Source organism: Catalinimonas alkaloidigena, from assembly GCF_900100765.1.
GTDB classification, from domain to species: Bacteria; Bacteroidota; Bacteroidia; order Cytophagales; family Flexibacteraceae; genus Mooreia; species Mooreia alkaloidigena.
This window is the reverse complement of record NZ_FNFO01000004.1, coordinates 173,014-288,356: the sequence shown is the minus strand read 5'-3', so window position 1 is coordinate 288,356 and position 115,343 is coordinate 173,014. Positions and strand designations below refer to the sequence as shown.

Genomic DNA, 115,343 nt, shown 5'->3' with positions numbered 1-115,343 from the left:
TCGCTCCAGGTGCCTTCTTCGAACACCTCAGCGGGCGTAAAGGTCACGGTATCTTCTGCCTTCAGGCCCACAAACAGCTCTTCCTGTCCTTCTTTCACGGCGCTGGTCGCCAGTTCGGTCGATTTCTCGAACGAGCCGTCGGCACTGCGCAGAATGCCGCTGAGGGCATCGCCCTTCTCCGACGTTTCCGGATGCGAGTGGGCTGCGTTACGCTGACGCACGTTTTCTACGATCTCGTCGATGGTTGCCTCTTCGATGTCGATCTGATAACGCTTGGCGGTCAGCGATTCGGCATCGTACGAAAATTCCGGCACCAGCCCCAGCTGAAAGCTGAATTCAAACTCTTTCTGTGTATCCCAATCGATCGTCTGCTGCTCTTCTTCTGCGGGAAGCGGCTCGCCGACGATGGGCAACTTCTGTTCCCGGATGTAATCGTTCAGGCTGGAAGAAAGCAGACCGTTGATCTCGTCGACCAGAATGCTCTTGCCGTACATTTTCCGGATCAGACCGGGCGGCACTTTGCCGGGACGGAATCCTTTGATCTGCGCTTTTTTGCCGTATTCTTTCACTTTGGCTTCTACCTTCGGGCGATAATCCTCTTCCTGAAGGAGGATTTTGACAGAAGCATTTGTTGCGTCTTTTTTATCCAGGGTGATGTTCACGATCGGTAAAAATTAAGATGTTCGAAATGGTGGTCTGCGGTCCGCCGCGAGCCGGGAAAACGATCGGTGGGCTATGGTTGGTGCCTTGGATTTCTTCCGCTCCTTACAGAACCGGGCCGCAAAAGTAGGCAATTCTCGGGGATTCGTTTGGGGAGTTTAGCGATCAGGGCGTAAAGTTGAGCGTTCGGGCGCCAGGGTCAGCGTTTAAGGCGGAATGCTTCACATTCAGCGTGCAAAGCGTAACGTGTAACTAGTATGTATGGCTCGTCCGGGCTCGCGTGCAATTGCAAAATGCTCACGTTCCACCTTGCTCCCTGCGTTTCGCTTTAGATCAGTCGGCCGACGGCCTTTTGCGTGGGGTCTGATAGCCGTCGGACGCCTTCCTTGCTTCGCCGCCGTCAACACCGACCTGACTGCGCAGCCTTCCGCGCGAAGCGCTCTGCGCTTTCTATCTTTGCGCCGATGTATCGCCTGCAACCTCTCGTCGACATTGCTGAACTCTGCCACCGGCAGGGCCTGCGCGATGTCATTCTTTCGCCTGGTTCGCGTTGCGCCCCGCTGACGCTCGCCTTTGCCCGCCATCCGCACCTCCGCGTGCGCTCCATTCCCGACGAACGCGCGGCGGCGTTTATCGCGCTGGGACTGGCACAGCAAACCGGACAACCGGTGGTGCTGGTGTGTACGTCGGGGACGGCGGCGTTGAACTACGGTCCGGCAGTGGCCGAAGCGTTTTACCAGAACGTACCGCTATTGCTCCTGACGGCCGATCGTCCGCCGGAGTGGATCGATCAGTGGGACGGGCAAACCATCCGGCAGGCGCATGTCTACGGCCGCCACGCCAAGTGGAGCCGCGAGCTGCCCGTCAGCTACGAGCATCCCGACGCCGCGTGGCACATCAACCGGCAGGTCAATGAAGCGATCAACTACGCCCGCGAGACGCCCGCCGGGCCGGTTCACCTGAACATCCCCGTACGGGAGCCGTTCTACCCTGATCCGGCCGAGCCGTACGGGTACAGCGACGCGGTGCGTGTCATTGCGATGTCGGCAGATGCACCTGAATTGTCGGAGGCGCAGTACCGCGCGTTGCGGGACGAATGGCAGACCTACGAACGGATTCTGGTGGTAGCCGGGCAGGGGAGGCCCACAGCGGCCTTTCGGCAGGTCCTGAAGCGGCTTTCCGAAAAGACCGGAGCGGTTCTGGTGGGCGATGTGCTGAGCAACCTGCACGACCTGCCCGGCGTTGTGGATCGCCCTGATGCTTTGTTGATGAAAGGCGAGCAAGCGGCTTTGCAACCCGATCTGCTCATCACGTTTGGGCAGTCGGTCATTTCTAAAAATCTGAAGCTGTTTTTGCGTAAGCACGCCCCCCGGGCCCATTGGCACGTGCAACCGGCCGGCGAGGTGCCCGATACCTTTCAAACCCTGACGCGCGTGATCCGTACTGAGCCTTCCCGGTTTTTTAGTCGGGTGAGTCGAGGGCTGCGCGCCTCCCCACGGTCCTATGCAGAGACGTGGCGTGCGGCCAACCAACGCGTCCGGCAGGCAACGGATCGGTTTTTTCAGCACCAGCCTTTTGGCGAATTCGGGGCGTTGTCTGCGGTGGTGCAGCATCTGCCGAAAGGCACGCAGGTGCACGTAGCCAACAGCATGGCGATTCGGTACGTCAATTTTCTGGGCCTTCCGGCCCGGCGTGACCTGACGCTTTTTGCCAACCGTGGTACCAGCGGCATCGACGGCAGCAGCAGCACGGCGGTAGGGGCGGCGCTCGCGACCAACCAACCCGTAGTGCTGATCACCGGCGATCTGGCCTTTTTCTACGACCGCAATGCGTTCTGGCACCAGGAACCGTTGCCGAACCTGCGGATTGTGCTGTTGAACAACCACGGCGGCGGCATCTTCCGGATGATCGACGGACCGCGGCAACAACCCGAACTGGAACCGTTTTTCGAGACGCGACAAGCGCTTCGGGCCGAAAATACCGCCCGCGATTTTGGCATGACCTATTACTTTGCAGAAGGCAAGGAAGCGTTACGGCGCCATCTTCCCGACTTTTTCAACCAAACTTCGGACCGCCCGCGCCTCCTCGAAATCGAAACGCATAACCTTACGAACGCAGATGTGTTTGATCAATACAAGCAAATGCTTCGCGCAGGAGAAAAGCTGTAATGGGAGGGAGTACGGGGCGCTCGGCGTGGAGAGGATCGTGAGAACACCGTCGTGGCAAACGCTCGTTACGCTCTGAACGCTCAACTTCAACATTCAACTCGAAAATTTCAACTAATCAACTTTTACTAACCGATACTTCAATGTCAACACAATACGACTGGAAACCCGTCAAAGAATACCGCGAGATCCTGTTCGAAAGCTGCCAGGGGGTAGGGAAAATCACCATCAACCGCCCGCGCTACCGCAATGCCTTCACGCCGCTGACGGTGCAGGAGATGATCGACGCCATCGATCACTGCCGTTACGCGAACGACATCAACGTGGTGGTGTTTACCGGCGCCAACGATCCCAACGAAGCGCGTCAGGCGTTTTGTAGCGGTGGCGACCAGAACATAAAAGGCGTCGGGGGCTACGTGGGCGAAGACGGCGTGCCGCGCCTCAACGTGCTCGACCTGCAAAAGCGCATCCGATCGTTGCCCAAGCCGGTCGTAGCGATGGTGAACGGCTACGCCATTGGCGGGGGGCACGTGCTGCACGTGGTTTGTGATCTGACCATCGCTTCGGAAAATGCTATTTTCGGGCAGACCGGTCCGAAAGTCGGGAGCTTCGACGGCGGTTTTGGGTCGTCGTATCTGGCGCGCCACGTCGGGCAGAAAAAAGCCCGCGAAATCTGGTTCCTCTGTCTACAATATTCCGCGCAGGAGGCCCTCGACATGGGACTTGTGAACAAAGTAGTGCCGTTCGACCAACTGGAAGAAGCCACCATGGAGTGGTGCCTGATCATGCAACAGCGCAGCCCGTTGGCCCTGCGGATGGTCAAAGCCGGCCTCAACGCCGAACTCGACGGACAAGCCGGCATTCAGGAACTGGCCGGCAATGCTACGTTGCTCTATTACTTTACGGAGGAGGCGCAGGAAGGCAAAAAAGCGTTCTTGGAGAAACGCGCGCCCGACTTCCAGCAGTACCCCAAATTTCCCTAAGCAGAGCGCATCTCTGCGGTACCATTGCCCGATGCCGGACGGCTCCCCGTCGCGGCATCGGGCAATTTGCGTTTGCGGCAAAATGTCGTTTTTATACAATACCCTCCTGAGGTAGGAGCCTACTTTTGGCCTATCAATTCCTGATACGTGCATGGCCGCCTACTGTATTTTCGACATTCTTCGGGTGAAGGACGCGGCGGCGATGGAATGTTATCGTACACACGTACTGGCTACCATCGATCGGTATGGCGGGCGTTTTCTGGCCATCGGCGGACCGTGTGAATTGATCGAGGGAAACGTAAAGCCGACTTTCCCGATTGTCATCGAATTTCCCTCGCTTCGGCAGGCGCACCTGTGGTACGACTCGGCCGATTACCGCGACCTGAAGGCCCTACGGCTGGCAGCGGTCGACTCCAACGCTGTTTTTATTCAAGGACTCTGAATGCATATGAAACCGTTTATTGCTTTTTCCCTGGGACTTGGCCTGCTGGGGCTGGCCGCCTGTGAGTCGTCACGTACGACTGATTCCTCATCGATCGCCGAAGAAACAACCGTCCCGGCCGTTACGGTCGCCAATCACGACCAGGAGGTGTTGAAACGCGGCGAATACCTCGTCAACATCATGGGCTGTCACGACTGTCACTCGCCCAAAGTGTTTGGTCCGCAGGGACCCGCACCCGATCCGGAGCGTCTGCTGTCGGGGCATCCGCAGGACATGCCGCTGGCCGCCGTGAACAAAGCGGCGATGAAAGATTGGGTACTGTTCAACATGCACAACACGGCCGTGGCTGGTCCCTGGGGGGTGTCTTTTTCGGCCAACCTGACGTCGGATGCGACGGGAATTGGCAATTGGAAAGAAGAACAGTTTGTAAAAGCGCTGCGCGAAGGTAAATTCAAGGGGCTGGACAACACCCGGCCGCTGCTGCCCCCGATGCCCTGGCAGGTGTTCAAAAACCTGACCGACGAAGACATGCACGCCATGTTTGTGTACCTGAAAAGCACCAAGCCCGTGAAGAACGTGGTGCCGGCGCCCATTCCGCCCGATCAGCTCTGAGGCGGTTCTGTACGCGTGATTCCTACCAACCCTGCCTCTTGTCTATGATTACGGTAAGTCATCAGTGTTTTGCACCTTCGGCGAGTCTACAAACCGTTGTCGATCAATACTGGCGTTGCACCGCTTCGGGCGCACACCACGAACAGTCGTCCGAACTCCGGTGTATGCCCCTGGGTACCATCGAAATCATCATCCAACTGCAAGGGAACGCTACGTCGGGGCTGCTGGACCGGCAATGGCAGACCTTTCCGCGGGCCTACATTGTGGGGCTTACCAAAGGTGCAGTCGTCTGGAAAGCCTACGGCGGGACCGAACTGTTCGGAATCTGTCTGAAGCCCGAAGGCATGTTGCAACTGTTTGGCGAACCGCTCGGGGAGCTTACCGAAAATGTGGTCGATGCCGAGGCGTTTTTTCCCGGCGACGTGACGCCCATCATCGCACAGATCCAGGACGCGCCCGACGACCGCACCCGTATTTTTCTGATCGAAGCTTTTTTGCACAACCAGCTCGCCAGGTTTCATCAGAAAGACAATTACTTCACGGAAGCCTTGCGTCGGATTCGGGCGCAGGAGACTGCCTTTTCGGCTACGTCGCTCGGCAAAGCCCTGTTCGTCAGCGAACGGCAAAGCCAGCGTTTGTTTAAGGAAAAGCTGGGCATAAGCCCCAAAGCTTATCACCGGCTGATGCGGTTTCGCGATGCTCTGACTCGCACGCGGCGCAACCAAGTGGTGTCGTGGGCGCAGTTGGCCTACGAGCTGGGGTACACCGATCAGGCGCACCTCATCCGCGACTTCAAAGCGTTTTCGGGCGTGACTCCCGCCCACTTTGCCGAACGTGCGCTGCCTTCCCGGTAGAGCCGCTTAGTGTAAAATCTTAAAAATCAGCTCCTTCAGAATCTGCCCTTCGGTGATGCTGCCGCCCTCGACCCCCTTCGACTGCAAATCGGCGGTGCGGAGGTGGTGGATGGCGGCGGCCACGCGTGGGGGAGGGTAGTTGCGCTTCGCGATCAGGTATTCTTTCACGAAAAACGGATTGATCTTCAGCGCTTTCGCCAGGCCCCGTTCCGACTGATCGGCCGCGGCGTGCACCGTCAGCACTTTGCAGAAGAACGTGAACAAAAGCGCGATGATCGGAATGATGGGGTGACTTTTGGGATCGGACTCGAAGTAGTGCACAATGCGGTACGCCTTGTCGGCATCGCGGTAAACCAGTGCGCGCTGCAACTCGAACACGTTGTAGTCTTTGCTGATGCCGATGTACTGTTGCACCACGTCGGGCGTAATGGTGGCACCCTCGCGCAGGTTGATCAACAGTTTGTCGATCTCGTTCGAGAGGCGGCTCAAATCGGCCCCGATGCTTTCGGCGATCAGTTGAACGGCATCGGGCATGGCCTGGCGCTTTTTCTCCTGCAGGTAGCGTTCGATCCACTGGGGCACCTGGTTGTCGTACAGCTTTTTGGTCGTGACCAACACGGCCTGTTTGTCCAGCACTTGTGCCAGTTTTTTGCGACCGTCGAGGGTTTTGTGCTTGTGGCAAAAAACCAGAATGGTGGAAGGCAACGGGTTGCGCACGTAAGCCTCCAGCATCTGCTGCCCTGTATCGCGGTTCAGGTCTGTAATTTCCTGAGCCTCTTTCACCAGCACCACCTGCCGCTCGGCCATCATCGGGAACCGCCGGGCGTTGTTGAGCACCTTGGCCATGTCGGCATCTTTGCCGTAGATGATCACCTGGTTAAATCCTTTTTCGAACTCTTGCAGCGCATGGGCTTCAATAAAATCGGCAATCTGGTCGATGTAAAACGATTCTTCGCCCTGAAGGAAGTAGATGGGCGCATAACGCCCCTGTTTGAGATCCTGAAGTACGCTTTCCGGAGTGTGCGGCATGAATGAGGGTAATGGCAAGTCCAGATTGCAAATTACACATTGCCCGGAAGAACCGCCGACCCGCGGAGTACGAACGCCCCGGCAGAAGCCCGAACGGGCAGATAACAATTCGACCGTGCCGCAAGTCGCTGGTGTCTTGCCTCATCGCCTGCCCGCCTGCACCATCCTGTTTCCCGATTTCTCTATCTTTGCCCCCCATTTCAATTGGGTACCATGAACAACTTTGTGGAAGAATTGCGCTGGCGCGGCTTGTTACAGGACCAGACGCCGGGTACAGAAGAGTTTTTGTTGAACCACGCCACGGTCGGCTACGTGGGATTTGACCCGACGGCAGTGTCGCTGCACATCGGCAATCTGGTGCCGATCATGTTGCTGAAGCATTTCCAACGGGCGGGCCACAAGCCGATTGCGCTGGTGGGTGGCGCGACCGGCATGGTAGGCGATCCTTCGGGGAAATCGGAGGAGCGGAATCTGCTCGACGAAGAGACGCTGCGTCGTAACCAGGAGGGCATCCGCCAGCAGTTGGGTCGTTTCCTCGATTTCGAAGGCGACCAGGCCGCCGAGATTGTCAACAACTACGACTGGTTCAAGGAATTCGGCTTTCTGGAGTTTCTGCGCGACGTGGGCAAACACCTGACGGTCAATTACATGATGGCGAAAGATTCGGTCAAGAAGCGGCTGGAGACCGGCATTTCCTTCACCGAGTTTTCGTACCAGTTGTTGCAGGGATACGACTTCCAGTGGCTCTACAAAAATAAAGGGTGCCGTCTGCAAATGGGGGGGTCCGACCAGTGGGGGAACATCACGACCGGTACCGAATTGATTCGTCGCATGAGCGGCAGCGAGGAAGAAGCGCCTGAGGTCTTTGCGCTGACCGCACCGCTGCTGACCAAAGCCGATGGCCAGAAGTTCGGAAAATCGGAACGGGGAAACGTCTGGCTCGATCCGGAAATGACCTCGCCGTACCAATTCTACCAGTTCTGGCTCAACGCGGCCGATGCCGATGCGCCTCGTCTGATGCGCGTCTTTTCGCTGAAGAGCCGGGACGAAATCGAAGCGTTGGAAGCCGAGCATGCCGAGGCACCGCACCGCCGTACGCTGCAACGCGCCTTGGCCGAAGAAATGACCGCTCGTGTGCATTCGGAGGCCGATTTACAACAAGCCGTGCAGGCGTCAGAGATCTTATTTGGGAAGGGGACGACCGAGGTGTTAAAAACCATTTCGGAGAAACTGCTGCTCGATGTGTTCGAAGGCGTGCCGCAGGTGGAAGTAGAGCGGGAGGCTGTCGTGAACGCAGCCGACTTGCCCGAAGTGCTTTCGGTCGTGACGCAACAGCAGATCTTTAAGTCGAAAGGGGAGGCCCGCCGCATGCTGACGGCCAACGGTGTGAGCATCAACAAAGAAAAGGTATCGGCCGATGTGCCGCCGGCCCAACTGGAGTGGTTGCAGGGGCGTTACCTGCTGGTACAGAAAGGGAAGAAAGACTATTTCCTGATTCGGGCGAACTGATCAGAGCGTTTCGAACGAGACGGCCTGCCCCAACGTGCGCAGGAAGCCAAACTCCAGCGGTTTGGTGATCATCTTCTGCACAAACGGATTTTGATTGGCCCGTTCCAGGTCGAGGCTATCGGTCGACGAACTCAGGACGAAAATACGGCAGTGGGCGTGAATGGCCGGATCAAGCGCCACAAACTCGTCCAGGAAATCGAAGCCGCTCATAATCGGCATGTTGATGTCCAGGAAGATAACGTCCGGAAGCCCGTTTTCCTGATAATTTTTCAGATACTCCAGGGCTTCCATGCCGGAGTGTAGTGTGCAAATTTCGTCGGCAATCCCGGCTTTTTCTACCATTTTTCGACTCACGAAATTGTCGATGGGATTGTCGTCCACCAGTAGAACCTTTTGAAGATGAGGCATGCGCGACTGATCAAATTTAAAAAGGTAAAACTACAGAATAGGTGCCCATAAGAAAGTGGATTGATATCCAAGAAGTTACGTGGATAGTGCAACTAAGAAATGGGACAAAATTTAGCGCTTCTGGCGTAATTTTAAGCGTTAGTCAGCGTCTGTTCAGCCGCTAAAACCGGTTTTAGCGCGTTCCTGATAAGAAAGAGGCGTGTATACAAACCAGCAGAAACGACGTAAGACGAAGTGAGTTATGAAGACTGCTTCATAAAAATTGACATCGATCGCTGTGACATTTCGTGAACTGAAAAAGCTGGTGGAGCAGGGCGAAGGAGCCCGCCTGGAATTTAAACGCAAGGCCGCGCATCCCGACAAAATTATGAAGGAGGTGGTGGCCTTTGCGAACACCGACGGCGGCACGCTGGTGATCGGTGTGGACGACAATGGCACCATTCCCGGCGTCAGTGCGCTGGAAGAAGAGGAGTTCGTCCTCGAAAAGGCCATTGAGAAGTACTGCTACCCTGCCATTGCTTACTCCATCGAGCGTGTGGTTTTGTCGGATCGTGCAGGCGTGCTGTTGTTTCATATTCTGCCCGGAACGGAAAAGCCTTATGCCGTGCGGAATAACTTGCAGGAAGAAGGGGGGAAGGCGTATGTGCGAGTGCGCGACCGTAGCGTACAGGCCAGCCGGGAAGTCCGGCAAATTTTACGGCAACAGAAAAAAGACAAAAGCTTTCGCTTTGGGTTCGGCGATAAAGAGAAAGCGCTGATGCAATACCTGGATTTGCACCAAAGCATTACGCTCAGCCAGTTTGCCCAGGTCGCGGCCATTCCGCGTTCCATTGCCTCGCGTACCCTGGTGCTTTTGACGCTGGCTGGGGTCTTGCGCATTGTGCCCGACGAGGGCGAAGACCATTACCGACTTACTTAGTAAGACCCGGCCGGAGTATAGACATGCCTTTTCCGACGGGCCACTTGTATAGATCCACCACATTGACAACCTCTATGAAGATTCTCGGCGTTATTCCGGCACGCTACGCATCGACCCGTTTTCCGGCAAAGGCTCTGACCGACATCAAAGGAAAAACGATGGTGCAGCGCGTCTACGAGCAGGCACAGCAAGCCCAAAAGCTGGTGAAAGTCGTGGTGGCGACCGACCATCCGGACATCGAGGCGCACGTCCGGCAGTTTGGTGGCCACGTCGTTATGACCAGTGCGGATCATCCCAGCGGCACGGACCGATGCTACGAAGCTTTGCAGAAAACCGAGGAGGAGTTCGACGCGGTACTCAATATTCAGGGAGACGAACCCTTTATCCAGCCGCAACAGATCGACCGCCTGGCCGATTGCCTGATCGGCGCAGAGGCGCCGCTGGCTACGTTGGTACGCGTCATCGACGACGAATCGACCCTATTCAATCCCAACACGCCTAAAGTGGTACTCGATCAGCAGGGGCGGGCGCTCTATTTTAGCCGTCAACCCATTCCGTACCAGCGCGATACGCCCACGGCCGAGTGGCTTTCGCACCATATGTATTACCAGCACATCGGGCTGTATGCCTACCGGGTGGAGGCGTTGCACTACATCACGACGCTGACGCCGTCGGCCCTGGAAATTGCTGAGCGGCTGGAGCAACTGCGTTGGCTGGAGGCCGGCCTACACATTCAGGCAGCGGTTACCGCTTACGCCAGCCACGGCATCGATACGCCGGAAGATTTACACCAGGCCCTGAAAAACTGGGAGGCTACAGAAAAGAAAAACCCCTGAACCGCGGTTCAGGGGTTTTTCTTTTAGAGTCTTATAATTTTACAGTTGGCCTGCCAGCAGGGCTACCAGGTCAGCCGTACGGTTGGAGTAACCCCATTCGTTGTCGTACCAGCCAACAACTTTCACCATCGTACCCATCACCGACGTCTGCTCAGAGTCGAAGATGCAAGAGTGCGGGTTACCTACGATGTCGATCGAAACCAACGGATCGGTCGAGTATTCCAGTACGCCTTTCATGGCACCGTCGGCAGCCGCTTTAACCGCCGCGTTTACTTCGTCGGCCGTTACTTCTTTTTTCAGAATAGCCACCAGGTCGGTTACCGAACCGTCGGGCGTAGGAACGCGCATCGCGATGCCGTCGAGTGAACCTTTCAGGTGAGGCAGTACCAGACCTACCGCTTTGGCAGCACCCGTCGAAGTCGGGATGATCGACAAGGCAGCAGCACGCGCCCGACGCAGGTCACGGTGTGGAGCATCCTGGAGGTTCTGGTCGGCCGTATAGGCATGAACCGTGGTGATAAAGCCTTTTTCGATTCCGAATGCATCATCCAGCGCTTTAGCCATAGGAGCCAGGCAGTTTGTGGTGCACGAAGCGTTCGACAAGATGGTCTCGTCGCCCGTGAGGGTATCTTCATTAACCCCCAAGACAACGGTCGGGATGTTGCCTTTGGCAGGAGCCGAAATCACCACTTTTTTAGCGCCGGCTTTCAGGTGCTGGCCTGCACCCGCTTCGTCTACGAAGCGACCGGTCGATTCGATCACGATGTCTACACCCAGTTCTTTCCAGGGCAGTTGAGACGGATCTTTTTGTGCATACACCTTCATGGTGTGTCCGCTCACGGTGATGCTATCTTCCGTGGCGCTTACTTCGCCCGCAAATTTACCGTGTACCGAATCGTAGCGGAACAGGTGTGCCAGGGTTTGGTTATCAGTGAGGTCGTTGACAGCGACTACTTCGATATCTTCTTTCTTCAGGAGCGCCCGTAATGTGAGGCGGCCTATGCGACCGAAACCGTTGATCGCAACTTTGGTTTTTGCCATGTCAAGTATAGTTTAATTGATCGGAGCGCAAACATACCATCCTTCCTCTCTAAAATCAATTATTCTGCAAAAGCTTACAGATCAGGATGAAAATCTTTGCGGAACGTAAATTTCAGCGAAGGTTCCCCACCTAGCATGCGCTTGAATTGCATCAGTCCTTCGTTAGGCTCCGTCTGGTCGGTACCAATCCCAAAATCGAGCAGTCGGTAACCTTTGGTCACTCCCCAGTAGTAAATTCCCTGATAGAGCATCACCGCCGGGCTATGGGTCCGGAATTCCTCGACGTCGCCGACGTAGAAGGTATACAGAATGGAAGGCGAGATCACAACGACCAGCCCGACGGCGGCGGTTCGGCCGGAGCGACGTACGCTGAACAGACGGTAGTAGTCCGGTAACGCCCGGAGGTGCGCCAGCAGGCTTTCTTCAGACAGGGTGACCGGGTAGCCTTTGCGCTGTCGGGTCGCCGCGATGATCTGGTACGCTTCCGGGGCGAACGCAGGTTCTTCTTCGTGAAAGGTGAAGCCGTGGCGTTCTGCCCGGCGTAGCTTTTTTCGGCCTGTGGTGTGGAGTCCTTTTTCGAAGCCGTCGCGGCGTAGCGCCAGGAAATACGTCAGGTCGGTGGCCTCAAGCGCATAGCCGTGCTGCAGTAACGCGTGGGTCAGAAGTGCATGCCCGGCCGGGTCGTAGAATGCCGGGAAGGTGCGAATCACCAGGGCACGCAGTTTTTCGTGTCGGGCCAGGGCATCGCCCTGTTGGAGCAGCTCTGCCAGGCGGGGCGGGGGAAGCGTGGCTACAAACTGCGGTCCCCCGAACGTAGCGCGCCAGGGGCTGTATCCTACCTGATCATGAATTGCCATGTGCCAGAGCGCTTCTACCTGATCGGTACGCGGCTGGTGCAGGCGCAACGTGTGCAGCGCCGGAAGCGCCTGAAAGGCAATAAATTCCGGTCGGTTGAAAAGGTAAAGATCCTGGAGACGTAGCATAAAAAAAGCCGGACAAGCCGGCTTTGTGATATGATCTTTGGAAAATCTTCGGGTCTTAAACGGCCTGACGAAAATCGCCCGTTACTTGGCCAGCCGTCGCGGTTTGTGGGCGGATAATCCGCATCCACGACAATACTTTGATCACCGGATACGTCGGATCCAGCTCCCACCATTTCACGGCGAAGTTCATGCGCTTCGGCAGTTTGTGGTGGTTGTTTTGGAACAGTTCGCCCATCATCAGGAAGTCCAGCACCAGCGAGTTTTTCGACTTGTCCTGGTTGTCGAAGTTCTGGTAACCGTACATGTGGCCCGCCCAGTTAACGATGGCACCGTGCACAGGACCCATCAGGAAGTGGATCGGCAGCAACAGGTAGAGGTACCACATGGACGCAGGAACAAAGGCTACATAAAACAGGACATAAGCCGTTCCCCAAGCGATACGCGATCCCCATGACTCACCCAAGCGTTCAACAAAATTCCAGACCGGATAATTTTTGTCAAACTGAACGGGTACTTCTACACGCTCGTGCGCAAAGTCGCTGTACATCTTTTTCGTCTTCCACATCATGTCAAACAGGTTGTTGCTGTGGTGCGGCGAGTGTGGATCAAGCTCCGTATCGCTGTAGGCGTGGTGCATCCGGTGCAGGATGGCATACCCCCGCGGGCTCAGGTACGAAGAACCTTGCGTGATGTAAGTAAACATGTAAAAGAAACGTTCCCAGAACTTGTTCATGGTGAACATCTTATGCGCAGAATAGCGGTGCAGGAAGAATGTCTGTGAGAAAAGAGACAAATACCAGTGGGCGATAAAAAAGATGATGATGGCTATCACGTTAGGGAAAGTTGGGTTAACAGGTTAATCGGATATAGCTTCTGTAGATTGTAACAACATCTTCTGTTGTAAATGGTTCATCATCAAGATAAAATGAACCGATACGTGCACTATAGGCCGTAAAAATAAAGGGAAAAAACGAGAATTTTACTAAAAGTTTGTTAAGGCATAGGTCAGCAGGTTGGCCCCCATACGTAAGGCTTGCTGCCGAATTTCTTCCGGATCGTTGTAAATCCGCTGGTCCTCCCAGCCGTTGCCCAGGTCCGACTCATACGAATAGAAACAGACCAGTCGTCCTTTGTAAACCAGGCCAAACCCCTGCGGGTCTTTCCCGTCGTGCTCGTGTATTTTGGGGAGCCCTTTGGGAAACGAGAATTTCTGGTGGTAGATCGGGTGATCGAAGGGAAGCTCCACAAATTCGAGTTCCGGAAACACCTTCTTCATTTCAATTCGGACAAACTTATCGAGACCGTAGTTGTCGTCGATGTGCAGAAACCCACCACTGATGAGGTAGTTGCGCAGGTTTTGCGCCTCTTGGTCCGAAAAGACCACGTTGCCGTGACCGGTCATGTACAAGAAGGGATAGGCGAAAATCTCAGGACTGCCCACTTCCACTTCCTCCTCTTCCGGCGCGATGTTCATGCCCAGGGTGCGGTTGCAGAACTCAATCAGGTTGGGCAGAGCCGTCGGGTTGGCGTACCAGTCGCCCCCGCCGTTGTATTTCAGCTTGGCAATGGTAAAACTCGGCTGCGCCCGGACCACCGGTGCCAGCAGGCAAAGCCACAGAAGAATCAGAGAAAATCGGTTCGGCATAAAGATCGAAAGGCCCTATTAGTATCGGAAGGGCGAGGTGAGTAAGTTACTGAGTTCTTGCATCATGTGCCATTGGCCGCACGCACCGGCCTGGTCAATCGCTTGTACCATTTACGCGGAGAATCCCTCGTGCAGCAAGGCCACCGTATGACAAACGGCAATACCCGCCGTTTCGGTACGAAGCCGGAAGTCGCCGAGGGTAACCGGCAAAAAGTTTTCCTGGCGTGCCGCTGCAATTTCGTCAGGCGTAAAGTCGCCTTCCGGGCCAACCAGTACCACGTAATGTCGCCTTGGCGCGATTAGTTCCCGGAGTGCTTGGCGGCGGCCTTCTTCCAAATGCGCCACGAAGCGCTGGGCGTCGGGGGGCACGGTCTCCCAGAACGAAGGCAGTGGCGTGAGGGGATTCAGGCGCGGCAGGGTGGCGCGTTGCGACTGTTTCATGGCGCTGATGGCGATGCGCTGAAGCCGCTCTTCCTTGAGCTGACGGCGTTCGGAGCGGGCGACCAGCAGCGGCGTAATTTCATCCACGCCCAGTTCCACGGCCTTCTCAACGAACCATTCGGTACGGTCTATGCTTTTGGTCGGTGCCAGTGCCACGTGCAGCCGGTACGGTCGCTCTGCCACCTGCCGCTGGGCCAACACCTCGAGGCGGCAGGCTTTGGGATGGGCCTCCTGCACGCGTGCCTGATACCACGTGCCCTTACCGTCGACCACTTCTACTGGATCGGCCGCGCGCAGCCGCAATACTTTAACGGCATGGTACGACTCGTCGGCAGGTAAGCGTGGGTCCACAGCAAAATCAGGAGCAAAGAAAAGGGGCATACGTTAACGATTTTTGCGCAGTTCCCGGATTTTGGCGTATTTCAGAAAGGTCGCATGCGCCGAAATGATGGCGATGACCAGCCCGTAATAGCCATCCAGAAATCCGGCCTGAAAAAAGTAACTCTTGATGAATTTTACCCAGGGACTCAACAAAACTTTCAGCAGGCTCCCGCCTTTGTGCTGTTGGCTTTGGGCCATGATGTCGGTAAAATAGTTGACTTGACGGACGTGATCGTGCAGGCTGTAGTAGCTATAATGAAGCAGATCGCCTGCCAGGTGGCCCACGCTATGCTCTGGTGTCAGCCGTAGCTCATCGTGGGGATTGGTGCCGCCCCACTGGCCGAACTGCCGATTCCACAGCCGCAGTTTGCGGTCGGGGTACCAGCCCCCGTGCCGGACCCAATGGCCGCAGTAGTTGGTCAGGCGGTTCATCTGGTAGCCGGTGTGCTGCCAGTCAGCTTTAACGGCCAGAATCGAGCGTTGCAGGGTGGGGTCGAGCGCTTCGTCGGCATCTAACGAAAGTACATGCGGGTAGCGCGCCTGTGCGGCCGCAAAGTTTTTTTGCTCGATGTGGCCTTCAAAGGCGTGTTGTAAAAACCGGACCCCCCGGGCACGGCAAATTTCCTCCGTCCGGTCCGTCGAAAAGGAGTCGACCACCACAATTTCGTCCGCCACACCCTGCAGCGAGTCCAGGCAGCGGGCAATGTTTCGCTCTTCGTTGTAGGTGATGATGACAGCGCTGATAGGGGGCATAACGTCGAACAATGCGGCCCGAAGTTACAAAGCAGCGCGAGATTGGTATCAAGAGACGGGAAGGTGAGGCAACACCGTTCCCTCCGTCCGTCGGTCGGGCAGACGGGGGGGGTGCGAAGCCGTGGGGGGATCAGAGGCTGCGGAAATAGAGGTACAGCGACTTCAGTTCGTCGTCGTTGTAGTTCGCCACCATCTTCCAGGGCATGTATTCGTTGGCGAGTTCGCGTCCTTCCGGAGTTTTGCCGGTGCGCAGGGTCTGGATGAACTGCGCTTCCGTCCAGGTGCCAAGGTTACCGGTCGAGGTAAGGTCGGCGGTTTGCGGAGACCCCGGAATGGTCGGGTCACCGCCTTTGAAATCGGGCTTGTGGCACCCGGAGCAGCTGATGGCGAGGTATTTTCCGAATTCGGCAGAGACTTGCGTCACCGGGTCGGGGGGGATGGGCGCCTTGTGGTCGATGATCGCGGCGGGTACGGGCAGCTTGTTGAAGGCAACCAAGGCATAGCCGACCGGCCCCAGGTCGGTGTCGGGCAGTTTCCGGTTGACGGGCGGCACCGACTCCAGATAGGCGATCAGGCTGGTCAGGTCGTGGGCTCCGAGCTCGGTAAACTCTTCGGAGGGCATCAGGATGAGCGGTCGTCCGTCCTTGCTGACGCCGTGCCGGAGGGTGCGTACCCAGTCGGCAGGCGTATACTGCTGCACGATGCCGCCCGCCCCTTTGGTAATGTTGGGCGCCAGCAAACGGCCCAGGGCCGGATCGTCGATCATGACGTTGCCGCCCAGGTCTGTGCCGTGGCACTCCTGACATCCGCGGATTACACTGATGTGTTTGCCGTGTGCCAGGCTGGCGGCGTCGCGGGGCAGGGCCGGGGTGGCGACGTCGGCAATTTCGTAGCGGTGTTTGAGCTTGTTTTGCGCAATAACGTACACCGAAATAGCCACGATAAGAATCACGCCCAGCAGGCCACCCACGAGGATGAGCCCCCAGCGAAGTACGGTAGACGTTCGAATAGCCATGAGAGAAACGATTTGATGCAGAAAGTTTTCACCTCTAAATCTCATTTCTGACGTGTAGAGGACATTGTATTTTTGCGACATCTTGCAAAAAAATGTCTCGTCCGTCGGGACGCCCTTATGGGCGGAAGTAACAGAAAGGCCAGGACGTTCGTAAGGTTACGGGCAATACGCCTCGGCAGAACAAGATTTCGGCATGTCGAGCGTTGTAACAGAATATAAGCCCCGGAAAAAGCAATTGTCGCGTTGCATCTTACAGCAGCAACATCATGATACTGAGTTACTTCTTCCGAGCTTTCAAAAAGTCACTACCTTCACAGAAAGAAGTGGCAGGTATCGCGCCGACGATCAGACCATCTTCCCGTGTAAGTATTCGGAGGGATTGTAGGAATACGCTTATAATCAAGGAGTTTAGAGGCTGAATGTTGTTGTATAAGTGGTGTTTTTCGAGATTATTTGCGGTAGAATCCGGGCCTGTGGCCGGCAGTAAGGCAGACCCCATCCGTACGTCTGTAAAAAATTAGGAATACCTACAACCAAGGCTGTGCATGGGCAATACCCCGATTTATCAGGGATCAACAGAGTACCAGGGTCTATGAGAAGAACCCCTTTACACCATTTGTGTTACTTATGGCGGTATCTACCCCTCGTATGGCTGTTGGCCACTACGGCCAGGGCCGGTGTGTTTGACGAAGGCGATAGTACCACTGCCGAATCGCCCGCCATTGCGCCGGCCGCCTGTGATCCGCTTCAATTTACGGCCGCCTTTAACAGCAACCGCAGCGGCAACGTGTCCCGCAACCTGGGCAGTTGTACGTCCCCTCCGGTACTCAATCCCAGTGGCGACTCAACCGATAACCGGTTTTGTACCGGAACCGAAGTGGCTCTGGCCGTCATCACCAAAGATTCGCTCAGCCTGACCACGCGCTGGCGCGCCACCCGCCTCAACGGTTCGATCGACCAGAGTTATTATTTCACCCAGCAGAACAGCTTTTTGTGGTCGGACAAAAAAACCGAAATCATTCGCTTTAACCAGCCGGGAGAATACCAGATTTCGTTGCGCATCTCGAACAGTTGCGGGAAGGATACAACCGTCTGCGGGAAGGTCTACATTTACGATAAACCCATTCTGGACATCAAAGGGCCTACCACCCCGCTTTGTGGACCGGCTACGGTCAACCTTAGTGCGGTGTTGCAGGCCGGCACCCCGCTCGGCTACAAATGGTCGTTCCGGTGGGTGAACGGTACCAATCCGCCCCAATGGCCAATGCGTCGCGACAGCACCGCGTTGGCGCCCTTCACCTTACTGCCCGGCGAATACGAAATCCGTTTGCGGGCAGGCGGGCTCTGCGATAGTTCCAACGTCGTGCGGAAAACTATCGTCGTGGTGCCGCCTCCGGTGGCCAACGCAGGCGGTGGCAGCGCGTCGCAACTGGAGGTCTGTGCCCGCGACACATTCCTGTTGGCCGGTGAGTTGCAGCCGGAACCGTACATCAACTACCGTTGGACTCCGCTGGATGGCTCCGATTCGGTATTCATGCAGTCTTACCCGGCTCAGGTCAGCATTGGACGGCCGGGCACGTACCGCTACCAGCTGAAGGCATTTGTCGGCGCGGTCAACACGCCAAGTTGCGAAAGCTACGACACCGTGACCGTGGTGGTGCGGCCCAAACCCAAGGTGACCATTGGCGATGGCACACCGGCCCGGGCGGTTTGTCTAGGCGATAGTCCATTCACGCTTACTGCCACGGTCGATCCCGTCACGCCGGGCATTCAGGGCAAATGGATTGGGCCGATCATTACAAAAGATGGTGTTTTTGCGCCCGATACCGTCGGCATTTTTGTGGTGGGCTATACGTATCAGAACGAACAGGGATGTGCAGATACGGCACGTCTGGCCATTACGGTGACGCCGCGGCCCGTGGTCGCCCTGACGGGAAAACGCAACTTCTGTCCCGGCGACAGCCCGACCAAGTTGCAGGTCAACCCTGCCAGCCCGGCGGGTGTTTGGTCCTATCCGGCAAACCCGGGGGCCATTACCAGCGAGGGCACTTTTTCGCCCGGGGTGGCGGGTACCGGGCAGCACAATCTGACCTACACGCTCTCCAACATCGGGGCCGGAAAGTGTACATACGTCTATACCCTGGCCGTGTCGGTCGTGGACGAAAATGTGGATTTGATTCCGGTCAACCAGATCAACGTATGCCAGAGTGAGGGCATCATCGCTCTGCCTACGCCGTTGCTGCAAACAGGTACCTGGATTGGAGCCGGGGTGACCAGCGACGGGCGGTTCGATCCGAAGGCCATCAAGATCGTAAACAACGATTCCACAAAAACGACGTTACGCTATACCGTTGCGGCCGATGGCTGCGCGGTCAGCGATCTACTGACGGTGAATGTGCTGCCGGCCGCAACGGTTAGTCTCACCAATCTGCAACCCACCTATTGTGCGTACGATGCGCCCGTCACGCTTTCGGCGACACCCGCCGGAGGAACGTGGTTTGTCGGCGGGCAACCCCTGGCCGGCACTACGTTCGATCCCGCGGCTTTTCCGGCCGACAGCACTTACTGGGTTCGTTATCAGGTATCGAATCAGTACGGGTGCGTCTCGGCCGATTCCATGCAGGTTATGATCGTAAACGTTACGGCCGACTTTTCTGTACCCGATACGCTCTGTGCAGGCAAACCGGTAACGTTCACCAACCTCTCAACCGGCCCGCCCGGCTCGTTTCAGTGGTTTTACAAAGCCGACATCGATCCCGCCGCGACCAGTACCGGGACAACGGGCACATTCACCTACGCCGATTCAGGAACTTACGTCGTACGGTTGATCGCCACGGCCCAGGGCTCCGGTTGTACCGATACGGCAGAGTACACGGTACACGTGCTGCCTACACCCGATGCCACGGTGACCGCCGAACTGCTGGTGACCAATCCGCAGGACACGTGTGGGGTGCAGACTTATCAGTTCCGTCCCCTTTACGAAACGAAAGATGCAGCGGCGACCTACCTCTGGACGTTCGACAACGGCGATTCCAGTACGTTGCGCGAACCCGATCCGGTTACGTTCGTGAGCGACAGCGTGGAGGCCACGACCTATCAGGTCACCCTGCGGATCATCACCCGGTGCGATACGGCCGTTTCGTCGTTGCCCATTACGGTCAATCCGCTGCCGGTTGCGCGTTTCGCGCCGGAACTGGACACGATTTGTGCCGACCAGACGATTCTCTTCAACAACTTTACCTACGGTTCGCAAAGCGCTTATACCTGGAATTTTGGCGACGGCACTCCGCCGGTCGTCACCACGCAACGGACCAACGTTTCGCATACGTTCCGTTATGCCGGGCCGGGGCAGGACACGACCTACCGGGTAACGCTTTCCGTGAACGGACCTTGTGGCCCCAGCACCTATCAGGATAACATCTTTGTAACCCGCAACCGCGTGCAATCCTTTTTCAACGTACCGTCCCGGCAGGGATGCGCGCCGTTTACGCAGACCTTCACCAGCAACCAGCTGGCCGGCCGGAACCAGTTGACGTGGATCTGGGGCGACGGATCGACCAGTGCCGGGGGCATCGCACAGACGCACACGTTCAATCAGGCGGGCACCTACACGGTACAATTGGTGGTAGAAAACGCCTGTAACGTCGATACGTTCAGCCAGCAGATTGTGGTGAATCCGCTGCCCGAAGCCAGCTTTACGCTCTCGTCGGCCAACCTCTGCATCGGCGAAGAACTGATTCTGACCAATACTTTACCCAATCCGTTTCAGAGCCGTTGGAATTTCGGTGACGGCACCACCTCGGACCTGAACCCCGCGCCCCCGCACCGCTACGACTCGGCCGGAACCTATGTCGTGACGTTGCGCGTCACCAATCCCACCACGGGGTGTCGGCAAACGGTGCAGCGCACGGTAACTGTCTCGCCCCGGATGACCCCTGCGTTTATGCCCCTGCGCGACGAACTGCGGCAGGACAGCGCACTCTTTACCTTCAACAATTTATCGACTCCGCAGATGCAGGGTGCCACGTTCACGTGGGACTTCGGCGATGAGTCGGCTCCGCAAACCATTCAGGATTACGACCCCATTTTGCACCAGTACACCGAGGCGGGCACCTTCACGGTGACGCTCTACACCACTACCCCAGGTGGCTGCCGCGATTCTGTGAGCCATCCGGTCACCGTGCTCCCGGTCACGGCCGTCCCGGACTTTACGGCGCAAATCACCGAAGCATGTGCGCCGGTGGTGGTCACCTTCGAGAACCTGTCGAAATACGCGACCAGCTATACCTGGGACTTTGGGAACGGAACTTCCTCGCAGGCGGCCAATCCGCCGCCGATTACCTACGCAGTGCCCGGTACCTACACCGTTCGGTTGGTGGTACGCAATGCCATCGGCGTACAGGAACAGATCAAAACCAATTACATTATAGTGAACGAGCGGCCCGTTGCCGGCTTCACGGTGAGTACCACCGCTCCCGAGGCCCCGAACGAAGAAGTCTTTTTCAGGAACCAGAGCAGCGGAGCCGATTCGTACCTGTGGGATTTTGGCGATGGACTGAAATCGACTGAGCCGGAGCCACGCCATGCGTACCGCGAGTCCGGAGTGTACGACGTCCAGCTGATCGCTTACAATGCCGAGGGATGTATCGATACCCTGACGCTGTATTCCATCATCAGTGCACAAGAAGGGAAGGGACTGCAACTTCCCAACGCCTTTACGCCACGCGGCGGAGCCCTCGATTTTTCGCAAAACCGAAACGACTTTTTTGCGCCCCTGACCGAAGGAGCCTCGCAATACGAGTTGCGCGTGTTCAACCGCTGGGGCGAAATTCTGTTCGAAACCCACGACCCGAAACGCGGGTGGGACGGCTACTTTAACGGGCAGCTGTTGCCTCAGGACGTGTACGTGTACCGCCTGAAAGTGACGTTTACCAACGGACAATACGTAGAACATGTCGGGGAAGTAACCCTGGTGCGCTAGTAGAAACAGGAAATACCGATGAGAAAATACCTGCTGACCTTCCCGATCGTCCTGTTGATGCACTGGGCCCTGCGCGCGCAAGACATGCAGTTTACCCAGGCGTATGCTTCGCCGTTGCAACTCAACCCGGCTTTGTGCGGCTACTTTCATCCGTCGCATCCGTTTCGGCTCGCCACGGTCTACCGCAACCAGTGGCCGGGCGTCCCGGCGCGTTACGAAACGATCTATGCCTCTGCCGATTTCTCGCTCCAGGATCGACGCCGGTACTACCGTGGGCAGGGGGTGCGCAACTTCGCCAAGACCGTTAGCCCCGTAGGGCTGGGGTTGGTGGCCTCGTCCGATCGGGCCGGCAAAGCTGTGAATCTGCGGTCCAGCCAGTTGGCATTGCAGTACGCGTTGGAGATTCCTCTGATCGTGCGGCGGGCAAATAGCCGCGCGCAGGGACTGTACATGCGCGTCGGATTTCAGGGAGGCATTGTGTCGCGCGACCTCGATTACAGCAAACTGGTCTTCGCCGACGAATTGAGTAGCCCCGGGGCGGGAGAGGTCATCGCCGGAAACTCCCGGCTGTACGCCGATTTCGCGGCGGGCGGGTTGATTTACTCCCGACGTTTTTGGTTGGGCGGAGCGGTCCATCACCTGACGACCCCCAACACTGCCGCCGGTTACGACGGCATTAGCCCGCTGCCGCGCCGCATCACGTTCCACACCGGCTGGCTCATTCCGCTGGAAGGCAGCACACCCGGCACGCGTCCGCGCCGTTCGTTCAGCCCGGTGGCGATGTACCGCATGCAGGGGCAGTTCGATCAGCTTGATCTGGGTGGTTCAATCTACGTCCGGCCGATCTCGCTCGGCGTTTTTTACCGCGGCCTGCCCGTCAAACAGCCCATCCAGGGCGTCTTCAACCAGGATGCAGTGTCGATCCTGTTCGGCGTGGAGTTTGAGTCGATGGGGTTCGGATACAGCTACGACCTGACGGTTTCGTCACTCGGCACCGCGGGGAACGGCGCACACGAAATCTCGCTCATCTACCGGATGCCTGCCCTGAACCGTCCGAAAAAGCTCCGCCGCGAGTTTCCCTGCTTGCAGTTCTAATTCTCGCTACCGCGAACATTCTCAGGGAAGAATGTGAGGTGGGCAGCCAAGTACGCGAGCCAACACAATAAGTTCATCACGACACTAGTTAGGCACAAAAAAGCCTCTCCGACCTGAGTCAGAGAGGCTTTTTGCAAAGCGGATGAGCGCCTTTGCTTAGTTGGCGTACGCCGGGTTCTGCGGATACTCTTCGCTGTCCAGCGAAATCGCGTTCAGCGGAATCGGGCGCAGGATTTTGTATTCGCCGTTGTTTCCCTGGAACGGATCGGCTCCGCTCTCGTAGATCGACTTGATTTCCGGGTTGTACATCTTGGTACGCGACATCAGCGTGCCGGTCCGTTTCAGGTCGAACCAACGGTGGCCTTCACCGGCCAGTTCGCGGGCCCGTTCGTCCAGGATAAAATCAAGCGTAACGTCTGCCGCCGAAATCATCATATCGCCTTCGTGACCCGGCATGGCTGCCCGTCGGCGCACTTCGTTGATCCGGTCGGCCGCTAGCGAAGCATTCCCGCTTTTCAGGTAAGCCTCGGCAGCAATCAGGTACGTTTCACCCAGCCGCGCGATGTAGATGTCGTGCGTGAACCGAGTATCCGAGTTCTGGATGCGATCAAACTTACTGAGCGACGGGTAGGCGTCCTGGTTATTGCCTTCCCACCAGTAAGAACTGATGGGGACAATGTCCGCATCCTTGCGGTTCTCCAGATCGGCAGCACGCCATGCGGCTGTGTCGGCAATTTGTGCCGCGGTCCGGGGATAATAGTTACGAACTTCCGATTTCTTCGGATTCAGGTAGTAGCCTACGTAGGGGTAGGTGCGTACGTTGAGGAACGTGCCTTCGAAGCGGCTGTCGTACTCTCCAAAAATGGTGAACAAGTATTCCGTTGGGTGCAACAGGTTCTTCTTAGCAACCCCTTCGCCTGTTCCCTGAATGAGGGGCCCCCAGGGTGTATCCCAGTTGTGTGCACCACCGTTTAGAAGCGAAGCCTGGTCGTATTGCACCGCAAACAGAACGTCGTCGTTCACCTCGTTGCGGTACCCAAATACTTTGTCGAACGAAACCGTAAGACCCTGGCCACCGATGGCCGCATCGGCATGGGCCGCAGCGTTGTCGAAATCCGAAGCTTGCCCGTAGGCTTCGTAGCCGCGCGTCAGGTACACTTTGGCAAGCATGTGCTCCACGGCCGCCTTTGTAACGCGTCCGTAATCACTTTGCGTAGCCGGAACTTCGTTTACTGCTTGCGATAGTTCATCTATAATAAACTGATACACTTCAGCGGCAGGTGTCCGTTCAAAGTGCGTGATTGGCTCGTCAACCATATCGGTCACCAGGCTCACGTCACCGAAGCTCTGCACCAACAGAAAGTAGTAGTACGCCCGCAGAAAGCGCGCTTCCCCCCGACGTGAGTCCAGATATTGGAACTCTTCGGTGAGTTCAGCATAATGCAAGGCCGTATTACAAACCTGAATGCTTTGGTAGAGCGTCTGAAAGAAATCATTGACCTGGGGTGTGCCGGGCGTCAGGGACTGATAGCTGGTCAGGGCCAGTGGGGCGTCCTGGTGCGCTCCGAAAAACAGGTCCGTGCCTGCACAGAAAATGTACGGTGTAGGCGCATAAAGATCTCGTAACGTAGAGTAAGTCGAGTTGATCAGCGCTTCGTAGCCCGTCTGCGTTACATAGAAGTTTTCAGCGGTAGCACTGCTGATGTTTTCTTCCTCCAGGTAGTCCGAGCAGCTGCTGATGGCCAGCAGGCAGGCTAAGCCTGGTATGTATAATATTTTTTTCATGCTTGAATTAGAAATTGATGGTGGTACCGAGTTGATAGATCGAGAACGCAGTCGAGTTCGCATTTTCCCCCGACATGCTAGCGCCTCCCCATTCTGGATCAAATCCTTCATATTTGGTCCAGACGTACGGGTTCAGGGCGTTTACGTACACACGCAAGTCGGCAATGCCGATGCGTTCGAGCGCAGAGGCCGGTAATGTATAGCCCAGTGTAACGTTCTGGAGGCGCACAAACGACGCGTCTTTGTTAAAGCCAGGATAGCCGTAATCTTCGGCATCCTCGCCCCAATACTGCCCCTGGTAAGTAGGTTGCGGATACGTATTGCTGTAGCGCGCTTCGGTAATAGGATTATCGCGTACATAGTACGGCACGTCCAGGATCTGCTTGCTGTTGAAGTCTGTAAATTCGCGGTGAAACGGGCTATAGATGAACACCCCTTGTTTGGTATAGACATTGGCCGTGAGGTCGAAGCCTTTGTAGCGGAACGTAGTCGAAAGGCCCCCCATCCAGGTCGGAAGTGGCGAACCCAGAACGCGCATATCATTGTCGATATCAATCACGCCGTCGCCATTCAGGTCCTTCACTTTAGCCGTACCTTCCAGAGTTCGCCGATCGGCTTCAGCCAATTCATCTTTCTGCCACACACCGTCGAACTCCATGGCGTACACCACCTGTACCGGCTCTCCTATAAACCAGCGGTTCGGGACATCGTCTTCTTTTTTGCCGTACAATTCGACGATAGCGTTACGATTGCTCGAGAACGTAAAATTCGTTTCCCAGCTAAAGTCTTTCGTCCGCACGTTGATGGTACGCAGTTGCACTTCAATCCCCTTGTTGCTAACAGAGCCCACGTTATCCATCATACTGGCCCATCCGGTTGGAACCGCCAGTTTCCGTTCCATCAGTAGATCGAGCGAAAGACGGTCGTAGATATTCACTTCCCCTGAAATCCGGTTGTTCAGCAAGCCGAAGTCAACCCCCAGGTTCCATTCGCGCGTGCGTTCCCACGTCAGTTGCTTATTGGCAATGGCACTGGGGCGGAAACCATTCGCGACATTCCCGTTCCAATCGTAATACGTTTGTGTATTGACGGCAAACTGTGTGACATACGGGTTGATATTGTTGTTGCCCGTATAGCCGTAGCTTAGACGCAGTTTTAGGTTGTTTACTGCACTGATGTTGCGTAAAAAGTCTTCTTCCGACACACGCCAGGCTACTGCGGCTGACGGAAAAAACGCCCACTTGTGTCCGGGTGCCAGTTTAGAAGATCCATCCCAGCGAGCAGTTGCTGTAAGGATGTATTTATCGAGGAAGGAGTAGTTAACCCGGTTGGTATACGACATCAACGTACTCTTCTGGAAACTACTTGCTGTATTCAGGAAGTTGGCACTACCCAGATTATAAAATTCCGAATTGAACGGCAGATCCCAGCCGTAACCGTAGAGGTATTCGTACCGATTCAACTGCATGGAGTAAATGAAATCGTAGTCGATCCGATGCGCGCCAAATTGCCTGCCAGCGTGCAACTGGTTATCCCAGATGTAAGAGAAATCAATGGCGTTCGACATTTGTGCGCCACTGCCACTCTTGGTAGCTGCCGGATCCCAGTAGGTTCCCTCACGTGTAAAGCGTGTGTTTGGCGAGAATGTAGACTTCAAAGAGATCCAGTCGATAGGTTTGAAATCCAGGTAAAAGTTAGAAATCAGGTAATACTGTTGCGTGTTAAACTTGTTGTGCATCAGTTCACCAATGGGACTCACGTTCCCGGAAATCCCCCGCATCGGCACCTGAATCCACTCGCCGTTGTCGTCGTAGGCGGGGGTGTAAAGGGGCATCCGGAACAACTGCCGCATGGCGTTTTCGCTACGCAATTCGCGGTCTGTGTAAGCCAGATTGATATTGGCTCCCATCGACCATTGTTTGGTCACGTTAGCATCGACACGGCCTTTGAAGTTGAACTTCTGGTAGTTTTGAGATTTGATGTTGCCATTTTCGCCTTGGTAGCCGGCACCAACCAAAAAACTGACTTTGTCACTCCCCCCCGCAGCGGAGATGAAGTGGTTGGTCTGCACACTGGGTTTCAGCATTTCGCCGGTCCAGTCATAGTACTTTTTATTGTTGATCACATCGAGCCAGTAGGCGTGGTCGTCGCCTGACGAAGGAAATCCGTACAGATCGTCGGGAGCGGTCAGGGCATCGCCACGATAAAGTTTCTTGTGAATATCGCGGTTCATGGTGTAGAGTACCCCTTCTTCGGCATCCAGAAAATCAGGCATGTTGGCGATGGTACGCATCCCGACGTAGCCTTGGTACGAGAATTGGGTTTTGCCTTGGAGGCCCGTCCCTGATTTCGTGGTGACAATCACTACCCCATTGGAACCCCGGGAACCGTAAATGGCTGTAGAGGATGCATCTTTCAAGATGTCGATCCGCTCAATGTCCATTGGGTTGAGGAAGTTGATGTTGTCCGTCATCACACCATCTACCACAAACAACGGCTGCCCTCCGGAGGAAGACAACGAGTTTACGCCCCGGATGTTGATGTTGAAACCACTGCCTGGTAGGCCCGTATTGGATGTAATGTTAACGCCAGCTACCTGCCCTTGTAGCGCCGCCATCGGGCTGGTAGTCCCGCGGGCTACAATTTCCTTGGCCCCTACACTGGATACCGCTCCGGTGATGTCCGACTTGCGGGTGGTGCCGTAACCCACGACCACGACTTCTTCCAGCGCTTTTACGTCGTCTTCCAGCGTGATTGAAAGAGAAGTTTGGCTCCCCACCATGGCTTCCTGCGACAGGTACCCTACGGCACTGAACACCAGCGTGGCGTTGTCGCTTACGTTGAGCACGAACCTGCCTTCGATGTCGGTAATGGTGCCGTTGGTCGTGCCTTTTTCCAGGACGTTAACGCCGGGAATGCCCTCTCCGGCAGCATCGGTTACCTGTCCTGATACTTGCGCTGCGGGGCGCTGTGCGGCGGGCTGCTGCAGCGCCAATTGAGGAGCAGTCAGGGCGGGAAGCATGCCGCTGGCACTCCGGCGTTGCGGCAGCGGAGCCACGTCAGGCTGGATGGGGGTAATGGTGTAATAACCTTCGGAAATGAAATTGGCCTGCAATTGCAGGGGCGTCAGCAACTCGTGCAACACGCGCTCGGCCGACTGCCCTTCGAGGTTCGGCAGCGCCACCTGCTGGTGCCGGATCAGCTGATCTTTGTAGAGCAGGTTGATTTGAAACTGCTGCTCGATGGTCTTCAAGACTTGGGACAGCGACCGCTGTTCCGGTTGGGCTTGAGGCTGTTCCTTAACGGACGCCTTCGTCGTCACGAGGGAAGCCAGCTGTTGTGCCGACGTCTCGTGGCTGAAGGTAGCCAGTAGTACCGCCGACAAGCAGACGCCTCCTGTGAAGGATCGTAGAGGGTGCTTCATCATACAAGTAGGTTGAGTAAAAGGGTTTATAAATGCGAGGAAACTTGTTTTCTACTCCAGATACACCTTGTTGTCTTCGCGGTGCATTTTGATTTCAAACACACTGGCCAGCGAGGCCAGCAGGTCGTCTACCGTAGCGGTAGGGGCTTTGCCCGTCAGGGTTTCGGTCAGCAGCGCCGGATCTTTTACCGTCACTTGCAGGCCGTAATCCTGCTCCAGAATCTCGATGATTTCGCGCATGGGGGTGTTGTCAAACACTAAGTAGCGCTCCTTCCAGGTGCTGTATTGGGTGGGCTGCGTTACCTGCTGGATGAGCCGGTTTCCCCCCGCGTATTCGATCAGATCGCCCGGTTGCATCTCGATGGCCGGAAGCGAATCCGGCTGGTCGGTCAGGGTAAGCCGGATTTTGCCCGATTCCAGTACGACGCGGGTGCGCTGTTCACGCTGGCGGATGTTGAATTCGGTGCCGAGCACTTCCACATCCAGCTGATCGGTGTGGACGATAAACTTGACCGCGCCCTGTGCCGACTGCCGCTTGGTGACTTCGAAAAACGCTTCGCCCGTCAGAAATACTTCGCGGGGCGCCTCGCCGGTCCAGTCGTCGTGCAGCCGCAGGGTAGAATTTCCGTTGAGTACGACGTGCGAACCATCGGGCAGCGTGAGTTCTTCCACCTGTCCGAAGTCGGTCGCGTACTCGACCGGACCGAGCCAACGCGTGACCTGCCAGCCCACGATTGCCAGCGTGCAGACAAGCGCCAGTGCTGCAGCCATGTGCCAGGTCTGGAAACGCGGGGTGGCGGGCTGGAGCGGACGGGTTTGCAAACGGGGCTGCAAGGCTTCCCATTGCGCCTGAACCAGCGCCGGACTAACGGCGGGGCGTTCCAGCCGGAGACCCCGGATCAGTTCGGCTGCCGATTCTGCCAGGTCTCTCTTCTCCGGATGGGCCGCCAGCCAGACTTCCCACCGTTGCATGTCGGCAGCGTTCGTCTGATTGACCCAGTTGCGGAACGACGGGTCAGCGATAAAATCATCCAGTTGATAACGATCAGGTTTCAAGGCGATTTGGGATTCTTATGTTAAGGGTGTACTACTCGGCAAAAGCAGATACTCGCTTGCCGGAAAAAAAGGTGGAGTGCGGGAACGGCTCCGTTCCCGGCAGGTAGGTTGTTTGGGGTTAGCTGTGCAGCAAAAGCACCAGCAGCAGAAAGACACTGCTCTGCAGGCGTTTCAACGTCTCGCTTTTGCGCAGCGTATGCATGGCGCGGTACACCAGGTTGGTAATCGACTGGGTATTGACGTCCATCACGGCCGCGATTTCGTCGTGCGTCAGGTTCTCGTAAAACTTCAGGTAGATGGCTTCGCGCTGGCGGGAGGGCAGGCTGTTGATCACGGCCAGCAAACGGTCGCGTTTCAGCCGGTACGATTCTTCTTCGATGGTCAGGTCTTCCGGCGACAGTTCGAGCGAAGGTTCGCCGTGGGTGCCTTCTTCCCAGTGCACCTCGCGCCAGAAACGGCCGTAACTGCGGGCCAGGGTACGGCGCAGGGCGGTATACAGGTAAGCACGGACCGAAGTGACGGCTTGCCCCTGGAGGCGGTTGTTCCAAAGACGCGAAAAGATTTCCTGAATGGCTTCCTGCACCCGTTCCGGGTCTTTGGCCAGCTTCAGTCCATAGCGGTAGAGCGGCGGGTAATACCGTTGGTAAAGCGTGGCGAACGCAGCCTTCTCGCCGTCGAGAAACAGTTGCCAAAGGTGGGCATCGTGGTGAGCATCGAGGTAGTAAGGCATAAAAGTGGTCGGTGGTAGGTTGCGAAACAGTGCCTCAGCAGCGAACGTCGCGACTACACACCATCAAGTGGTAGAATCGAAGTTAGGTTGTCCATAGCGCGATAGGTTGAGAAACGACACAAGCAGTTTCCTACCTGTACATAGAGCAAGTACAGGACGTGCTGTCTTTATACTCTTTCGGGAAAGAAAATCCTGAAAAATGGAAGATCATTCATCATAATCTCCTCAAGAACAGAGCTTTGGAGGAAAATGAGACGAGGGGTGTGTCAGGGCAGAAGCACGTGGGGCGGTGCAGGCGAAGACTGGGTCCGGTCCGGTACGGAGCCGTCGGGCCATTGCCAGGGGCGCTGCGGGGCAAAGGGAAGGCGCAGCAGATAGGCAGGCGTTTGTTCGGACGGGTCCTGATAAGAGGGTACGCCGATCACGAGGGCGTCTTGCGGCACGTTGAGGCGCAGGGTCTGGTGCAACCGGTCCCAGACCGTCAGCAGGCTGGAGTAGTTGCTGTTGGTTTCGCGTTGCACCACGGAATGGTGAATGCCGTGCATGCGCGGCGTCACGATCAGCCACGTCAGGAAACGCTCCAGGACATAGGGCAGGCGCGTGTTGCTGTGGTGAAACGCCGTGGACGCTTCCAGCGCCAACTCGTACAACACCACCATCCGGGGAGTAGGGCCGATCAGCACCACCCCGGCGCCGCGGAACAAACTGCCGAGCAGCATCTCACCGAAATGAAAGCGCCACGCGGTCGAGACATCCATGTCGACATCGCTGTGATGCACGTTGTGGAACCGCCACAGCAACGAAGACCGATGGTTGGCAAGGTGCCACAGGTACGCCACGTAATCGAGCAGCAGAAACGACACCCACGCCCGGAGAGGCTCCGGCCACCGGCGCACCAGCCCGAAGCGGGGAAACCACCGGGCCGCCGCCGCCAGGGTCGGGACCAGCACCAGCCGCATGGCACTCAGGCCCGGCACCGCGACCAACGCATTGGTTTGCAGGCGCGTCCGCCGCGCCACTTTGCGAGCCCGTAGTGCAAACCACGTCTCCAGTCCGAAGGCAACGGCGGCGATGCCCGCCAGCACGGGCGTGCCGACACGGTCGAAAAAAGGAAGTTTCCAAACGTTGCGCATGGGAGAAACGGTCAGAGCGTTGTACAGGGTATTCAACTGGAATGGGCGCAGAATGTTACCTTTGGCCGCATGTCGTCACAGCACCTGATCGTGGTCGTAGGGCCTACGGCCGTAGGAAAAACGGCCCTTTCGGTCCAATTAGCGCAACACTTCGGCTGCGAAATCCTTTCGGCCGATGCCCGGCAATTCTACCGCGAAATGGCCATCGGTACGGCAAAACCTACCCCGGAAGAGCAAAGCGGCGTGCCGCACCACTTTGTCGATTCCCTTTCCATTCAGGATGCCTACAGCGTCGGAGCGTTTGAGCGCGAGGCGCTGGCCACCCTGGCCCACCTGTACCAGCGCTACCCGGTCGCGCTGATGACGGGCGGCTCCGGACTCTACGTGCGCGCCGTTACCGAAGGCCTCGACGAAGTGCCTCCCGCAGCTCCCCAACTGCGCGAGCAACTGACCGACCGCTGGCAACAGGAAGGCCTTGCGTCGCTCACGGACGAACTCTGCCGACGCGATCCGGACTACTGCCTCACCGCCGATCTGCAAAATCCGCATCGGGTCATTCGGGCGCTGGAAGTGTGTCTCAGTACCGGGCGGCCCTTTTCCTCGTTTCGGCGGGCCACCCCGCAGGCGCGGCCGTTTCGCGTGCACAAAATCGGGTTGACGCTGCCCCGCGAAACCTTGTACGCGCGCATCGACCGGCGTGTCGAGCTGATGCTGGAAGCCGGACTGCAACAAGAGGCCGAAGCGCTGTTTCCCTACCGCCACCTGACGGCCCTGCAAACCGTCGGGTACCAGGAAATTTTCGGCTGGATGGAGGGGCATTACGATTGGGACGAAGCCGTACGTCTGTTAAAGCGCAACACCCGCCGTTACGCCAAGCGGCAACTGACCTGGTTCCGGAAAGACCCGCACGTACGCTGGTATGCGCCTCAGGACCGGGACGAAATCGTCTCCTGGCTCACGAACGCCATGCGGTAGAGGGGGCAGCTTTGATGCGCGTGCCGACCGGTATCGGTTTTGGCAATGACCTCATCATTTCTTTCGATACGATTGTGTGTAACAGCCGTGGGGGCATGGGTCGTAAAGAGAAGAAGAGTCAACCTGCCCACCAGCTACCTTTTACGAAACCTCCCACTTGCAGTAGAGCTTCTGTTGCGCTCCATCCGGCAATGGTCGGGCGTGGAGGCAGGGCCTTGCTGTAACCGTTACGATCCAGACCTTTACATGAATTTGAGAAGTTTACTGATTCCGCTATACCGTCAGCACAATTCGCTTTTTGCTTGCCTTTTTTTCTTCCTCCCGTTGGGGGCCGGTTATGCCCAGGTGGGCCTTTCGGGCGACTCGGCCGTTTCCGCCCCCGATTCGGTTTCGGCCCAAACCCGGGTAGAAAAGCTGTCCGAGGGCTCTGACGCCATTACCGAATACAACGAGGCTTATTACGTCCTGAAAAAGTTGAACGCCGGGTTGCCTGCGCCGCCGCAGCGGCCCAACCTGCAATCGCCCCAGGCGGCCCTGGAGCACTTTGTGCGGGCGGGGCGGGCCCGCGATTTCGACGAAGCCGCGCGCGTGCTGAACCTGAATCTGGTGCCTCAAGGCGAACAGGCCGCAAAGGCCAGAATCCTCGCCACCAATTTTTATTACGTATTAGACAAACAAATTGGCTTCGATTGGGAGAGTTTGCCGGATCGGCCCGACGGGGCCAGCACCGAACCTTCCATGCCCAACGATCCCTTGGTCGGGATGCCGCGCCGCAGCATTCGCATCGGGGCGCTCGACCTCGACGGACGCGATGTTGCCATCCGGCTGCAACGCGTCAAAGTAAAAGAAGCATCGCCGGTCTGGGTCTTCTCGCCCCAAACGGTCGAAAACATTCCGGCTCTTTTTTACCGGTACGGCCCCGGCCCCATCGATCGGATGATGCCGACGTGGGCCCGCGCCAAGTTTATGGGACGAACGTCGCTGTGGGTCTGGCTGGCGTTTCTGGTCGCGATCGGGCTGGTCAGCCTGTTGGCCTGGGGAGTACGGAAAATAACCAAGCGGCAATTTGCCAGGGCCGATTCGTACTGGACGTGGGGCATCGGCGATCGGGTGGCTACGCCTTTCGCGCTGTTTATCAGCATCTTGCTCTTGTTCATCCTCGCGAAGCTGGTGCTGTCGTTACCCGCGGGCGTGGACATGACCCTGCTCGTGTTGTTGATTACGTCGTTTCTGTGGCTGGCCATGCGGGCCATCGAGTACTTTACCGAGAGCGTGGCCCGCGATACGCGCCAGGGCGACATCAAAGAGCTGGCCGGCGAAGACGGCGCAGACCAGCAACAGTGGCTGACCTACCTTTCGGTCGGACGGCGGGTGTTGTTGTTTATCGTCTTTTTGCTCGGCCTGGGAATCATTTTCAGCCAGTTTCGTGCCCTGCAAACCTTCGGGTTGTCGCTGATGGCTTCGGCCGGCGCGGCCACCGTCATCCTCGGCATTGCCGCGCAGCCGCTTCTGGGCAACATTGTCGCCAGCATCCAGATCGCCCTGACCAAGCCTGTGCGCATCGGCGACAGCGTTTTGTACGAGGACAACTGGGGCTACGTCGAGGAGATTACTTATACCTACATCCTGATCAAAACCTGGGACAAGCGTCGCGTGGTGGTGCCGCTGCGGTATTTCATCTCCAAACCGTTCGAAAACTGGACCATGCGCAATTCGCACCTGATCAAGCCGATCTACCTCCACGCGGATTATACGCTGGACGTGGATCAGATTCGGCATAAATTCGAAACCCTGCTGCAGGAGTCCGACCTGTGGGACGAGCGGATTCCGCCGGTGGTGCAAGTGACTTCGGTTGAAGACGAAACAATGGAAGTACGTGCGCTGTGCAGCGCGAAAGATGCGGCCTCCGCCTGGGATCTGCATTGCGAACTCCGCGAAAAATTGGTAGCCTACGTGCGTGATCTCAACGAAGGCCGTCACCTGCCCCGGCGCCGCATAGTGGTGACGGAGGACGTGCGGACCCGAGTAATCCACCCTAACGGGCAAAAAGTCGGAAAAGAGGCAGGATAAAACAAGATGAAGATTCGTCAGGAACAAGCCGGCGATCAGGCCGCCATCCGTGCGGTGCATACGGCCGCTTTCGAAACCACCACCGAAGCCCGGTTGGTAGAGGACTTGCGTGCGCAGGCATCGCCGTTGGTGTCGTGGGTAGCCGAAGCGGAAGGACGCGTGGTTGGCCACATTTTATTTTCGCCCATGCGCCTGCCCGGGCATCCCGCGCTCGTCCTGATGGGGCTGGCCCCGATGGCGGTGCTACCGGCCTGGCAGCGGCAGGGAGTCGGCGCGGCGCTGGTGCAGGCCGGACTGGAGGCGTGTCGACAGCGGGGTGTCGATGCCGTGTTGGTGTTGGGTCACCCGGACTATTATCCGAAATTTGGCTTTGTGGCCGCGGCGCGTTACGCCCTCCGTAGCGAGTACGACGTGCCCGACGAGGTGTTCCTGTTGCAGGAACTACGCCCTGGTGCTTTGCGGGGTGTCGCCGGGACAGTTTACTACCATCCGGCGTTCGAAAACTTGTGAGCCCTCCGCCTAGCCGCTGATCGGGCGAAAGCCGAACCAGCGCGCCACCACACGCGTCGGTCCTTTGGACACCAGGCCGTTGTAGTGCAGCAGCGCCGAGCGCCCCTGTTGCCAGAGGGTACGCAGGTCTTGCGCCAGTCCGCTCAGTTCCGCCGGCGTGGCCGAAAAAAGATCCGGGACCTTGTGCAGAAACATTTCGGGCTGGTTGGCCCAGGTTTCGACCGGAACACGCAGGGGGGCAGCCTCCGCCGTACTGGTGCCGGATTCCACCAGTTCTAGTTGCTGGTTCCACGTGCGTAGCAGTTCGGTGGCCTGCGTGGCCAGGGCCTGCAGTTGCGCCAGGTGCGTGCGCAAGGTATTATAACTTAGTAGGGTCAGGAGCAGTACAAAAACGGCTGCTGCCAACCCGATCGGGATCATGCCCATGGGGTGTGTTTCTTTGGATTCGACGGACGTCTGGCGCCGTTCAACTTCCTCTTAACCGCGGTTGCCGGTAAAAAGTTGGGGCGACGGACGGTAAAAATACACGATGGCGCAACAGCACGGCGGCTTTGCGGGGAAGTAGCTACTTTTGGCCCACTATGGAAGGAAAAGTATGTGTCGTAACGGGGGCCAACACCGGCATCGGTTACGAAACGGCCAAAGCACTGGCCGCCAAAGGCGCATCGGTCATTCTGGTGTGCCGCACCACGGAGAAAGGTCAACGTACGGTCGATCGCATCCGCGAAGCGACGGGCAGCACGAAGGTGACGGCCGTGGCGGCCGATCTGGCGGTGCAGGATCAGATTCGGAAAGCGGCGGCGGCCATTCGTGTGCAGCACCCGCGCATCGACGTGCTGGTCAACAACGCGGGCATCTGGCTGTCGGACCTCCGTCTGACGAAAGAAGGCGTCGAGACACAGTTTGCCGTGAATCACCTGGCCTACTTTTTACTGACGCACGAATTGCTTCCCGCCCTGAGCCGGTCAGATGACGGGCGCATCGTCTGCGTGAGTTCCGATTCGCATTTCCAGACCCACATCCATTTCGACGACCTGAACCTGACGCACCGGTACCACGGGTTGCGTGCCTACGCGCAATCCAAACGAGCCAACGTGCTGTTTGTGCGCGAACTGAACCGCCGCTTGCGGGCGCGGGGCATGAATCAACTGACCATCAACGCGGTGCAACCCGGCCTCGTGAAGACCGACATCGGCGTGAAGCACACCATTTCGTTGCACAGTCTGGCGTGGAAAGTGCGCCGCGCCGGAGGCGTAACCCCGGCCGAAGGTGCCCGAACCAACATCTTTCTGGCGTCGTCGCCCGTGGTGCAGGGCGTAAGCGGACAATACTGGGACAAATGCGTTCCGAAGCGGTCGGCCCGCGAAACTTACGACCCGGAAACGGCCCGCCGCTTGTGGGACATCTGCGAGAAACTCACCGACATCACCGACTATTTCGAGGGCGTAACGCCTACGGACGAAGCGCCTTCGGCCGATGCTACGGCACCTGCACCGGCAAATACGCCCTCGTAAAACCGAAGCAGTTTCTGCGATTCGCGCTGCCAGTTGAGTTCGTGCCGTGCCCGACGTGCGTTCTCCGCAAGGCGTTCGTAAAAGGCGCGGTCGTACCACAGCGTTTCGACGGCCGCCCGGATGGCTTCGGGACGGAGTTCGGTCAGGAGGGCAACTTCGTATTGGGCGTTGAGTGCGCGGTACTCGGGGAAGTCGACGGTAATCTGCGGAATCCCGGCGTGCAGATAATCGAAAAACTTGTTTGCCAGTGAGTAATAGTAACTCAATCCCTGGTTGGTCAGCATCAGGTAGCCTGCCGTGGCCCCGGCCAAAAGCGGAGGCAACCGGTGCGGCTCCACGTACCCGAAAAAACGCACCTTCTCGTTCAGATGCAGCGCTTGGGCCTGCGCCTTCAGCGCCTCCAGCCGGTCGCCTTCGCCGCAAATGTAGAGGTGACAGGGGAGGTGCGGCATCACCGCCAGCAACTCTTCCAGGCCACGCCCTTCGTTCACAGCCCCTACGTACAGCAGATAGGGCACTTCGGCGGCCTGAGGCGTCACCTCGGTCGTACGCAACGGGCTGACGTTGCGGATCACTGCAAACGGCGTCCCGTATTTTTCTTCCAGCAAGCGCGCAATCGAAGGCCCCACGGTGTAGGCATACCGGGTGCGGGGCACCACCAGCGCTTCTACCGCCTGCCAGATGCGTTGCACCAGCGGCCGGCGCACCACTTCTTCCATCTCCGTAAAATGTTCGTGGGCGTCGAACACGAACGGAATCCGTTTGAGGCGCGCCACCAGCCAGGCGGGCAGAGCCGTATCCAGGTCGATGCCGCAGAGGGCGTCGGCGGGTTGCCGCAGCAACCAGAAAAACAGCCGGACGTTGTATTCCAGATAAAACAATTTCCCCTTGTCGAACCAGCAGCGCAGGCGGGTCTGGCGGTAGGGCGTGTCCCGCAGCGGCACGGACGCCGCCCGCTGACGTCCGCACAGGTGTACGTCGTAGCCTTGTTCGGCCAGCGTGGTGCAGATGCGTTGCATGCGCTGGTCGTAGCTGAGGTCGGTGGTAACGGTGAACAGGAGGCGGTGTGGCACGGTGGCAAAGATAGGAGGGAATTGAAGAAAAGCGGGATGTACGGATTGGGGCACATAAGTTTCGGTTGGATTCCCCGTTGAAAGAATAGTACCCTTTGGGAACAGAACAATAGGGGGCTGCCCGGCGTCGTATGACGGAAAACCGAGCGCATGCCCGATTTATTACCTTTGTTAGAAATGGACCGAAAAAGCTGTATGTTGTGTTGTGGAACCTACCGTAATTGTGTGTAAGAAAATGTCTCATTCACAGCAGGTTATCGTGACAGTGGCCGGTTGTTCCCCCAAGTCCTATGAAAGAGAGTACCTATCCGCCGGACGAAAAAACGGCCGATGAACTACGTGCCGAAATCCGTCGGTTGAACGAAGAATTGAAGCGCGCCCGGCAGGCGCAGACCATAGCGCAGGATGGTCAGTTCGCCGAGATGTTGAGCCGGTACAGCCACGACCTCGTCTGCCTGCACGATCTGGAAGGGCGCATTGTGGCGCTGAACGACGCCGGCCGTCTAATGTTGGGTGTGCAGGAAGGACAGGAACTGTACATCCGGGACATTACGCCCTCCTACATCCACGAAGACTTCCCACGCATCATCACCCGGTTGCAGTCCGAGAAGGCCGGGCATGGCCAACTGCCGGTCTTCGATCACGCCGGCGAAATCCGTCAGTTGAGCTACCATCACCGGCTGGTGGGCGAAGGCCCGGAGGCGCTCGTGCAAGTGGTGGCGCATGATATCACGGAATTGTGGCGTTCTCAGCTGCTTTTGGAGAACTCTTACGAAGATCTGCGCGACATTTTTCAGAGTAGTGGGGATGCCATTCTGGTCCTGAACGACGAAGGTAAAATCCTGAGTATCAACCAGGCGGCCTTGGATCTGTACGGCTATGCGGAAGACCAGTTGGTGGGGCAGTCGTACCAGATGCTGCACGTACGGAGCTACTACGACGCCGACCGTGTGCGCGAATTGCTGCAACGGGCGATGAACGGCGAAACGGCGCGGATGGACTGGGACGGGCAGACGCGCCAGGACGAGCAACTGCTGCGCGAAGTGACGTTCCGGCGCGGCAGCTGGGGCGGGCGCACGGTGGTCATTGCCTTCGACCGTGAGATTCCGGAATGGAAGCGGGTAGAGCGCAACATTGCTCAGCGGAATAAGGAGCTCGAATACATCAACGAAATTCTCAAATTCGCGTCGTCGGAGCTGCAGGCGGAGCGGTTTCTACTCAAATCGCTGCGCAAAACCTTATCGCTGACCGGCATCAAGGCCGGAGGCGTGTACTGGATCGATCAGGAAGCCGAACAAGGCCGGCTGGTCGGGCAGTACCACATGGAGCCGGACGAAGAAGCTGCCCTGCAACAGCTGGACCTGAAAAACAAGACGTTTCAGCAGTTGCGGCGCTACCACCGCAACGTGGTGACGACCAGCCCGGTCGACCCGGACAAACGACTACTCTATTTCCCCATCGAAACGGAAGGGCAACTGCGGGCGGTGCTGGTGTTCCGGCGGATGCTGGAGCGGGTGCGGCGGGAAGAGATTCTGCTGCTGAACTTCATCAGCAAAGAACTCGGCAACTACCTGACGCACGAGCGGTTGCAGGGCCAGTTGACCAACTACGAAGAGCGCTACAAGCTGCTGTTCGAATCCGCCAACGACGGCATTCTTCTCCTGGAAGACGGCGTAGTGGTCGACTGTAACCAGCGCGCGTCCGAAATTTTCGGCGACGTAACCGACGAGATGATCGGCATGCCCTACCTTTCGCTGCTGCCCGAGCGGCAGCCCGATGGAGCGCTGTCGTCCGACCTGGTCGCCAGCCGGTTTCAGACCGTACGCAAGGGGCTGTCGTTTTCGTTCGAAGGGCAACACCAGCGCCTCGACGGCGAGTTGATCGACACGGAGATCACGCTCAATTCGCTCGAAACGCCCGACAATTTCCTGATGGTGGCCATCATCCGCAACATCACGGACCGCAAGCAGGCCGAAGTGGCATTGAAAGAAAGTGAGGCGAAGTTCCGCACGCTGGCCGATAACGCGCCGGTGCTGATGAAGATGACCAACGCCAACAACTACTTCAACTTCTTCAGTCGGCAGTGGCTCACGTTTACCGGCTACACGTCCGAACAGGCGTTGGAAAACGGCTGGCTCGACAACCTGCACCCCGACGACCTGCCCAATTTTCTGGTGACCCTCGACCGGGCCTTCAAGCGGCGCGGTTCGTTCGAAATCAACTACCGCCTGAAACGCGCCGACGGCACCTACCGCTGGATGCTGGACAACGGCGTGCCCTACGTGGACAACCAGGGGCAGTTTCGGGGCTACATTTCGTGCGCGGTCGACATCACCGACCGCCGCGCCGCCGAAGAAGAAGCCCGCCGTCAGGAAGCCCTGATCGAGTCGGAAAAGCGCCTGCACAACGTGTTGGCCAAGGCCACGCTGGTAGCGCTGAACCTGGATCAGGAAGGCCAGCTTTTCTATGCCAACCACTATTTCCAGACCATCACCGACTGGCAGGAAGACGAACTGAAGGCGCGCAACTGGTTCGACCTGATTCCGCCCGACCAGCGCGAACAGGCCGTGGCCGATCTGAAGCAGTTGTTCGAGTCGGGAGGGTTGATGCAGAACTTCGAGCAGGAAATCCTGACTCGGAACGGCGAAGTGCGGGTGGTGCGGTTCAACACCATCATCCTGAACAACGCCGCCGACGGGCAACTGCGCGCCACGGTGGTGGGCGAAGACATCACGGAAAAACTGCGCGTCGCCAAGGCCCTGGAAGAGAGCACCCGCCAGTTGCAGGACTTCTTCGAAAACGCGAACGACCTGATCATGATCTTTGCGCCCGACGGCACGCTCCGCACGGGCAACACCGCGTTCCGGGCGACGCTGGGCTACACCGAAGACGAGGCCAAGCAACTGCACTTCAGTCAGTTGATCCATCCCGAACACCGCGAGCAGATCGAACGCTACCTGAAATCGCTGCTGAAGGGCGGCGCTACCGAGCGCTTCGAAACGGTGCTGCTGACCCACGACGGGAAAAACATCAACGTGATGGCGAGTATCAACTGCCAGTTTCAGAACGGGCGTCCGATGGCCTTCCGTGTCATCATGCACGACATCACGGAGCGCACCCGTGCCGAGCGGTCGCAGCGGCTGTACCACACCATTGCCGGGCTGACGGTCCAGAGCCCGAACCTCCGCGATCTCTACGCCAACATTCAGCAGGAACTGGGGCAGGCGGTCGATACCAACAACTTTTCGATTGTGCTGACCAATCCGGAAGGCGACGGGTTGCAGTTTGCCTTTTTCCAGGACGAACACGGCGACGACGACCCGTATCCCGCCGAGCGGCGGCAGATGGCCGAGTGGCTGGCCTATCAGGTCATGCAGCAGGAGCAGCCCTTATTTCTTTACGAAGGGCGGCTGGTGGGCCTGGCCCGCGAAGCCGGGGTCAGTTTGCCCAAGCCCGTGCCGAAAGTGTGGTTGGGTGTGCCGCTCCGGCTGGGCAGCACCCTGACCGGCGTCATCGCCATCTATTCGTATTACGACCGCACCGCCTACGACCGGAAAGACCTGAAACTACTCGACTTTATCTCGGGGCAGGTGGCGCTGAGTATTCAGCGGAAGAAAGACGAGGAAATGTTGAGTGACCAGACGGCGCGACTCAACGCCATTTTCGAAAGTAGCTCGCACCTGATCTGGTCCGTAAACCGCCAGGGACGCCTCACATCCTTCAACAGCAACTACGGCGTGACACTCGGACAGGAGGGAACCCAGCACAGCATCCCGATGGACCATTGGTTCAGCACGTGGCTGTCGCAGTACCAGCAGGTCTTCGACGGGCGGCCCCTCAATTTCGAGACGTCGCAAACGGTGCGGAACGAGGAACTCTGGTGGGAAATCTTTCTCAACCCGATCTACAAATCCGACGGACAGATTGAAGAGATTTCGGGCATCGGGCACGACATCACCCAGAAAAAAATCAGCGGCCTGGCCCTGAAAGAGAGCGAAGAGAAGTTCCGGAACATCTTCGAGTCGTTCCAGGACATTTACTTCCGAACCGATCAGGAGGGCTACATCACCATGATCTCGCCATCGGTGCAGGAACTTTGCGGTTACGAACCGGAAGAGGTGATGGGGAAAAAAGTTACCGAATTTTACGTCTACAACGTGCGGCGGCGCGACTCGCTGCGACAACTGACCCGCAAGGGCAGCATCCGTAACTTCGAGGTGCCCATCATCGACAAACGGGGGGAGGTGATCCAGTTCATCTGTAACATGCGCCTGATCCGCAACGAACAAAACAAGGTGGTCGGGGTGGAAGGCGTGGCGCGCGACATCACGGAGCTGAAAAAGGCGAACCAGGAGGTGATGGACGCCCGCGATCTGGCCGAACGTTCGCTCAAAGTGAAAGAACAGTTCCTGGCCAACATGAGCCACGAAATCCGCACGCCCATGAACGGCGTCATCGGGGTGATCGACCTGTTGAACGACACGCCCCTGAATACCGAACAGCGCGACTACGTGCAGACCGTCAAAAAATCGTCGGAGACGCTGCTGAACATCCTGAACGACATTCTGGACATCTCCAAAATCGAGGCCGGGAAGATGCAACTGCGGCGGCACCCGCTTTCGCTGTTCGACACGATCGACAAACTGATTTCGCTCTTCCAGCAGCAGGCGTCGCAAAAGGGCATCCGGCTCCACTACCAGGTGGCCGACGAGGTGCCGCGTTACATCAGCGCCGACGAAACGCGCCTGTTGCAGGTGCTGTCGAACCTGACGTCCAACGCCATCAAGTTTACCGACAAGGGCGAAGTGCGCCTGACCTTTACCGGACAGGTGCTGCCCGCGCAGGGGAACGACCCACAGCGCAAGCACCTGATCCGCGTGGAAGTAACCGACACGGGCATTGGAATTTCGCGCGAAAACCTGAGCGCCCTGTTCGACTACTTTGCGCAACTCGACAACTCGTCGACCAAGTCGTATGCCGGAACGGGCCTGGGGCTGGTCATCAGCAAGCAGTTGAGCCACCTGATGAACGGCGACATCGGCGTGAAGTCGGAGAAGGGCAAGGGCAGCACGTTCTGGTTTACGTTCCAGACCCGCGAGGTAGAAGCCGCGCAGGTGCCGTCCCGCGACAGCGAACATGCCGTGGCCGTACGCTACCAGTTTCTGGAGCCGCCGCGGGTTCTGCTGGTCGACGACAACCCCATCAACCGGAAAGTGGCCAGCGAAATTTTGCGCAAAGCCGGGTGCGATGTGGTGACCGCCTCGAACGGGGCCGAAGCCCTCGCTACGGTGGGGAACGACAGTTTCGAGCTGATTTTTATGGACATCCAGATGCCCGACATGGACGGCGTCACGGCCATGAAAAAGCTGCGCGAACAGCACAAACAACTGCCGCCCATCATCGCCATGACGGCCTACTCCATGCAGGGCGACGAAGACAAGTTTATTCAGTCGGGCATGGACGATTACCTCTCGAAACCCATCAAACCCGAAACGCTGGTGATGATGGTCAAAGAGTGGGTGAAGAAACCGACCAAAGTCCTGAAAGGCCCGGCCGAAGCTCCTGAAGCGTCGGCGGGTACGGTGCTCAATCTTGAAAAAGTGAAAAATCTTCTGCGTATCATCGGAGAAGAAATGACCCAGGAAACGTATCAGGAATTTGAGACAGAAACACAGCAGTTTTTGCACGAGTGTCAGGAAGCCACTGCGCGTGAAGAGTACAATGTGGTGAAGAGTCACCTCCATACCCTGAAAGGCAATGCAGGAACGCTGGGCGTCGAAAAGCTCGCGGAACAGGCCCGCTTGACCGAGGAAAAATTAAAAACAGGTAATTATATATCTTTGCAACAAGACCTGATATATTTAGAAGAAAAATTCCGTGAATATCAGGATCTATACCCCAACCTTCTCAATACCATAAGTCCATGAGTAAAACCAAAAAAGTGCTTATTGGTGAGGATAGTTCGGTCATTCAGAATCTGACCAGAAAGATCCTTCAGTTTCAGAATTACGAAATCTTCTCCGCGAAAAACGGAAAGCAGGTGCTCGATAAAATCACTTCCGAACATTACGACGTGTTGCTGCTCGACATCAACATGCCCATCATGGACGGTATGGAATGTGCGCGTCAGATTCGCTCGTTAGACGACCAGAACAAAGCCAACATTCCGATTGTGGCCATTACCGGCAACGCCCGCAACTATACCGAAGAAGATTTCACAGCCGCCGGGATTAACGACTACTTATTGAAACCGCTCGATTTCGACAAGCTGGTCGAAGTAGTAAACCGCCTGACGAACTGAGTAGTACCATATTTTTACATGCAGATTTCGTATTCCCGTAGCTTTTTGCAGAAGCTGGAGCATTTGGTCGAAGAGGCAGGGTACCTGCTTCGGTATGAAAAAGGAAACTTCCGTTCCGGCTTCTGCATCTTACAACACAAAAAAGTCGTCATCGTCAATCAGTTTTACTCGCTGGAAGGCAAGATCAACTGCTTGATGGACATTATTCGCGACCTGGTCTTGCCGGAAGATGATCGCCTGAGTGTGCAGAGCAAAGCCCTGCTGGCAAGTCTGGCCCAAAGCCCTTCCTGATTTTGAAGATAACGTTTCTCGGTACAGGGACCTCCCAGGGGGTGCCTGTGATTGGCTGCGACTGTGAGGTGTGTCGCTCGCTCGATTTTCGTGACAAGCGGCTGCGTACGTCCGTGCACCTGGCGGTCGGCGGCAAGAGTCTGGTCATCGACACGGGCCCCGACTTCCGGCAGCAGATGTTGCGTGAGCGGATCAAATCGCTCGATGCCGTCCTGTTTACCCACGAGCACCGCGACCATACGGCCGGTCTCGACGACGTGCGTCCGTTCAATTTCATGCAGGGCCGCGACATGCCCCTTTACGGCCGTCGTTCGGTGTTGAACCAGCTCACGCAGGATTTTGCCTACGCCTTTAGCGAAAATCCGTATCCGGGGGTGCCGCGTTTGCGGCTCCACGAAATCGACCACGCGCCGTTCGAGGTCGAAGGCATTGCCGTGACGCCCATCGAGGTGTTCCACCACAAGTTGCCGGTGTTCGGATTCCGCCTCGGCGACTTTACCTACATCACCGACGCCAGCGAAATCGCCGAGGCCGAAAAGGAAAAGATCCGGGGCTCGCGGGTGCTGGTAATCAATGCGTTGCAGGAAGAGCCCCACATTTCGCACTTTACGTTGCAGGAAGCCATCGCGCTGATGGAAGAGCTTGCTCCCGAACAGGGCTACTTCACCCACATCAGCCACCGCCTCGGCCTCTACCGTGAGGTCGCACCGCGTCTGCCCGCCTTCGTCGAACTCGCCTACGATGGCCTGGTGGTGGAGCTTTGAGCGCAATGCGTTGAAAGCTTAACGCTTACAGCTTAAAGTCTAGCGTCAACTTGGCTCTAATGTTTGCTTTGATCTTTAAGCCTTAACCGTTGAACTTTAAACTCTACATCTTTTCAAACCTGCAACTTGTAAGCTAACGTCGCTTTGCTGTTCAATTACCACTTTTTGCGCCACCTGACGCCTGCACTGGAAACAAAGCTGGTGGGGTGGGAGCTGCTGACGGCCTTCAGTCAGTCGAAAGACGAGCTGGTGCTGGGCTTCGGGCGACCCGGTGAGGATTTTTACCTCCGGGCCGATCTGTCGCCGAAGGCGTATCATCTGGCCTTTCAGGACGAATTTCACCGGGCGCGGCGCAACTCTGTCGACCTGTTTCCAGAGGCCATCGGCCGGACGGTAGAGCGCGTGGTGCAACAACAGAACGAACGCAGTTTTTTTCTGCAATTGAGCGGGGGCGTGCGGCTGCTGTTTCAACTGTTCGGTAGCCGCAGCAACGTGCTGCTGGTGGGGGCAGCGGGCGAGGTGATCGATCAGTTTCACCGCAGCCATCCGGTTGAGCGGGTGCAGGTGGAGGACCGGGCGATCGACCAGAGCCATGCTGCGTTTGAGGCCAGCGGCGGGAACCTGAAAACGCTGTATCCGACGTTTGGGCCGCTGGTGCGGCAGTCGCTGGAGGCGCGTGGTTATGCGGAAGCTTCGCTCGAACAGAAGTGGGCGCTGGTGCAGGAAGTGCTGGCGCAACTCGATGCGTCCGATTTCTACGTGGTGCGGACGGACGATCAGCAGATCCACCTTTCGCTGCTGGAGACGGGCGAGGTGCTAGTGCATACGACCGATCCGCTGGAAGCCGCCAACCGTTACGCCCGTTACTTTACGCAGGAATATTACCTGGAACGGGAGAAAAACGCGGCGCTGGCCACGCTGGAGCGCGAACGCAAGCGGGCGGAGAATTACATCGAAAAGACCTCGGCTAAGTTAGAAGAACTGGAACGGGAAAGCCGCTACGAAGAGTGGGGGCACATCCTGATGGCGAACCTCCACCAGATTCCGGAGCGGAGTCGTGAGGTGACGCTCTACGACTTTTATCACGACCGCGACCTGACGCTCCGGCTCAATCCGGACCTGTCGCCGCAGAAAAACGCCGAGCGCTTTTACCGCAAAGCCAAGAACCAGCAGAAAGAGCTAAACCAACTGCGGCAGAACCTGGATGCCAAGTGGGAGCGCCTCTCGGAGCTGGAAAGCGGAATCGAGCACGTGAAAACGCTCGACCAGCTAAAGCCGTTGCGCAAGTTTCTGAAGGACAAGGGCCTGACGCAGGAGGAACAGCAACAGGAAGAATCGCTGCCCTACAAAGCGTTTGTGTACGGTGGGTTTCAGATCTGGGTGGGGAAACACGCCAAAAGCAACGACGAACTCACCCAGCGGCACAGCTACAAAGAAGACCTCTGGCTCCACGCCCGCGATGTGTCGGGCTCGCACGTTCTGTTGAAATACCAGGCCGGAAAGCCTTTTCCGCCCCCTGTGATTCAGAAGGCTGCCGAACTGGCTGCCTGGTACTCCAAACGCAAAACCGACTCGCTTTGCCCGGTCATCTATACCCCCAAAAAGTGGGTGCGGAAGGTGAAAGGCGCGCCACCGGGACAGGTCATCGTCGAGAAAGAGAGCGTCCTGATGGTTACGCCTCAGCCGTTCGAGGACAAGTAAAAAGTTCTGAGTTACGCGTTTAAAGCTCAAAGAAAACGGCTGGTGAGGGACAAAGCAGACTTCCGCCTTAATCTCTAAACGCTCCTTCTCATTCTTTCATACAGCTCACTTCGCCTTTCACGCTCTGCGCTTTGCTCCATGCGCTTCGCATTTCACCGCGATTAATGCGTAACCACAAATCTGCCGCGCTGGTGTGTGCCGTCTCGGGTTTCGAGGGTGTAGAAATACGCACCGCTGGCATACGAACGGGTATCGACCGTCAGCTGACGCTGCGCCATCGGGTAGGAGTGTTGCAAACGTCCCGTCATGTCGTAAACGTGGAGGTAGGTGGGAGGCGAAACAAGCCGCGCAGCGTCCAGCGTTAGCTGCTGGTTGGCAGGATTCGGATACGCCCGCACCGAGGCAGTCGCAAGCAAAGAAGGAGCGTCGGTAATCACTTCGTTGGAGACAAAATACGAGAGCTCCGTAGTGCCGGAGTCCGGACTGGCCGTCATCACCAGAAACGGTTCGGCGTTCGTCAGCCACGAATAGGACGTGTCGGCCGGGCTGGTGTATTGAGAGATGGGCAGCGTGGTCGGCACCATAAACACGTCGTAGGTAAACGAGACCTCGTTGTACACCGTCCGGATGGAGCGAAGCAGCAGCGTTTCGTAAATGTCGAGGGGCGTGGCCAGCAATCCTTCGCTGAGGGCTTTCCAATCCGTATAAATGTAACTGTCGATGGTCACCGTACCCTGGAACGAAAGCGTGGTGTTAGGGAGCGTCAGCGTCGTGTCGAACGAAACCGAAATAAAGGCCGTGTCGAGGCCGGCGTCCTCGTAGCGCAGCGGGGTCGGGAACAGCACCAGTGCCGGTTCGAACGGAAATTTCAGGGCTTCGCCACCGCGTTTCAGCACGACGCCATCGGCCTGAATGCCCGCTTCGGTGCTTGACAGGTATACGTAGCCGTCCATGTCGGCCAGGAAACTCTCCACACCAAAAATGCCGGTGCTCGAACCGGCCGCGAGGGCGTAGGTCGTTCCCGGATATTGTGCGGCGTAGGGCGTTTGGGCCGGCTCAAGAATCGACGTGTTGGACAGCATGCCGCCGGTCAGCGAACTGTAATCCCACAACTGCTGGCTACCGCTGTCGGGCAACACGAACGTTTCGCTCGACAACAACACATCGGTACGAAGCTGGCCGGACTGGAAGTGATCGTCTTGCGTCAGCGTAAGTTGCGCGTGGGTGGTGCCGTAGCACAGAAGCAGAAACAGCAGAGGGAAGTAGCGTTTTTTCATAGACATCAGGGTGAAGTCCCAAGGTAAAGATTTGTTTCTGCAACGCGCAAACAAAATCGGCAGTTACACCAAAATGCCAGACGGGAGGCCGGGGGCAAAAAAAGCGGCTACCCACGTTGGTGAGCAGCCGCGTTGTGGAGAAGGTGGAAGACGATCAGCGCGTCACGACAAACTTGCCGCGCCGGGCGGTGCCGTCCCGATCGGTCAGGGCGTAGAAATACGTGCCGCTGGCGTAGTGGCGCGTCGGTAAGGTGAACGACCGTTCGGTCAGTTCGTGTGTTTCCTGCAACCGGCCGGTGGCGTCGAACACCTGGAGTTGAAGGGGCGCTCCGGTCGCTTTCTCGGCCTCGAACGTGATCTGATCGCGCGTAGGGTTCGGATACGCCCGGACGGGTGCCCGGTTCAGCAGCGTTTTCGCATCGGTAACAATTTCTGTACTCGACATGAAGAACGAAACGCTAACTGTATCGCTCTCGGAGTAAAGTGACGCTGCCATCACCAAGTGAGGTGTTCCATTCGTAAGCCAATAATAGGAAGTATCGGGGCCGGACTCTTCTGCCGACATTAAAACTTCCTCGCCGAAAATCATGACGAAAATTGAGTCGAACGACGTCTGAATGGATTGCAGCCGGAGGGTGTTGTACATCTGATCGCCAGGTAGCATCACCGTGCCCCAAGCATCAGCTTCCCACTCGGTTATGACGGTTGAGCGCATTTGGCCTTGGTATTCTTCTCCTTCAAATTCAATATTAACTTCTACTCGACTGTTTGAAGAATCTGTTCCTTGATCGCCGTACGCCAAAGGCAAAGGAGCGAAGAGAAGGGGGGGCGTGTATTTATAGGCTACAGTATCTCCAAAAAACACCGTAGAAAACCCTTCCATAAAAAAGCCAGAGGGCTTGCTGCTAAAGTAAACGTAGGCACTTGTGCTATCACTCTCATCAAAACCAAACGAAGTTGAAGACGAGTCGACTAGTATCGCATGAGTTGCATCCGGAAAATCTGCATAGTAAGGGGTTGTTTCTGGAGAGATGATGTTAATAAAAGTTGAGTCAACATCCGTCCAGGCGCTATAGTCCCACATCTGATCAGGACCTGCCGGAGAAATCGTGATCGTATCCGATTCTACATCACCATCGACGCGGCGTTGGTTTAATTCAAAGAAAGAGCTCTGCGTAATGGTAATCTGTGCATGAGCCAGGGAAAGCGGGAGGAAGAGGCTCAGGACGAGGGGGAGGAGGAGTCTTTTCATAGGTTAAGCGTATGTTAAAGAATGGGGCGATAATCATAATAAAATTTGAAATATCCTAAGAAAGGTCGGAGAAAATAGTTGTCTGGTAAACACCAGATTTACGTTGTCTGGTGTTTGTAACCTATTGTGAGCCAAAGGATAGAGGGTTCTCTTTAAAGTAGGACGGGTAGGAAATCAGAAAGCAACAATAGCAGTATACGGGTTTGTTAGCAAGACGATGCGCCAGCGGCTATCCGTGCCACTGCAAGACCAGGGCCAGAGCCGCTACCGAGATCAGCCCCCACAGCAGCACGCCTTGCACCAATGGCCGGAAGCCTACCGCCCGCAAGGCCTGACGCGAGAGGCCCGCGCCGATCAGAAAGAGTGTCAATGTCAGTCCGGTGTGCGCCAGGGGTACCACCACCGCTCCGACCGGCCGTAGCATCGGTACGTAGGTGTTCAGGACCATGGCCACGACAAACCCACCGATGAAGTACGGAATCGTGACGTTGGCGCCGCGGGTTTTGAACAGGAGTGAAGTAACCAACGCCACCGGAATGATCCAGAGCGCCCGCGCCAGTTTCACCGTGGTGGCGAGTTCGAGCGCCTGAGGGCCGTAGTGCCCGGCGGCGCCCACCACCGAACTGGTGTCGTGAATGGCCAGCGCCGCCCAGAGGCCAAACTGCGTCTGCGATAAGTCAAGTAGGTGCCCAACCCAGGGGAAAAGAAACAGCGCGACAGAGTTGAGGAGGAAGATCGTGCCCAGCGCCACGGAGATTTGCTGCTCCTTCGCGTTGAGGACGGGCGAGAGCGCAGCAATGGCACTGCCCCCACAGATGGCCGTACCGCCCGCAATCAGGTAGGCCGTAATCCGGTCGAGACGCAACAGCTTTCCAAGCGCTATGCCGACCACAAGCGTGCCCAGAATGGAAATGACCGTAAACGTGATGCCCATTTTTCCGGCGGCCAACGCGCTGCCGGCATGCATGCCGAACCCCAATCCCACCACCGAACCTTGCAACAGCCAGCGGGTTGCCTTGTGGTTGAGGTGTAGGAACGGGTGACCGATAAGTTGCGCGACAATCAGGCCCAGTACCAAGGCCAGGGGGGGCGTGATTTCGGGCAACAGACACACCGCTAACGCTAGTACAAAGATAATTTCTCGGTAAGTGACGCTCCGTTCCAGCAAGCCTTGCAGGCGACGGTGCCAGGTCGTCAGGCGGTGGGGCAACGGATAGTTTTCGGATGTTTCCATGTCGGTTTTCGCTTACTGGAAACAAAGGTAGAAGACCCTATCGCTACATCATAATTGTAATTTATGATGTAGTATAAGTATAAGTTATTGATCTGTGATTAATCTGCTTGTTGCAGCATTCGTCGTGTGAATCGCAGAAATTCGCCGGCCAATCCGGTCGGCGTCGGGCCTTGCAGGTACAAAAAGCTGAACGAACGGTGCGGCTGAAACTGCGGGATGGACAACACCTGCAAAATGCCAAGCGCCAGCTCGTGCCGCAAGCATCGGCGGGAGAGGACACTGACCCCCACCCCGGCCGCTAAAAACGATTTGATGGCTTCGGTGCTGCCGAGCGACATCACCACCTGCAGCGCCTCGGGCGCAATGCCGACGTCGGTAAACGCCTGTTCCACCACCGAACGGGTGCCGGACCCTTCTTCGCGCATCACCCACGGCAACCGGGGCAGTTCGGCCAGCGTCAGGCGGGGCTGACGGGCCCACTCGCTCTTGCTGGCCGCCACCACCACCAGTTCATCGTCCAGCAGCCATTCCTGTTTCAGGTCGCGGCTGGCCACCGGTCCTTCCACCAGCCCCAGGTCGATGCGTCCTTTCAGCAGCGCGTCCGCAATCTGCGTCGTGTTCGCACTCAACAACGAAAAGTTGACGTCCGTATGGCGGTCGTAAAAACTGGCCATCACGGCGGGGAGCACGTACTGCGCAATCGTGGTACTGGCCCCGATGCGCAGCGCCCCTCGCCACCGCTGCTGGGACTGGGTTTGCAGGTCGTTTTCCAATTTGCGGTGCAGCGACAGCACCTCTTCCGCGTATTCCAGCAAGCGTTCGCCGCCGGGCGTCAGCGAAATCCGGTTCCCCCGCCGCTCAAAGAGCCGCAGTTCGTACTGCTTTTCCAGTTCTTTGATGTGCTGCGTCACGGCGGGCTGGCTGATGAACAACTCACCCGCCGCCTTGGTAAAGTTCAGGTGCGTCGCGACACTGTAGAAGACGCGCAAACGGAAATCGTGCATAGGGGCAAATTGAAATTATTTTTTTGAGTTTGTAACCAATGCGGGTGCTGGCTGATCCAACCGATAGAAAATCAAAGAATCGTTATGAATATTGCCTACGAGTATCTTCCCTTCATTCTGTTAACCGTCTTCGTCATAGTCCTCATTACTTGCATTTTCTTGGCTTTTTATTTCTATCATCGCGCTAAAGCGAAGGAGCGGCTTGTCCTCTTGGAGAAAGGTGTCGACATGAACTTGTATTTGAATGACAGGCGACCTTTCACGTTTCCTTGGCTTCGTGCCGGCATTGTAACCATCGGGCTGAGCGTAGGTTTTGGGCTACAGGCAATCTTAATCCGCATGGATGTGATTGATGAACCCCCTTACCTGTTTGTCTTGTTTGCCTGTGTCGGGGCTTCCATGATTGTGGCCCATTATGTGGATAGAGAGAAAAACCATAGCTGAGGTATGGATGACCTCTATCTTGACAAAGTACTGGAGGGAGATACCCATGCCTTTCGCTATTTCATCACGCAGTACAAAGACATGGCCTTTTCCATTGCCATGTCGGTTGTCAAAGATGAATTTGAGGCAGAAGAAGTGGTGCAAGAGTCTTTTATAAAGGCGTTTAAAGGCATCCGGTCGTTTCATCGCCGGTCAAAATTCAGCACCTGGTTGTACCGGATTGTTACCAATGAAGCCTTCAAGCGATTGAAACAGATTCAAAAGTGGGAAAGCATCTCGTTTGTAGATGACTCTAAAGCGGAATGGGTCGACGAAAGCATTTTGCTGTCACCTCAGGAAGAGGAGCAAACCCATTTGATCAACGAAGCCCTTCGGAAACTTTCACCCAACGAGAGCCTGGTGTTAAGGCTCTTCTACCTGGAAGAAGAAAGTGTCAAAGAAGTAAGCGCCATCACCGGATGGACCGAAGCCAAAGTAAAAGTGACTTTATTCCGAGCGCGTAAGAGCATGCTGGTCGCTTGCAAAGAACTACTGAACGCAACCTAATCTAATTTCCGATGTCCTCATCTTCCCCTCCTGACGAAACGCTAGCCACCCTGTTGCGAAAGAGCAAACTGCAACTCCCCTTCTCTGATTTCGAAGACCGGGTCCTGCAGCGAATCGCAATTGAGACCGAATTGAAGAAAGGCGTCCGCCGGAATATCCATCTATCTATGCTGTTTTTTGCTCTGGGAACGGTCCTCGGGGTTTTCCTGAGCCTGACACTTCCGGAGATGCTTACGAAAGTAGGAAACCTTCCGATAGATCAACTGGTACGTTGGTTTCAAGTTGTTTTTGTGCTTCTGACGATCTCCCTTTTGGAGCGCGTACTTACTCTATGGAAACGATACCGTTCTTTTTGACAGGTGTCTCCTAATCTACCGGGTTGATTCAGGCTTGGGCAGGCTCATGTAGTAACCCACTGCTTACCGACACGTTCTGTCATACGAAAGAATTAATCTGATACAGATCGTCTATGCTACAGCGTCAGGTATACCGTATGCCCAAAGCGGGTTCGCTCCGGCAGTTGGACCAACGAACCGAAGCGTTGGCACCTCCGCAACCCGACGAAGTGCAGGTGGAGGTGAAGGCGATCGGCCTCAACTTCGCCGATATTTTTGCCATTCAGGGACTGTACAAGGCCACCCCGAAAGGCTCGTTCATCCCCGGCCTGGAATTTTCCGGCGTGGTGACGTCCGTCGGCGAGGCCGTATCGGAGTGGCACGTGGGCGACCGGGTGATGGGCGCGACGAAATTCGGGGGCTACGCGTCGCACCTCAACAGCCATCGGCGGTACGTGACCCCGCTGCCGGACGCCTGGAGTTTTGAAGAAGGGGCGGGGTTTCTGGTGCAGGGCCTCACCGCGTTTTACGCCCTGACCGAACTGGGCAATTTGCAGCGGGGCATGGCGGTGCTGATCCACAGTGCGGCGGGCGGGGTTGGCATCCTCGCCAACCGGATCTGCAAACAATACGATGCCTACACGATCGGCACCGTCGGGCAACCGCACAAAGTGGATTTTCTGCGGGAACAGGAACGGTACGACGCGATCATCCTGCGGGGCAGTGACTTCCGGGAACGACTGGTCGAGGCGCTGGACGGACGTCCGTTGCTGCTGATCATGGAGTGCATCGGCGGGACGATTCTCCGGCAGGGCTGGGACGTCCTGGCCCCGATGGGCCGCATGGTGGCCTACGGATCGGCCAGTTTCACGTCGCATAGCGACCGGCCCAATTACCCGCAACTGCTCTGGAAATTCCTGCGCCGTCCCAAGATCGATCCTCTGCGTTTGCCTTCGCAGAACAAGTCGCTGATGGGCTTCAACCTCATTTTTCTCTACGAACAAACGGACCTGATGCACCAGATGCTCGACGGCCTGCAGGCGCTCCAGCTCGCGCCGCCGCATGTCGGACAAGTTTTTCCGTTTGCCGAATTACCGGACGCCCTCCGCCGTTTTCAGCGCGGTAACACCGTCGGCAAAGTGGTCGTGACGTTGAACCAGTAGCCTCTCCACTAAACGCGTACAACAAGGAGGATTAGCCACGCATGCGCTTGAGGATAAAATCACTGACTGTTTGGTTCATGATCAGATCAAAAAGTGATAAAGCGAAAAAATTAAAATGGGGCCTCGGTGGGCCGTTTTCAGAAGAGACTCACCCGGCCGAAAAAAGTGTATAGCGCGCCACGGCGTAGCCAGACGCCGTCGGCGGGGTTACTGTGTTTGTTGCGTAATCTCGAACAGGAACCAGATGCGCCGTTCGGTGGCATCGAGTACTTCCTGCAACAAGTTGCTGGTCGGGTGATCGCGCTTGGCATCACACAACTCCATCGCCTCGCGCATCTGCCGTGCGATGTGCCGGTTGCCGCTCAGCAGCTCTTTCACCATGTCGAGCGGTTTGACAAATGCTTCATTGTTGTCGGTGATGGTCTGGAGCTGATGCACGTGCGAAATGCTCCGCAGCGTGGTTCCCCCGATGCGGCGGATGCGCTCGGCCAGCGGATCGATGGAGTCCAGGATGGCCTCGGCCTGCTCGTCGAACAGCAGGTGGTAGTCGCGGAAGTGCGGCCCGGACAGGTGCCAGTGGAAATTCTTGGTTTTAAGGTAAAGTGCGAAAGCATCGGCAATGATCGGATTGACCGCTTGGACCACGGCCTGCACTTCGTCGTCGTGCAGGTCGGTGGGTGTTGCCAGCGCCGCGGGAGTCGGATAGCCTTCGGCATGGGCGATGGACTGGCCGTTTTGTGCCGCAGCAGATTTTGTTTTCGTAGCTATACGTGGGAATCTAAGGGTGGAAGAAGGGGAGCCAACGGTCGGCTGAGGGAAAAAGACACATTCCAGGAAGTCAGGCCGCTAAACTCCTCACCAAAAAGAAGTTACGTTAGTAGAGGTTACGAGGGCGCTGCTGGGGGAGTTAATTAAAAACAGCTTAAAATTTTTGAAACGGCGTATCTCTGAAGTTTCCTCTCTACTTTAGGTGGTAGCGTTTGCCAGCACTGCCTATGCCTCAGACCCCTCATGTAGAAAAGCATTTCACGGCCTCCGGAACGGTGCGCGATGTGGTGATCGGTATGTCCGACGGGCTGACGGTGCCGTTTGCGCTGGCGGCCGGACTGGCCGGAGCAGTAGCGCAGACCGACCTGATACTGACGGCGGGTCTGGCCGAAATTGCAGCCGGCTCCATCGCGATGGGGCTGGGCGGTTACCTGGCGGCCAACAGCGACCGGGAGCACTTCTTCAGTGAGCGTCGCCGTGAACAGAGCGAAGTAGAGCGCATGCCCGAACGCGAAGAGCAGGAAGTCGTAGACGTCTTGAAAAACTACGGCCTTGCAGAACCGGAGGGGAGGGCGATAGCGAAGGCGCTGCGTCAACGGCCGGAGGCCTGGATTGACTTTATGATGCGTTTTGAGTTGGGACTGGAAGAACCTGATCCGCGTCGTGCTTTAAAAAGCGCCTTGACCATTGCAGGGGCGTACATTGCCGGAGGCCTGATTCCGCTCAGCCCTTATTTTTTTGCGATTCCCATTCTGGAGGCGCTGGTCTGGTCGGTGGTCGCAACGCTGCTGGCCCTCGGGGTCTTTGGGTACATCAAAGGCCTCTTTACGGGGACCCGGGCGTGGCGTAGTGCGCTGCAAACCGTCGTGGTGGGGGGACTGGCCGCCGCCGCTGCGTTTGGGATTGCTCGCTTCATTGCCTGATATCATCTTATTTTATGCTACAACATCCGCTTTTTCAACGCCGAAAATCCGTGGACATGCTGCCTTCGACCGACGAACTGGTGGAAGGAACCGAACCGCCGGCCCCGCAACTGCGCCGGGTGCTCACCGTGCGCGACCTGACGGCTCTGGGCATCGCCGCCATCGTCGGTGCCGGCATTTTCAGTACGATCGGCAACGCTGCCGCCGACGGCGGGCCGGCCGTGTCGCTTTTGTTCGTGTTCACAGCCGTGGCGTGTGGCTTCTCCGCCCTGTGTTACGCCGAATTTGCATCGTCCGTACCCATTTCAGGCAGCGCCTATACATACGCCTACGTATCGTTCGGCGAACTCCTGGCCTGGATCATCGGCTGGGACCTGCTGCTGGAATACGCCATCGGCAACATTGCGGTCGCCATCTCGTGGTCCGACTACTTCACGGCGTTTCTGCGGGGACTGAACATTCACCTGCCCGCGTACCTGACGATGGATTTTTTCAGCGCGTTCCGGGGCTACGAAGCGGTGCAACGCGGGGGTGAGGCGACGACACCTTTGTTGCAGGAAGCAGCGGCCGCCTGGTCGACCGCCCCCCAGCTGGGAAGCCTGCGGCTGATCGTCGACCTGCCAGCGCTGGTCATTGTGGCCTTGATTACGGCGGTGGTGTACATCGGCGTGCGGGAGTCGAAAACCATCAACAACGTGATGGTGGGCATCAAAGTGCTGGTTGTGCTGGCGGTGATTCTGATCGGGGCGTTTTACGTCCATCCGGCCAACTGGAATCCGTTCGATCCGGAAGGATTCGGGGGCGTGATGAAAGGCGTCTCGGCTGTGTTTTTTGCCTACATCGGGTTCGATGCCCTGTCGACCACAGCCGAAGAGGCCCGCAATCCGCGGCGCGATTTGCCCCGCGCCATCATCTATTCGCTCATCATCTGTACCATCCTCTACGTGCTGATTACGCTGGTGCTGACCGGCATGGTATCGTACAAAAGCCTGCGCGTCGGCGATCCGCTGGCGTTTGTATTTCAGCGCGTTGGTCTGCACTGGATCGGTGGCATCGTCGCGTTTACGGCCCTCATCGCGATGGCCAGCGTGCTGCTGGTGTTTCAGATGGGACAGCCCCGCATCTGGATGAACATGAGCCGCGACGGCCTGCTGCCCCCGGCGTTTTCGCGCATCCATCCCCGGTTCCAGACGCCTTCGTTCGCGACCGTGGTGACGGGCTTTGTGGTGGCCATTCCGGCGCTGTTCATGAACCTGACGGAAGTGACCGACCTGACGAGCATCGGTACGTTGTTCGCGTTTGTGCTGGTCTGCGGCGGCCTGCTGGTGCAACAGCAGGGCCAGCCCGCCGAACCGCTCCCGGCCGACGGTCGTTTTCGCGTACCGTACGTCAACGGCAAGTATTGGGTGCCAGTGCTACTGGCGGTGATGCTGATTGGCAGTTTCGTCCTGAGCCCTGAATCCTGGACGATTACCGCCCTCCGGCACGAGGACGAATGGCCGTTCCTACTGTTTCTGGGGGTGGCGATTTGGGTGGCCGTGCTCGCGTACCGGCTCAACCTCTCGCTGATTCCGGTACTGGGGCTCCTGAGTTGCCTGTACCTGATGTCTGAACTGGGCGCGACCAACTGGATCCGGTTCCTGATCTGGCTGGTGTTGGGCCTCGTTGTGTACTTCACCTACAGCCGCTCCCACAGCAAACTGAAAGAGTAACGAGGTAACTTAGGTAGTTCGACCATCGGGAGAAATACAAGAAGAGTTTATTTTGCCGATGCATGAACACGTATCAATTGTTGCGCATTGGCGAGCACCACGTTAACCACTGTGAGGATTATGTACTGACAGCACCGTTGAGCACGCACCGGTTGGTAGGGGCGGTGATGGACGGTTGCACGATGGGAACCGACAGCTACTTTGCAGCGACGCTGGTGGGCAAGCTGTTGCGGAAAATTGTGTTGGAACGAAGCTATCAAGCGTTGTACGCACCCTTGGTGTCCGGCTCGGTTGAGGTGGATCTGCGGGAAATTCTCCGGCAGCTTCTGGCGGAGTTCAGGGCGCTTACGAATCAACTCGTGCTGCGCGATGATGAACTGCTAACGACGTTGCTGCTCATGGTGCTGGACGAGCAGCAGGAAGAGGACATAGTGCTTACAGTGGGGGATGGGCTGGTGTGCATCGACGGACAACTGACGGAGTACGATCACCAGAACCGGCCGGATTACTTGGGCTACCATCTGGGAACCGATTTCAACACCTGGTACCGGCAACAAACGCAGGTAATCTCCTTCCGGCATTTTTCAGATGTCAGCCTGAGCACCGACGGCATTTTTACGTTTGCACCGTACACCAAAGCGGCCTCCAACCCGCAAGTCGATCCGGTGGCGTACTTACTCTCCAACCGGGACGACATGCACCTACCCAGCATGTTCACCAAGAAGTGGGCTTATCTGGAACAGCAGTGCGGCTTACGACCCACCGACGACTTGGGAATTGTCCGAGTTGTACGCTAACGATTTTTCTTGACGCCTCGTGCTGTCAACTTTCTCTGCTAAGTCTTAAAAATCAGGGGCGGGTTGGGTTGTTGCGATGGGGTAGGCTGCTCTTTACCAGCGATAACCCATTTTTCAACGAACCCCACCACCCATGAAAACACCCTGCCGATTTTCGTTTTTTCTTCTGCTGAGCTGGCTCACGCTGGCAAGCGCCTGGGCGCAGCAGGTGCCGTCGTCGGCCACCTGGCCGCTGACCAATCCGGATGCGGACGGTACAGGCTTTGCACCGGTCACCACGGGCCTGGTAGCAGCCACCGACGAGCGGCTGAGTAACCTGGAACTGAATCAGTACACCGGCCTGGAAGAAAGCCAGCGTCTGCGCATTCAGGGTAACGAATGGCCTGCCAATCAGACCGATACCATCGCCGGTACGTACGTAGAGTTTGCCGTGGCCCCTAACGAAGGGACCACCTTCATGGTCGATACGCTTTCGCTGCGACTGGCGGCGCGGTCGATCAGCTCCATGCGGGCACGCATTTTTTACGCCGCCTCGCCCGATTTTTCGGAGGCGATGGAGTTGATGTACGACACCGGGCTGGAGAATAATTACCTCTCGGTCGACACGCTGATGACTTTTAGCGGCGCACCCGAGGTGCAACTGGCCGAAGGCGATACGTTTTACCTGCGGATTTACCCGTGGGTAGACCAGGACCCCGACGTGCGGACCGGGAAATACCTCCTGCCCAACAACGTGATGATCGGGGGCCAAAGCAAAGCCCTTCCGGCTTCTTCGACGGCCTTGTGGTCGTTCAACGATACGCAGGAACCCGTCACGACCGGCGGTATGGTCGCCGAATTGCCCGCGTTCGAAGGGCTGGAGTTCTACAACTTTACGGAGCTGCCGATCGACGGCACGTCCGAGCAGGTCAAGGTGATCTCGCTCAAAACACCCGGCGAAGGCGAATGGATAGCCGAGCCTGATTCGGTCGGCGGCATGTATGCCCAGTTTGCGGCCGCCCCCAAATCGGGCGGGACGCTGGCGGTAGAAGAAGTTTCGTTTTACATCGGCGGGTGGTTTACCTCCACGCTCCGCGCCACGGTCTACGCGTCGACCGACCCCACGTTTGCCACCAGCACGCTGCTCGTAGCCGACTCGGCACTGGTGGGCAATGCGGTGGCCTCCTGGACGTTCCCGGTCGAGGCCATGGTCGAAAGCGGCGGGCAGTTTTACCTACGCATCTACCCTTACAACACCGAAGCGCAAGGGTGGGCCAAGCTGGTTGCCCTGAAAGACGTGACCATCAGCGGGACCGTCAGCGGCGTGACGGCCGATCCGGCCGCGATTTCCTCGCAACCGGTTTCTGCCATCTCGACCACCTTCGCCACCAGCGGGGGCAACATTTATACCGACGGCGGCGCACCCGTTACGGCCCGGGGCGTGGTCTGGAACACCACCGGCAGCCCGACCGTTGACGACAGCAAAACCGAAGACGGCACCGGCCCGGGCACCTTCTCCAGCCAGTTGACCGGCCTGACGCCCGGCACCCAATATTACGTGCGGGCGTATGCGACCAACAGCGCCGGAACCAGCTACGGCGGGGAAGTGAGCTTCACGACCCTGACCGAACGTTCGGTGCCCACGGTCACCACGGGACAGATTTCCAACATTCTGGCCGAAGAGGCGGTGGGCAGTGGCGAAGTAACCGACTGGGGTGGCGACACCATCACCGCGCGCGGGCTGGTCTGGAACACCACCGGTGCCCCGACCCTGGCCGATGCATACAGCGAAGCGGGGGCGGGCCTGGGAGCGTTTCAGAGCGCGCTGATGCCGCTGGAAGAAAATACCGACTACTATGTGCGGGCGTATGCGACCAACGGCGTGGGAACGGCTTATGGCGATGAAGTAACCTTTACGACGGAAGCCAAAGCGCCGGATGTGATGGTGACGGTTGCGCAGGACGGCAGCGGCGACTACGAAACCGTGCAGGCGGCCTTCGATGCGGTTCCCGACAACTATACCGGCACCTACACGATCTACGTAAAGCCCGGCACCTACAAGGAAAAGCTGATCCTGGAGCGGAATAAAGTGAATGTCGTGTTGAAAGGCGACGATCCGCTGACGACCATCCTGACGTACGACGACTACGCGGGAATTGCCGGGGGCACTTCGAATTCCTACAGCGTGGCCATCGAGCCCGACGATTTCACGGCCATGAACATCACGTTCCAGAACACCGTCGTCAACGACGGCTCGGGAGGAGGGCAGCAAGCCGTGGCGCTGCGCGTCAATGGCGACCGCCAGGCGTATTACAACTGCCGTCTGTTGGGGTATCAGGATACGTTCTACACGTGGGGCGGGCGCGGTACCGGCCGGATCTACCTGAAAGATTGTTACGTGGAAGGATCGGTCGACTTCATTTTCGGGCGCGACATTGTGGTGTTCGATCACTGCGAACTTCACGTGAACCGGAACGGTGGGGCACTGACCGCCGCCGCGACGGAAGCCGTCAGCAAGTTCGGGTACGTGTTTCTGAACAACACCATCACCGCCGACTCGGTCGGGTTCGACGGAACGCCGATTACCTCTTTTATTCTGGGACGCCCCTGGCAGGACGCCCCGCGCACGGTCTTCGTGCAGTGTGAAGAGCCGGCGTCGCTGTCGCCCGCCGGATGGTCGACCTGGAACGTGAAGCCCGCCCTGTACGCAGAGTATCAGTGCTTTGGACCCGGTTCGGACGTGTCGCAGCGCATCTCTATTTCCCAGCAACTGACGGACGAGGAAGCGGCGCAGTACACCATCGCCAACATCTTCGCGCAGGGCTCGCACCCGCGCTTCGACCGCGACTGGCTGCCGGCCGATACGACCGTCACGTCGTCGAAAGGGTGGACGCAGCCCGTCTCTTCCCGCTTGGAGCAGAACTATCCCAATCCGTTGCGGGACCTGACTTCCATCGGGTACGAACTGCTGACGCCGACGCCGGTACGGCTGGTGTTGTACAACACGCTAGGGCAGCCGGTGCGCACGCTGGTCGATCGTCGGCAGACGCCCGGTACGTACCGCGTTGCGTTCGACGGCCAGGGACTTTCGAACGGCGTGTATTTCTATACCTTGTTCACGAACGAGGGAAGCCAGACGCGTCGCATGCTTCTGCAACGGTAAGCGGTTTCTCGACTCACTAGAAAAACGTCTCCCGTGTACTACGGCCTTGCTGCGGTATCCGGGAGACGTTCTTGTTTCCGTTGGGGTTACTGCTTCTGCTGTGCTTCTTCTTGGGCCTGTTCCCGGGCTTTTGCTTCCTGCTTGCGTTGCCGCCGGAACACGCCCCGCAACAGAAAAGTCTTTTGCAGCGCTTCGGCATCTTCGGCGAGGGCTTCGGTGCCCCGCGCGGTGTTGGTGAGCGTACGTTGCAGGTCGTTGGCGAAAGCCGTGTCGGCCAGCAGTACGTTGAGCGAGCCTTCCTCGTTGTTCAGCTTGTCGGTAAAGCGACTGAAGTCGCCGGTGGCTTCGGCGGTGTTCTCGCCGGTAACGCGGATGTTGGTGAGGGTCTGATCGTAAACGCGCGAGAAACTGGTATCGGTCAGTAGGGTGCTGACGAGGCCTTCCCGGTTGCGTTGCAGTTGGTTCACCATGCTGCGGATGTCGCCCGTGATGGTGGCCGAATTGCGTCCCGTCACCTGAATGTTGAGGGCGGCCTGTTGGAGCGACGCGGCCATCTGGTCGTCTTTCAGCAGCATGCCGAAGGTTCCCCGGCCTTCTTCGAGGCCCTGCGCGATGCGTTTCAGTTGGCCCGTTACTTCCATCACGTTCTGTCCCGAGGCGGTCAGGGTGTTGATCAGTTCCTGAGCGCCGGCTTCGGTTTTTGCCACGATAAAATCTTCGTCGTCGACGGGACCGGAAGCGGCGTCGCCTGGCTCAATGACCACAATTTTGTTGCCCACCAGGCCGTCGGTCGTGATGGTGGCGGTCGAATTTTTCTTGATGAACGGCCGCACCCGTTCCTTGATTTTCATCTGCACCCGAATCACGGTGTCCTGCACAATTTCTACGTCGGTGACGTTGCCGATGCCCACGCCCGAAAACAGGACGCGGTCGCCGCCCTGCAATCCCTGCACGTTGCGAAACTCTACCTGCAGCGGGAACGTGGGGGCAAACAAATTATTCTGACCGCCGATGGTGAACAGGGCCAGCAGCACCAGTAGAATGGCAACTGCCACAAAAATGCCCAGTCGGATGTTCCGGCGTATTTCGATGGCTTTCATGAGGATACTTTGAAATAATTGAAAAAGGTCTGGAGAAGCGGGTCGTCTTCGCGGCTCATCTGGGCGAACGACCCTTCGTTGTAACAGAGGCCATCCTTCAGAAAGATGATCCGGTCGGCCGTGGTTTTGGCGCAGGCAATGTCGTGCGTGATGATGATCGACGACGTATGGTACACCTTGCGCACTTCGTTGATCAGGTCGTTGATGTCGGTCGAAGTTTCCGGGTCCAGGCCCGCCGTCGGCTCGTCGTAGAGCATAATTTCGGGCCTGAGGATCAACGTGCGGGCAATGCCGATGCGCTTGCGCATGCCTCCCGACAATTCGGAGGGCTGCTGATCGATGGCGTGCGACAGGCCCACGGCCTCCAGGGCTTCTTCCACGCGGGGTTTCAGTTCGCGCGGATCGTCGATGCCCAGGTTGCGGCGCAACGGAAATTCCAGGTTTTCGCGGACCGTCATCGAATCGTACAGGGCACTTCCCTGAAACGAAAAGCCGACCCGACGGCGCAGTTCCATCAACTCGCGCGACGAGAGGGTATCGATCCGGCGTCCCAGCACTTCCACGGTGCCTTCGTCGGGCATAATCAGGCCGATGATGCACTTCAGCAAGACGGATTTCCCTGTCCCGGAGCGGCCCAGAATCACCAGATTTTCGCCCTGAAACAGGCACAGCGTCACGTCCTGCAGCACCACACGCTCCTCGAACGCTTTGCGCAGGTGCTCGATGTGGAGCACGCACTTCAGGTCGTCAGGAGGCAGGAACGCCGAGGCTCCGGTATGTTTTCGTTGGTCTTTTACGGCAACGTCTTTCACAACTCTTGTCAACAGGTGAGGGGTTCTTACGGAAAAAGGGAGATAAACTGTACGGTCAGGAAGTCGAGGATGAAGATGGAAACCATCGACGCCACAACCGACGAGTTGGCGGCTTTGCCCACGCCAATGGTGGCCCGCGACGAGTAATACCCGTGGTATGTGCTGATGGTCCCGATGGCGAACCCAAATACCAGCGGTTTGATGATGGTCAGGGCCAGATCGCGAATCGATAGGGAGCTAAACGTCTGGTGGACAAACAGTTCCAGGCTGATGTTGGTGTAGTAGCGGGTCGTCAGAAAAGCGCCGAACAGCCCCAGCATATCGGCGTAAATCACCAGCACGGGAAGCATCAGGGTGATGGCCGTCACGCGCGACACTACCAGGTAGCGGAACGGGTCCGTACCCGAGACTTCCATCGCATCGATTTGTTCGGTCACGTTCATGGCACTCAGCTCCGCGCCCACGTTGGAACCGATTTTGCCGGCACAAATCAGGGCGGTGACCAGCGGGCCGGTCCCGCGCACAATGGCGACGGCCATCAGAAAGGGTAACCAGCTTTCGGCACCGAAACTGATCAGCGACGGGCGCGACTGCCGCGTGAAAACACTGCCCACCAGCAGGGCGGTGAAGCCGATGAGCAGAAACGATTTGTAGCCCATGCGGTAGCACTGCGCCAGAATTTCGCGGCCTTCGTAAGGCGGCGTGATCATCGCCAGAAACAGACGCCACACATAGCGGGCATTAAGGGCCAGCCGAATAAAAAAAGTGCGGAAGCCGGGTGGATAAGGAGTTTTTATTTGCACAGGGAATCCCAAAATTAACGCGAACGTAGGCTGACAGCCGACCCGGACGAACGGTGGCACGGTGATGCCTGTCCCGGAAGTGGGTCGCCAGCGTACCGAGAGAAACGGATTTCTGAAGGGCAGGTTTTACTTTTTGCAGGAAATGCACATTGGGACCGAAGCGCGGCACCAGGGCGGGGAGAGAAGGGCCACCGGAACGGCCAGGAAAAGATGGAGCGCACACAGAAAAGCCTCTGGGGCCACGCTTGAAAACAAGGGCGGCCTCAGAGGCTTGAGTCTCAGGAAGAACGTACTTAAACGCTCAGGATATCGACGATCCGAATCAGGTCCGGGTGAATGGCTTTGTTCTTGGTAATGGTCTCTTTGAAAGGCGTGTACACCAGTTGGTTGTTCACCACACCCGCCATCACGTTCGACATGCCCTTGAGCAGGCCTTCGACCGCGCCGACACCCAGACGGCTCGCCAGAATGCGGTCCATGGCTGTGGGGGCGCCGCCCCGCTGCGTATGGCCCAGGATGCTGACGCGGTAGTCGCCGTGGGGGAGTTGTTTTTTGACTTTCTCGGCAATTTCGGTGGCGTTGCCCAGTTCGTCGCCTTCGGCCACCACAATGATCGACGAGGTTTTGGAGCGGTCCCATCCTTGCCGGAGCGTCTCGATCACGTCGTTGAAGGTCGTGAGGGTTTCCGGAACCATGATCATCTCAGCACCTCCGCCGATGCCCGATTCGATGGCGATGTAACCGGAGTCGCGGCCCATCACTTCGATGAAGAAGATCCGGTCGTGCGAGTCGGCCGTGTCGCGGATTTTATCGATGGCGTCGAGCGCCGTGTTCACCGCCGTATCGAACCCGATAGTGTAGTCTGTCCCGTACAGGTCGTTGTCGATGGTGCCGGGACAACCCACCGTGGGCAGTTGGTACTCGTCGTAGAAAATGCTGGCCCCCGTAAAGGTGCCGTCGCCCCCGATGGCCACCAGGCCGTCGATTTCCAGGCGCTTGAGGTTTTCGTAGGCTTTCTGGCGTCCTTCTTTGGTTTTGAACTCCATGCTGCGGGCCGACTTCAGGACGGTGCCGCCGCGTTGTACGATGTTACTCACGGAGAACGACGTCATCGGGAAGATGTCGCCCTGAATCATGCCGTTGTATCCCCGCTTAATTCCGAAAACTTCTAATTTATGATAAACCGCCGTGCGAACGACGGCGCGAATACACGCATTCATGCCCGGGGCATCCCCCCCCGAGGTAAAAACTGCTATTCTCTTCATGCAAAGTAAATGATCAGATGTGTAGCTGCGTAGTAAGGTCTGAAACGACGCCCAAATCTATCAATATTGATAGAGATTCGAGAATTCTGCTCAAGAAATGAAGGAAAATTAACAAAAGACCCTACAATTTTTTGCGAATTGCCCTGTGGAAAGAAGCCTTCTTCACACAATCGTTGCCGATTTCGGAGCGGAGGCCTCACCCGTCAGGCCTACTCCTGTGTCTTTTCCTGGTCGGCCAGTTTTTTGCTCAACCGCTCGCACAACTCGCGGATGTCGCCGGCCATGGACATGTCGTCGGTTGCGTTTTCCAGCGTGTCGGCCAGGCTGCCGATGGTGCCGATCAGAAAGCGCTTCATCTCTCCCACGGGCATTTCTTTTGTCCAGAGGTCAATCTTCATGGTGCTTTTGTCGTGCTGATCCCACAGGGCCAGCGCAATGGCCGGCGTTTCCTGCTGTCCGCCGCCGGGGGCATCGGCCGCCCGCCAGTGGATTTGTTCGGGCACGTTGTTGTCGTCGAGGGTAATAGTGAAGCGTATTTCGGAGGTTCTCATGGCAACTAGTTTCCGCAAACCTAACAAGTAGGGCGGGAATACGGGCAGATTTCCGTGGATTCGGGGCGTCTACCGATTCTCGACCTGCAGCGAATCCGGGTAAAAGTCGATCGGTTCGTAGTAATCGTATTCGGTCTGGAGGTAGAGCACCAGGTCTTCGCCCTGCCGTTGGTAGTACTTGGTCAGGTCCACGCGGTTCAGGTTGTCGTAATACAAAAATTCCCGGCCGGTCAGTTCGCCGTCGACCGTAATATTTTTTTCGATCACCCGGTCGGTCGAGTCATAAATCAGTTCGATGGTCTCCTGATCGGGTTCTTTCTGGTGATGTTGCAGGTCGATCTGCCCGATTCGCCCCTTGCGGTCGTAGGTAAAGGCGGCAGTCAACACTTTCTCCCCGTTCTGGTAATAGCGCCGTTTGACGAGCTGGTTCGTGCTGGCCGAGAGCTTGAAGCGCCAGTTTTCGATGGCGTTGATCAGGAAATCGGCCGAGTAGTTGCGCACGTAGCGCACGTAATCTTCGTTCGGCTCGCCTTCGCGGGGTGGGCGCTCCTCGCTTCGGTAGTCGAAATGTGCGCGGTAGACCAGCCGGGCGGGTACCTGGGCCGAATCTTCCTGGGCGGAGGTTCCGTCGCGTTCGGGGAGTTTGTAGGTCCACTTATCTTTTACGAACCAACGGACGTAGTCGAGGCTGTCGTAGTAGATAATGCCCAGTCCGTAGAGCATCGACGAGCTATACAGGTAGCGCGTGCTGCCTCGCAGCGGGCGGTTGCTGACGTTGATGACTGCATCGAGCCCGTACGATTGCGCCAGGTATTCGAAGTCTTCCAGCGGCATCGCCCCGGCGTAATCGGGCACGGCCAGCTCGTACATGGGCAGGTACAACGAATCGGCCAGCGTGTCGCCTTTCGCAAAAACTTTGACGTCCTTCTGGTGCGGAATAATCGGGACGGGCGAGAGCGGTTTTTCGGGTGGCGGGTAGAGGCCGTAACAACCCGTCAGCAGGACGGTGAGCACGGCAACAAGCACTGAAACACGAGCGAGGGTGTGGGGCATGGGAGAAACGCTTCAGATCTAATGTTTTTTTAACTTTTTGTGAGCCGCAGGGCAACATACCGCGTATATCTTGCGTCTTAAACTACGATATGCGTCTCGGCCAAAGTTTGTCAATGTTAGCACTTTTTTCGGCAGTAGCTCTGCTGGTGTCGGCTTGTGAAGAGCCGATCAAAACCAGCTGGGTTTACTACGCAGAAACTGGCTGCGACGATCCCTGGCCCGCCGGCACGTCCGACGAAGAAACCAAGGCGAATTTGGTGAAATACCTTAGTCAGTACGAAATTCCCGTCTATAAGATTGCCATTCACGAAGGCGAGGCCTGCGACGACTGTTCGTGCGACACCGGACGCAAGTTCCGGGTGGAGATCAACCGGAAAAGCGAGGAGGAAGCCTTGCAGATCGGTTTCCAGGAATTGCCCGAAGGAGACGCCGTCGTGTACGGATCGATGCTCCAGCGCTGAGTCGCTCTGCCCTTCACCTTCCACGTATTCTCTCATGTGCTACCACATTGCTCTCACGTCTCCGGCCGAAGCGCTGGAAGACCGCTTCCAGGCCCAGTTTCCGGATGGGGTGGAGCCGCCCGTCTACCATCATGTGTCGGCCTTTGCGCATCCCGAGGTGCCCGTCATCACCGGCGACCAACCGCAGGCCATTCAACTGTTTCGGTGGGGGCTGATTCCCGGCTGGGTGAAAAACGAAGATCAGGCGAGCGATCTGGCCCGCATGACGCTTAACGCCCGTGGCGACAGCATGTTTGAAAAGCCTTCGTTCAAGCAGGCGGCCGCCCGGCGGCGGTGTCTTATCCTGGTCGACGGCTTTTACGAGTGGATGCACCAGGGCGGCAAAAAGTACCCTTTCTTTATTCAGGTGCAACAACAGAAGCCGTTTGCCCTGGGGGGCCTTTGGGAAACCTGGACCGACCGCGAAACGGGCGAAGTGGTGAATACCTGTTCGGTGGTGACCCTGGACGCCAATCCGCTGATGGCCCGCATTCACAACACCAAGGAACGCATGCCGTTTGTGTTGCCCCACGAGGTGGAGCGGCAATGGATTCGCGAAGACCTGACTCGCCCCGACGTCGAGCACCTGATGCGTCCCGTCGACGACGGTTATTTGCGCGTCCATACCGTTTCGCCGTTGGTGTCGCAACAGGCCCGCAAAAACACGAACGTGCCGGAAGTCCACGAAGACTATACTTACGCCGAGCTGGCCGAATGGCAGTAGGGCGCAAGGGAGGCCGCCCGGTCATCGGGCTGAACGCCTGACGCTGAGCGCTTATTTTCTGGCCGGCAACTTTGTAAACTCACCAATGTGCCGCTTTGTCCGCACCGGTTTGCCTAGTTTTGTGTTGATCAATCGAAACGATTCGTCAACGTAGTTATGAAAACATCTTTTTGGGCACTGGGCGCAGGCATTCTGCTCTGGTCCGGCTGCCAGTCGACGCCTGAACGGTTGCCCGTGTTAGGCCCCCGCGAAGTGGCCACCCGCATGGTCAATGGCCAGGAAGTCGAAGACACCATCTACAAAACCATTCCCGCTTTTCAGTTTACAGACCAGGAGGGCGAAACCGTCACGACAGACGATTTTGATGACAAGGTGTACGTCGCCGATTTTTTCTTCACGACGTGCCAGTCGATCTGCCCGATCATGAGCAAGCAGATGCTGCGGGTCTACAAAGCGTACGAGGATAACGATCAGGTCAGCTTTATTTCGCATACCGTCGATCCCGGCTACGATTCGGTGGCCGTTTTGCGCGACTATGCCGACAAGCTGGGCGTAGACAACAGCGATAAGTGGCACTTTGTGACGGGCGAAAAAGACGACATTTTCAGCATGAGCCGGGAGGCTTATTTGGTCCCGGTGCAGGACGACCCCGAGCGGGGCGTGGAAAGCCTCGACCACAGCGGAAAATTAATTCTGATCGACAAAGATCGTCGCATTCGGGGGTATTATGACGGGACCGACGCGGCCGACGTCGACCAGCTGATTCACGACATCGACCTGCTGCTGCAGGAGTACGAAACAAATTCGTGAGAGGAGTCGGTTTGATCGGTGCCCTGCTGCTGATGCTAGGCGCCTGCAACCCCAACGACGTGGAGAAGGCGCGCTACTATTCGGAGGGCATGTACCTCTACGAAAAGCACTGCCTGAATTGCCACGGCGACGATGGCCGGGGGCTGGGGGAGTTGTATCCGCCGCTGGTGGGCAACGATTACGTCGCGCAACACAAAGCCGCGGTGGTGTGTGGCATCAAATGGGGTATGGCTGGCGAGATCGTCGTCGACGGAATTACCTACAACCAACCCATGCCGGGGCACGAGGAACTGTATCCGTTGGAAATTGCGGAACTGATCACCTATATTCAGAATTCGTGGGGCAACGAGGCCGATAAAACCTCGATCGAGGAAGTAGAAGCGGCGTTGAAGACCTGCCGAAACCAGCAGTAACGTTTACCTCCCAATCCCCTTGCTATGAGCCTAACGCCCAAACCCTGCGCCCATCTTCAGGCCGTTGGAGACCTGAAGCAGCCCCGCGCCCACGCGTGCGACGAATGCGTCAAAACCGGCAGTCGCTGGGTACATCTGCGCACCTGCCAGACCTGCGGCACCACCTTGTGCTGCGACTCGTCACCCAATCAGCATGCTTCCAAACACGCCCGAACGATGGACCATCCTGTCGTGATCTCGGCCGAGCCCGGTGAGCGCTGGCTGTGGTGCTATCCCGACGAACAATTTGCGCGGTATTAAAGCGTATGAACTCGAAAATCGATCAGGGCTTTGAAGTTTACCTTCAAAGCCCTGATGGTTTATCGTTTGGCCAGAAAACGACTTGACTTGACTAAGTTGATAAATTCGACGCGGTAGCCTTCTTCGTCTTCGCCGCGGGCCGAGTGCGCCCAGGCCAGAACAGCATCGAGCGAGGCGGAGCCTTTGTAATCTGAATCCCGGAGGATCATGCCGAAGGCCGCTACCGCCGAGGCCCAGCGGAAGTTGTCAGAAGCCTTTATGCGGACATCTGGCCGATGCACCACGTGCGTCAGCAACTCACTTTTACGACTCTGCGGTGCCTTGTAGCGGAGTTTGACGGTCATCACCTCCTCCAGAAAGAGGTTGGGTTGCGGGCGGGGCGTCGGGTTGGGCTGGTACTTCAGCGGATCGACGGCGTGCAGGTCCGGATCGTTTTCCGCCCCGGCCGGAATCAGTTCGTACAGGGCCGTCACGGTGTGGCCCGCGCCCAGCTCGCCGGCGTCTTTGCGGTCGTCGTTGAAATCCTCGTCGGACAGGCGGCGGTTCTCGTAGCCGATCAGGCGGTAGGCCTGCACCTGCGTCGGGTTGAACTCCAGTTGCAGCTTCACGTCTTTGGCAATGGTGAACAGCGTGCCGCCAAATTCCTGCACCAGCACCTTCTGCGCCTCTTTCAGGTTGTCGATGTAGGCGTAATTGCCGTTGCCCTTGTCGGCCAGCAGTTCCATTTTCGCGTCTTTGTAGTTGCCCGTGCCGAAGCCCAGCACCGTCAGCGCAATGCCCGACTCCCGCTTCCGTTCGATCAGTTTTTCCAATTCGTGGTTATTCGAAATACCCACGTTAAAATCGCCGTCGGTCGCCAGCACCACGCGGTTGTTGCCTTCAGCCGTAAAATGCTCCTGCACCAGTTGGTAGGCGCGTTCCAGTCCGGCGGCACCGGCCGTAGACCCGCCCGCTTCGAGTTGTTGCAGCGCCATCCGGATTTTTTCCTTTTCTCGACCGGACGTAGGGGGTAGCACCACGCCCGCCGCTCCGGCATAGACCACCATCGCCACCCGGTCCTGCGGACGCAGTTGCTCGATCATCAGCAGAAAGGCCGACTTCAGGAGCGGCAGTTTTTCGGGCGACTGCATCGAACCCGACACGTCGATCAGAAAGACCAGGTTGGCCGGCGGGAGGTTTTCGGTGGGAATGGATTTGCCTTGCAGGCCGATTTGTAGCAATTGATGTCGTTCGTTCCAGGGACAGGCGTGCAGTTCGGTCGTGACGGAAAAAGGCGCTCCGTTTTTCGGTTGCGGATAGTCGTACGTGAAGTAATTGATCATTTCCTCAATGCGCACGGCTTCCTGCGGGGGGCGTTGGCCCTGGTTCAGGAAACGCCGGACATTGCTGTACGAGGCGGCTTCTACGTCGATCGAAAAGGTCGAAAGCGGCTGTTTGTTGACGTGTAGAAACCCCGCCTCTTCAGGCAATTCGTATTCTTCATCGTCGGGATAGACGGGCGCTGGAGCCCAGCTTTGGTCGTATGCAGGCGCAACTTGGCTAGGCTGCTTGCGTCTGGAACGCTGGACGGTCGCGACGGAGCCGGTTATGCTCTGACGTTGGGCAACGGCGTCGCCGACGACTACCACTTCGTTGAGCGCTTTAACGTCTACCGCCAGTTGTACATCAAGGACGGAATCTTTCTGTATGGCTATCTCCTGGGTCATGTAGCCAACCGCACTGAACACCAGGGTCGCGTTAGCGGTTACGCTCAGCGTGTAGTGCCCGTTGACGTCGGTAATTATGCCGTTCGCGGTGCCTTTCTCCAGCACGTTCACACCCGGAATGGCACTTTGCGCGTCTCCGTCGGTTACGTGTCCGGTGATCTGTCGCGTCTGCGCGAAAGCGTGAGGGGCCAGCAGGAGCCAGCCTACAATCAGGTAGGTTCTCATAACGTTGCTTTTCCGGAGGGATGCACGCCCGGCAGAAATTCCATATCTTCCCTCCAAAAAAAATTAGTATCGCTGCGCATGCGCCTGTTCCGTCGTAAACCGCCCGCTACCGATGCCGAGCTTCTGGCGCGCTACCGACGCACGGGCGAGGTGGCGGTGCTGGGCGAGTTGTACGGACGCTATACCGATCTGGTGTTCGGGGTAAGCCTGAAATACCTGAAACACGAGGAGGACAGCAAAGACGCCGTCATGCAGATTTTTGAGCAGTTGGTCACGAGCCTGCAGAAACACGACGTGCGCGAATTTGCCCCCTGGCTTTACGTAACGGCCAAAAATTACTGCCTTGGGCAACTGCGGAAACGCAACGTGCACGAACCCTTTATGGAATCGGACGAGGCGGTGCATCCTGAAGAAGAAGACCCCCGGGAAGCGGCACTGCAACTGCTCGAAAAGGGCCTGGACACCCTGCCGATCGAACAGCAGCGGTGCCTCGATTTGTTTTACCGACAGCAGCGCAGCTACCAGGAAATTGCGGACCTAACGGGCTACGACCTGAAAAAAGTGAAGAGCTACCTGCAAAACGGAAAGCGCAACCTGAAAATTTACGTGGAGAAGTACGATGACCGATCCTGAACTGAACCGACCGACCCCTGAGCAACTGGAACGTTTCCGGAAGGGCGAACTGTCTCCGGCGGCGCAGCAGCGGGTAGAAGCGTGGCTGGCCGAACATCCGTTCCACGCCGATGCCGCCGAAGGATGGGCGCAGCTTCCGCCGGAACGCGTACGGGCTTCGCTCGATGCGTTGAACCAACAGTTGCGTGCCCGAACCCAGGGTGATACCCGCACGTCCTGGGGCTGGATGGTGGCCGCCGCATCGGTGCTGTTGTGTCTGGTGACCGGTTCTGTCTGGTGGATGAGCGGACTGCAACCCGATCCGGCTTCGGTCGCGGTGATGCCGCCCGTTACCAGCGAAGTGCCTTCTCCTGAAACCGATGCAGAAACGAGTCCCCCTGGAACGGAAGTGCAGTCAGCGGAAGCAGAGCGGGCACAAGAAGAAGCCGTAGCGCAGCTCCCTCCGCCCGACAGGGCACAGGCCCAAAAAAAGAGCGCACCCGCAGCAAGGCACGATGCCGCTCCTCCTGCCGCAAAAAGCAAGGCGGCACGCGCATTCGCCGACGACGAGGCCGTTTCTCTCCCGCAGGCGAACAATCTGCCGACACAGGTCACCGCCCGCCCCCCGGTTGCCAGCGAAGCCGATCTGGCCTATGCTCCCCCCGAAGTGACCCCCTTTGTGCTTGATACGGCCGAAAAACCGTTTCCGGGCGATACTTTGTTCGGACTGGGCGAGGTACGGACCGTACGGGCATTGCATGGGCAGGTGGTGCTGGCCGGAAGCGACAAACCCATCCCGGGAGCACGGGTAGCCGTAAAGGGCAAACCAGAAGTGACCACTACCGACATGGCCGGGCGATTTGCCTTGCCCAAAGTCGAGCACGACGATGCGTTGGTGATTTCGTCGTCGGGGTACCGCACCCAGGAAGTCGCGGTGGGGCAACAGGCGTCCGTAGTGGTGCCCATGGCCGAGAATGCTGCGGAAACTGCGCGACTGCGTGCCGCAGAGGCAAACGCCGAAGCGACTCCAGAACTTCCCCAACCCGTGGGGGGCTATCCAGCCCTTTACGCATACATGCGCGTCCACCTGCGCTATCCGGAAGCTGCTCGGCCGCGTGCTGATTCTACCACGCGTGTGCTGGTTGAAGCTACGGTGCAAACAGATGGTACGCTAACCGATTTCCACGTTCCCAAAGATCCGGGGTTCGGTTTTGCCGAGGAAGCGGTGCGTGTACTCCGGGAAGGCCCGAAGTGGATTGCCGCTCCTGAAGGAAGCCAGAAAATACGCGTTTGGGTCGATTTTCCCCGGCCTTAAGTAAATTTTTGAGAGGTATCTTACACGAGCGTATTTTTTGTTATTTTGGGGTTATCTATGTAAGTGACTCATTATCAATGATTTTATTTCTGAGAAAGAGGATAATTACACATTTTCTCCACGTGTAAGCTTAGAAATTTGCAATTTCACCTACTTATGGTATAAATTTGTGAATAATCTGGAGAAAATAGGAATGTTTCGGGTAAGGCGGTTAGAGGCGTAGATGCGGAAGCCTCTTTCAGATAGTCTCTCTTACCAGCATTCGCTTCAGGTCCTAGTTGCACGAATAGCTCCCACAGTTCATTTCCATGAGTAATCCTTTCTTTCTTTTCCGGTACATCATGCTGGTTGCCATTTGGGTTGGCATTTGCGGTGGTTTGGTCATTGCCCAGACACCCCCTGCCGAACCGGTCGAGACGCCTCCCGTGACCTATTCCCAGCAGGAGTTGAAGCAGTTTGCCTTAGCCGTGAACCGTGTCAACGAGATTGAGCAGAACGCCAACAAGCGGTCGCTTCGGGCCATCGAAGAGGAAAATCTCAATCTGGATCGCTTTAACGAAATTGTGGAATTCCAGCAGCAGCAAGCCAGCGGAGAGACGCTGGTTTCGGACAGTACGATGCTACCGACCGAAGAAGAGCTCGCAGCCTTTACCAAAGCCGGCGAACAGATCAACCAGATTCGAACCGAGGTGACCAGCCAGATTGTGCGGGCCATCCGGCGGACCGGCTTGGAACCCGAAAAATTTCAGGAAATTCTGCTGGCGTATCAGCAAAGCCCTGAATTACAGAAGCAGATCGACAAAATGATGGGGCAGGAAAACACCACGGTGGCTCCCTGACCTCCCAACCGACTTTGCACATACGAAACTCCGCCCGCTGCGGAGTTTTTTGCGTTTAGGCCCTGCCAGCCGAGCCGGAGTGCCCCGGAGAATTTTACTTTTGCGGCATGCCTTTGCCGATCGAGACCCTCTTGCCCGACCTGCGCGACGCCTTGCGTGTACACGCCGCTGTGGTACTACAGGCGCCTCCGGGTGCCGGAAAGACGACGCTGGTGCCGCTGGCCCTGTTGCACGAACCTTGGTTGGTGGGGCGCAAAATTCTGGTGCTGGAACCGAGGCGACTGGCGGCCCGGGCCGCGGCCCGGCGAATGGCGCAGTTGCTCGGCGAGAACGTAGGGGAGACGGTAGGCTATCGCGTGCGGTTACAGACCGTGGTCGGACCGAATACCCGCATCGAAGTGGTGACCGAAGGCATTCTGACGCGCCTGTTGCAGGACGATCCGGCCCTGGAAGAGGTAGGCATCATTCTGTTCGACGAATTTCACGAGCGCAGCCTGCAGGCCGACCTAGGATTGGCATTGGCCCGGCAATCCCAACAAGTACTGCGGCCTGACCTGCGCCTCCTGGTGATGTCGGCCACGTTGGACGCCGACCCCATTGCTGTGCTGCTGGCCAACGGATCGGAAAAGGCTCCCCTGTTGACCAGCGAAGGACGAAGCTATCCCGTCGAGACGCTGTACCTGCCTCGCGAAGACCACGACCGGATCGAAAAGCAGGTGGTTCGCGCCGTTGCTGTCGCCCTGCGCGAGCACCCGGGCGACGCACTCGTTTTTCTGCCGGGTGCCGCCGAAATCCGTCGGGTGGCTACGCACCTAGCCGAACTGGGCAATACGTCGTGGGAAGTTTACCCGCTATACGGCGATCTGTCGCCGGAAATGCAGGACCGGGCATTGGCACCCGCCGGGAACGGCAGCCGCAAGGTCGTACTGGCCACGAGCATTGCCGAAACCAGCCTGACCATCGAAGGCATACGGGTGGTCGTTGACAGTGGGCTGAGTCGTGTACCGCGTTTCAATCCCCGTACCGGCCTGAGTCGCCTGGAAACGGTTCGCGTCTCACAGGCCTCGGCCACGCAACGGCAGGGCCGGGCCGGACGAACGGCACCGGGTTGGTGCTACCGCCTGTGGACCGAAGCGGCGCATGCCGGGTTGGCGCCTTTTAATGCGCCGGAAATTCTACAGGCCGACTTGGCACCCCTGGCGCTGGAATTGGCTGTATGGGGCATTCGGGACCCTGGTGAGCTGGCCTGGCTTGACGCGCCACCGGCGGGTACTTTTGCGCAGGCCCGGGCTTTGTTGCACTCGCTGGACACACTCGATGCCGCTGGAAAAGTAACCTCACACGGGCAGCAGATGGCTACGTTGGGACTGCCGCCCCGACTCGCCCACTTGGTATTGCGCGGAAAAGAAATCGGGCAGACGGCGCTGGCATGCCATCTGGCGGGGCTGTTGCTGGAACGAGACCCGCTGCGAGCCCCACAGCCCGAGTTGCTGGACATCGATCTGGGCATACGTCTGGAAGCCCTGGCAGCCACCGCAAAAGGGCGCGCCCCGTCCCAATGGGCGGGCATGCAGGCGGATCGGGGGGCATTGGCGCGGGCCTGGGAGCAAGCGCAACACTTGGCTAGACAGCTGGGCGAACGGCGGCTTGTGCCCGACCCCGATCCTGCGGCGGCAGGGCTGTTGCTGGCGTTTGCGTACCCGGATCGCATCGCTCAGCGGTTGGGGCAACCGACCCAAGCGACGTCAACAGAGCGATACCGGTTGCGGAGTGGCCCCACGGCTCAGCTGACGGGGCATCAGTCGTTGGGGCGTGCTGAATTTCTGGTGGCGGCTCATCTGGACGGGCGGGGCAACGCCGCCCGGATCTTTCTGGCTGCAGAAATTACCAAACAAGAACTATATACTCACTTTAAGGAAGAGATTGAGCGGGCAGAAGCGGTCCGGTGGGATGCCGCCGCCGGCGTGGTGCGCGCCCAGGCCACCGAGCGGTTAGGAGCGTTGGTATTACAAGAAAAACCGTTGGCACAGACCGGAGAGGTAGCTGTGCGGGAGGCGTTGCTGGACGGCATTCGGCAGACAGGTCTCCAGGTGTTACCGTGGGATGACGGCACTGAGCACCTGCGCGCCCGGTTAGGGTTCATGCGACAGGTGGTGGGAGATCCCTGGCCTGACGTAAGCGACGCTGCACTGGCAACGCACTTGGACGACTGGCTGGGGCCGTTTCTAGTGGGGATGCAACGCCTCGATGACCTGCGCCGCCTCGACCTGGCAGAAGCGCTGCTGAGCCCGCTGGCCTGGACGCAACGTCAGGAACTGGATCGGATGGCACCTTCGCATCTTGTGGTCCCTAGCGGCTCGCGACGACCCCTCGACTACAGCAATCCTGCCGCTCCGGTATTGGCCGTGCGCCTGCAGGAAGTATTTGGCATGTTGGAAACCCCGCGCATTGCCGACGGCCGTGTGCCATTGATGATGCATCTGCTCTCGCCCGCCGGCCGCCCGGTGCAGGTTACGCAAGACCTCCACAGTTTCTGGCGCACCACGTATTTCGACGTGCGGAAAGACCTGCGCGGGCGGTATCCCAAGCACCATTGGCCCGACGATCCGCTGGCCGCTACTCCCACCGCGCGTGCCAAACGTCGGGGCACCTAAGCGTTTCAGACGACTTTGTTGTGCGAACTTACGTTGCCCTCCAGCACCGCCAGCATCTGGTTATAGACCTGCATTTTTAAATCGGGCACGTCGGCCAGCGTCATGTTCCTGGTTTCGATCGGCGGCAGGAAATAGGTGGTGATCACCCCCGGATGGAAATCCTTGTTGAAATAGGGCATGATGTAACCCGTGTTCAGAATGACAATCGGGGCAATGGGCGTTTGCGTTTCGATCGCAATCCGGAAGGCTCCGTCGTAGAAAGGCGTAAGCAGGGAAGAGGTCCGGTTCATCCGCCCTTCCGGAAACACAAACACCGAAATGCCTTTCGTCAGTACCGCTTTTAACTCCTTTAAACTTTTGCGACGACTCTCGGCACTCGTGCGGTCTACCATTACGGTAGCACCCCGGTAAATCCATCCGAAAATCGGCGTATTGCGCAAATCCGACTTCGCCAGGGGACGGAACTGCCCCGGAACTTCACGTACCGACATCACCACGTCCATGAATGAATTGTGATTGGACGTAAAGATGTAAGGCTGACCTTTTTGCAGGTGCTCCCGTCCGTACGTACGGTAGCGCACGCCAACCAGCAGCGAGAAGAAAAACGACCACACCCCTAAAAAGAAATAGGCAACTCTTCCCCCGTATTTGTCACCAAACAAAAAGGGTAATGTTAAGAGGGGAAGTAAGATTAACATCAGTCCCACGAAGGTCGCCAGGACATATATTACGTAGAATTTGTGGAGCCACTTGCGGATCATACGAAAATAAAGTTCTTGACAATCAAGAAGTAATAAAAAAACTAAGCAATTATGTGATAATTTTTTGTTAAAATATTCACATTCTATTACATTTGTAAACGAATCCAATCGAAACGACGTAAATCTACCTGTTGCCCGATTTTTTTAATTAATCTTACTTCATTCCCAAACTGGCTACCCGTATGAACTCGAACCATATGAAAGATCTGATCAAGAGCCTGGCTGCCATCAATAACGATCTTAAAAAAATGATTGCCGCAGCGCACAGCAACCTGGAGCAAATGAACAAACGGATGCCTGCGCCCGCTGCCCCGAGTCGGAAAGTAGTGGTTGACCATCGGCTGAACCGTACGGCGCTTGTTCAACATATCCTGACTTCTCAAAACTAGTAGTTCCGTTATCCGCTCTCCCTATCTTTGACGGTCGCGGTCTATTCGACGGGCTTTACGAACGTAAACGCTTCTCCGTCGAACAGACCGCGATCGCTCATTTTCAGCCGGGGTATAACCAGAAGTGCCATAAATGACAGGGTCATGAACGGCGCCCCCAGCCGACTTCCCAATTCTTTGGCCTGCCGGTCGAGCGTAGCATACTGCCTGGCCACCTCGTAGCCGTTTTCTGTACTCATCAGCCCCGCCACCGGCAACGAAAGCACCGCTACCGCTTCTTGATGCACGACTGCAATGCCGCCTTTCTCCCGGATCACCGCGTTGACGGCCCGGCAAAGCGACGCGTCGTCTGCCCCGACCGCCACAATGTTGTGCGAATCGTGTGCTACTGATGAAGCGAGCGCACCCTGCGTTAATCCAAAGCCTTTTATAAACCCGACCGCGGGCGGTGCATCAGGTTGATAGCGATTCACGACCGCAATCTTGAGCAGATCATCGGGCACCGAGGCCTCGATCCACGCGCCCGTCTGCCGATGTGGCAGTTCCAATACGTTCGTAATCAGCTGCCCGTCCAGCGCTTCGATCACCCGCAGGGTAGGGCCTTCGTTCGCCACCCGAAAAGCGGTGGGTTGTTTGGGATGAGCTTCAAAGGAATTGAGCGGCTCGCACGGTTGCGAGGCCAGAGCCGTCAGGCCCTGCTCTGCCACCAGCTCACCATCAATCCAGGTTTTCAATACACGAAACGTTGTTGGATCGTCCACCAGGATGAAATCGGCCGGATCGCCTTCGCGCAACAGCCCGACCGGCATACGATAGTGCACCACCGGGTTGACACACGCCGCCCGCAGCACGTCGTACAGGTCAAATCCCTTGGCCAGCGCACGCTTGACCAGTTGATCGATGTGGCCTTCTACCAGCGCATCGGGGTGTTTGTCGTCCGAACAGAACATCAGGCGCTCCGGCGCTTCGCCCATCAGGTCGATCAGAGCGTCGAAATTGCGGGCCGCACTCCCTTCCCGAATCAGAATGTGCATGCCGCAGGCAAGTTTGTCGCGGGCCTCGTCGGCCGTGAAGCACTCGTGGTCGGTAGAAATCCCAGCCGCGGCGTACTGCCGGGCCTGTTCGCCGCGCAGGCCGGGGGCGTGGCCATCGACCGGCTTGCCGTGCTGGTGGGCCAGGTTGATCTTCGCCATCACGTCGGCATCGCGCTGCAAAACGCCCGGCCAGTTCATCATCTCCGACAGGTAACGCACTTCTTCGCGCGCCAGCAGGTGCGCAACGTCGTCGACCGTCAGGGTCGCACCGGCGGTTTCGAAGGGAGTGGCGGGGACACACGGCGACGCGCCGAAACTGAACTTGAAGGGTACCTTGTTGCCATCTTCGATCATAAATTCCAAGCCCGGTACGCCCAGCACATTGCCGATCTCGTGTGGGTCGGAAACGGTCGCGACCGTGCCGTGCACCACCGCCAGCCGCGCAAACTCGCTGGGCGTCAGCATGGAACTTTCGATGTGTACGTGGGCGTCGACAAAGCCAGGCAGGGCATAATGGGTAACGGGCTGATCGGTCGGAGCAATGCGCCGGATGCGTCCGTCCTGCACGGTAATCTCGGCCGGATAGGTCCGGCGCTGATGCAGGTCGATCAGATGGGTAAAGAGGGTAAACGAGGCAGCCATGGGAGAAAGCTGAGAAAATGGAGCGCCAAGTTATTCATTTTGAAGCGGGTAGGCAGCAAAAGTTACGACTGGGGAGGTTGCGTCGGCATTCTGGTTCAGAGGCGGCGGGGGTAATTGGAACAGGAGGGGGCAGGCGGGAGAGTTGGGGAAACACCGCGGCGTTAATCGCTCTGTATCAACCAGATGCTTACAGCACCTTGTAGGAAAGAATGGTGTTTCTGGTTTGAAAAGTGCACGGTAAGGTACAATTTTGCGGCCTGAAACGCGTAGTCAGTACACGTTCTATTGATGACCTGGATTTCAACACGATGAGAAGACGATTGGTGTATTGGGGACTGATGCTCGCGGTGAGCATGACTGCGCTCGATTCTTGCAAAACCCACAAAAAAGGACGCCAGCAACCGCGCAAGGGCCCGATTCCCTGTCCGGTAAAAGACTGCTGAGCCGCTGTTATGCATAAAATTACCGTAGCCATCGACGGATACTCCGGTTGTGGCAAAAGCACCACCGCCCGCCTCGTGGCTGATGCGTTGCAGTATACCTACCTCGATACCGGTGCCATGTACCGGGCCGTTACCCATTACTTTCTGGAAAATCATGTCGATTGGAACGATGCTGATGCCGTGGCTGCGGCGTTGCCGCGCATTCGGGTCTCGTTCGGCGAACGGCGAGCGGACGGCGGACGCGACACGCTCCTGAACGGCGCCAACGTAGAAGACGCCATCCGGAGCATGGCCGTCTCGTCGAAAGTGAGCGAAGTCAGTGCCGTGCCGGCCGTGCGGCGGTTTCTGGTGGCACAGCAGCAGCAGATCGGCCAGGCAAAAGGCGTGGTGGCCGAAGGGCGCGACATGGGTACCCACGTATTTCCCGAGGCCGAACTGAAAGTATTCGTCACGGCCGACATGGACGTGCGCGCCGAACGCCGGCAGGCCGAGTTGCAGGCCAAAGGGCAGGACGTTTCGTTGCAGGAAATTCGGGATAATCTGACGCATCGCGACCGAATTGATACATCGCGCGACGATACGCCCCTGCGGCAGGCCGACGATGCAGAAGTGCTGGATACCACGCATTTGACCATTCCGCAGCAGGTTGCGTGGGTCGTAGAACGCGCCCGCACACGCATGCACGACGGAAAAGAATGAATTCGTGTATGTGCACCAATTTTCTCGAATTTATGTTGCGAGAGTCGCCATGCGCTGCTAACTAGCGCACGCATCCGTCGTCTGTCTGTCGGAAAGGCTTGAGGGAAACGTATATTATGGAAGTAATCATCGATCAGAATTCCGGATACTGTTTTGGCGTGGAATACGCCATCCAAATGGCCGAAGAGGCCATGAAAGACATTGAGGTACTGTACTGCCTGGGCGACATCGTCCACAACAGCATGGAAGTACAACGCCTGCACGCCAAAGGCCTGCGGGTAATCAGCCGCGAAGAGCTGCAAGCCCTGCACGATTGCAAAGTGCTGATCCGCGCCCACGGCGAACCCCCCGAAACCTACGAACTGGCCCTGCGGAACAACATTGAGCTGATCGACGCGTCGTGTCCGGTGGTGCTGAAACTTCAGAACCGCGTAAAAGCCGCTTACGACAAAACTGCCGACGTAAAAGGGCAGATCGTCATTTACGGGCAGCCCGGCCACGCCGAAGTTGTAGGACTGGCCGGCCAGACCCACGACGAAGCGGTGGTGGTCAAGACCGAAGAAGACCTAAGCCAGATCGACTTCAGCCGTCCCGTGACCCTTTTTAGCCAGACGACCAAAAGCACCGAGGGCTTTTATCACATGAAGGCCATGATCGAGGAACGAATCGCGCAGGCGGGGGGCGAAGCGGGCCTGAAAAACTTCGACGCGAACGACAGCATTTGCCGGCAAGTGTCGAACCGCGAACCCCAACTACGTAAGTTTGCCGCCGAAAACGATGTGATCGTCTTTGTAAGCGGTCGCAAAAGCTCCAACGGCAAAGCCCTGTTTGCGGTGTGCAAAGCCCACAACGAGCAAAGCTACTTTATCGAGAACGAGACGGAACTTCGTCCCGAATGGTTTCGTCCTGAGGACCGTGTAGGGGTCTGCGGAGCCACCTCCACGCCCATGTGGCTGATGGAGCGCGTACGCGACAATTTGCTCAGCAATCCTGAGTTTGAACCTGCACTCTAACTTGAGTCGATTGATACTGAGCGGATTAACCATGTAGGTTCCTAACAATATTTCATGGGATCTTTAGTAGTAAAATTCAGGAGTGGTTACTACTTTTGCCCCGTTTTTTAGTACCCAAAACCTCATCTATTCGCAATCCGGACCATGTCCAAAACCATTAAGCTGAAGAGAGGATTAGACCTTAATCTCGCTGGCAAGGCCGAAAAAAAAATCGTCGATTCTACACCGTCAGAATTGTACGCTGTAAAACCCTCCGACTTTCAGGGCATTGGTCGTCAGAAACTGCTCGTGCAGGAAGGCGATAATGTAAAGGCAGGCACCCCGCTGTTTCGCTCCAAAACGATGGACCGCGTGAACATTACCTCGCCGGTAAGCGGCGAAGTGGTGGAAGTCAAGCGTGGCGAGAAACGCCGGTTGTTGGAGATTCACGTCCTGGCCGACAAACAGATCGAGTACGAATCCTTCCAAAAGTATACGCCCTCGGATCTGATCAACCTCTCGCGCGAAGAAGCCGAAGAGCAGATGCTGGCCAGCGGCGTATGGCCGCACATCATCCAGCGTCCGTTCGGGGTGGTGGCGAATCCGGCCGATACGCCGCAAGCCATCTTCATGTCGGGATTCGATTCCAGCCCCCTGGCGCCCGATTTCGGGTTTGCGTACCGGGGTGAGGAGAAATACCTGCAAGCCGGAATTCAGGTGCTGAAAAAGTTCACCAGCGGAATTTTTCACGTAAACCTGAACGCCGACGCGGAAGTGTCGTCGCTGTTTTCGCAGCTAGAAGGTGTGCAGGTCAATAAATTCAGCGGACCGCATCCTGCCGGAAACGTGGGGGTGCAGATTCACCACTTGGCGCCGATTCACAAGAGCGACCTGGTGTGGACCATTACGCCCGTGGGGGCTATCCAGATCGGTAAACTGTTCCTGGAAGGGAAGTACGACGCCAGCAAAGTGGTGGCCGTGGCCGGCTCGGAAGTAAAGCAGCCTCAGTACTACCGCGTGCTGAACGGCATGCGCATCGACAAGCTGACGCAGGGCAACGTGCACAGCGATAACGTGCGTTTCATTTCCGGAAATGTCCTGAATGGCGAACGCATTGCAGGCAACGGGTTCCTGGGCTTCTACCACAGCATGCTGACGATCATTCCGGAAGGCAATCACCATCGGTTCCTGGGTTGGATCACGCCGATCAAAGAAAAATACAGCTTCCAGCGTGCGTTCGGTCTTCTGTCGTACTTCAATCCGAAAACGAAAGAGTACGTGATGGATACCAACGTGAACGGGGAAGAACGGGCATTTGTACAGACCGGCCTTATGGAAAAAGTGCTGCCGATGGACGTGTACGTCGAGTATCTGCTGAAAGCCATCATGGCGCAGGACTACGATAACATGGAGGCGCTGGGCATCTACGAAATCGTAGAGGAAGATCTGGCACTTTGTGAGTACATCGATGTCTCGAAGATGGAAGTACAGGCCATCGTGCGGGAAGGCATAGAGTTAATGCGCAACAGTTAATTATACCGGATATACAACTTTATGAATGCCATAAGGAAAGCACTTGACGACCTGAAGCCTAACTTTGCGAAGGGCGGAAAGTGGGAGAAGCTCTACTACGGTTTCGAAGCCTTCGAAACGTTTTTATTTACTCCTGATCATACGACTGGAGCGCGCGGCACGCAGATTCGCGACCTGATGGACATGAAGCGGTTGATGATGACCGTGGTTATTGCCATGCTGCCTACGCTGTTTTTCGGCATCTGGAACGCCGGACATCAGCACTACATCGCTGTGGGCGAAGACGCCTCGTTCCTGGAGAAAATCCTGCTGGGTTCCGAACTGGTCCTGCCCATCGTCATCGTTTCGTACGTGGCGGGTCTAACGGTCGAGTTTATCTTCTCGGCCATGCGTCGTCACCCGGTGAACGAAGGATACCTCGTGACCGGGATGCTCATCGCGCTCGTTATGCCGGTGACCATTCCGCTGTGGCAGGTAGCCCTGGCTTGTATCTTCTCTGTCGTCATTGCGAAAGAAGTTTTTGGCGGCACCGGCATGAACGTCCTGAACGTGGCGCTGACCGCGCGTGCGTTTCTCTACTTTGCGTACCCGACCTACATTTCCGGTTCGGAAGTGTGGACTTACCTGGGCGATGCGCAGGCGGTAGAAGGTTTCAGCGGCGCAACGGCGCTGGGCATCATCGCCGAGAACAACGTGACGGCCAACGGGCAAACCGCCCTGGAAGCCCTGGCGAGTATCGGTAGCTGGGCGCCTTACGACCTGTATTCGATCAAGAGTCTGTTCCTCGGTTCCATTCCCGGTTCCATCGGGGAGACCTCTAAACTGATGATCATCATCGGAGCGCTTATTTTATTCATTACGGGCACGGGAAGTTGGAAAATCGTGTTGAGCGTATTGGTAGGGGCGTTGGCAACCGGTTTTCTGGTAAATGCGCTGGCCGTGAACTCTTACATGGCTATGCCGGCCTATTATCACCTGCTGATCGGGAGTTTGATGTTTGGTGCGGTATACATGGCAACCGATCCGGTATCGGCGGCCCATACCGAGACCGGGAAGTGGATCTACGGATTCCTGATCGGGTTCTTTACCATCATCATTCGGGTGTTCAACCCCGTTTATCCGGAAGGCATCATGATGGCCATTCTGCTGATGAACGTGTTTGCCCCCCTGATCGACCATTTTGTAGTAGAAGCGAACAAAAAACGGAGAGTGAAACGTGCAACAGTCTAACGGATACGTCATTGGATTTTCTGCCGGGTTGACCATCATCCTCGGCGGACTACTGGCTCTGGCGGCTACCAGCCTCAAGCCAGCACAACGCAAAGCCCTCGATCTGGATACGAAAACCCAGATTTTGAGTGCGGTAATGGACATCGACAAAAGTAAGGACGATGTGCTGGGCCTTTATGAGCGGCGCATCAAGAGCACCGTGGTCGACATCAACGGCAATGAAGTAACGACCGGTCCCGATGGAAGCCCCATCGTGGCAGAGAAGGTAGAAATTGGCGGCGAATACAAAAAAGCTCCGGAGCAGCGTCTGTATCCGGTCTTCATGCTGACCGAAGAAGGCGATTCCAGCAAGGTAGAGTCTTACATTCTGCCGATGTACGGCAACGGCCTGTGGGATAAGATCTGGGGCTTTGTGGCTTTGGAAAAAGACCTGAACACCATTCGTGGGGTCGTTTTCGATCATAAATCGGAAACACCGGGTCTGGGCGCTCGTATCGCCGAACGCTATTTGCAGGCCCGCTACAAGGGCAAGCACATCTACGATGAAAGTGGCGACCTGGTGTCGGTCACGATGGTGAAAGGCGAATCTGGCAACGATACCAACTACGACGATTTCCACGTAGACGGCATGTCGGGGGCAACGCTGACCGGCAAAGGTGTCAACAACATGTTGCAGGCGTATCTGTCGTACTACGAGCCCTTTATCAAAAAAGTGCAGGGTGGCGATCAGCCGACTTCACCGGGCAAAGAAGTGCCTGCACCGCCGTCAGAGCCCGTTCATAATGTGGACAGCACCTCGCTCTCCCTGAATAATTAATCGAATTACGACGCTTAAATAGCTTGCCTCATGGCTACAGAAACCGCTGAAAAGCCACTAGTAAAGGAAAAACCTTCGGAACCTCTTTTCTCCCCCAAGCGGAGAAAGCTCTTAAAAGATCCGCTTGACGAGTCGAACCCCATCACCGTACAGGTATTGGGCATTTGTTCGGCACTGGCGGTCACGACGCAGATGCAACCGACGTTTGTGATGTCGGTGTCGGTAATTGCCGTAATGGTGCTGTCGAGCTTCACCATTTCGCTGATTCGGAACATCATCCCGAACCGTGTGCGGATCATCGTACAGCTGGCTGTTATCGCGACGCTGGTGGCGTTGGTCGACCAGGTGCTGAAAGCCTACTTCTTCGACATTTCGAAAATGCTGTCGGTCTTTGTAGGGCTGATCATTACCAACTGCATCGTGATGGGCCGCCTTGAAGCCTATGCGATGGGAAACAAGCCTTTCGACTCGATCCTCGATGCGTTGGGGAACGGCATGGGGTACGCCTGGATCATCCTGGCGGTGGCCTTTTTTCGCGAACTGCTCGGCAGCGGCGCGATCTTCGGCTTCAAAGTATTCGAAGCCATCGGCTGGACTACTTACCCGGCCAACAACCTGATGGTTACGCCGATCGGGGCGTTCATGATCCTCGGTCTGATCATCTGGGTACAGCGCTCGATCAGCGGTTACGTAGAGTCTCATTAATTCCAATCCTTTCGCTTCATCATGGAACTTATTAACCTGGGGATCAAATCGATCTTCATCGAAAACATGATCTTCGCCTACTTCCTGGGCATGTGTTCTTACCTGGCCGTTTCCAAAAAGGTCTCTACGGCATTAGGTCTGGGAGCGGCGGTGGTATTCGTACTGGCCATCACTGCGCCTTTGAACTGGCTGTTGCAGGAATTCGTGCTGAAAGAAGGGGCGCTGGCCTGGCTGAGCGCGAGCTTCGCCGACGTGAACCTGGAGTTTCTGCAGTTCATCATGTTCATTGCCACCATTGCGGCGCTGGTACAGCTCGTAGAAATGGTCATTGAAAAAGTATCGCCTTCGCTGTACGGTTCGTTGGGGATCTTCCTGCCGCTGATCGCGGTGAACTGCGCCATCCTGGGTGGCTCGCTGTTCATGATCCAGAAAGAACTCACGTTTGTAGAATCGACCGTCTACGGATTTTCGTCGGGGATTGGCTGGTTGCTGGCCATTGTGGCTCTGGCCGCCATCCGCGAGCGACTGAAGTATTCGAACGTGCCTGATCCGTTGAAGGGCATCGGCATCACGATGCTGATCACCGGACTGATGGGCCTGGCGTTTCTGTCGTTCAGCGGAATCGCCCTCTAGTAGAACTTATCATTCTTTTGATAAAAAGGCTCCGTCATCACGGGGCCTTTTTTGTATGCGTATGAACCGTCTGCTCCGCTATTTTTTTCAAGGACTTTTGCTGGTGGTGCCGCTGGGCGTTACCCTGTACGTCGTCATCGCCTTTGTGCGCGGGGTCGACGTGATTGTTTACCGCTTGATCGAACAGTATGCCGGAGTGCACATCACCGTACCCGGCCTGGGGTTAGTGTTGGCCGCAGCGCTGATCACGCTGTTCGGCTGGCTGGGTTCTACATTTTTGGCCAATTGGTTGTTCCGGTGGACGGATGCCTTGCTCAATCGCCTGCCGCTGGTCAAAATCATCTATACCTCGCTGAAAGATCTGCTCTCGGCGTTTGTGGGGGATAAAAAGAAGTTTGAGCATCCCGTGGTGATCCGCTTGAGCGAGACGTCCGAATTGCGGCGCGTGGGATTTATTACGCAGCCCGATCTGGCGGCGTGGCACCTGCCGGGACAAGTCGCGGTCTATGTGCCTCATTCTTACAACTTTTCGGGCAATGTGTACCTGGTGCCGAAGGGGTGGGTCACGCCCCTGACCATTTCGGGAGCCGAGGCCATGAAGTTTGTGGTGTCGGGGGGCGTGGTGGAACTGCCCCTGCCCGAGCAACCCTAAGCTTTTTGCACTACTTGGGCGCAGACTTGGCAGTTTGTGCAGGAAAATGATACTTTGCTGCCCCGTGCGTCAGCAGGGCCTCTGCTTTTCCGACGGGTGCGATCCGTGACACGCTGCGTACGCACACTTCGGAACCAAGCGGTTCGGGTTTCCCGACTCCAGGCAAAGGCGGCTGGTGCCAAAACAAGTTCTATTCAATCTTCCATTTACTGTACACGTTTCATGCAAAAAACAAAAGTAGGTGTCGCCGGACTGGGCTTTATCGGGCCTGCGCACATCGAAGCCCTCCGCCGCCTCCCCGACGTCGAAGTGGTCGCCGTAAACGACTTCGGCGACGAGATTGCCAAAGCCAAAGCACAAACCCTGGGTATTGAAAAAGCCTACGGCAAGTTTGACGACATGCTGGCCGACCCGGAGATCGAGTGTGTACACATCTGTACGCCCAATTTCCTCCATTTTCCGATGGCCAAAGCGGCCCTGGAAGCCGGAAAGCACGTGGTGTGTGAGAAACCGCTGGCCAACACCGTCAAAGAAGCGGAAGAGTTGGTCGCGCTGGCCGCCAAAACCGGGAAGGTAAATGCCGTGCACTTCAACCTGCGCTACTACCCGCTGATCCGCCACATGCGGACCATGCGCGAAAAGGGCGAGCTGGGGAACATCCATTCGGTAATCGGTACCTATCTGCAAGACTGGCTGTTCTACGCGACGGATTACAACTGGCGCCTGGAGCCGGACAAATCGGGCGATTCGCGGGCCATTGCCGACATCGGCTCGCACCTGATGGACCTGATCGAATACATCACCGGGCTGGAAGTAGTCCAGGTCATGGCCGATTTCGCGACGGTGCACCCCAACCGCAAGAAACCGCTGAAAGAAGTAGAAACCTATTCGGGCAAAATGCTGCAGCCGGAAGACTACGCGGACGTGCCGATCAATACGGAAGATTACGCCACCGTGATGCTCCGTTTCAACGACGGCAGCAAAGGAGTCATTACGGTAAGCCAAGTGTCGGCCGGGCGGAAAAACCGCATCAACCTGGAAATTTCCGGCTCGAAGCAAACCGTGCATTGGTGCTCGGAATCGCCGAACGATGTCTGGATCGGCAAGCGCGATTCGGCCAACGAAGTGCTGATGCGCGATCCGGCCCTGGTTCATCGCGAAAGCGCGGCGCTGATCTCGTTCCCCGGTGGGCATAACGAGGGCTTCCCCGACACGTCGAAGCAATTGTTCAAAGAAGTGTACAAAGCGGTGCGGGAGGGCAAACAGCCCGACAATCCTTCATTCCCGACCTTCGCCGACGGCCTGCGCGAGCTGTTGATCTGCGAGCGCATCATCGAAAGCAACAAGAAACAAGCCTGGGTGAACGTCTAACCCGTTTCCCGGACTGCCTTGCAAAAAGGACCGGCTCCTGTCGAGAAGCCGGTCCTTTTGTTGGTTGCCTGACCCAAAAAACGCTAGAGCGAAACCACCGCCTTGATGACCTGCGATTCGGGCTTGAGCCAGCGCTCAAATTCGTCGACCATGTTTTCGAAACTGCTACGGTGGGTGATCCAGGCGCGCGTATCGATTTTACCTTCTTCCATCATGCGGATGATCTGTTTGAAGTCGCTCGGCAGGGCGTTCCGGCTCGCCATCAGCGTCAGCTCTTTTTTGTGGAAGTAGGGGTCGTGAAACGAAAAATCGCCCTGAAAAAGACCGATGAACACAATACGCCCGGCAGGCGCGGCATACTCCAGCGCTTTGCTCATAGAATGGCGATTGCCCGTGGCGTCGAATACCACCGTGGGGAGATCACCGTCGAACTGGGCACGTAATTGCGCCAGCGTCTCGTCGCGCGCCGCCACCACGGTGCCGTCGATCGGCAATACGGTTTTCGCAAACTTCAGGCGGTCTTCGTTTACATCCATCACCACCGTACGCGCTCCGGTGGCCGTTGCGAACTGAACCGTCGCCAGCCCAATGGGCCCGGCCCCCACCACCAGCACCGTGTCGTCGGCCTGGACGCGCGCCCGGTTCACCGCGTGGCAGCCAATGCCCAGCGGTTCCACCAATGCCAGTGCATCGTAGTCGAGCGTGGCGGACTTGTGGAGGTATTTCGCCGGCATTTTGATGTATTCGCGCATGCCGCCGTCCTGGTGCACGCCGAATACCGAAATGTTTTCGCCACAGTTGGTGAAGCCCCGCCGCACCGCATGGTCCAACTGGGCATTCTGATACGGCTCGACCGAGCATTTATCGCCCACCTTGACGTGATCGACCGCGCTTCCTACTTCCAGCACTTCGACCCCGAGCTCGTGGCCCAGGATGCGGGGATACGAGAAAAAGGGCTGATTGCCGCTGTACGCGTGGTAGTCAGTGCCGCAGATGCCGATTCGGTGCACCTTCAACAGGGCTTCGTCGGGTTGCAGGGTCGTGTCAAAAGGGGTATCGGTATAGTTAAATTTGCCGGGTTCTTCCAGCACAAGTGTTTTCATAACAAGAGATTTTGTGGCAGAGAGGCGCAAAACGGAGGTTTATACCCGTCCGCCTTAAGACCGTTGCTGTACAATGGCGGCCGTCACCGCGTCGAAAAGGTCGCGGGGCAGTACGCCCGCCTGCCAGTCGCGGATGGTGGCTTCAATTTGCGAAATGGTGCGGGCTCCCATCACAATCCGGTCGGCTTCTTTGATGGAGAAGAGGTAACGCTGCGCCAGCGATGCCAGCGGAAGGTTGTGTTGCTGCGCGATGGCGTTTACGGCTTGGGCCGTAGCAACGTCGTCGGTGGTGATCCACGCTGTGTTGGGCGGCTCGGCCACGTAGGCCTCGAACCGGTTGCCCAGCAGCGCCATGTGCAGTGCCGAGGCGGCGTAGTAGGCGATGCCGTGTTTCTGGAAATGGGGCAGATCCTGTTGAAAAGCCGAGAGGTTGCAGGCGTCCAGTTTCAGGAAGCCCGACACTACCTGGAAATTCTCCTGCGTGACGAACGGCCGGAAGCCGTCGGTCGGATTGCCCCCTACGCCCAGCATCCGCGTGTAGCCTTCGGCCTGGAAAGAACGCAGCGTATCCAGAATCTCCTCCATACGATCGAGCGGAACCAGGTGCGGCTCGTGCAGAAACAGCAGGTCCACCTGATCGACGCCCAGTTTCTCCAGGCTGGTCAGCACGCTGCGCCGCATGCTTTCCGGGGAGTAATCAACGTAACACTCATCGGCTTTTTCGGCGGGCAGCCGTCCTACTTTGGTGCTGAGAAACGGGCGCTCGCCGCGCCAGCGTTGCAGGGCTTTGCCCAGAAACTCTTCCGCACGGCTGTACGACGGCGACGTATCGACCGAACCGATGCCTTGCTCGAAGGCATACAACAGGCAAGCGATGCTTTCTTCCGGATCGACGTTTCCCCAGACGCCTCCAAGGCCCGACGTGCCGTACACCAGCCGACTGCCCTTCTGAAAGGCAGGATGGCGGTGGTTCAGGTCGGGCTGATAGGTAGGAGCGATGAGCGAGGTAGAGGTGTTCATAAGCGGTGTTGCAGGTTTGGATAATCAATAGTAGTTGATCTGCACGGGATTCGCCACTCAAAGCTTTGCGCTATATTTGTTTGCGAAACACCTACCGGAACCGGTTTCCATGAAGAAGAAAAGAGTCAGCATCATCGACATTGCCCGCGAACTCAACGTAACGCCTTCCACGGTTTCGCGCGCGTTGAACGGCAGTTCCCGCATCGGGGAGGAGACGCGTCGGGCGGTGATGGACCTGGCAGAAAAGTGGGGGTATCGCCCCAATCCATTCGCCAAAAGTCTGTTGCTCAACAAAACGTTCAACGTCGGGTTGATCATCCCGGAGTTTACACACCATTTTTTTAACTCGGTGCTGAGCGGGATCGAGAGCGTGATGTCGGCCAAAAATTACCACCTCATCATCTGCACGTCGGACGATCGGTACGAGAAAGAAAAGAAGTCGTGTCAGACGCTGATGGACATGCGCGTTGACGGGATTCTGGCCGCCATGGGGGACAGCACCCAGCAGTTCGACCATTTCCATCAGGTCGTGGAAAACGGCGTGCCGCTGGTATTCATCGATCGGTTCTGCGAAGATCTGCCCGCTTCCTACGTCACCACCGACGATTTCAACGGCGCACAGCAGGCCGTGACGCATCTACTGGAGATCGGTTGCCGCCGCATTGCGCACCTGCGCGGGCCGGCTAACGTGTCGACGTCGTTCAACCGTTACATGGGCTATCAGGAGGCGTTGCGCCGGGCCGAGGTTCCACTGGAGCCTGCCTGGGTGATCGACGGGTTTGAACCCGAAGTTTTCGGACCGCGCCTGAAGCCGCTGGTTGAGCAGGGAGAGATCGATGCGATTTTTGCCTTCAACGATTATTTAGCCTACGACGCTCTGAAGCTGATCGAACAGTGGGGCAAACGCGTGCCCGACGACCTGTGCCTGATGGGATACGCCGACGAACCGGTAGCCGAATACGTGACGCCTTCGCTATCGACCGTACGCCAGCCTGCCTATCAGGTCGGGCAACAGGCCGCCCGGTTTTTGTTGTCCCAAATGGAAGCCAAAGAAGCAAACACCCCGGCCACCGAACAGGTACACACCGAAAGCTTAACTACCGAACTGGTGCTGCGCGAATCGACACGGCGCACCCGCGGTTGAAGTGCAGGACGGTAAGAAAAAACCGAGAGAAACGAGTTTCTCCAGATACAGTGCCCCGCTCTTCTAATACTTCTCCGCTTCGGCGTAAGCGGTGGGCACCGGCTGTTGGCGGCGGGTACGGCTTCCGTAATAGGCCACGAGACCGAAGCAGATCAGAGGGATGATAAAGGCCACGCTGATGCTGCCTGCCATGTCCGACACCTGCCCCTGTACCAGCGGCAACAGCGCCCCGCCCAGAATGGCCATGATCAGCCCCGAGCCGCCGATTTTAGTATCGGTGCCCAATCCCTGTAGCCCCAGGCCGTAGATGGTCGGGAACATCAGGGACATGCAGCCGGAAATCATCACGAGGGCGATAACACTCACCAGCCCGCTGAACAAAATGACCATGCCCGTGCAGACCATCGCCAGGATCGCCAGGCTCATCAACATCGCGCCGGGCGAGAAGAATTTCATCAGTGCCGTGCAGATGAAGCGAGAGACGATGAACAGCAGCAACGCGGCCAGGTAGTAATTTGCGGCGGCATCTTCGTCGACACCCAGTTCCTGCATCACGTACCGGATCGTAAACGACCAGACGCAGATCTGCGCGCCAACGTAAAAAAACTGTGCCACGACGGCCCACACATAATTCGAATTTTTAAGCAGTCGGCGGATCGTCGCACCGAAATCCAGCACGTGTGTTTCGTCCGTCGCCTTCGGCATCTTCGTGAACGCGATGACGGCCCAGAGCGCCAGCAGTACCACCGCTACGCCCACATACGGCCCCATGACCGCCGCCAGCTCTTTCGCCTGAATGGCGTTTAACTGCTCGGGCGTCATGGAAGCACGGGCCAGGGCATCGGAGCGGTCCAGTTGCGACAAAATGAAAAACTTGCTGAGCAGCACGCCAATCACCGAACCGATGGGGTTGAACGACTGCGCCAGGTTGAGCCGCCGGGTACCCGATTCTTCCGGTCCCATCGCGATGATGTAGGGGTTGGCCGTCGTCTCCAGGATGGAAAGCCCGCCTGCCAGAATGAACAGCGCCGTCAGGAAGTGGCCGTAGACCATCGTCTGGCTAGCCGGATAAAACAGCAGCGATCCCGCAATGAACAGCCCCAGGCCCACCAGCACGCCGGTTTTGTACGTGTAGCGTTTGATGAGCAGAGCGGCGGGCAGGGCCAGGCAAAAGTACGATCCGTAGAACGCCACCTGAATCCAGGCCGTCTGGAAATCGCTCATGCTCATGATACGCTTAAACGCGGCCAACAAGGTGTCGGTCATGTTGTTGGCCAGCCCCCACATCAGGAACAGGCTGGTAATGAGAACAAAGGGCAGGAGCGGGGTCGACGTGCGAGACGAGTTCATGCGAGGTGGTAGGTTAACGGGGTGTCGTGTGCAGAAAGCACCAATGTACAATTCTACACGAAACCCCACATACTTCCCAGGCAAACCTTTGTATTGACGCCACCCCAGCGGGACGCTCTTAATCGCGCTGGATCAGGATGTAGTAAAGGCCCAGCTCGGCCGGGCGTGTGCCGTAGCCGGGACCGGCCAGCGTGACCTGATCGAGTTGCGACACGACCGAGCCGGGCGTGTAGGCCAGCAGCAGAGAGGGCACCGGCGCCGGCGACTTGAGCACTTCGTCGAGGTAGCCCGTCAGGCTCAATTCGTAGTAATACCGTCCGGAGTTTTCTTCTTGACGCAGATACGCCTGCAGCACCCCGCTGTCGGTGGTCACCGTGCCCCGAATTTTGTTGGTGGCGCTCGCCAGGTAACAGGCCAGGGTTGCCGAGGGGACCGACGACGTGGGCGCTACGACGGGCAGCCGCAACACCGCTTTCTGCACCACCACACCGCCGTCGTCCTGCAACGTGTGTAGCGTGGGAAAATCGACGCGCAACGCCAGGCCGCCTGCCGCCTGGAGGAAGGTCGTGTTGCCCGTCTGTGCGGACGAAACCGAGTCGCCCGGTTGCAATCCTTCCAGGAAAGAGCCGTCGCGATTGGCCGCAAGGCGGTAGTAATACGTCCCGTCGCTGGACAGCGAGAACGAAAGCTGTGCGGTTTCGCGCTCCTGCCACGACCGGTGGCAGTGCAGCTGCATCACCGCCGAGGTGTCGGCAAACCCGATGATGGCACGATTGGCGTCGGTGGGCACCAGGGCCAGCCCCGGCAGGTAATCGGTAAACTCCTCGTTGTCGGTCACTTCTTTCTGAACAATGGCAGCAAAAAGGGCCTGTCCGAAAGCGTCGTCCAGCCGCATCGAGCGCAGGTTTCCCAGCTTCGGTCGCCCGTACACTTCGCCAATTTGCGTGCCCAAAGCCGCGGAATCGGGGGTATAGTGCGTCTCCTCCGAAATGGCTTCCGACAGGGTATAAATCCCCAGCGACTGCGGCTGAACCGTATCGCCCCAGGCATACGTCGCCATTAACGAAAACGTGAGCGAATCGAAGTACCAGGTGCCTTCGGTGAGGTTGGACAGCTCGCTGGTGCTGGCGGTGAGCTGAAAGTAGCTCCACACTTTGGAAGCGCCGATCTGTTCATCGAGGTACTGTCCGGCCAGCAGCCGCCCGCTTTGGTCGGTCGGTTGCGAATCGAGCATGACGGTCGACGTGTAAAAGGAGATGGAGTCGGTATGGAAGATTTCGTACCAGTCCTGCGCAAACTCATCTTCGTCGACGGCCAGCGTGTCGGCTTCCTGGCAGGCGCTCGCCCACAGCAGGACGCCGCTCAGTAACAAAAGAGAAAACTGTTTCATAACAATGATGACGAAAATAGCCGTACCCCGCTTTCCCCGTGCGCCCGATATACCGGGCGGTTTCCTTTCTCGACCAATCTGTTAATCATCCCGACTTTCTTTCCCCGCTATGCACTTGAAAACCCTCCTGCTGGATACCGACGCGACTGCGCTGCACGTACTCCAGCGCTTTGCCCGCCGAACGACGCTCCTCGATGCGGTGTCGGCGACGCAACCCGACGCACCGACCGAAGCCTACGACCTCATTTTTTATGGCATTGCCGAACCGGAGACGACCTTGATACGGCTTCCGTCGTGGGCGGAACAGACGCCCGTGATCCTGATGTCGGAACAGGAGCAGCATGCATTGCTCGGGTACCGCATCGGGGCGCTCGATTTTCTGTTGAAGCCGCTGCAATACGCCGACTTCGAGCGGGCACTTCAGCGCTTTCTGCACCGGCCCGTTACCCACGAGCGAACCCCCTGGCTGCAGAAGTCGCTGTTTGTACGGTCGGGGCACCGCCTCGTGCGCTTGCTGCTGGACGACATCCTCTACGTCGAAGGCCTGAAAGATTACCTGAAGATCTACGTGCGTTCCCTGCCGCATCCGGTCCTGACGCTCATGAGCTTCCGGGAGTTGAGCAGCCGTTTGCCTGCGCAGGATTTTGCCCGGATTCATCGCTCGTACCTTGTAGCGCTTCCCCACGTCGAGGCCATTAGCCGCCAGCACGTGCAGGTGGCTGGACAGGAGTTGCCCATCGGTCCGTTGTACCGCGAATCCCTGTTGCGCGGCTTCGGCGTAGCGGTCTGAGGCTTCGTAGAGAAAAAATCGACCCGGGGCGGCACGAATGCGCCTTCTGTCGATTGAGGCGCGTACAAAGCCCGCGTTCTGCGCGTATACGCCGTTCTTTGAGGGAATATTGAACCAAAGAATCTATGAGTTTACGCGTATGGATGTGCGGTTGTCTGCCGCTTTTAGTTTTGTTGGGAGCCTGTAACGACGACGACGATGATGACATCCTCGGCAACTGGACACGGCAGGCGTATTTCGAAGGCGTGGCGCGGAGTTCGGCGGTGAGTTTCGTGATGGGCGAAAAGGCGTATGTCGGAACCGGTTACGACGGCGACGAACGCCTGAAGGATTTCTGGTCGTACGACCCGGCACGCGATACCTGGACCCAGGTCGCCGATTTTGAGGGCGTCGCACGAAATGCGGCGGTGGCGTTTGCGGTCGGGAACTATGGCTTTATCGGGACCGGCTACAGTGATGCCGACCCCAATGGCTATCTGGCAGATTTCTGGCGTTACGACGCGGTCGCCAATACCTGGACGCCTGTTGCCGAATTTGCCGGCGGTGCGCGGCAATACGCCGTAGCCTTTGCCGCCAACGGTTTCGGGTACGTCGGGACGGGCTACGCCAGCAACCACTTTAACGATTTCTATCGCTACGATCCGTCTGCCGATACCTGGACCAAAGTCGCGAGCATCAAAGGGGAGAAACGCCAGGGCGCCAGCGCCTTCGTGGCCGGCAGCCGTGCCTACGTGGGCTTGGGTGTGAGCAACGGCGCTTACCTGAGCGATTTCTGGGCCTATGATCCGGAAGGCGACGCCTGGACCGAAGCCGCCGACCTGTCCGATTACGACGGAAGTGCCCGCGGCTACGCACTGTCGTTTGCCATTGCCGACCGGGGGTACATCGGTGCCGGGACCAGTTCCGGTTCGTTACGCGATTTCTGGGAGTACAATCCCGTTGACGATAGCTGGACGCAGCGCACTTCGTTCGAAGGCACCGGGCGCAACTATGGGGTCGCGTTCAGCATCGGCTCCTACGGCTACATGGGGTTGGGCACCAGCAGCGGCGGTTACTACGATGATTTCTGGCGATTTGCACCGCTGGACGAATACGACGATGAAGATTAAGCAGCGCTGGCCAGTGGGAGTCCTGTTGGTGGTGTGTATGGTGGGAGGGATCGTGTGGTTTACGCCCACCACCCCGCCTTACCGCGTTGAGGCCTATGCGGTAGAAGGCGGTTGGGGCTACCGGATCCTGCAAGATCAGAAAACGGTGATCGACCAACCCTTTGTGCCGGTTCGTGCTGCACGCCAGCCGTTTCATAGCGAAACACAGGCCCTACAGACGGCCAGATTGGTAGTTGCCAAACTGGAATCACATCAGTTTCCGCCCCGACTGAGCGCCGCCGAACTGGACAGCCTGGAGGGGAAACGCTGATCTGTTACGATGCAGTGATATAGGAAGGAAGGGTGTCGGGCCATGACGGAAGTCCGGCACCCATTTTTTTATACGAACGCTTACTTGAATCGGCGGTTTGAGAGATCGACTTGCTCTTGATACCCCCGCATATGAATGAGATCAGGCGTATTTTCGGGCGTTAGGATCACAGGTTGATCCAGTAGTGTTGAAAGGCGGATCATGTAGTCGAGAAGCCGCTGATGATCCTCTAGGCTGCGAACTTCACGAGGGTCAACGTCATTTTCAATCTCGTCGTCCGTAAAGAAATGACATTTGATCAGCATGGCTCCTATCAAAAGGGTAGCACTGTTAATTAGATCTGTTTTTCCGGTCCAGTAAGCAAGGAGGGCGTCTTGTTGAATGATGGAGCTGGTTGTTTCGGTTTGCCCGTTATAGAATTCGACCTCATACGTAGCATTGACGAACTTTACCCACTTGAGCCAGTCCGCTTGCGTAGCGTTCAGAACGTAGAGATCGCGCAGGGAGCCATCGCTCTAATAGATTTTCCTTTTCAGAAACGGCCAGTCTACCTGTTGCATCACGTACCCTTCTTTTCTTTCTACAAATTGAACCGGTAGGCCTTTTTCTGGGCGTTGAGTGCCAGTTCCGTTGCCAGGAAACAGTGCGCCTGCGTCATGGCCGTTTCGGTCCGATGCACCACGTCGTGCACCAGTTGTTCGCCGTAAGGCATGTGCACGTCGCTGCAATCAATGTACTTCACTTCTTTCTGATCAACCAGAAACAGATGGTCGCCCCCTTCGCGTCCTGCGATGTCCACGTACTTGCGGAGCTCGATGTAGCCGTCCGTACCCAGGATGGTCAGGCGGCCGTCGCCCCAGGTGGGCAGTCCGTCGGGTGTGAACCAGTCGATGCGGATGTAGCCAGTGCCCTGGTTGCCGCGCACGTGCATGTCCCCGAAATCCTCGAACTGGGGATACTTCGGGTTGTTGAAGTTGCCGACCTGCGACGAGATGACTTCGCCGGTTGTGGAGCCGGTGAAGAACAGAAACTGGTCGCTCTGGTGGGAGCCGATGTCACACAAAATTCCACCGAACTTGGCTGGATCGAAAAACCAGTCGGGGCGCGTTTCGGGGCGCATACGGTGCGGCCCCATACCAAGGGTCTGGACCACCTGCCCGATGGCGCCGGCCTGCACCAGTTCGCCGGCGTGAACCGTAGCGGGATTGCGCATGCGCTCGCTGTACATGATCGAGTAGATGCGCTGCGTTTCGCGTTGGACGCGCTTCACCGCTTCCAGTTGTTCGAGGGTGATGATGCCGGGTTTGTCGACCATGTAGTCTTTGCCGTGTTGCATCACCCGGATGCCGAGCGGCGCGCGCTCCACCGGAATGGCCGCGCTGGCCACCAGCTGAATGGACTTGTCTTCCAGGATCTCTTTCTCGCTCTGGGCCACTTTGGCGTTCGGGTACCGCTTGGTGAAATCCTTCAGCAGATCGGCCTCTTTCGCGTAGACCGACACCAACTGACCGCCTCCTTCCAGCAACGATTCAACCTGCCCGTAAATGTGGCCGTGGTTCAGTCCGATCACCGAAAAGCGTATCGACTCCTTCGGCTGGACAGGACGGCGGCGAGGCGCGCGCAGTTCCCGGTAGCGGGAAGTCGGGGCGCCGAACAGGTCGTGCGGCAGGGCGGTGGCGGCCACACCAGCGGCGGCCGTAGTCAACGAGTGCTTGAGGAAGTGGCGGCGGTTCGGGTGCATAGGAGGGGAGGTTGCAGTCGGGATAGACGTGGTGAATTTCCTATGTAGAGACAACCACCTGTCGGCGTCTACTCAGTCGGAGCAACAGATTTTCCCAGCAGCAGCGTGTTCGTTCCGTTGACCCGCTCGTGGCGTTGCAACTGAATTCGGGGGTGCATGCCTTCGATCAGCGCTTCCAGGCGCAGGGCATGGCGGCGGTGGAGCCCCGCGTTGAAAAGGACGCTTCCGCCGGGGCGCAGAAGTGACGCCAGCCGTTCCCAGAAGGTCAGCGCGTAGAAAACCGGCGGTACCTGATCGTCCACAAACACATCCACGATGACGAGCCCGAATCGCTGGGTGCATTGCGTCACGTAAGCCACCGCATCGGCCTGCACAATGGTCAGGTCTGGAACGTCGCCCACCTGAAATTCGCGGTGCGCCAGGTCGATCACGACCGGATCTACTTCTACCGCTGTAATCGGTCCGGTGCAGCGGAACGCTTCCCGTAAGGGACGCAAAATGCTGCCCCCGCCCAGGCCGAGCAACAGAACAGGAGCCTCCGCCGAAAAATCCAGGTGCGCCAGTCCGTAGGTTAGAATCGTTTGAAGCGATCCGTACGAGTAGTTGGCGTTCCGGCTGTCGAGGACTTTCCGGCCGTTGACCCAGCTCACTTCGAGCGTGCCGCTGAGGTCGGACTGCACGTGGTGCGTCAGGGGCCACACGTAGCTGAGCCACTTTTTGAGGGGGCTGGTTTCATCTTCTCCGGGCGGGAAGGCAAGAGGTTTCATACGAGTTTAACGATACAACTTGTCGCGAATTTCACGCCAGGTGATCAACCGAATGTTTTGTTCTTTTAGCAGTTGCCGACACTTCGCCCCGGTGAAGAAATCGAAATCGGCTTGCCGCCAAGCGGCTCCGTAGTCCGGATGATCGACCGTCACGGCCTGCATTTCGGCGTTGTCGTACGCCACATGAATCAGCAGACAACTCAAGCCGGGTTGTACTTCCTTCAGCACGCGGGTATAGTACGCTTCCATGCCGGCCGCGTAATCGGCGGGTTCGGCCATGAACAACTGATCCAGTACTACATCCTGATCTGTTACGTAATTATTTTGATTTATGTTAAGTCTGGTGAAGATCTCTTTCACGATCAACACCGGAACCCGGTATTCGTGACTGAGGTCGAGGTAGAGTTTGAAAAACTCGGGCCGGACAAACATGCCCGCCATGTGCGCATCGAAGTGCGTCGGATCGACCCCAAATTGCTTGGCCCGTTCGATCTGCGCTCGGATTTCCCGCTCTACTTCGTCGGGCGAAGCCTTTGTCGCGACCGAGGTCGTATTGTCAAAGAAGTATCCCTGGGCATCGACCAGCCCGGCGGTTTGTTCTCCGGCGACCACCGGTCCCCATTTGTACTGTTTCCACTCGCTGGTGAGTGTCAGGTGCAGTCCCAGGTCGGCCTCGGGGTGCGCGCGGGCGTAAGCGGCAATTTCCGGAAACCAGGGGCAGGGCACCATGATACTCCCGGAATTGACCAGCCCCCGCTCGAAGGCGGCGATGCTGGCGGCATTCTCCGCGTGGGAGACGCCCAGGTCGTCGGCGTGGATGATCAGAAGTTTGGTGTCTTTCGGATAGCCCAGTCGCTCGGGCAGCGATTGGGCGCGTGAACCCTCGATGCAAAAGGGGCAAATCAGGAGCAGGAAGAGTAGGTGTTTCATAGGGCGGGCAAGGTGGAAAAGAACCAAGGTGGCACGAAGAATTCACGAAAACAAGCCGGCGGCAGGAGCGGCGACGCAAAAAAATTTCAACGCCGCGTAGGGGTAAGCGCGCCTTCAGGTTTCATCAGAGCAAACCAACATCAACCACGAACCATGAAAACGATTTATACCTTCTTTGCGCTCTTCCTTCTTTTGACCACGGCCGTACGAGCCCAGGATTCTACCAGCGTGCACATCGCCCAGGTTTCGCTGGCGTATCCGGTCGGCACCGCCGGAACCCGCTCGGGCGATTACGCCAATCACTTCTCGCTAAACGCGATCTACGGCGTCAATGGTGGGGTGAAGGGCCTTGAACTCGGCGGCGTTGCCAACGTGAACCGAGGACGGGTGGACGGGTTGCAACTCGGGGGCGTCGCCAATGTTACCACGGGCAGCTCCCGCGGGTTGGTCGCGGGCGGGGTCCTCAACCAAAGCCAACGCCAGGAGGGACTTCACCTGGCTGGCGTAGCCAACCTGACTGCCGACGACATGCGGGGCCTACAGGTCGGGGGTGTGGTCAACACCGCGCGCGACGTGACCGGCTTTCAACTGTCCGGCGTAGTCAACGTCGCCAAAACGGTAAAAGGATTGCAAATCGGGGTGATCAACCTCGCCGACTCGAGCGACTACGCCATTGGTGTCCTGAACCTGATCAAAACCGGCGAGAAGAGCATCGGCGTGGCGGTGGACGAAACCCGGACCACCCTGGTTTCCTTTCGTTCGGGGGGGCGGGTACTCTACAGCATTTTAGGGATCGGCTATAATCTCAAAAACGAAGAAGCGGTGTATGCGATGGAGGGTGGTATCGGCGCGCACCTACTGACGCAACGTTTCTTTCATCTTCGGGCCGAGGCTGCGGCCATCAACCTGTTCGACTTTGGGAAAGGCGACTACCTGCGCGCCTCGCTTCGGTTATTGCCCTCCGTTCGGTTCGCCAACTTTCTGGAACTCTACGCCGGACCTACGCTCAATTACGCCAATACCAATCAGGCGGAAAGCAAAGAACTGGTCGATCACTTCATCTGGCAAAAAGATTCTTCCCGGGAGTTGCAGGGCGTCTACCTGGGCTTGTCGGGCGGCGTGAATATCCTGTTTTGAGACAAGATTGAGTCCATTTTAGCGGGTTTCCTTCTTTAAGGGAGCTCGCTTTTTTTATTTTGAGCGGGGTTGGAAGTTTTTTTAGTCAATGCGTAGGGGTAGCGTCGACTTTGATTTTCATACGGATAGATCACATCAATCAAACGTATGAAACGCAAACCCTTTCTGCTTCTCCTATTGCTGTTACTCGTGCACGTCGGGTATGCGCAGCACGCTACGCAAACCATTCGCGGGACGCTCAAAGACCAGGACTCACAAACCCCATTGGTAGGCGCAACCGTCCGTATCCTCCAGTCCGATCCGGTCCAAGGGGCGGTGACCGACCTGGACGGAAATTTCAGAATCGAAAACGTGCCGGTGGGGCGCGTCTCGCTCTGGATCACCTACACCGGCTACGAGGAGCGCGTCGTGTCCAACCTGCTGGTGACGGCCGCCAAAGAGGTGATTCTCAACGTTCCCATGCAGGAGTCGGTCGCCAGCCTCGACGAGGTGGTGGTGACCTCGGAAACCAATCAGGGCGACGTCCTGAACGACATGGCGTTGGTCAGCGCGCGGAGCTTTTCGGTGGAAGAGACGCAGCGGTACGCGGGTTCCATCAACGATCCGGCCCGGATGGTGGCTTCCTTCGCCGGGGTGACGGGCAACGCGGAAGGCAACAACGACATTGTGGTGCGCGGCAACTCGCCGAAGGGCATCCTGTGGCGGCTGGAGGGCGTGGAAACTCCCAATCCGAACCACTTCGCGAGCGAAGGCGCCACGGGTGGACCGATCAACGCGCTCAACAGCAACATGCTCGACAACTCCGACTTTTTCTCCGGTGCGTTTCCCGCCGAATACGGCAATGCCCTTTCGGGAGTATTCGACATGCGGTTCAAAAAGGGCAATAACGAGCAACGTGAGTTTACGCTGGGGGCCAGCATGATTGGCCTCGACGTGACGGCGGAAGGCCCCTTCAGCAAGCAGTACGGCGGCTCCTACATCGCCAATTATCGCTACTCAGCACTGCAACTCTTTTCGGAGATCGGGATTCTGGATTACGGCGGCGTGCCGAAATACCAGGATGCCTCGTTCAACGTAGAACTGCCCGTCGGCAAGAAAAATGTAGTGACGGTGTACGGCCTGGGCGGCTTGAGTTCGATTCACCTGGTAGAGGAAAATGACGAAGAGAAGCCGCTGAACCGCTACGAACAAAGCGCTGACCTGGGCGTGCTGGGCCTCACGCACACGTGGTTTCTCAACGAGAAATCATTTTTGAGTAACGCGCTGACCGCTTCCGGTACCCGCATGGGTTCTGTCGACGATCTGCCGGCGGAAGCGGGCGGGTTTTACAACGTCTCAAAAGCCTCCATCAACAAAAGCACATACCGGCTGTCGAGTACCTACGATTACAAGTGGAGTGCGAAACATAAATTTCAGGTCGGCGCGATTTATTCGCAACGCTACTACAATGCCCTGGCGACGGAGTACAATTTTGAGACGGATCAGACCGACGAGGTGTTGAGCGACAAAGGGAGCACCTACACGTGGCAGGCGTTCGGCAACTGGAAATTCCGCATGAACGAACAGTGGACCCTGACCAGCGGACTCCATTACCTCTATTTCGGATTGAACGGAAGCGGATCGGTAGAACCCCGGGTGGGTCTGCGCTGGGATGCCACGCCGAAACACAGCTTCACCGCCGGCTTCGGCCTGCACAGCCGCCTGGAAAGCATCTCGATCTACCTGGCAAAAGCACCGCAAGCCGACGGCGCGCTCACGACACCGAACCGCTCGCTCCAACCCACCAAGGCGGCCCACCTGGTGTTGGGCTACAACTACCAACTCAATCCGCTGACGCACTTCAAGGTGGAGGCATACTACCAGCATCTGTACCAGGTGCCCATCGACCCGACGTCCGGCAGCACGTTCTCGCTCCTCAACGAAACGGAAGATTTCGTGACCCGGCGGCTGGTCAACGAAGGCACCGGACGGAACTACGGCCTGGAGTTTACGCTGGAGCGTTCGTTTCAGAAAGGGTTTTACTACATGACCACGCTGTCCCTCTACCGGTCGCTGTACACGCCGCAGGATGGCGTGGAGCGGAACACGGCCTTTGCCGGAAACTACGTGGCGAACCTGTTAGGCGGTAAAGAGTTTACGCTGGGCAAACCCGCCAAAAACCGGGTGCTGTTCATCAACACGAAAATCGGTCTGATCGGAGGCGCGCGTTACACGCCGATCAATTTGTCGGCCTCGCAGGCATTGGGCACGGAAGTGCGCGACGAGCTACGACCCTACGGCAATAAAGGAGACGATGTATTCTTCCTGAACCTGGCGGTGGGCATCCGGCGTAACCGGAAAAACACGACGCACGAATGGAAGCTCGATGTCACGAACCTGACCAACAACCAGGCGCTGGTCAACGAATACTACCAGCCCGTCACCGGCCAGATTGAGGGCTCGCCGCAACTCTCCATCCTGCCTAATATCATTTATACGTTTAAGTTTTAGGGGACTTTTATTCATAGCGACGAAACGAGATGCCGCAGGGCCGCTTGGCGGGCGTAAAATTCCGTAGCGACGGGGGGGGGCCGCCCCCGCGGTTAAACCCGTTGCTACGAATAAACGAATGAAATGATAGGCTTCCTTGTGTCTCTTCAGAATACGCGTTCTGACTACAAGTTAAAGCCAGAAAATAGAAGAAGCAGTGCCCTTTCTTACCGGCGCAGGCGGAACTGCAACGCGAACTGATATCCGATCCACCATTTCCGCACTACCCCATCGCTGCTCGTATCAAAAACGGGGGAGGTCCCAACCTGATCCGAAAGACGGAAATCTTCGGGCGTGCTGGATTTGTGGTAGAGAAAATGAAAGACGGGGCCGCCGTGGAGCGAGACGCGCGGAGCAAACTGATAGGCCAGTGACGTGAACAGGCGCGAATCCCACGGTTGCTGCCGGATCGGAGGGCCGGACGTGGCAAACAACGTGTGCGAGGACAATTCCAGATGCGTATAAAAGCGATTGCTCCAGCGGAACTGATGACCCAGCCCGTAGCCGTACGTCCACAGAGCATGGCGGGGACTGATGCCGGCCGATAAGAGCGTGTAGAGCAACGGCGTGCCCGACCGAAATGTCAGGGCGATTTCCGTCACATCATTGGCTTCCAGCGCCAGGTCCAGAAGCCCGTTTTTCGTCCAGTTGATCAGGCCGAGCATCGCCCCGGTCTGTACCGTATCGGCGACGTTGATCACGCCCAGCTGGAACCCGCGTAGGACCGGCGTGTAGTTGATCGTGCCCACCTGTGCGCCCCGCAACGAATCCCGCGCGAGGTTGTATGCCCCGGCGAGTTGCAGCCCCCGTCCCGAGTGAGCCACGTTGACCGCCCCGCCAACCTGGATGCCGTCCAATTCCTTGGCGAGGTTCGCCGCGCCACCGATTTGCAGGCCGTGCACATCATCCGACTGGTTGTAGGCGCCGCCAATCTGTACGCCCTCCACCGGACCAACGCTCACGTTGGCCGCCCCGGCCACTTGTATACCCTGGGTTTGTGCGCCCGAGAGGTTGAATGCCCCACCGATTTGCACGCCGGTCACGCCCATCCGTTCCAGGTTGAACGCGCCTCCCAGTTCTACGCCGTTGAGGCGGTAGGCGTACCCCCCGACCATATTGAGCGAGAACGTGTTGCTGATTTTGCTGTTGAACAGTTTGTTCGTACTGAGGCCGGGGATCAGCGACAGCTGGACGCCCCGCTTGCCGCTCAGCGACACGTTTTCCGTAGTGGCGCTGACTTTCTCACCGACCAGAAAACGCACGAGGCCCCAACGGTCGGTGGGAGAGGTGGTTTGCGCAGGAGCTTCCGGTGTGGGCTGGAGTGCTACTTCGACGAACGTCGGTTGGGAGAGGTCGACCTGAATCAACGTATCCTGGTAATTTGCTTTGCTGATGGCCAGCACCGTGACGTCGCGCGCCGTGCTGGCGCTCAAATTAAAACTTCCGTCCTCGGACGAAAGCGTGGCGGAGAGCCGGTCGACTTCGTATACGGTGGTATTGGCCAGCGTTTCGCCGGTGGCGGCATCCCGCACTTCGCCGGTGAACTGGACGCGCTTTTTGGGTTGGGCCGGGGCTGCCGCCAGGATGATCACGTAACTGCCCCGCACTTTGTACTGGTACTGCGTGCCCAGCAGGTCGCGCAGAATGTGTTCGAGCGATTGGTGTTCGTATTGACCGGAGATGGACTTCTTCGGCAGGACGTCCGGGTTGAACGACAGTTGTACCGGTGCCTGTGCTGACAGACGGGTCAGGGCCTGCGCGACGGGCTCGTTCGCAAACGAAATGGTCAGGGGCGTTTGCAAGGCATCCTGCGCGAAAACACTCGCCAGGGGCAGCCAGCCGATGCACAGCAGCACTAATCGGCAGAGCATCCCTCCCCGGTTAAGGTGAATCCCGCATCCGTTTGCGTTACCTCCAGGTCCAGCGTCAGGGCAATGACCGCCAGCACATTTTCCAGGGAGTCGTTTTGGAACGTGACGTTCAGGCTACAGTTCGCCAGGTCGTCGCCTTGCAACTGAATCGTCTGCCCGTACGCCTGTTCGAGCGCGGCGACGACGTCCGGCAGCCGCTGGCCGGTGAAGCGCAGGGTCTGGGTGCGCCAGAACTGATCTGCCCCGGTGGCGGACGACAGGTCTTGTTGCTGAAAGGCATTCGTGGAAAGCGAGAATACACCGCCCTGGTTCGCTTCCAGTACCAGCGACTGGTCCCCGTGCGAAAAACGGACCTGCCCCGTCTCGACCGCCACCGAAATCTGACTCGCCCCCATATCGACCGTAAACGACGTGCCCAGCACTTGCACGTCGGTGGGACCGGCGTGGATCGTGAACGGCCGGGCCGGATCGGGTTCCACCTCAAAAAACGCCTTTCCTTCCAGCGTCACCTCGCGCGAATCGTCGCTAAATTCCTCTGGATAGCTTAGCGAACTGGACTCACTCAACGTGACCGACGAGCCATCGGCCAGTTGCAGGTGGGCGGTGGGTTGCATCGCCGTGTAGGTAATCGATTCGGGGGCGAAGAAGTAGGTGCGGGCCAGGAAGCCGAGGGCTACGATCAGCGCCACGCTGGCCGCTACTTTCCACACCCAGTCGAATGCGCGCGTGCGGGTTTCCGGTGTCGTTTCTACTTGTGGTTCGGCGGCGCGCTTTCGGGCTTTCACGTTCTGCCAGGCGGCTTCCACGTCGTAGGTTTTTGCGGGCGCGGCCGGTTCGAAGCGCACGAGTCCGGTATCCAGCCAGACCAACTGTAGCTCGAACAGCGTATCCTGATTTTCCGGCGACGCCTCGGCCCACGACTTCACCGCCGCCGCTTCCTGCGCGGACGCTTCCCCCGCAAAGTAGCGGGTCAGTTGCTCAGTGGTGATCTCCGGACGCTCGTCTTCCATGTCTGTACGCCTATGACAACTAACTTACCAAATACCCCCATCCGCCAGCAGCCACACCAGCAGCGGCAGGTAGTCTTTCAACGCCTCGCGCAGGATGCGAAGGGCCTTGCCCATCTGATTTTCCACGGTTTTGACCGACAGTTGCAATGCGTCGGCAATTTCCTGGTACTTCTTGCCCTCGTAGCGACTCATCTCAAAAATGGCGCGGCACTTCTCCGGCAACTGGTCCATCGCCTGCTCGATCTTCTCTTTCAACTCTTCCAGTTCCAGAAAATCAAGCTCCGGCGCATGGGTCGGGCCATGCTGTACGTGCAGCGTGTATGCCTGCTTTACCTTCTCGTGTTTCAGGTGATTGAGGCACGCATTGCGCACCGCCCCAAACAGGTACGACTTGAGCGACGTGCGGATTTCCAGCGCCTCGGCCTTGATCCAGAGCGTGCTGAACAGCTCCTGCACCAGTTCCTCAGCCGTTTCGTCTTTCCCCACGTACTTCGTCGCAAACTGCACGAGTGGTCCGTAGTGCTCCCGAAAGAGCGCCTCGAACGTTTTTTCGTCGCGCAGGTCGAAGGAAGTAGTACCGGTAGGAGGCAAGGCAGCGGAATTGAGGTGCGTATGCCGTGAAGGCGAGGCAAATATATCACGAAGCAGCTATTGAACTTAGCAGAATCTGATGAAAGGGCGTTTCCTGTTTGCGTTAAAAAGCGTGGACGAAAACACTTGGACAAAAGCTGTCACCCTTGATTGTGATGCCTGATAAGCTTAGCTTGTACGGATATGCTATGGAGATCTACGATGAACCGGGTGCTGTTTCTGATTCCGATGCTAGGATTCGCTTGTGCGGGAATGGCCCAGACCACGCGCTATTTTATCTACGAATTTTTGGATTCATCGCCGGTCGAGACCCGCTACCGTCGAACTTACTTTCTGGATGAGGAGCCCGTCCGGGTAGAAAGTTATGCGTCGGATCGGCTGAGGATGGTGGCTTACGTGACGGGCACACGTAACCTGGACACGTTGGATGCTATCATCGGCTACCATGACAAGCATCACTATGCTCTTGAAATTGAACCGCATCTGGAGAACTGGCGGGTAGAATTTAAGTCCTACTACGAAGATGGTGCATTGAAAAGCCATTCGTACAGTGACCAGCAAAAGCAATGCTTTTTTCAAGTGTGGGATCAAGAGGGGCATGCTATTTTATCGAAAGGAAATGGAATCCTGACGTACGCTGATCAAAAGTCGAAAACTCAATTTTTTGAAGTATACCAGGATTCGGTGCTGGTCGAAAGCAGCTCAACTCACCGCCGTGACACCATGTATTATCTTACTGATAAGCTGGCCTACCCTGCACGAGGTAGGATACGATACCAAGAATGGCTAAGGCAAAACATATATTTTCATGAAAGCAGGGGAGAAGGGTACGCGTATGTTGAGTTTGTGATCGATGAGAGAGGCTACCCCACCGATTTTCGAACGCTCTATTCCTCAGTTGACGGCCTTGGAAAAGCGGTGATCAAAGCGTTGAAACAATCGCCCAAATGGGAGCCTTGCCAACGGAAAGGGAAGCCTGTCAAAAGCAAATTTATCTTTCCGATCAAGGTCCAGGACTGGAAAAAGGCCTTTGGTACAAGCCAGTAATAAATCTATTTTCTGGCTAGTCAAGTTGTCAATTCTTTTCTGAAGTCGTGATTCCGTTTCTAGGTGAATTTCCGCATCTTCCGGGTGTAAATCCTTGATCCCCTTGGCGTTCCCTTTTACGATTCAGGTCGGTTCCGTAGCGCTCAGTTTGCATTTGCTGTGCGAAACGCTCGCCTTTTTTCTGGGCTACCGCTACTTCCGATTCCTGCGCGGCCGACAGCCCGACCGGATCTCGGACGACAACCGCGTCTGGATTCTGATCGGGGCAGCGGGTGGAGCCTTGCTTGGCTCCCGGTTGCTCGGTGCGCTAGAAAATCCGCAACTGTTCTTCTCCGGCGCGGGCGGCTGGCTCTACTACTATTCCGCGAAAACCATCGTCGGGGGACTGTTGGGCGGCCTGTTCGGCGTGGAGGCGATCAAAAAGGCGATTGGCGAACGGCACTCGTCGGGCGATCTGTTCACGTACCCACTCCTCCTGGCGATGATCATTGGGCGGATCGGGTGCCTGACGGCGGGGGTAAGTGAACCGACCTACGGCCTGCCGACCGACCTGCCGTGGGCGATGGACCTGGGCGATATGATTCCGCGCCATCCGACGGCGCTCTACGAAATCATTTTTCTGATCGGACTATGGGGCTGGCTCCGCTGGATCGAACAACGGGTGCGGTTGCGGTCGGGGGCCCGCTTTCAACTGTTCATGGTCGCCTACCTGATCTACCGTTTCGCCATCGAATTTCTTAGACCGGGCATCGCCATGCCCGGCTTGCCCATCGGATTAGGACTCACCGCCATTCAGTGGGCCTGTCTGCTTGGCTTGGGCTACTACTACCGCGTGTTGCTCTTTCCGCAAAAGCTGACTTTGCCGCTAGGGGCGTTGAAAGAGATTGGGTAAGGAAACGGTAAATCAGAGCTAGGGTGCATTCACAACCGACCAGGCTAGCCATCATACCGGGCCTTATGGACGATTTTATTTCAACTTATCAATTTTCGTGCTTGGAGCACCCAAACGATCATGCTATCATTTCCGCCCGGTTGGGGCTAGGTGATGTTGTGTGCAGTGTTTTACAGTTTTTCAACGTCGATTTTTAAATTGCGATAAGCGATGTATTCCACCTCAATCTTTTTTAATTTTCCATTCAGTTCAGCTTGGTAAATTCCGTTTTCGTTTGAAATTAACGCTATTTTTTTAGTCGAACCGTTTTGTTCAACAGACAAAGTAAGTTTTGCATTTATCAGAGGTTCTTTTGTTTTCGAATTAAATATTTTTCCACTTATTGATTTTTTACTCAAATCGATAATGTCCATTGAGATTTCCCACATTACCACGCAGCCGTCACGTCCATCAATTCCATAATCCGGTTTTCTGTCCAAGATTAATTTATTTACAGGTCGGTTCTCAATTGTTAATTGTGAGAGTTCAGCCAAGTTTTTTGTTCCGCTACAACTCAAAATTAAAAGACTCAATATGACGATTATTTGTATTTGCATTCGGTTTCTCGACATTGCACACAACGTCCATCTATGATGAGTAGCCATTAAAAAGCACTAGCCTTTCGTCTCGCACATAGCCACGCCTTGATTTAAAATTATTATGGCGTACTTTCCAACGCCTACGACACTATGATAACCTACCCAAACCCCATTCATCATAACATTTGTTAGCCGATTCCTCTTTAGTTACAATTTCTTTAGGATTAAAAACTGCCTCATGCTATAAAAGCTATTTGATTTGAACCAGTTCAACTTTTCTGAAAGCTGGATTTGTTCCATTTCCTGCTTTATGTTGTTGATCATAAACTCTGTCACCAACGATTCTCCCTGGTTATGAGCATAAAAGAATCTAATGAAATAGTATCTTTCTTCTAGATCTTTCTCGGTGATAATTCTTTGAATCTCATCTAGCAAATTTTTTGGAAATTCAATTACTCGATCATTAACAGATTTAATAAGCAACTTACCTATATACGCTTTAAAGCTATTCCTCCCAATTTCCCATGTTTCACATTCCACATACTCCTGCGTATCATTTAATGCATCAATGATTACATGTAAAGAAGATCGACTGAAATTTTGGAGATTATTGTTTATTGACTCTTCAATGCTTTTTCCAATATCTCCAAAGCTTTCATAATACTCATTACCATCTTCCAACTTTACCTTTAAATCAAATCTTGTCTGAATGCCATTTAGATACTCGCTAACATAAACGCGCGTTTCAAATTCAACCGTCTCTCTTAAGTTGATTACTATTTTATTATTGTCATTTTTTGTGGAAACACCATGCGCCACCAACATTTCTGATACATGAGTATTGATGTTTATATACCCACGCTCATCGTTAATTTCACTAGTCTTTTGTTTCCTTTTGAAATACTTTCTTAGCATATACTGTTGTGGCTAACGGTTTGTGTGGTGCGTATCCCGCAGGGTCTGCACCATACACCTTGTTATGAGGTCGTTTTTTCTATTTTTTTATGAATCGTTTTAATCTGAACTCTCCCTTCATGATTGAGCATTGTTTCTTCGGTCAATAATCCATCGGAATCATATTTATAAGTCCTTGTATTATTTCCTGCACTGAAGCTGGTTTTTGGAGTCACAGGGTTTTTAGTGCTTATAATTTCCTTTTCAATTAACAATCCAGTTTTGTTGTATCTAAAAAGTTCAGTTTCATAAAGACCATCTCTAACTCTGTGAATCTTTATTAAGTTATTATTTGAATCATAGAAATATTCACCAACCCAAAGAGTATCTTTATTTCTAAGTATTGTTTCTGTTTTTATCAAACTGTCTGCGTATGTGTAGAAATTCCAAATCTCAAATTCTACACCTTGCATGTCTTTTCTTTTATCAGTTCTTTCTTTAACTAATCTACTGTTGGAATCATAAAACAGGGTTTGTTCGAATTTAACAGTATCTAAATCGAAAATAGAGTCCATCGTGCTGAAACAGCCAATATGATTGTTAAGTGAATCGTATATAAAAAATGTTCTTCTGCCATACTCACAATTGCGCCCCCAAGTAGTTTCAATTAACCTTCCTCTTGAATCATGGCGGAATGCCTCGCAGCCACCTTCATGAGCTATTCTTCTTATCAATTTGCCATTCTTGAAAAACTTAGCACTTTTATAATTTTCCAAATCATCAGAATAATAGCTTCTTAACTCGTAATCATAGTCGAAGTCGTAAAAACTATCCATGCGATTTCTTTCGGAGTTACATGAAATCAGAAGAAGTATTATTGATGATATTAAAATTGTCGGTCTCATTTTAATGCCCCATACGCTCTGGCTATGCACCGTGGAGTGTTTAAGCTTTTATTCTGTTTCGGTTTTCAAAGTAGCGAATTCTTCGAACTCGTGGGATAGGTAAGTAACCACAAACCTATCGTAACCCGCTGACACGAAATGGTGTCATAGGTGTCGTTAGCGATGTTTTTCACTCGTTATTCATACAAGTGTTTAGGAATATATTCTGAAATAACAGAAATAGTAATTCCTTTCTTATTTGCATAAGAACATACTCCAAGAGCTAAGAAATCGACCCAATAAGAGGAATTATCCTTCTCGCTATTTTTGATAATCCATTCGGATTTGTTGATTAAGTATTGTTCCAAGGTTTCGTTGAATGATACTTCATCTTTGGATAAAGCAAAATACCATAGTTCAATAATTGGCAGGAATTTAATTCTCTTTATTTCAGAAGCTTCTTTTGATTGGATTAATTTCGTTCCCTCGAGTGAATGAAATGCAACTAAATTGCTATTTAGAATACTATTTATATCATCAAGGATTGTTTGTTCGAAATCTTTCTTTTGAAAACACATAAGAAGTAAATCCAAGGATCGATTCCAGAATGGGTCTTTCGACTCATTTCTTACTGTAGGTATTAGTTCAAGGAGTTCATTGAAAGTGTCTTCATTCTCAATGATTAACGAAATACTTATCAATTCAAATAGATCGTTAGGAGATATAGGGCGATCATTATTGATTGATTCAACACTATATTCAATATCTGATATAAAGATTTTTATTCGATCTTCCTTGGAGTATAGTTGTTTTAGGTAGCTAGTTCCAGACTCAACGAAAGTGGATAGCGAACTTTTAATATAGTCATTTTGGTCAGAAAGAATAGAGTAGATCGAAAGTCTGAGAGCAATGTCTTTAAACCACCATAGTCCACCACTCTTTCCTTCTTTGAGTTTAGAGGTGACAAGACTTGTAAACTTGTTGAATTTCGGTAAAGCTGAATTAAATTCATTTAAAGGATTACGGTCAATTTTATGCCTCTTTATCATCGGTTGATTTTTAAAAATATTACCGCTAATTTATGTGCAACGCACAGGTGTGTTATTTCCTTATTGGCCTTCCGTCTCGCCAGAATCGGTATGCGTCGCAGTAGAGGTGTAGTTACGCATACACAGATCCTAATGCCTCTCGTTAGGCAAAGTGCGGTCCGTCAGGGGTTGAATATAACTTGAATTTGCCCTATCTCCCAACAAGTAGGGAGCTTGGCCCATCCGGCTCTACGGAAAAGGGCTTACCCTACGAAGGATAAGCCCCGAAACTAGGCTAAGTTGGTCCGCCAGGGATCATTTACTTGCGGTTGTTTACCACAAGCAAGGGCGAATCAATTCTCCGACTGCGCCTGAGCGGTGAGGAAGCGGTTGACTTCCAGCCAGTGCATGAACGCCTCAAACCAGCGATTGCTGGTGCGGTCGGGATTGCCGAGGCCGAACCCGTGGCCGCCGTTCTGGTACAGGTGAAACTCGACCGGGATGCCCGCCTGGTACCAGGACTCGATGACGCCGAACTGACCACGGAACAGGAAATCGTCGGTGGCGATCGCACTGAACATGGGCGGCGCGTCCTTCGGCACGTCGACCGGACCCATCCCGCCGTAGATCGGCCCGATGAAGGCCAGCTTCATGGTTTTGGAGTTGAGCGTCGAATGCATCGTGAGGCCCGCTCCGGCCGAGAAGCCGATCATGCCGATGCGGTCGGTGTCGACGCCCCACTCTTTAGCCCGTTTGATGATCATCGCGTAGGCAGCTTCGGCGTCTTCAAGCTGGTTAGACAGGTCCAGGGGCGGTGGGCTCGGCGGCGTTTCCGGTTTCGACGCGTCGGTAGAGGCGGTGGGGGCCGGGCGGGGGCGATTCATCCAGGCCGAGAAGTCTTCGAGCGATTCGTCAGTTGGGTGGAGGCGGTACTTGAGCACAAAGGCGGCGATGCCTTGCTTGGCCAGGGCCTCCGCCACTTCCCAGCCTTCGTTGCCCATCGAGAGCCACCGGAACCCACCGCCGGGGGCCACGATCACGGCCGCGCCGTTCGCTTTGCCCGGTTCGGGCAGAAACGGCGTCAGGGTTGCCTGGGTGATGTTCCGCGCCATCGGGTCGCCCCACTGGCGGAACCAGGTTTCAGAAGAGGGCTGGTCGTCGACGCCGCCCGTGTTGAGGGGAATGGCGTTCGGCTCGGCCGGAGCTTCGAGCGGATAAATGGTGCCGTCTTGCGCCATAGCGGCGGTCGCGAAGAGGAGAGAGGCGGCCAGCAGGGCCGTTGTCGCCAGGTTTGGTAGGGGAGTAGGCATGATGGATGAGGTGATGGACAGGTAAGAGACTACATTCAAGAAAACCTGATACCAGTAAGAGAGATCCCTCCTTCATTAGTTACTATTGTATTCCAAAATAAAGTGCTCCTCACTCCGCGATGCTGTTAAACCGTACCATCGCGATGCTGTTAAACCGTACCATTATGTATGGTCGCGTGTTACTCTTTCAGTAAAGTTAGCTCTATAGCAAGAGGCGTTGAAGGAGATATTATCTTATATGGGATAAAAGAGAAGCGCGTGCAGATTTATCAATGGAACATCCAAATCCAAATAGAACAACAGTACGATTACAAGGTATAATTGTTCTTTACTTCCTGCTTCACTTGGCGCTGACACTTTTCAGACCCTTTGTTGAGATATCTTCTTTTTATCAGTTCCTCTTAATGGGTGTGAGTGTATTAATAGGTTTGATCTTGTTAATAACGGTAGCGGTCGCATATCATAAAAAGCGAATGACTTTGAAGCAGTTTTTGATTTTTGAGTTGATGTTACTGGTGATAATTGCCTTTCCATACCTATTATTAATTCTAATGGTAAGTAATTTGCATTAGTCTTTAACTCATAAAGCCTAGAGCACTTTTACAATCGCCGGTGCCCTCTTCTTCCTCTTTCGTTATGGCCGTTAAACCGTATACCTACTTTGACTTTACGCTGAGCCTGTGTCCGACGTGCCTGCGGCGGGTCGATGCCAAGATCGTCATTCAGGACGGGAAAGTTTTTCTGCGAAAGACCTGCGCCGACCACGGCTACTTCAACGTGTTGATCGCTTCCGACGCGGAGTACTACCGGAAGCAGCGGCTCTACAACAAGCCGTCGGAAAGCGGGCTGCGCCACAACACGGAGGTGCACTACGGCTGTCCGTACGACTGTGGCCTCTGTGCCGACCACGAACAGCACTCGTGCCTGACGCTGCTGGAGGTAACCGACCGCTGCAACCTGACCTGCCCGACCTGTTATGCGGAGTCATCGCCGACGTTCGGGCGGCACCGGACGCTGGCCGAGATCGAAGCGATGCTGGATGCCATTGTGGCGAACGAGGGCGAACCCGACGTGGTGCAGATCAGCGGTGGCGAGCCGACCATCCATCCGCAATTCTGGGAGATTATGGATCTGGTGAAAACGAAGCCGATCCGCCACGTGATGCTGAACACGAACGGCGTCCGCATCGCGCGGGATTTCGCCTTTGCCGAGCGGCTGGCCACCTACACACCGAAGTTCGAAATTTACCTCCAGTTCGATTCGTTCCGCCCCGAGGTGCTGCGGACCCTGCGCGGGAAGGATCTGTTGGATGTGCGGATGAAAGCGCTGGAGCACCTCAACCGCCTGAACCTGTCGACGACGCTGGTCGTCACGCTGCGGAAAGGGCTGAACGACGACGAGATCGGTGCCATCGTGGACTTTGCGCTGAAGCAAAAATGTGTGCGGGGCGTGACCCTCCAACCGACGCAATACGCCGGGCGCGTGGAAGATTCGGACCCGACGGTAGATCGCCTGACGCTGACGGAAGTGCGGCAACAGCTGATCGACCAGACGGGGCTGTTTACGCCGAACGACGTGGTGCCCGTGCCCTGCAACCCGGATGCACTGGCGATGGCCTACGCGCTGAAACTCGACGATCAGGTCTTTCCGCTGACGCGC

Annotated in this window: 102 protein-coding genes (2 of these 102 only partly in view); 55 read left to right on the top strand and 47 right to left on the bottom strand. The window is 56.6% G+C overall.

The features are described 5' to 3' along the window. Positions 1-662, bottom strand: the 5' portion of a protein-coding gene (gene tig / locus BLR44_RS12130) for a trigger factor (protein ID WP_176956012.1). It extends 679 nt beyond the left edge of the window; only the first 662 of its 1,341 coding nucleotides appear in the window; the start codon lies at positions 660-662; its stop codon lies beyond the left edge, outside the window. 462 nt (positions 663-1,124) lie between these two features. On the opposite strand from tig, the gene menD reads away from it, so the two are divergent. The 5 genes from menD (at position 1,125) to BLR44_RS12105 (ending at position 5,716) form a co-directional block, all read left to right on the top strand. After that, entirely contained in the window at positions 1,125-2,828 is a 1,704-nt protein-coding gene (gene menD, locus BLR44_RS12125; RefSeq protein WP_089682169.1) for a 2-succinyl-5-enolpyruvyl-6-hydroxy-3-cyclohexene-1-carboxylic-acid synthase, read from the top strand. A gap of 140 nt (positions 2,829-2,968) precedes the next feature. Continuing rightward, positions 2,969-3,808 carry a 1,4-dihydroxy-2-naphthoyl-CoA synthase gene (menB, locus tag BLR44_RS12120; protein WP_089682168.1) on the top strand — a complete coding sequence of 280 codons (840 nt, stop codon included), beginning with the start codon at positions 2,969-2,971 and terminating at the stop codon, positions 3,806-3,808. A 151-nt stretch (positions 3,809-3,959) separates the two neighbouring features. Continuing rightward, complete coding sequence (locus tag BLR44_RS12115) at positions 3,960-4,250, top strand: DUF1330 domain-containing protein (RefSeq protein ID WP_089682165.1); 291 nt, start codon at positions 3,960-3,962, stop codon at positions 4,248-4,250. A gap of 6 nt (positions 4,251-4,256) precedes the next feature. Further along, the gene (locus BLR44_RS12110) at positions 4,257-4,862 is read left to right on the top strand and encodes a diheme cytochrome c-553 (protein WP_089682163.1); all 606 of its coding nucleotides are present in this window, start codon (positions 4,257-4,259) and stop codon (positions 4,860-4,862) included. A 44-nt stretch (positions 4,863-4,906) separates the two neighbouring features. Further along, positions 4,907-5,716: a helix-turn-helix domain-containing protein gene (locus tag BLR44_RS12105; RefSeq protein ID WP_089682161.1), complete on the top strand. Its 810-nt coding sequence runs from the start codon at positions 4,907-4,909 to the stop codon at positions 5,714-5,716. Between the two features lie 6 nt (positions 5,717-5,722). On the opposite strand, the gene holA is transcribed toward BLR44_RS12105, so the two are convergent. After that, entirely contained in the window at positions 5,723-6,745 is a 1,023-nt protein-coding gene (holA, locus tag BLR44_RS12100) for a DNA polymerase III subunit delta (RefSeq protein WP_089682159.1), read from the bottom strand. A gap of 213 nt (positions 6,746-6,958) precedes the next feature. On the opposite strand from holA, the gene tyrS reads away from it, so the two are divergent. Beyond that, positions 6,959-8,254, top strand: a complete 1,296-nt coding sequence (gene tyrS, locus BLR44_RS12095; RefSeq protein ID WP_089682157.1) for a tyrosine--tRNA ligase — start codon at positions 6,959-6,961, stop codon at positions 8,252-8,254. Here the strand turns inward: tyrS and BLR44_RS12090 are convergent, their stop codons facing one another. After that, positions 8,255-8,662, bottom strand: coding sequence for a response regulator (locus tag BLR44_RS12090; RefSeq protein WP_089682155.1), 408 nt, complete (start codon positions 8,660-8,662; stop codon positions 8,255-8,257). Between the two features lie 277 nt (positions 8,663-8,939). Between BLR44_RS12090 and BLR44_RS12085 the strand changes: the two genes are divergently transcribed. Together BLR44_RS12085 and kdsB are read left to right on the top strand one after the other, a co-directional pair. Beyond that, the gene (locus BLR44_RS12085) at positions 8,940-9,581 is read left to right on the top strand and encodes an AlbA family DNA-binding domain-containing protein (RefSeq protein ID WP_089682153.1); all 642 of its coding nucleotides are present in this window, start codon (positions 8,940-8,942) and stop codon (positions 9,579-9,581) included. A 74-nt stretch (positions 9,582-9,655) separates the two neighbouring features. Continuing rightward, on the top strand, positions 9,656-10,417 hold the full coding sequence (gene kdsB, locus BLR44_RS12080) for a 3-deoxy-manno-octulosonate cytidylyltransferase (RefSeq protein WP_089682151.1): 762 nt from the start codon (positions 9,656-9,658) through the stop codon (positions 10,415-10,417). Between the two features lie 39 nt (positions 10,418-10,456). Here the strand turns inward: kdsB and gap are convergent, their stop codons facing one another. The 7 genes from gap to BLR44_RS12045 all read right to left on the bottom strand — a co-directional run bounded on the left by gap (position 10,457) and on the right by BLR44_RS12045 (position 16,676). Next, positions 10,457-11,458 carry a type I glyceraldehyde-3-phosphate dehydrogenase gene (gene gap / locus BLR44_RS12075; RefSeq protein ID WP_089682149.1) on the bottom strand — a complete coding sequence of 334 codons (1,002 nt, stop codon included), beginning with the start codon at positions 11,456-11,458 and terminating at the stop codon, positions 10,457-10,459. A 74-nt stretch (positions 11,459-11,532) separates the two neighbouring features. Then, positions 11,533-12,441: a GNAT family N-acetyltransferase gene (locus tag BLR44_RS12070; RefSeq protein ID WP_089682147.1), complete on the bottom strand. Its 909-nt coding sequence runs from the start codon at positions 12,439-12,441 to the stop codon at positions 11,533-11,535. Between the two features lie 55 nt (positions 12,442-12,496). Then, on the bottom strand, positions 12,497-13,270 hold the full coding sequence (locus BLR44_RS12065; protein ID WP_089682819.1) for an acyl-CoA desaturase: 774 nt from the start codon (positions 13,268-13,270) through the stop codon (positions 12,497-12,499). Positions 13,271-13,423: 153 nt separating this feature from the next. Further along, a complete protein-coding gene (locus BLR44_RS12060) occupies positions 13,424-14,086 on the bottom strand; it encodes a DUF4159 domain-containing protein (RefSeq protein ID WP_089682145.1) in 663 nt (220 codons plus the stop codon). 111 nt (positions 14,087-14,197) lie between these two features. After that, positions 14,198-14,908 (bottom strand): 16S rRNA (uracil(1498)-N(3))-methyltransferase, encoded by a 711-nt coding sequence (locus tag BLR44_RS12055; protein ID WP_089682143.1) that lies wholly within the window; start codon positions 14,906-14,908, stop codon positions 14,198-14,200. 3 nt (positions 14,909-14,911) lie between these two features. Beyond that, positions 14,912-15,661 carry a glycosyltransferase family 2 protein gene (locus BLR44_RS12050; protein ID WP_089682141.1) on the bottom strand — a complete coding sequence of 250 codons (750 nt, stop codon included), beginning with the start codon at positions 15,659-15,661 and terminating at the stop codon, positions 14,912-14,914. A 130-nt stretch (positions 15,662-15,791) separates the two neighbouring features. Next, positions 15,792-16,676, bottom strand: coding sequence for a c-type cytochrome (locus BLR44_RS12045; protein ID WP_089682139.1), 885 nt, complete (start codon positions 16,674-16,676; stop codon positions 15,792-15,794). A 592-nt stretch (positions 16,677-17,268) separates the two neighbouring features. Here BLR44_RS12045 and BLR44_RS29310 point away from each other — a divergent pair. Next, positions 17,269-21,657: a PKD domain-containing protein gene (locus tag BLR44_RS29310; RefSeq protein WP_089682137.1), complete on the top strand. Its 4,389-nt coding sequence runs from the start codon at positions 17,269-17,271 to the stop codon at positions 21,655-21,657. A gap of 18 nt (positions 21,658-21,675) precedes the next feature. Next, a complete protein-coding gene (locus BLR44_RS12035; RefSeq protein ID WP_089682136.1) occupies positions 21,676-22,752 on the top strand; it encodes a PorP/SprF family type IX secretion system membrane protein in 1,077 nt (358 codons plus the stop codon). Positions 22,753-22,908: 156 nt separating this feature from the next. On the opposite strand, the gene BLR44_RS12030 is transcribed toward BLR44_RS12035, so the two are convergent. The 5 genes from BLR44_RS12030 to BLR44_RS12010 form a co-directional block, all read right to left on the bottom strand. Beyond that, positions 22,909-24,537, bottom strand: a complete 1,629-nt coding sequence (locus BLR44_RS12030; RefSeq protein ID WP_176956011.1) for a RagB/SusD family nutrient uptake outer membrane protein — start codon at positions 24,535-24,537, stop codon at positions 22,909-22,911. A gap of 7 nt (positions 24,538-24,544) precedes the next feature. Beyond that, positions 24,545-27,964, bottom strand: coding sequence for a SusC/RagA family TonB-linked outer membrane protein (locus BLR44_RS12025; protein WP_089682131.1), 3,420 nt, complete (start codon positions 27,962-27,964; stop codon positions 24,545-24,547). 48 nt (positions 27,965-28,012) lie between these two features. After that, positions 28,013-29,017: a FecR family protein gene (locus BLR44_RS12020; RefSeq protein WP_089682129.1), complete on the bottom strand. Its 1,005-nt coding sequence runs from the start codon at positions 29,015-29,017 to the stop codon at positions 28,013-28,015. A gap of 118 nt (positions 29,018-29,135) precedes the next feature. Continuing rightward, positions 29,136-29,747 (bottom strand): RNA polymerase sigma factor, encoded by a 612-nt coding sequence (locus BLR44_RS12015; RefSeq protein ID WP_089682127.1) that lies wholly within the window; start codon positions 29,745-29,747, stop codon positions 29,136-29,138. Positions 29,748-30,013: 266 nt separating this feature from the next. Then, positions 30,014-30,880, bottom strand: a complete 867-nt coding sequence (locus BLR44_RS12010) for a sterol desaturase family protein (RefSeq protein WP_089682817.1) — start codon at positions 30,878-30,880, stop codon at positions 30,014-30,016. Positions 30,881-30,949: 69 nt separating this feature from the next. On the opposite strand from BLR44_RS12010, the gene miaA reads away from it, so the two are divergent. The 3 genes from miaA (at position 30,950) to BLR44_RS11995 (ending at position 34,435) form a co-directional block, all read left to right on the top strand. Next, positions 30,950-31,855 (top strand): tRNA (adenosine(37)-N6)-dimethylallyltransferase MiaA, encoded by a 906-nt coding sequence (gene miaA, locus BLR44_RS12005; RefSeq protein ID WP_089682125.1) that lies wholly within the window; start codon positions 30,950-30,952, stop codon positions 31,853-31,855. Between the two features lie 252 nt (positions 31,856-32,107). Then, the gene (locus tag BLR44_RS12000) at positions 32,108-33,925 is read left to right on the top strand and encodes a mechanosensitive ion channel family protein (RefSeq protein ID WP_218127057.1); all 1,818 of its coding nucleotides are present in this window, start codon (positions 32,108-32,110) and stop codon (positions 33,923-33,925) included. 6 nt (positions 33,926-33,931) lie between these two features. Beyond that, positions 33,932-34,435 carry a GNAT family N-acetyltransferase gene (locus tag BLR44_RS11995; protein ID WP_089682121.1) on the top strand — a complete coding sequence of 168 codons (504 nt, stop codon included), beginning with the start codon at positions 33,932-33,934 and terminating at the stop codon, positions 34,433-34,435. A gap of 9 nt (positions 34,436-34,444) precedes the next feature. Here the strand turns inward: BLR44_RS11995 and BLR44_RS11990 are convergent, their stop codons facing one another. Then, on the bottom strand, positions 34,445-34,861 hold the full coding sequence (locus BLR44_RS11990; RefSeq protein ID WP_089682119.1) for a hypothetical protein: 417 nt from the start codon (positions 34,859-34,861) through the stop codon (positions 34,445-34,447). A gap of 155 nt (positions 34,862-35,016) precedes the next feature. Here BLR44_RS11990 and BLR44_RS11985 point away from each other — a divergent pair, with 155 nt between their 5' ends. After that, positions 35,017-35,949, top strand: coding sequence for an SDR family oxidoreductase (locus tag BLR44_RS11985; protein WP_089682116.1), 933 nt, complete (start codon positions 35,017-35,019; stop codon positions 35,947-35,949). Here the strand turns inward: BLR44_RS11985 and BLR44_RS11980 are convergent. Then, positions 35,868-37,022 carry a glycosyltransferase gene (locus BLR44_RS11980; protein WP_143017250.1) on the bottom strand — a complete coding sequence of 385 codons (1,155 nt, stop codon included), beginning with the start codon at positions 37,020-37,022 and terminating at the stop codon, positions 35,868-35,870. The genes BLR44_RS11985 and BLR44_RS11980 overlap by 82 nt on opposite strands. Positions 37,023-37,312: 290 nt before the next feature. On the opposite strand from BLR44_RS11980, the gene BLR44_RS11975 reads away from it, so the two are divergent. From BLR44_RS11975 to BLR44_RS11955, 5 genes are all read left to right on the top strand, one after another. After that, positions 37,313-42,949, top strand: coding sequence for a PAS domain S-box protein (locus tag BLR44_RS11975; protein WP_089682111.1), 5,637 nt, complete (start codon positions 37,313-37,315; stop codon positions 42,947-42,949). Next, positions 42,946-43,323, top strand: a complete 378-nt coding sequence (locus BLR44_RS11970) for a response regulator (RefSeq protein WP_089682109.1) — start codon at positions 42,946-42,948, stop codon at positions 43,321-43,323. Before BLR44_RS11975 ends, BLR44_RS11970 begins: the two co-directional genes overlap by 4 nt. A gap of 18 nt (positions 43,324-43,341) precedes the next feature. Next, positions 43,342-43,614, top strand: a complete 273-nt coding sequence (locus BLR44_RS11965; protein WP_089682107.1) for a hypothetical protein — start codon at positions 43,342-43,344, stop codon at positions 43,612-43,614. A 2-nt stretch (positions 43,615-43,616) separates the two neighbouring features. Then, positions 43,617-44,378: an MBL fold metallo-hydrolase gene (locus BLR44_RS11960; RefSeq protein WP_089682105.1), complete on the top strand. Its 762-nt coding sequence runs from the start codon at positions 43,617-43,619 to the stop codon at positions 44,376-44,378. 144 nt (positions 44,379-44,522) lie between these two features. Further along, complete coding sequence (locus BLR44_RS11955; RefSeq protein ID WP_089682103.1) at positions 44,523-46,079, top strand: NFACT RNA binding domain-containing protein; 1,557 nt, start codon at positions 44,523-44,525, stop codon at positions 46,077-46,079. Positions 46,080-46,240: 161 nt separating this feature from the next. Here BLR44_RS11955 and BLR44_RS11950 read toward each other — a convergent pair whose 3' ends face one another. The 4 genes from BLR44_RS11950 to BLR44_RS11935 all read right to left on the bottom strand — a co-directional run bounded on the left by BLR44_RS11950 (position 46,241) and on the right by BLR44_RS11935 (position 50,846). Continuing rightward, positions 46,241-47,356: a T9SS type A sorting domain-containing protein gene (locus BLR44_RS11950; protein ID WP_176956009.1), complete on the bottom strand. Its 1,116-nt coding sequence runs from the start codon at positions 47,354-47,356 to the stop codon at positions 46,241-46,243. A gap of 154 nt (positions 47,357-47,510) precedes the next feature. Then, complete coding sequence (locus tag BLR44_RS29070) at positions 47,511-48,071, bottom strand: T9SS type A sorting domain-containing protein (RefSeq protein ID WP_218127056.1); 561 nt, start codon at positions 48,069-48,071, stop codon at positions 47,511-47,513. 766 nt (positions 48,072-48,837) lie between these two features. Next, entirely contained in the window at positions 48,838-49,842 is a 1,005-nt protein-coding gene (locus tag BLR44_RS11940) for a YeiH family protein (RefSeq protein ID WP_089682096.1), read from the bottom strand. 98 nt (positions 49,843-49,940) lie between these two features. After that, positions 49,941-50,846: a LysR family transcriptional regulator gene (locus tag BLR44_RS11935; protein ID WP_089682094.1), complete on the bottom strand. Its 906-nt coding sequence runs from the start codon at positions 50,844-50,846 to the stop codon at positions 49,941-49,943. 84 nt (positions 50,847-50,930) lie between these two features. Between BLR44_RS11935 and BLR44_RS11930 the strand changes: the two genes are divergently transcribed. The 4 genes from BLR44_RS11930 to BLR44_RS11915 all read left to right on the top strand — a co-directional run bounded on the left by BLR44_RS11930 (position 50,931) and on the right by BLR44_RS11915 (position 53,334). Next, the gene (locus BLR44_RS11930) at positions 50,931-51,290 is read left to right on the top strand and encodes a DUF6249 domain-containing protein (RefSeq protein WP_089682093.1); all 360 of its coding nucleotides are present in this window, start codon (positions 50,931-50,933) and stop codon (positions 51,288-51,290) included. Positions 51,291-51,293: 3 nt separating this feature from the next. After that, positions 51,294-51,836 carry an RNA polymerase sigma factor gene (locus BLR44_RS11925; protein WP_089682091.1) on the top strand — a complete coding sequence of 181 codons (543 nt, stop codon included), beginning with the start codon at positions 51,294-51,296 and terminating at the stop codon, positions 51,834-51,836. An 11-nt stretch (positions 51,837-51,847) separates the two neighbouring features. Further along, a complete protein-coding gene (locus tag BLR44_RS11920; RefSeq protein WP_089682088.1) occupies positions 51,848-52,192 on the top strand; it encodes a hypothetical protein in 345 nt (114 codons plus the stop codon). A gap of 113 nt (positions 52,193-52,305) precedes the next feature. Further along, on the top strand, positions 52,306-53,334 hold the full coding sequence (locus BLR44_RS11915) for a synaptic vesicle VAT-1 family membrane protein (RefSeq protein WP_089682086.1): 1,029 nt from the start codon (positions 52,306-52,308) through the stop codon (positions 53,332-53,334). 207 nt (positions 53,335-53,541) lie between these two features. On the opposite strand, the gene BLR44_RS11910 is transcribed toward BLR44_RS11915, so the two are convergent. Then, positions 53,542-53,979 (bottom strand): Dps family protein, encoded by a 438-nt coding sequence (locus BLR44_RS11910; protein WP_245706041.1) that lies wholly within the window; start codon positions 53,977-53,979, stop codon positions 53,542-53,544. Between the two features lie 350 nt (positions 53,980-54,329). Here BLR44_RS11910 and BLR44_RS11905 point away from each other — a divergent pair, with 350 nt between their 5' ends. The 4 genes from BLR44_RS11905 to BLR44_RS11890 all read left to right on the top strand — a co-directional run bounded on the left by BLR44_RS11905 (position 54,330) and on the right by BLR44_RS11890 (position 60,676). After that, complete coding sequence (locus tag BLR44_RS11905; protein WP_089682082.1) at positions 54,330-55,025, top strand: VIT1/CCC1 transporter family protein; 696 nt, start codon at positions 54,330-54,332, stop codon at positions 55,023-55,025. A 56-nt stretch (positions 55,026-55,081) separates the two neighbouring features. Continuing rightward, on the top strand, positions 55,082-56,737 hold the full coding sequence (locus BLR44_RS11900; protein ID WP_245706040.1) for an amino acid permease: 1,656 nt from the start codon (positions 55,082-55,084) through the stop codon (positions 56,735-56,737). 62 nt (positions 56,738-56,799) lie between these two features. Then, entirely contained in the window at positions 56,800-57,534 is a 735-nt protein-coding gene (locus tag BLR44_RS11895) for a protein phosphatase 2C domain-containing protein (RefSeq protein WP_089682078.1), read from the top strand. A 133-nt stretch (positions 57,535-57,667) separates the two neighbouring features. Further along, positions 57,668-60,676 carry a pectinesterase family protein gene (locus tag BLR44_RS11890; RefSeq protein ID WP_089682076.1) on the top strand — a complete coding sequence of 1,003 codons (3,009 nt, stop codon included), beginning with the start codon at positions 57,668-57,670 and terminating at the stop codon, positions 60,674-60,676. An 86-nt stretch (positions 60,677-60,762) separates the two neighbouring features. On the opposite strand, the gene BLR44_RS11885 is transcribed toward BLR44_RS11890, so the two are convergent. The 6 genes from BLR44_RS11885 to BLR44_RS11860 all read right to left on the bottom strand — a co-directional run bounded on the left by BLR44_RS11885 (position 60,763) and on the right by BLR44_RS11860 (position 66,260). Next, positions 60,763-61,776, bottom strand: a complete 1,014-nt coding sequence (locus BLR44_RS11885) for an MlaD family protein (RefSeq protein WP_089682074.1) — start codon at positions 61,774-61,776, stop codon at positions 60,763-60,765. After that, positions 61,773-62,534 carry an ABC transporter ATP-binding protein gene (locus BLR44_RS11880; protein ID WP_410493079.1) on the bottom strand — a complete coding sequence of 254 codons (762 nt, stop codon included), beginning with the start codon at positions 62,532-62,534 and terminating at the stop codon, positions 61,773-61,775. Before BLR44_RS11880 ends, BLR44_RS11885 begins: the two co-directional genes overlap by 4 nt. Before the next feature lie 80 nt (positions 62,535-62,614). Continuing rightward, a complete protein-coding gene (locus BLR44_RS11875) occupies positions 62,615-63,391 on the bottom strand; it encodes an MlaE family ABC transporter permease (RefSeq protein WP_245706039.1) in 777 nt (258 codons plus the stop codon). 293 nt (positions 63,392-63,684) lie between these two features. Continuing rightward, positions 63,685-64,656: a 6-phosphofructokinase gene (gene pfkA / locus BLR44_RS11870; RefSeq protein ID WP_089682072.1), complete on the bottom strand. Its 972-nt coding sequence runs from the start codon at positions 64,654-64,656 to the stop codon at positions 63,685-63,687. Positions 64,657-64,865: 209 nt separating this feature from the next. Continuing rightward, on the bottom strand, positions 64,866-65,207 hold the full coding sequence (gldC, locus tag BLR44_RS11865; RefSeq protein ID WP_089682070.1) for a gliding motility protein GldC: 342 nt from the start codon (positions 65,205-65,207) through the stop codon (positions 64,866-64,868). 69 nt (positions 65,208-65,276) lie between these two features. Beyond that, positions 65,277-66,260, bottom strand: coding sequence for a hypothetical protein (locus BLR44_RS11860; protein WP_089682068.1), 984 nt, complete (start codon positions 66,258-66,260; stop codon positions 65,277-65,279). A gap of 113 nt (positions 66,261-66,373) precedes the next feature. Here BLR44_RS11860 and BLR44_RS11855 point away from each other — a divergent pair, with 113 nt between their 5' ends. The 5 genes from BLR44_RS11855 to BLR44_RS11835 all read left to right on the top strand — a co-directional run bounded on the left by BLR44_RS11855 (position 66,374) and on the right by BLR44_RS11835 (position 69,007). Further along, positions 66,374-66,721, top strand: a complete 348-nt coding sequence (locus tag BLR44_RS11855; protein WP_089682066.1) for a hypothetical protein — start codon at positions 66,374-66,376, stop codon at positions 66,719-66,721. 34 nt (positions 66,722-66,755) lie between these two features. Beyond that, on the top strand, positions 66,756-67,484 hold the full coding sequence (locus BLR44_RS11850; RefSeq protein WP_089682064.1) for an SOS response-associated peptidase: 729 nt from the start codon (positions 66,756-66,758) through the stop codon (positions 67,482-67,484). A gap of 156 nt (positions 67,485-67,640) precedes the next feature. Beyond that, the gene (locus BLR44_RS11845) at positions 67,641-68,294 is read left to right on the top strand and encodes an SCO family protein (protein WP_089682061.1); all 654 of its coding nucleotides are present in this window, start codon (positions 67,641-67,643) and stop codon (positions 68,292-68,294) included. Next, complete coding sequence (locus BLR44_RS11840) at positions 68,291-68,707, top strand: c-type cytochrome (RefSeq protein WP_143017249.1); 417 nt, start codon at positions 68,291-68,293, stop codon at positions 68,705-68,707. The genes BLR44_RS11845 and BLR44_RS11840 overlap by 4 nt, the downstream gene beginning before the upstream one ends. A 24-nt stretch (positions 68,708-68,731) precedes the next feature. Continuing rightward, the gene (locus tag BLR44_RS11835; RefSeq protein WP_089682056.1) at positions 68,732-69,007 is read left to right on the top strand and encodes a UBP-type zinc finger domain-containing protein; all 276 of its coding nucleotides are present in this window, start codon (positions 68,732-68,734) and stop codon (positions 69,005-69,007) included. Between the two features lie 59 nt (positions 69,008-69,066). Here the strand turns inward: BLR44_RS11835 and BLR44_RS11830 are convergent, their stop codons facing one another. Further along, positions 69,067-70,938, bottom strand: coding sequence for a vWA domain-containing protein (locus tag BLR44_RS11830; RefSeq protein ID WP_089682054.1), 1,872 nt, complete (start codon positions 70,936-70,938; stop codon positions 69,067-69,069). A gap of 78 nt (positions 70,939-71,016) precedes the next feature. Between BLR44_RS11830 and BLR44_RS11825 the strand changes: the two genes are divergently transcribed. From BLR44_RS11825 to hrpB, 4 genes are all read left to right on the top strand, one after another. Continuing rightward, complete coding sequence (locus tag BLR44_RS11825; protein ID WP_176956008.1) at positions 71,017-71,571, top strand: RNA polymerase sigma factor; 555 nt, start codon at positions 71,017-71,019, stop codon at positions 71,569-71,571. Then, entirely contained in the window at positions 71,558-72,865 is a 1,308-nt protein-coding gene (locus tag BLR44_RS11820; protein WP_089682053.1) for a carboxypeptidase-like regulatory domain-containing protein, read from the top strand. Before BLR44_RS11825 ends, BLR44_RS11820 begins: the two co-directional genes overlap by 14 nt. Positions 72,866-73,173: 308 nt before the next feature. Next, positions 73,174-73,704 carry a DUF4168 domain-containing protein gene (locus BLR44_RS11815; RefSeq protein WP_089682050.1) on the top strand — a complete coding sequence of 177 codons (531 nt, stop codon included), beginning with the start codon at positions 73,174-73,176 and terminating at the stop codon, positions 73,702-73,704. 107 nt (positions 73,705-73,811) lie between these two features. After that, positions 73,812-76,358 carry an ATP-dependent helicase HrpB gene (hrpB, locus tag BLR44_RS11810; RefSeq protein ID WP_089682048.1) on the top strand — a complete coding sequence of 849 codons (2,547 nt, stop codon included), beginning with the start codon at positions 73,812-73,814 and terminating at the stop codon, positions 76,356-76,358. 5 nt (positions 76,359-76,363) lie between these two features. Here the strand turns inward: hrpB and BLR44_RS11805 are convergent, their stop codons facing one another. Beyond that, complete coding sequence (locus BLR44_RS11805; RefSeq protein ID WP_089682046.1) at positions 76,364-77,119, bottom strand: lysophospholipid acyltransferase family protein; 756 nt, start codon at positions 77,117-77,119, stop codon at positions 76,364-76,366. Between the two features lie 197 nt (positions 77,120-77,316). Here BLR44_RS11805 and BLR44_RS11800 point away from each other — a divergent pair, with 197 nt between their 5' ends. After that, a complete protein-coding gene (locus BLR44_RS11800; protein WP_089682045.1) occupies positions 77,317-77,508 on the top strand; it encodes a hypothetical protein in 192 nt (63 codons plus the stop codon). 41 nt (positions 77,509-77,549) lie between these two features. Here BLR44_RS11800 and ade read toward each other — a convergent pair whose 3' ends face one another. Continuing rightward, positions 77,550-79,184 carry an adenine deaminase gene (gene ade, locus BLR44_RS11795; protein ID WP_089682043.1) on the bottom strand — a complete coding sequence of 545 codons (1,635 nt, stop codon included), beginning with the start codon at positions 79,182-79,184 and terminating at the stop codon, positions 77,550-77,552. 452 nt (positions 79,185-79,636) lie between these two features. Here ade and cmk point away from each other — a divergent pair, with 452 nt between their 5' ends. From cmk to BLR44_RS11750, 9 genes are all read left to right on the top strand, one after another. Continuing rightward, positions 79,637-80,326 (top strand): (d)CMP kinase, encoded by a 690-nt coding sequence (cmk, locus tag BLR44_RS11790; protein ID WP_089682041.1) that lies wholly within the window; start codon positions 79,637-79,639, stop codon positions 80,324-80,326. 116 nt (positions 80,327-80,442) lie between these two features. Further along, positions 80,443-81,339 (top strand): 4-hydroxy-3-methylbut-2-enyl diphosphate reductase, encoded by an 897-nt coding sequence (locus BLR44_RS11785; protein WP_089682039.1) that lies wholly within the window; start codon positions 80,443-80,445, stop codon positions 81,337-81,339. Between the two features lie 144 nt (positions 81,340-81,483). Further along, the gene (locus tag BLR44_RS11780) at positions 81,484-82,851 is read left to right on the top strand and encodes a Na(+)-translocating NADH-quinone reductase subunit A (RefSeq protein ID WP_089682037.1); all 1,368 of its coding nucleotides are present in this window, start codon (positions 81,484-81,486) and stop codon (positions 82,849-82,851) included. Between the two features lie 21 nt (positions 82,852-82,872). Beyond that, a complete protein-coding gene (locus BLR44_RS11775) occupies positions 82,873-84,081 on the top strand; it encodes an NADH:ubiquinone reductase (Na(+)-transporting) subunit B (RefSeq protein WP_089682035.1) in 1,209 nt (402 codons plus the stop codon). After that, entirely contained in the window at positions 84,068-84,898 is an 831-nt protein-coding gene (gene nqrC / locus BLR44_RS11770) for an NADH:ubiquinone reductase (Na(+)-transporting) subunit C (RefSeq protein ID WP_089682033.1), read from the top strand. The genes BLR44_RS11775 and nqrC overlap by 14 nt, the downstream gene beginning before the upstream one ends. A gap of 30 nt (positions 84,899-84,928) precedes the next feature. Next, complete coding sequence (locus tag BLR44_RS11765; protein WP_089682031.1) at positions 84,929-85,603, top strand: NADH:ubiquinone reductase (Na(+)-transporting) subunit D; 675 nt, start codon at positions 84,929-84,931, stop codon at positions 85,601-85,603. Positions 85,604-85,624: 21 nt separating this feature from the next. Beyond that, entirely contained in the window at positions 85,625-86,236 is a 612-nt protein-coding gene (gene nqrE / locus BLR44_RS11760; RefSeq protein ID WP_089682028.1) for an NADH:ubiquinone reductase (Na(+)-transporting) subunit E, read from the top strand. A gap of 61 nt (positions 86,237-86,297) precedes the next feature. Continuing rightward, on the top strand, positions 86,298-86,888 hold the full coding sequence (locus BLR44_RS11755) for a DUF502 domain-containing protein (RefSeq protein ID WP_245706038.1): 591 nt from the start codon (positions 86,298-86,300) through the stop codon (positions 86,886-86,888). 222 nt (positions 86,889-87,110) lie between these two features. Beyond that, complete coding sequence (locus BLR44_RS11750; protein ID WP_089682024.1) at positions 87,111-88,259, top strand: Gfo/Idh/MocA family protein; 1,149 nt, start codon at positions 87,111-87,113, stop codon at positions 88,257-88,259. 83 nt (positions 88,260-88,342) lie between these two features. Here BLR44_RS11750 and BLR44_RS11745 read toward each other — a convergent pair whose 3' ends face one another. Together BLR44_RS11745 and BLR44_RS11740 are read right to left on the bottom strand one after the other, a co-directional pair. After that, positions 88,343-89,362 (bottom strand): zinc-binding alcohol dehydrogenase family protein, encoded by a 1,020-nt coding sequence (locus BLR44_RS11745; protein WP_089682022.1) that lies wholly within the window; start codon positions 89,360-89,362, stop codon positions 88,343-88,345. A gap of 54 nt (positions 89,363-89,416) precedes the next feature. Further along, positions 89,417-90,382, bottom strand: a complete 966-nt coding sequence (locus BLR44_RS11740; protein ID WP_089682020.1) for an aldo/keto reductase — start codon at positions 90,380-90,382, stop codon at positions 89,417-89,419. A gap of 109 nt (positions 90,383-90,491) precedes the next feature. On the opposite strand from BLR44_RS11740, the gene BLR44_RS11735 reads away from it, so the two are divergent. Beyond that, on the top strand, positions 90,492-91,526 hold the full coding sequence (locus tag BLR44_RS11735) for a LacI family DNA-binding transcriptional regulator (protein ID WP_089682018.1): 1,035 nt from the start codon (positions 90,492-90,494) through the stop codon (positions 91,524-91,526). Positions 91,527-91,589: 63 nt separating this feature from the next. Here the strand turns inward: BLR44_RS11735 and fucP are convergent, their stop codons facing one another. Continuing rightward, a complete protein-coding gene (fucP, locus tag BLR44_RS11730; RefSeq protein ID WP_089682016.1) occupies positions 91,590-92,876 on the bottom strand; it encodes an L-fucose:H+ symporter permease in 1,287 nt (428 codons plus the stop codon). A gap of 118 nt (positions 92,877-92,994) precedes the next feature. Further along, positions 92,995-94,266: a DUF4270 family protein gene (locus BLR44_RS11725; protein WP_089682014.1), complete on the bottom strand. Its 1,272-nt coding sequence runs from the start codon at positions 94,264-94,266 to the stop codon at positions 92,995-92,997. 109 nt (positions 94,267-94,375) lie between these two features. On the opposite strand from BLR44_RS11725, the gene BLR44_RS11720 reads away from it, so the two are divergent. From BLR44_RS11720 to BLR44_RS28865, 3 genes are all read left to right on the top strand, one after another. Beyond that, positions 94,376-95,056, top strand: coding sequence for a LytR/AlgR family response regulator transcription factor (locus BLR44_RS11720; protein WP_089682012.1), 681 nt, complete (start codon positions 94,376-94,378; stop codon positions 95,054-95,056). A gap of 125 nt (positions 95,057-95,181) precedes the next feature. After that, positions 95,182-96,165: a Kelch repeat-containing protein gene (locus BLR44_RS11715; protein ID WP_089682011.1), complete on the top strand. Its 984-nt coding sequence runs from the start codon at positions 95,182-95,184 to the stop codon at positions 96,163-96,165. Continuing rightward, a complete protein-coding gene (locus BLR44_RS28865) occupies positions 96,155-96,475 on the top strand; it encodes a DUF4907 domain-containing protein (RefSeq protein ID WP_176956007.1) in 321 nt (106 codons plus the stop codon). Before BLR44_RS11715 ends, BLR44_RS28865 begins: the two co-directional genes overlap by 11 nt. Before the next feature lie 80 nt (positions 96,476-96,555). Here BLR44_RS28865 and BLR44_RS11705 read toward each other — a convergent pair whose 3' ends face one another. The 4 genes from BLR44_RS11705 to BLR44_RS11690 all read right to left on the bottom strand — a co-directional run bounded on the left by BLR44_RS11705 (position 96,556) and on the right by BLR44_RS11690 (position 99,913). Next, complete coding sequence (locus BLR44_RS11705) at positions 96,556-96,780, bottom strand: hypothetical protein (RefSeq protein ID WP_143017248.1); 225 nt, start codon at positions 96,778-96,780, stop codon at positions 96,556-96,558. Positions 96,781-97,055: 275 nt separating this feature from the next. Beyond that, positions 97,056-98,216 carry a Gfo/Idh/MocA family protein gene (locus tag BLR44_RS11700; protein WP_089682007.1) on the bottom strand — a complete coding sequence of 387 codons (1,161 nt, stop codon included), beginning with the start codon at positions 98,214-98,216 and terminating at the stop codon, positions 97,056-97,058. Positions 98,217-98,284: 68 nt separating this feature from the next. After that, a complete protein-coding gene (locus tag BLR44_RS11695; RefSeq protein ID WP_089682005.1) occupies positions 98,285-98,983 on the bottom strand; it encodes a spermidine synthase in 699 nt (232 codons plus the stop codon). Positions 98,984-98,989: 6 nt separating this feature from the next. Continuing rightward, entirely contained in the window at positions 98,990-99,913 is a 924-nt protein-coding gene (locus BLR44_RS11690; RefSeq protein ID WP_089682003.1) for a polysaccharide deacetylase family protein, read from the bottom strand. A gap of 153 nt (positions 99,914-100,066) precedes the next feature. Here BLR44_RS11690 and BLR44_RS11685 point away from each other — a divergent pair, with 153 nt between their 5' ends. Further along, positions 100,067-101,050 (top strand): hypothetical protein, encoded by a 984-nt coding sequence (locus tag BLR44_RS11685; RefSeq protein ID WP_089682001.1) that lies wholly within the window; start codon positions 100,067-100,069, stop codon positions 101,048-101,050. A gap of 147 nt (positions 101,051-101,197) precedes the next feature. Further along, entirely contained in the window at positions 101,198-103,540 is a 2,343-nt protein-coding gene (locus BLR44_RS11680; protein WP_089681999.1) for a TonB-dependent receptor, read from the top strand. A 206-nt stretch (positions 103,541-103,746) separates the two neighbouring features. Here BLR44_RS11680 and BLR44_RS11675 read toward each other — a convergent pair whose 3' ends face one another. The 3 genes from BLR44_RS11675 to BLR44_RS11665 are packed head-to-tail and all read right to left on the bottom strand — an operon-like array spanning position 103,747 to position 107,051. Next, positions 103,747-105,450, bottom strand: coding sequence for an STN domain-containing protein (locus BLR44_RS11675; protein WP_143017247.1), 1,704 nt, complete (start codon positions 105,448-105,450; stop codon positions 103,747-103,749). After that, positions 105,435-106,460 (bottom strand): FecR family protein, encoded by a 1,026-nt coding sequence (locus BLR44_RS11670; RefSeq protein WP_089681995.1) that lies wholly within the window; start codon positions 106,458-106,460, stop codon positions 105,435-105,437. The genes BLR44_RS11675 and BLR44_RS11670 overlap by 16 nt, the downstream gene beginning before the upstream one ends. A 24-nt stretch (positions 106,461-106,484) precedes the next feature. Continuing rightward, the gene (locus tag BLR44_RS11665; RefSeq protein ID WP_089681994.1) at positions 106,485-107,051 is read right to left on the bottom strand and encodes an RNA polymerase sigma-70 factor; all 567 of its coding nucleotides are present in this window, start codon (positions 107,049-107,051) and stop codon (positions 106,485-106,487) included. Between the two features lie 201 nt (positions 107,052-107,252). On the opposite strand from BLR44_RS11665, the gene BLR44_RS11660 reads away from it, so the two are divergent. Continuing rightward, positions 107,253-108,098, top strand: a complete 846-nt coding sequence (locus tag BLR44_RS11660) for an energy transducer TonB (protein ID WP_218127055.1) — start codon at positions 107,253-107,255, stop codon at positions 108,096-108,098. Between the two features lie 103 nt (positions 108,099-108,201). Next, positions 108,202-108,990: a prolipoprotein diacylglyceryl transferase gene (locus tag BLR44_RS11655; RefSeq protein WP_089681990.1), complete on the top strand. Its 789-nt coding sequence runs from the start codon at positions 108,202-108,204 to the stop codon at positions 108,988-108,990. Between the two features lie 170 nt (positions 108,991-109,160). On the opposite strand, the gene BLR44_RS11650 is transcribed toward BLR44_RS11655, so the two are convergent. The 5 genes from BLR44_RS11650 to BLR44_RS11630 form a co-directional block, all read right to left on the bottom strand. Further along, entirely contained in the window at positions 109,161-109,523 is a 363-nt protein-coding gene (locus BLR44_RS11650) for a carboxypeptidase-like regulatory domain-containing protein (protein ID WP_143017246.1), read from the bottom strand. 252 nt (positions 109,524-109,775) lie between these two features. Beyond that, positions 109,776-110,483 (bottom strand): DUF6348 family protein, encoded by a 708-nt coding sequence (locus BLR44_RS11645; protein ID WP_089681986.1) that lies wholly within the window; start codon positions 110,481-110,483, stop codon positions 109,776-109,778. Positions 110,484-110,545: 62 nt separating this feature from the next. Continuing rightward, a complete protein-coding gene (locus BLR44_RS11640; RefSeq protein ID WP_089681984.1) occupies positions 110,546-111,298 on the bottom strand; it encodes a hypothetical protein in 753 nt (250 codons plus the stop codon). Positions 111,299-111,543: 245 nt separating this feature from the next. After that, positions 111,544-112,395, bottom strand: a complete 852-nt coding sequence (locus tag BLR44_RS11635) for an Imm49 family immunity protein (RefSeq protein ID WP_089681982.1) — start codon at positions 112,393-112,395, stop codon at positions 111,544-111,546. Positions 112,396-112,727: 332 nt separating this feature from the next. Next, positions 112,728-113,684: an alpha/beta hydrolase gene (locus BLR44_RS11630; RefSeq protein ID WP_089681980.1), complete on the bottom strand. Its 957-nt coding sequence runs from the start codon at positions 113,682-113,684 to the stop codon at positions 112,728-112,730. Positions 113,685-114,320: 636 nt separating this feature from the next. Here BLR44_RS11630 and BLR44_RS11620 point away from each other — a divergent pair. After that, positions 114,321-115,343, top strand: the 5' portion of a protein-coding gene (locus tag BLR44_RS11620; protein ID WP_089681977.1) for a radical SAM protein. 378 nt of this gene lie beyond the right edge of the window; only the first 1,023 of its 1,401 coding nucleotides appear in the window; the start codon lies at positions 114,321-114,323; the stop codon falls past the right edge of the window.

Coding starts and splice junctions, on each gene's coding strand:
- BLR44_RS12045 (WP_089682139.1), bottom strand. CDS start 16,676: ATGGCTATTCGAACGTCTACCGTACTTCGCTGGGGGCTCATCCTCGTG.
- gap (WP_089682149.1), bottom strand. CDS start 11,458: ATGGCAAAAACCAAAGTTGCGATCAACGGTTTCGGTCGCATAGGCCGC.
- pfkA (WP_089682072.1), bottom strand. CDS start 64,656: ATGAAGAGAATAGCAGTTTTTACCTCGGGGGGGGATGCCCCGGGCATG.
- BLR44_RS11740 (WP_089682020.1), bottom strand. CDS start 90,382: ATGAACACCTCTACCTCGCTCATCGCTCCTACCTATCAGCCCGACCTG.
- BLR44_RS29070 (WP_218127056.1), bottom strand. CDS start 48,071: ATGCGCTCAACCGTCATAACCGAGTGGGAAGCTGATGCTTGGGGCACG.
- nqrE (WP_089682028.1), top strand. CDS start 85,625: ATGGAACTTATTAACCTGGGGATCAAATCGATCTTCATCGAAAACATG.
- BLR44_RS11920 (WP_089682088.1), top strand. CDS start 51,848: ATGTCCTCATCTTCCCCTCCTGACGAAACGCTAGCCACCCTGTTGCGA.
- menB (WP_089682168.1), top strand. CDS start 2,969: ATGTCAACACAATACGACTGGAAACCCGTCAAAGAATACCGCGAGATC.
- BLR44_RS11765 (WP_089682031.1), top strand. CDS start 84,929: ATGGCTACAGAAACCGCTGAAAAGCCACTAGTAAAGGAAAAACCTTCG.
- BLR44_RS11695 (WP_089682005.1), bottom strand. CDS start 98,983: ATGAAACCTCTTGCCTTCCCGCCCGGAGAAGATGAAACCAGCCCCCTC.
- BLR44_RS12105 (WP_089682161.1), top strand. CDS start 4,907: ATGATTACGGTAAGTCATCAGTGTTTTGCACCTTCGGCGAGTCTACAA.
- BLR44_RS12050 (WP_089682141.1), bottom strand. CDS start 15,661: ATGCCCCCTATCAGCGCTGTCATCATCACCTACAACGAAGAGCGAAAC.
- BLR44_RS11895 (WP_089682078.1), top strand. CDS start 56,800: ATGAACACGTATCAATTGTTGCGCATTGGCGAGCACCACGTTAACCAC.
- BLR44_RS11775 (WP_089682035.1), top strand. CDS start 82,873: ATGAATGCCATAAGGAAAGCACTTGACGACCTGAAGCCTAACTTTGCG.
- BLR44_RS11720 (WP_089682012.1), top strand. CDS start 94,376: ATGCACTTGAAAACCCTCCTGCTGGATACCGACGCGACTGCGCTGCAC.
- BLR44_RS11780 (WP_089682037.1), top strand. CDS start 81,484: ATGTCCAAAACCATTAAGCTGAAGAGAGGATTAGACCTTAATCTCGCT.
- BLR44_RS11685 (WP_089682001.1), top strand. CDS start 100,067: ATGAAAACGATTTATACCTTCTTTGCGCTCTTCCTTCTTTTGACCACG.
- BLR44_RS11735 (WP_089682018.1), top strand. CDS start 90,492: ATGAAGAAGAAAAGAGTCAGCATCATCGACATTGCCCGCGAACTCAAC.
- BLR44_RS11965 (WP_089682107.1), top strand. CDS start 43,342: ATGCAGATTTCGTATTCCCGTAGCTTTTTGCAGAAGCTGGAGCATTTG.
- kdsB (WP_089682151.1), top strand. CDS start 9,656: ATGAAGATTCTCGGCGTTATTCCGGCACGCTACGCATCGACCCGTTTT.
- BLR44_RS11970 (WP_089682109.1), top strand. CDS start 42,946: ATGAGTAAAACCAAAAAAGTGCTTATTGGTGAGGATAGTTCGGTCATT.
- tyrS (WP_089682157.1), top strand. CDS start 6,959: ATGAACAACTTTGTGGAAGAATTGCGCTGGCGCGGCTTGTTACAGGAC.
- BLR44_RS11640 (WP_089681984.1), bottom strand. CDS start 111,298: ATGGATAGTTTTTACGACTTCGACTATGATTACGAGTTAAGAAGCTAT.
- BLR44_RS11925 (WP_089682091.1), top strand. CDS start 51,294: ATGGATGACCTCTATCTTGACAAAGTACTGGAGGGAGATACCCATGCC.
- miaA (WP_089682125.1), top strand. CDS start 30,950: ATGTCGTCACAGCACCTGATCGTGGTCGTAGGGCCTACGGCCGTAGGA.
- BLR44_RS12090 (WP_089682155.1), bottom strand. CDS start 8,662: ATGCCTCATCTTCAAAAGGTTCTACTGGTGGACGACAATCCCATCGAC.
- BLR44_RS11995 (WP_089682121.1), top strand. CDS start 33,932: ATGAAGATTCGTCAGGAACAAGCCGGCGATCAGGCCGCCATCCGTGCG.
- BLR44_RS11700 (WP_089682007.1), bottom strand. CDS start 98,216: ATGCACCCGAACCGCCGCCACTTCCTCAAGCACTCGTTGACTACGGCC.
- BLR44_RS12035 (WP_089682136.1), top strand. CDS start 21,676: ATGAGAAAATACCTGCTGACCTTCCCGATCGTCCTGTTGATGCACTGG.
- BLR44_RS12110 (WP_089682163.1), top strand. CDS start 4,257: ATGAAACCGTTTATTGCTTTTTCCCTGGGACTTGGCCTGCTGGGGCTG.
- BLR44_RS11885 (WP_089682074.1), bottom strand. CDS start 61,776: ATGAAAGCCATCGAAATACGCCGGAACATCCGACTGGGCATTTTTGTG.
- BLR44_RS11820 (WP_089682053.1), top strand. CDS start 71,558: ATGACCGATCCTGAACTGAACCGACCGACCCCTGAGCAACTGGAACGT.
- cmk (WP_089682041.1), top strand. CDS start 79,637: ATGCATAAAATTACCGTAGCCATCGACGGATACTCCGGTTGTGGCAAA.
- BLR44_RS12070 (WP_089682147.1), bottom strand. CDS start 12,441: ATGCTACGTCTCCAGGATCTTTACCTTTTCAACCGACCGGAATTTATT.
- BLR44_RS11990 (WP_089682119.1), bottom strand. CDS start 34,861: ATGGGCATGATCCCGATCGGGTTGGCAGCAGCCGTTTTTGTACTGCTC.
- BLR44_RS11975 (WP_089682111.1), top strand. CDS start 37,313: ATGAAAGAGAGTACCTATCCGCCGGACGAAAAAACGGCCGATGAACTA.
- menD (WP_089682169.1), top strand. CDS start 1,125: ATGTATCGCCTGCAACCTCTCGTCGACATTGCTGAACTCTGCCACCGG.
- BLR44_RS12055 (WP_089682143.1), bottom strand. CDS start 14,908: ATGCCCCTTTTCTTTGCTCCTGATTTTGCTGTGGACCCACGCTTACCT.
- BLR44_RS11705 (WP_143017248.1), bottom strand. CDS start 96,780: ATGCTGATCAAATGTCATTTCTTTACGGACGACGAGATTGAAAATGAC.
- BLR44_RS11835 (WP_089682056.1), top strand. CDS start 68,732: ATGAGCCTAACGCCCAAACCCTGCGCCCATCTTCAGGCCGTTGGAGAC.
- BLR44_RS11830 (WP_089682054.1), bottom strand. CDS start 70,938: ATGAGAACCTACCTGATTGTAGGCTGGCTCCTGCTGGCCCCTCACGCT.
- BLR44_RS11850 (WP_089682064.1), top strand. CDS start 66,756: ATGTGCTACCACATTGCTCTCACGTCTCCGGCCGAAGCGCTGGAAGAC.
- BLR44_RS11900 (WP_245706040.1), top strand. CDS start 55,082: ATGCTGCCTTCGACCGACGAACTGGTGGAAGGAACCGAACCGCCGGCC.
- BLR44_RS11860 (WP_089682068.1), bottom strand. CDS start 66,260: ATGCCCCACACCCTCGCTCGTGTTTCAGTGCTTGTTGCCGTGCTCACC.
- BLR44_RS11930 (WP_089682093.1), top strand. CDS start 50,931: ATGAATATTGCCTACGAGTATCTTCCCTTCATTCTGTTAACCGTCTTC.
- BLR44_RS11750 (WP_089682024.1), top strand. CDS start 87,111: ATGCAAAAAACAAAAGTAGGTGTCGCCGGACTGGGCTTTATCGGGCCT.
- BLR44_RS11725 (WP_089682014.1), bottom strand. CDS start 94,266: ATGAAACAGTTTTCTCTTTTGTTACTGAGCGGCGTCCTGCTGTGGGCG.
- BLR44_RS29310 (WP_089682137.1), top strand. CDS start 17,269: ATGAGAAGAACCCCTTTACACCATTTGTGTTACTTATGGCGGTATCTA.
- BLR44_RS11800 (WP_089682045.1), top strand. CDS start 77,317: ATGAAAGATCTGATCAAGAGCCTGGCTGCCATCAATAACGATCTTAAA.
- BLR44_RS12015 (WP_089682127.1), bottom strand. CDS start 29,747: ATGCCTTACTACCTCGATGCTCACCACGATGCCCACCTTTGGCAACTG.
- BLR44_RS12025 (WP_089682131.1), bottom strand. CDS start 27,964: ATGATGAAGCACCCTCTACGATCCTTCACAGGAGGCGTCTGCTTGTCG.
- BLR44_RS11630 (WP_089681980.1), bottom strand. CDS start 113,684: ATGCCTACTCCCCTACCAAACCTGGCGACAACGGCCCTGCTGGCCGCC.
- BLR44_RS11645 (WP_089681986.1), bottom strand. CDS start 110,483: ATGCTAAGAAAGTATTTCAAAAGGAAACAAAAGACTAGTGAAATTAAC.
- BLR44_RS11670 (WP_089681995.1), bottom strand. CDS start 106,460: ATGGAAGACGAGCGTCCGGAGATCACCACTGAGCAACTGACCCGCTAC.
- BLR44_RS11935 (WP_089682094.1), bottom strand. CDS start 50,846: ATGCACGATTTCCGTTTGCGCGTCTTCTACAGTGTCGCGACGCACCTG.
- BLR44_RS12030 (WP_176956011.1), bottom strand. CDS start 24,537: ATGAAAAAAATATTATACATACCAGGCTTAGCCTGCCTGCTGGCCATC.
- BLR44_RS11950 (WP_176956009.1), bottom strand. CDS start 47,356: ATGAAAAAACGCTACTTCCCTCTGCTGTTTCTGCTTCTGTGCTACGGC.
- BLR44_RS11940 (WP_089682096.1), bottom strand. CDS start 49,842: ATGGAAACATCCGAAAACTATCCGTTGCCCCACCGCCTGACGACCTGG.
- BLR44_RS11785 (WP_089682039.1), top strand. CDS start 80,443: ATGGAAGTAATCATCGATCAGAATTCCGGATACTGTTTTGGCGTGGAA.
- BLR44_RS11675 (WP_143017247.1), bottom strand. CDS start 105,450: ATGCTCTGCCGATTAGTGCTGCTGTGCATCGGCTGGCTGCCCCTGGCG.
- BLR44_RS11845 (WP_089682061.1), top strand. CDS start 67,641: ATGAAAACATCTTTTTGGGCACTGGGCGCAGGCATTCTGCTCTGGTCC.
- gldC (WP_089682070.1), bottom strand. CDS start 65,207: ATGAGAACCTCCGAAATACGCTTCACTATTACCCTCGACGACAACAAC.
- BLR44_RS11755 (WP_245706038.1), top strand. CDS start 86,298: ATGAACCGTCTGCTCCGCTATTTTTTTCAAGGACTTTTGCTGGTGGTG.
- BLR44_RS11905 (WP_089682082.1), top strand. CDS start 54,330: ATGCCTCAGACCCCTCATGTAGAAAAGCATTTCACGGCCTCCGGAACG.
- BLR44_RS12115 (WP_089682165.1), top strand. CDS start 3,960: ATGGCCGCCTACTGTATTTTCGACATTCTTCGGGTGAAGGACGCGGCG.
- BLR44_RS11745 (WP_089682022.1), bottom strand. CDS start 89,362: ATGAAAACACTTGTGCTGGAAGAACCCGGCAAATTTAACTATACCGAT.
- holA (WP_089682159.1), bottom strand. CDS start 6,745: ATGCCGCACACTCCGGAAAGCGTACTTCAGGATCTCAAACAGGGGCGT.
- ade (WP_089682043.1), bottom strand. CDS start 79,184: ATGGCTGCCTCGTTTACCCTCTTTACCCATCTGATCGACCTGCATCAG.
- BLR44_RS11985 (WP_089682116.1), top strand. CDS start 35,017: ATGGAAGGAAAAGTATGTGTCGTAACGGGGGCCAACACCGGCATCGGT.
- BLR44_RS11825 (WP_176956008.1), top strand. CDS start 71,017: ATGCGCCTGTTCCGTCGTAAACCGCCCGCTACCGATGCCGAGCTTCTG.
- BLR44_RS11660 (WP_218127055.1), top strand. CDS start 107,253: ATGAACCGGGTGCTGTTTCTGATTCCGATGCTAGGATTCGCTTGTGCG.
- BLR44_RS11890 (WP_089682076.1), top strand. CDS start 57,668: ATGAAAACACCCTGCCGATTTTCGTTTTTTCTTCTGCTGAGCTGGCTC.
- BLR44_RS12010 (WP_089682817.1), bottom strand. CDS start 30,880: ATGCGCAACGTTTGGAAACTTCCTTTTTTCGACCGTGTCGGCACGCCC.
- fucP (WP_089682016.1), bottom strand. CDS start 92,876: ATGAACTCGTCTCGCACGTCGACCCCGCTCCTGCCCTTTGTTCTCATT.
- BLR44_RS11915 (WP_089682086.1), top strand. CDS start 52,306: ATGCTACAGCGTCAGGTATACCGTATGCCCAAAGCGGGTTCGCTCCGG.
- BLR44_RS11690 (WP_089682003.1), bottom strand. CDS start 99,913: ATGAAACACCTACTCTTCCTGCTCCTGATTTGCCCCTTTTGCATCGAG.
- BLR44_RS11715 (WP_089682011.1), top strand. CDS start 95,182: ATGAGTTTACGCGTATGGATGTGCGGTTGTCTGCCGCTTTTAGTTTTG.
- BLR44_RS11815 (WP_089682050.1), top strand. CDS start 73,174: ATGAGTAATCCTTTCTTTCTTTTCCGGTACATCATGCTGGTTGCCATT.
- BLR44_RS28865 (WP_176956007.1), top strand. CDS start 96,155: ATGAAGATTAAGCAGCGCTGGCCAGTGGGAGTCCTGTTGGTGGTGTGT.
- BLR44_RS11680 (WP_089681999.1), top strand. CDS start 101,198: ATGAAACGCAAACCCTTTCTGCTTCTCCTATTGCTGTTACTCGTGCAC.
- hrpB (WP_089682048.1), top strand. CDS start 73,812: ATGCCTTTGCCGATCGAGACCCTCTTGCCCGACCTGCGCGACGCCTTG.
- BLR44_RS12060 (WP_089682145.1), bottom strand. CDS start 14,086: ATGCCGAACCGATTTTCTCTGATTCTTCTGTGGCTTTGCCTGCTGGCA.
- BLR44_RS11635 (WP_089681982.1), bottom strand. CDS start 112,395: ATGATAAAGAGGCATAAAATTGACCGTAATCCTTTAAATGAATTTAAT.
- BLR44_RS11855 (WP_089682066.1), top strand. CDS start 66,374: ATGTTAGCACTTTTTTCGGCAGTAGCTCTGCTGGTGTCGGCTTGTGAA.
- BLR44_RS11805 (WP_089682046.1), bottom strand. CDS start 77,119: ATGATCCGCAAGTGGCTCCACAAATTCTACGTAATATATGTCCTGGCG.